Source organism: Haloferax mucosum ATCC BAA-1512 (assembly GCF_000337815.1).
Classification (GTDB): Archaea; Halobacteriota; Halobacteria; order Halobacteriales; family Haloferacaceae; genus Haloferax; species Haloferax mucosum.
The window spans coordinates 617,306-728,990 of record NZ_AOLN01000018.1; the positions used below are offsets into that span (position 1 = coordinate 617,306).

At 63.1% G+C, this 111,685-nt stretch carries 120 protein-coding genes and 2 tRNA genes (2 of these 122 cut by a window edge); 61 read left to right on the top strand and 61 right to left on the bottom strand.

Features of this window, described 5'->3' with window-relative positions:
• Positions 1-301, bottom strand: partial view of a DUF7139 domain-containing protein gene (locus C440_RS15790; protein ID WP_008321656.1) — the start only. Its footprint begins 692 nt before the window's first position; only the first 301 of its 993 coding nucleotides appear in the window; the start codon lies at positions 299-301; its stop codon lies off the left edge, out of view.
• A gap of 144 nt (positions 302-445) precedes the next feature.
• Between C440_RS15790 and C440_RS15795 the strand changes: the two genes are divergently transcribed.
• From C440_RS15795 to C440_RS15810, 4 genes are read left to right on the top strand one after another with little or no spacing between them, the layout of a single operon-like run.
• Entirely contained in the window at positions 446-727 is a 282-nt protein-coding gene (locus C440_RS15795) for a DUF5789 family protein (RefSeq protein ID WP_008321657.1), read from the top strand.
• Positions 728-729: 2 nt separating this feature from the next.
• A complete protein-coding gene (locus C440_RS15800; protein WP_008321658.1) occupies positions 730-1,401 on the top strand; it encodes a CPBP family glutamic-type intramembrane protease in 672 nt (223 codons plus the stop codon).
• On the top strand, positions 1,398-1,997 hold the full coding sequence (locus tag C440_RS15805) for a GrpB family protein (RefSeq protein WP_008321659.1): 600 nt from the start codon (positions 1,398-1,400) through the stop codon (positions 1,995-1,997). Before C440_RS15800 ends, C440_RS15805 begins: the two co-directional genes overlap by 4 nt.
• Positions 1,998-2,047: 50 nt before the next feature.
• Positions 2,048-2,503: a DUF302 domain-containing protein gene (locus tag C440_RS15810; RefSeq protein ID WP_008321660.1), complete on the top strand. Its 456-nt coding sequence runs from the start codon at positions 2,048-2,050 to the stop codon at positions 2,501-2,503.
• A 5-nt stretch (positions 2,504-2,508) separates the two neighbouring features.
• On the opposite strand, the gene C440_RS17875 is transcribed toward C440_RS15810, so the two are convergent.
• From C440_RS17875 to C440_RS15820, 3 genes are all read right to left on the bottom strand, one after another.
• Positions 2,509-2,682, bottom strand: coding sequence for a hypothetical protein (locus C440_RS17875; RefSeq protein ID WP_008321661.1), 174 nt, complete (start codon positions 2,680-2,682; stop codon positions 2,509-2,511).
• Positions 2,683-2,719: 37 nt separating this feature from the next.
• The gene (nreA, locus tag C440_RS15815; RefSeq protein ID WP_008321662.1) at positions 2,720-3,982 is read right to left on the bottom strand and encodes a DNA repair protein NreA; all 1,263 of its coding nucleotides are present in this window, start codon (positions 3,980-3,982) and stop codon (positions 2,720-2,722) included.
• 201 nt (positions 3,983-4,183) lie between these two features.
• Entirely contained in the window at positions 4,184-5,164 is a 981-nt protein-coding gene (locus C440_RS15820; protein WP_008321663.1) for a transcription initiation factor IIB, read from the bottom strand.
• A 121-nt stretch (positions 5,165-5,285) separates the two neighbouring features.
• Here C440_RS15820 and rnhA point away from each other — a divergent pair, with 121 nt between their 5' ends.
• Together rnhA and C440_RS15830 are read left to right on the top strand one after the other, a co-directional pair.
• Positions 5,286-5,879, top strand: a complete 594-nt coding sequence (gene rnhA / locus C440_RS15825; RefSeq protein WP_008321664.1) for a ribonuclease HI — start codon at positions 5,286-5,288, stop codon at positions 5,877-5,879.
• Entirely contained in the window at positions 5,872-6,432 is a 561-nt protein-coding gene (locus C440_RS15830) for a DUF7108 family protein (protein WP_008321665.1), read from the top strand. Before rnhA ends, C440_RS15830 begins: the two co-directional genes overlap by 8 nt.
• 36 nt (positions 6,433-6,468) lie before the next feature.
• Here the strand turns inward: C440_RS15830 and C440_RS15835 are convergent, their stop codons facing one another.
• Complete coding sequence (locus tag C440_RS15835; RefSeq protein ID WP_008321666.1) at positions 6,469-6,828, bottom strand: PadR family transcriptional regulator; 360 nt, start codon at positions 6,826-6,828, stop codon at positions 6,469-6,471.
• A gap of 334 nt (positions 6,829-7,162) precedes the next feature.
• Between C440_RS15835 and C440_RS15840 the strand changes: the two genes are divergently transcribed.
• The 5 genes from C440_RS15840 (at position 7,163) to C440_RS15855 (ending at position 11,133) form a co-directional block, all read left to right on the top strand.
• Positions 7,163-7,696 (top strand): inorganic diphosphatase, encoded by a 534-nt coding sequence (locus tag C440_RS15840; RefSeq protein ID WP_008321667.1) that lies wholly within the window; start codon positions 7,163-7,165, stop codon positions 7,694-7,696.
• Positions 7,697-8,283: 587 nt separating this feature from the next.
• Positions 8,284-8,427, top strand: coding sequence for a hypothetical protein (locus C440_RS17570; RefSeq protein WP_161605934.1), 144 nt, complete (start codon positions 8,284-8,286; stop codon positions 8,425-8,427).
• A gap of 39 nt (positions 8,428-8,466) precedes the next feature.
• Positions 8,467-9,390: a rhomboid family intramembrane serine protease gene (locus C440_RS15845; RefSeq protein ID WP_008321669.1), complete on the top strand. Its 924-nt coding sequence runs from the start codon at positions 8,467-8,469 to the stop codon at positions 9,388-9,390.
• Position 9,391: 1 nt separating this feature from the next.
• Positions 9,392-10,189, top strand: coding sequence for an endonuclease V (locus C440_RS15850; RefSeq protein WP_008321670.1), 798 nt, complete (start codon positions 9,392-9,394; stop codon positions 10,187-10,189).
• Between the two features lie 98 nt (positions 10,190-10,287).
• Positions 10,288-11,133: an SDR family oxidoreductase gene (locus C440_RS15855; RefSeq protein WP_008321671.1), complete on the top strand. Its 846-nt coding sequence runs from the start codon at positions 10,288-10,290 to the stop codon at positions 11,131-11,133.
• Positions 11,134-11,160: 27 nt separating this feature from the next.
• On the opposite strand, the gene C440_RS15860 is transcribed toward C440_RS15855, so the two are convergent.
• Positions 11,161-12,372, bottom strand: a complete 1,212-nt coding sequence (locus C440_RS15860; protein ID WP_008321672.1) for an ArsA family ATPase — start codon at positions 12,370-12,372, stop codon at positions 11,161-11,163.
• A gap of 147 nt (positions 12,373-12,519) precedes the next feature.
• Here C440_RS15860 and C440_RS15865 point away from each other — a divergent pair, with 147 nt between their 5' ends.
• Positions 12,520-13,047, top strand: coding sequence for a CinA family protein (locus C440_RS15865; RefSeq protein WP_008321673.1), 528 nt, complete (start codon positions 12,520-12,522; stop codon positions 13,045-13,047).
• A gap of 99 nt (positions 13,048-13,146) precedes the next feature.
• Positions 13,147-13,671: a metal-dependent hydrolase gene (locus tag C440_RS15870; protein WP_008321674.1), complete on the top strand. Its 525-nt coding sequence runs from the start codon at positions 13,147-13,149 to the stop codon at positions 13,669-13,671.
• Positions 13,672-13,804: 133 nt separating this feature from the next.
• On the opposite strand, the gene C440_RS15875 is transcribed toward C440_RS15870, so the two are convergent.
• Entirely contained in the window at positions 13,805-14,539 is a 735-nt protein-coding gene (locus C440_RS15875) for a PHP-associated domain-containing protein (protein ID WP_008321675.1), read from the bottom strand.
• A gap of 128 nt (positions 14,540-14,667) precedes the next feature.
• Here C440_RS15875 and C440_RS15880 point away from each other — a divergent pair, with 128 nt between their 5' ends.
• Complete coding sequence (locus tag C440_RS15880; RefSeq protein ID WP_049915920.1) at positions 14,668-14,970, top strand: DUF7565 family protein; 303 nt, start codon at positions 14,668-14,670, stop codon at positions 14,968-14,970.
• A gap of 222 nt (positions 14,971-15,192) precedes the next feature.
• Here the strand turns inward: C440_RS15880 and C440_RS15885 are convergent, their stop codons facing one another.
• The 6 genes from C440_RS15885 to C440_RS15910 all read right to left on the bottom strand — a co-directional run bounded on the left by C440_RS15885 (position 15,193) and on the right by C440_RS15910 (position 21,101).
• Complete coding sequence (locus C440_RS15885) at positions 15,193-15,645, bottom strand: transcription elongation factor Spt5 (protein WP_008321677.1); 453 nt, start codon at positions 15,643-15,645, stop codon at positions 15,193-15,195.
• A gap of 1 nt (position 15,646) precedes the next feature.
• Positions 15,647-15,820 (bottom strand): protein translocase SEC61 complex subunit gamma, encoded by a 174-nt coding sequence (locus C440_RS15890; protein WP_008321678.1) that lies wholly within the window; start codon positions 15,818-15,820, stop codon positions 15,647-15,649.
• 155 nt (positions 15,821-15,975) lie between these two features.
• Positions 15,976-17,109, bottom strand: coding sequence for a cell division protein FtsZ (gene ftsZ / locus C440_RS15895; RefSeq protein WP_008321679.1), 1,134 nt, complete (start codon positions 17,107-17,109; stop codon positions 15,976-15,978).
• A gap of 149 nt (positions 17,110-17,258) precedes the next feature.
• Positions 17,259-18,578 (bottom strand): D-aminoacyl-tRNA deacylase, encoded by a 1,320-nt coding sequence (locus C440_RS15900; RefSeq protein ID WP_008321680.1) that lies wholly within the window; start codon positions 18,576-18,578, stop codon positions 17,259-17,261.
• Positions 18,579-18,665: 87 nt separating this feature from the next.
• Positions 18,666-20,021 carry a sodium:calcium antiporter gene (locus tag C440_RS15905; protein ID WP_049915921.1) on the bottom strand — a complete coding sequence of 452 codons (1,356 nt, stop codon included), beginning with the start codon at positions 20,019-20,021 and terminating at the stop codon, positions 18,666-18,668.
• A 108-nt stretch (positions 20,022-20,129) separates the two neighbouring features.
• Positions 20,130-21,101, bottom strand: coding sequence for a calcium/sodium antiporter (locus C440_RS15910; RefSeq protein WP_008321682.1), 972 nt, complete (start codon positions 21,099-21,101; stop codon positions 20,130-20,132).
• A 147-nt stretch (positions 21,102-21,248) separates the two neighbouring features.
• On the opposite strand from C440_RS15910, the gene C440_RS15915 reads away from it, so the two are divergent.
• The 5 genes from C440_RS15915 (at position 21,249) to C440_RS15935 (ending at position 26,252) form a co-directional block, all read left to right on the top strand.
• Positions 21,249-22,058, top strand: a complete 810-nt coding sequence (locus C440_RS15915) for a shikimate dehydrogenase (protein WP_008321683.1) — start codon at positions 21,249-21,251, stop codon at positions 22,056-22,058.
• Positions 22,059-22,102: 44 nt separating this feature from the next.
• Positions 22,103-22,882 carry a helix-hairpin-helix domain-containing protein gene (locus C440_RS15920; protein WP_008321684.1) on the top strand — a complete coding sequence of 260 codons (780 nt, stop codon included), beginning with the start codon at positions 22,103-22,105 and terminating at the stop codon, positions 22,880-22,882.
• Positions 22,883-23,053: 171 nt separating this feature from the next.
• The gene (pabB, locus tag C440_RS15925; protein ID WP_008321685.1) at positions 23,054-24,604 is read left to right on the top strand and encodes an aminodeoxychorismate synthase, component I; all 1,551 of its coding nucleotides are present in this window, start codon (positions 23,054-23,056) and stop codon (positions 24,602-24,604) included.
• On the top strand, positions 24,601-25,308 hold the full coding sequence (locus C440_RS15930; protein ID WP_008321686.1) for an anthranilate synthase component II: 708 nt from the start codon (positions 24,601-24,603) through the stop codon (positions 25,306-25,308). Before pabB ends, C440_RS15930 begins: the two co-directional genes overlap by 4 nt.
• 2 nt (positions 25,309-25,310) lie before the next feature.
• Positions 25,311-26,252 carry an aminotransferase class IV gene (locus tag C440_RS15935; RefSeq protein WP_008321687.1) on the top strand — a complete coding sequence of 314 codons (942 nt, stop codon included), beginning with the start codon at positions 25,311-25,313 and terminating at the stop codon, positions 26,250-26,252.
• Between the two features lie 15 nt (positions 26,253-26,267).
• Here the strand turns inward: C440_RS15935 and C440_RS15940 are convergent, their stop codons facing one another.
• The 4 genes from C440_RS15940 to C440_RS15955 all read right to left on the bottom strand — a co-directional run bounded on the left by C440_RS15940 (position 26,268) and on the right by C440_RS15955 (position 28,346).
• Positions 26,268-26,690, bottom strand: a complete 423-nt coding sequence (locus tag C440_RS15940; protein ID WP_008321688.1) for a Rieske (2Fe-2S) protein — start codon at positions 26,688-26,690, stop codon at positions 26,268-26,270.
• A 275-nt stretch (positions 26,691-26,965) separates the two neighbouring features.
• A tRNA-Met gene (locus C440_RS15945) sits at positions 26,966-27,040 on the bottom strand.
• Between the two features lie 60 nt (positions 27,041-27,100).
• On the bottom strand, positions 27,101-27,568 hold the full coding sequence (locus tag C440_RS15950) for a GtrA family protein (RefSeq protein WP_008321689.1): 468 nt from the start codon (positions 27,566-27,568) through the stop codon (positions 27,101-27,103).
• Positions 27,561-28,346, bottom strand: coding sequence for a glycosyltransferase (locus C440_RS15955; RefSeq protein ID WP_049915922.1), 786 nt, complete (start codon positions 28,344-28,346; stop codon positions 27,561-27,563). Before C440_RS15955 ends, C440_RS15950 begins: the two co-directional genes overlap by 8 nt.
• A gap of 96 nt (positions 28,347-28,442) precedes the next feature.
• On the opposite strand from C440_RS15955, the gene C440_RS15960 reads away from it, so the two are divergent.
• On the top strand, positions 28,443-30,818 hold the full coding sequence (locus C440_RS15960) for a DUF2298 domain-containing protein (RefSeq protein ID WP_008321691.1): 2,376 nt from the start codon (positions 28,443-28,445) through the stop codon (positions 30,816-30,818).
• Here the strand turns inward: C440_RS15960 and C440_RS15965 are convergent.
• Positions 30,815-31,078, bottom strand: coding sequence for an HAH_0734 family protein (locus C440_RS15965; RefSeq protein ID WP_008321692.1), 264 nt, complete (start codon positions 31,076-31,078; stop codon positions 30,815-30,817). The genes C440_RS15960 and C440_RS15965 overlap by 4 nt on opposite strands.
• Before the next feature lie 198 nt (positions 31,079-31,276).
• Between C440_RS15965 and C440_RS15970 the strand changes: the two genes are divergently transcribed.
• The 5 genes from C440_RS15970 (at position 31,277) to C440_RS15990 (ending at position 33,592) form a co-directional block, all read left to right on the top strand.
• Positions 31,277-31,558 carry a 50S ribosomal protein L44e gene (locus tag C440_RS15970; protein ID WP_004044234.1) on the top strand — a complete coding sequence of 94 codons (282 nt, stop codon included), beginning with the start codon at positions 31,277-31,279 and terminating at the stop codon, positions 31,556-31,558.
• Between the two features lie 3 nt (positions 31,559-31,561).
• Positions 31,562-31,756: a 30S ribosomal protein S27e gene (locus C440_RS15975; protein ID WP_004044235.1), complete on the top strand. Its 195-nt coding sequence runs from the start codon at positions 31,562-31,564 to the stop codon at positions 31,754-31,756.
• Positions 31,757-31,774: 18 nt separating this feature from the next.
• Positions 31,775-32,575: a translation initiation factor IF-2 subunit alpha gene (locus C440_RS15980; RefSeq protein WP_008321693.1), complete on the top strand. Its 801-nt coding sequence runs from the start codon at positions 31,775-31,777 to the stop codon at positions 32,573-32,575.
• Between the two features lie 4 nt (positions 32,576-32,579).
• Complete coding sequence (locus C440_RS15985) at positions 32,580-32,765, top strand: RNA-protein complex protein Nop10 (protein WP_008321694.1); 186 nt, start codon at positions 32,580-32,582, stop codon at positions 32,763-32,765.
• 62 nt (positions 32,766-32,827) lie between these two features.
• Positions 32,828-33,592, top strand: coding sequence for a proteasome assembly chaperone family protein (locus C440_RS15990; protein ID WP_008321695.1), 765 nt, complete (start codon positions 32,828-32,830; stop codon positions 33,590-33,592).
• A 26-nt stretch (positions 33,593-33,618) separates the two neighbouring features.
• Here the strand turns inward: C440_RS15990 and C440_RS15995 are convergent, their stop codons facing one another.
• On the bottom strand, positions 33,619-34,518 hold the full coding sequence (locus C440_RS15995; RefSeq protein ID WP_008321696.1) for a PhzF family phenazine biosynthesis protein: 900 nt from the start codon (positions 34,516-34,518) through the stop codon (positions 33,619-33,621).
• A 103-nt stretch (positions 34,519-34,621) separates the two neighbouring features.
• The gene (locus C440_RS17880) at positions 34,622-34,792 is read right to left on the bottom strand and encodes a DUF7563 family protein (protein WP_008321697.1); all 171 of its coding nucleotides are present in this window, start codon (positions 34,790-34,792) and stop codon (positions 34,622-34,624) included.
• Between the two features lie 210 nt (positions 34,793-35,002).
• Between C440_RS17880 and C440_RS16000 the strand changes: the two genes are divergently transcribed.
• The 3 genes from C440_RS16000 (at position 35,003) to mtnP (ending at position 37,714) form a co-directional block, all read left to right on the top strand.
• Positions 35,003-35,716: a phosphoribosyltransferase gene (locus C440_RS16000; RefSeq protein WP_008321699.1), complete on the top strand. Its 714-nt coding sequence runs from the start codon at positions 35,003-35,005 to the stop codon at positions 35,714-35,716.
• A 104-nt stretch (positions 35,717-35,820) separates the two neighbouring features.
• Positions 35,821-36,795, top strand: coding sequence for an AEC family transporter (locus C440_RS16005; protein ID WP_008321700.1), 975 nt, complete (start codon positions 35,821-35,823; stop codon positions 36,793-36,795).
• Positions 36,796-36,853: 58 nt separating this feature from the next.
• Entirely contained in the window at positions 36,854-37,714 is an 861-nt protein-coding gene (gene mtnP / locus C440_RS16010; protein ID WP_008321701.1) for an S-methyl-5'-thioadenosine phosphorylase, read from the top strand.
• Between the two features lie 12 nt (positions 37,715-37,726).
• Here mtnP and C440_RS16015 read toward each other — a convergent pair whose 3' ends face one another.
• The 4 genes from C440_RS16015 to C440_RS16030 form a co-directional block, all read right to left on the bottom strand.
• Positions 37,727-38,176 carry a hypothetical protein gene (locus tag C440_RS16015; RefSeq protein ID WP_008321702.1) on the bottom strand — a complete coding sequence of 150 codons (450 nt, stop codon included), beginning with the start codon at positions 38,174-38,176 and terminating at the stop codon, positions 37,727-37,729.
• 32 nt (positions 38,177-38,208) lie between these two features.
• Positions 38,209-39,279, bottom strand: a complete 1,071-nt coding sequence (locus C440_RS16020) for a segregation and condensation protein A (protein ID WP_008321703.1) — start codon at positions 39,277-39,279, stop codon at positions 38,209-38,211.
• Positions 39,272-42,982, bottom strand: coding sequence for a chromosome segregation protein SMC (gene smc, locus C440_RS16025; RefSeq protein WP_008321705.1), 3,711 nt, complete (start codon positions 42,980-42,982; stop codon positions 39,272-39,274). The genes C440_RS16020 and smc overlap by 8 nt, the downstream gene beginning before the upstream one ends.
• Before the next feature lie 84 nt (positions 42,983-43,066).
• On the bottom strand, positions 43,067-43,375 hold the full coding sequence (locus C440_RS16030; RefSeq protein WP_193788411.1) for a DUF7518 family protein: 309 nt from the start codon (positions 43,373-43,375) through the stop codon (positions 43,067-43,069).
• 297 nt (positions 43,376-43,672) lie between these two features.
• On the opposite strand from C440_RS16030, the gene gatB reads away from it, so the two are divergent.
• Entirely contained in the window at positions 43,673-45,163 is a 1,491-nt protein-coding gene (gene gatB, locus C440_RS16035) for an Asp-tRNA(Asn)/Glu-tRNA(Gln) amidotransferase subunit GatB (protein ID WP_008321707.1), read from the top strand.
• Between the two features lie 121 nt (positions 45,164-45,284).
• Here gatB and C440_RS16040 read toward each other — a convergent pair whose 3' ends face one another.
• Together C440_RS16040 and C440_RS16045 are read right to left on the bottom strand one after the other, a co-directional pair.
• On the bottom strand, positions 45,285-45,977 hold the full coding sequence (locus tag C440_RS16040) for a hypothetical protein (protein ID WP_008321708.1): 693 nt from the start codon (positions 45,975-45,977) through the stop codon (positions 45,285-45,287).
• 46 nt (positions 45,978-46,023) lie between these two features.
• Positions 46,024-47,451, bottom strand: coding sequence for an MATE family efflux transporter (locus tag C440_RS16045; RefSeq protein ID WP_338035389.1), 1,428 nt, complete (start codon positions 47,449-47,451; stop codon positions 46,024-46,026).
• Positions 47,452-47,672: 221 nt separating this feature from the next.
• Here C440_RS16045 and C440_RS16050 point away from each other — a divergent pair, with 221 nt between their 5' ends.
• Positions 47,673-50,195 carry a DNA topoisomerase I gene (locus C440_RS16050; protein WP_008321710.1) on the top strand — a complete coding sequence of 841 codons (2,523 nt, stop codon included), beginning with the start codon at positions 47,673-47,675 and terminating at the stop codon, positions 50,193-50,195.
• Here the strand turns inward: C440_RS16050 and C440_RS16055 are convergent.
• Positions 50,192-51,196, bottom strand: a complete 1,005-nt coding sequence (locus C440_RS16055) for a restriction endonuclease (protein WP_008321711.1) — start codon at positions 51,194-51,196, stop codon at positions 50,192-50,194. The genes C440_RS16050 and C440_RS16055 overlap by 4 nt on opposite strands.
• Before the next feature lie 102 nt (positions 51,197-51,298).
• Between C440_RS16055 and C440_RS16060 the strand changes: the two genes are divergently transcribed.
• The gene (locus C440_RS16060; protein WP_008321712.1) at positions 51,299-52,024 is read left to right on the top strand and encodes a phosphoglycerol geranylgeranyltransferase; all 726 of its coding nucleotides are present in this window, start codon (positions 51,299-51,301) and stop codon (positions 52,022-52,024) included.
• 33 nt (positions 52,025-52,057) lie between these two features.
• Here C440_RS16060 and C440_RS16065 read toward each other — a convergent pair whose 3' ends face one another.
• Positions 52,058-52,789, bottom strand: coding sequence for a DUF4013 domain-containing protein (locus C440_RS16065; protein ID WP_008321713.1), 732 nt, complete (start codon positions 52,787-52,789; stop codon positions 52,058-52,060).
• A 123-nt stretch (positions 52,790-52,912) separates the two neighbouring features.
• On the opposite strand from C440_RS16065, the gene aspS reads away from it, so the two are divergent.
• From aspS to C440_RS16085, 4 genes are all read left to right on the top strand, one after another.
• Positions 52,913-54,217, top strand: a complete 1,305-nt coding sequence (gene aspS / locus C440_RS16070) for an aspartate--tRNA(Asn) ligase (RefSeq protein WP_008321715.1) — start codon at positions 52,913-52,915, stop codon at positions 54,215-54,217.
• Between the two features lie 208 nt (positions 54,218-54,425).
• A complete protein-coding gene (locus C440_RS16075; RefSeq protein ID WP_008321716.1) occupies positions 54,426-54,851 on the top strand; it encodes an SHOCT domain-containing protein in 426 nt (141 codons plus the stop codon).
• 78 nt (positions 54,852-54,929) lie between these two features.
• Positions 54,930-55,763, top strand: a complete 834-nt coding sequence (locus tag C440_RS16080; RefSeq protein ID WP_008321717.1) for a pantoate kinase — start codon at positions 54,930-54,932, stop codon at positions 55,761-55,763.
• 66 nt (positions 55,764-55,829) lie between these two features.
• Positions 55,830-56,576, top strand: coding sequence for a 4-phosphopantoate--beta-alanine ligase (locus tag C440_RS16085; RefSeq protein WP_008321718.1), 747 nt, complete (start codon positions 55,830-55,832; stop codon positions 56,574-56,576).
• Between the two features lie 18 nt (positions 56,577-56,594).
• Here C440_RS16085 and C440_RS16090 read toward each other — a convergent pair whose 3' ends face one another.
• Both C440_RS16090 and C440_RS16095 read right to left on the bottom strand, forming a co-directional pair.
• Positions 56,595-57,668, bottom strand: a complete 1,074-nt coding sequence (locus tag C440_RS16090; protein ID WP_008321719.1) for a molybdopterin-dependent oxidoreductase — start codon at positions 57,666-57,668, stop codon at positions 56,595-56,597.
• Between the two features lie 173 nt (positions 57,669-57,841).
• Positions 57,842-58,822 carry a glutathione S-transferase family protein gene (locus C440_RS16095; protein ID WP_008321720.1) on the bottom strand — a complete coding sequence of 327 codons (981 nt, stop codon included), beginning with the start codon at positions 58,820-58,822 and terminating at the stop codon, positions 57,842-57,844.
• 164 nt (positions 58,823-58,986) lie between these two features.
• Between C440_RS16095 and C440_RS16100 the strand changes: the two genes are divergently transcribed.
• A complete protein-coding gene (locus tag C440_RS16100; protein WP_008321721.1) occupies positions 58,987-59,910 on the top strand; it encodes a sulfide-dependent adenosine diphosphate thiazole synthase in 924 nt (307 codons plus the stop codon).
• A 112-nt stretch (positions 59,911-60,022) separates the two neighbouring features.
• Here the strand turns inward: C440_RS16100 and C440_RS16105 are convergent, their stop codons facing one another.
• From C440_RS16105 to C440_RS16120, 4 genes are all read right to left on the bottom strand, one after another.
• On the bottom strand, positions 60,023-60,781 hold the full coding sequence (locus C440_RS16105) for a class I SAM-dependent methyltransferase (protein ID WP_008321722.1): 759 nt from the start codon (positions 60,779-60,781) through the stop codon (positions 60,023-60,025).
• Between the two features lie 3 nt (positions 60,782-60,784).
• Complete coding sequence (locus C440_RS16110) at positions 60,785-61,684, bottom strand: thiamine-phosphate synthase family protein (RefSeq protein ID WP_008321723.1); 900 nt, start codon at positions 61,682-61,684, stop codon at positions 60,785-60,787.
• Entirely contained in the window at positions 61,681-62,268 is a 588-nt protein-coding gene (dcd, locus tag C440_RS16115) for a dCTP deaminase (RefSeq protein WP_008321724.1), read from the bottom strand. Before dcd ends, C440_RS16110 begins: the two co-directional genes overlap by 4 nt.
• Positions 62,269-62,382: 114 nt before the next feature.
• Positions 62,383-63,120: a YIP1 family protein gene (locus C440_RS16120; protein ID WP_008321725.1), complete on the bottom strand. Its 738-nt coding sequence runs from the start codon at positions 63,118-63,120 to the stop codon at positions 62,383-62,385.
• A 142-nt stretch (positions 63,121-63,262) separates the two neighbouring features.
• On the opposite strand from C440_RS16120, the gene pth2 reads away from it, so the two are divergent.
• Together pth2 and truD are read left to right on the top strand one after the other, a co-directional pair.
• A complete protein-coding gene (gene pth2, locus C440_RS16125; RefSeq protein WP_008321726.1) occupies positions 63,263-63,601 on the top strand; it encodes a peptidyl-tRNA hydrolase Pth2 in 339 nt (112 codons plus the stop codon).
• Entirely contained in the window at positions 63,601-64,971 is a 1,371-nt protein-coding gene (truD, locus tag C440_RS16130; RefSeq protein WP_008321727.1) for a tRNA pseudouridine(13) synthase TruD, read from the top strand. The genes pth2 and truD overlap by 1 nt, the downstream gene beginning before the upstream one ends.
• A gap of 11 nt (positions 64,972-64,982) precedes the next feature.
• Here truD and C440_RS16135 read toward each other — a convergent pair whose 3' ends face one another.
• Entirely contained in the window at positions 64,983-65,810 is an 828-nt protein-coding gene (locus C440_RS16135; protein WP_008321728.1) for a hypothetical protein, read from the bottom strand.
• Positions 65,811-65,943: 133 nt separating this feature from the next.
• On the opposite strand from C440_RS16135, the gene C440_RS16140 reads away from it, so the two are divergent.
• Positions 65,944-66,669: a DUF2103 domain-containing protein gene (locus C440_RS16140; RefSeq protein ID WP_008321729.1), complete on the top strand. Its 726-nt coding sequence runs from the start codon at positions 65,944-65,946 to the stop codon at positions 66,667-66,669.
• Positions 66,670-66,857: 188 nt separating this feature from the next.
• Here C440_RS16140 and C440_RS16145 read toward each other — a convergent pair whose 3' ends face one another.
• On the bottom strand, positions 66,858-67,868 hold the full coding sequence (locus tag C440_RS16145; RefSeq protein WP_008321730.1) for an NAD-dependent epimerase/dehydratase family protein: 1,011 nt from the start codon (positions 67,866-67,868) through the stop codon (positions 66,858-66,860).
• A 102-nt stretch (positions 67,869-67,970) separates the two neighbouring features.
• On the opposite strand from C440_RS16145, the gene C440_RS16150 reads away from it, so the two are divergent.
• The 6 genes from C440_RS16150 to C440_RS17885 all read left to right on the top strand — a co-directional run bounded on the left by C440_RS16150 (position 67,971) and on the right by C440_RS17885 (position 69,821).
• Positions 67,971-68,237, top strand: coding sequence for an eL43 family ribosomal protein (locus tag C440_RS16150; protein ID WP_008321731.1), 267 nt, complete (start codon positions 67,971-67,973; stop codon positions 68,235-68,237).
• A gap of 33 nt (positions 68,238-68,270) precedes the next feature.
• Complete coding sequence (locus C440_RS16155; protein WP_004044283.1) at positions 68,271-68,405, top strand: DNA-directed RNA polymerase subunit P; 135 nt, start codon at positions 68,271-68,273, stop codon at positions 68,403-68,405.
• Between the two features lies 1 nt (position 68,406).
• Complete coding sequence (locus C440_RS16160; RefSeq protein ID WP_008321732.1) at positions 68,407-68,676, top strand: KEOPS complex subunit Pcc1; 270 nt, start codon at positions 68,407-68,409, stop codon at positions 68,674-68,676.
• A gap of 100 nt (positions 68,677-68,776) precedes the next feature.
• Positions 68,777-69,154 (top strand): prefoldin subunit beta, encoded by a 378-nt coding sequence (locus tag C440_RS16165; protein ID WP_008321733.1) that lies wholly within the window; start codon positions 68,777-68,779, stop codon positions 69,152-69,154.
• Complete coding sequence (locus C440_RS16170; RefSeq protein WP_008321734.1) at positions 69,155-69,409, top strand: DUF3194 domain-containing protein; 255 nt, start codon at positions 69,155-69,157, stop codon at positions 69,407-69,409.
• A gap of 202 nt (positions 69,410-69,611) precedes the next feature.
• Complete coding sequence (locus C440_RS17885) at positions 69,612-69,821, top strand: HVO_0649 family zinc finger protein (RefSeq protein ID WP_152417886.1); 210 nt, start codon at positions 69,612-69,614, stop codon at positions 69,819-69,821.
• 115 nt (positions 69,822-69,936) lie between these two features.
• On the opposite strand, the gene C440_RS16175 is transcribed toward C440_RS17885, so the two are convergent.
• The 3 genes from C440_RS16175 to C440_RS16185 all read right to left on the bottom strand — a co-directional run bounded on the left by C440_RS16175 (position 69,937) and on the right by C440_RS16185 (position 73,134).
• Positions 69,937-71,850, bottom strand: coding sequence for a DUF2070 family protein (locus tag C440_RS16175; protein ID WP_008321736.1), 1,914 nt, complete (start codon positions 71,848-71,850; stop codon positions 69,937-69,939).
• Positions 71,851-71,967: 117 nt separating this feature from the next.
• Positions 71,968-72,519 carry a GMP synthase subunit A gene (locus C440_RS16180; RefSeq protein WP_008321737.1) on the bottom strand — a complete coding sequence of 184 codons (552 nt, stop codon included), beginning with the start codon at positions 72,517-72,519 and terminating at the stop codon, positions 71,968-71,970.
• 90 nt (positions 72,520-72,609) lie between these two features.
• Positions 72,610-73,134 carry a DUF7097 family protein gene (locus C440_RS16185; RefSeq protein ID WP_008321738.1) on the bottom strand — a complete coding sequence of 175 codons (525 nt, stop codon included), beginning with the start codon at positions 73,132-73,134 and terminating at the stop codon, positions 72,610-72,612.
• 86 nt (positions 73,135-73,220) lie between these two features.
• On the opposite strand from C440_RS16185, the gene C440_RS16190 reads away from it, so the two are divergent.
• Together C440_RS16190 and C440_RS16195 are read left to right on the top strand one after the other, a co-directional pair.
• Positions 73,221-73,568: a DUF192 domain-containing protein gene (locus C440_RS16190; protein ID WP_008321739.1), complete on the top strand. Its 348-nt coding sequence runs from the start codon at positions 73,221-73,223 to the stop codon at positions 73,566-73,568.
• Positions 73,569-73,760: 192 nt separating this feature from the next.
• Positions 73,761-75,299: a (R)-citramalate synthase gene (locus C440_RS16195; protein ID WP_049915968.1), complete on the top strand. Its 1,539-nt coding sequence runs from the start codon at positions 73,761-73,763 to the stop codon at positions 75,297-75,299.
• Between the two features lie 18 nt (positions 75,300-75,317).
• On the opposite strand, the gene C440_RS16200 is transcribed toward C440_RS16195, so the two are convergent.
• The 3 genes from C440_RS16200 to C440_RS16205 form a co-directional block, all read right to left on the bottom strand.
• Entirely contained in the window at positions 75,318-75,497 is a 180-nt protein-coding gene (locus tag C440_RS16200) for a hypothetical protein (protein WP_008321741.1), read from the bottom strand.
• A 129-nt stretch (positions 75,498-75,626) separates the two neighbouring features.
• Positions 75,627-75,788 carry a hypothetical protein gene (locus C440_RS17575; RefSeq protein WP_008321743.1) on the bottom strand — a complete coding sequence of 54 codons (162 nt, stop codon included), beginning with the start codon at positions 75,786-75,788 and terminating at the stop codon, positions 75,627-75,629.
• A 153-nt stretch (positions 75,789-75,941) separates the two neighbouring features.
• Positions 75,942-76,026, bottom strand: a tRNA-Ser gene (locus C440_RS16205).
• 141 nt (positions 76,027-76,167) lie between these two features.
• On the opposite strand from C440_RS16205, the gene C440_RS16210 reads away from it, so the two are divergent.
• Positions 76,168-77,118 carry an AAA family ATPase gene (locus tag C440_RS16210; RefSeq protein ID WP_008321744.1) on the top strand — a complete coding sequence of 317 codons (951 nt, stop codon included), beginning with the start codon at positions 76,168-76,170 and terminating at the stop codon, positions 77,116-77,118.
• Between the two features lie 87 nt (positions 77,119-77,205).
• On the opposite strand, the gene C440_RS16215 is transcribed toward C440_RS16210, so the two are convergent.
• From C440_RS16215 to C440_RS16230, 4 genes are read right to left on the bottom strand one after another with little or no spacing between them, the layout of a single operon-like run.
• Positions 77,206-77,712: a DUF7519 family protein gene (locus tag C440_RS16215; RefSeq protein WP_049915925.1), complete on the bottom strand. Its 507-nt coding sequence runs from the start codon at positions 77,710-77,712 to the stop codon at positions 77,206-77,208.
• Positions 77,700-78,968 (bottom strand): DUF58 domain-containing protein, encoded by a 1,269-nt coding sequence (locus tag C440_RS16220; RefSeq protein ID WP_008321748.1) that lies wholly within the window; start codon positions 78,966-78,968, stop codon positions 77,700-77,702. Before C440_RS16220 ends, C440_RS16215 begins: the two co-directional genes overlap by 13 nt.
• Positions 78,965-79,663: a DUF7269 family protein gene (locus C440_RS16225; protein WP_008321749.1), complete on the bottom strand. Its 699-nt coding sequence runs from the start codon at positions 79,661-79,663 to the stop codon at positions 78,965-78,967. Before C440_RS16225 ends, C440_RS16220 begins: the two co-directional genes overlap by 4 nt.
• Positions 79,660-80,658: a DUF4129 domain-containing protein gene (locus tag C440_RS16230; protein ID WP_008321750.1), complete on the bottom strand. Its 999-nt coding sequence runs from the start codon at positions 80,656-80,658 to the stop codon at positions 79,660-79,662. Before C440_RS16230 ends, C440_RS16225 begins: the two co-directional genes overlap by 4 nt.
• Positions 80,659-81,430: 772 nt before the next feature.
• Here C440_RS16230 and C440_RS16235 point away from each other — a divergent pair.
• The gene (locus tag C440_RS16235) at positions 81,431-82,657 is read left to right on the top strand and encodes an orc1/cdc6 family replication initiation protein (protein ID WP_008321752.1); all 1,227 of its coding nucleotides are present in this window, start codon (positions 81,431-81,433) and stop codon (positions 82,655-82,657) included.
• 105 nt (positions 82,658-82,762) lie between these two features.
• Here C440_RS16235 and C440_RS16240 read toward each other — a convergent pair whose 3' ends face one another.
• The 6 genes from C440_RS16240 to C440_RS16265 all read right to left on the bottom strand — a co-directional run bounded on the left by C440_RS16240 (position 82,763) and on the right by C440_RS16265 (position 90,442).
• Positions 82,763-83,365 carry a class I SAM-dependent methyltransferase gene (locus C440_RS16240; RefSeq protein ID WP_008321753.1) on the bottom strand — a complete coding sequence of 201 codons (603 nt, stop codon included), beginning with the start codon at positions 83,363-83,365 and terminating at the stop codon, positions 82,763-82,765.
• A gap of 105 nt (positions 83,366-83,470) precedes the next feature.
• Entirely contained in the window at positions 83,471-83,881 is a 411-nt protein-coding gene (locus C440_RS16245) for a DUF7268 family protein (protein WP_008321755.1), read from the bottom strand.
• Positions 83,882-83,919: 38 nt separating this feature from the next.
• Entirely contained in the window at positions 83,920-84,855 is a 936-nt protein-coding gene (locus C440_RS16250; protein ID WP_008321756.1) for an ABC transporter permease, read from the bottom strand.
• The gene (locus tag C440_RS16255; protein ID WP_008321757.1) at positions 84,852-85,871 is read right to left on the bottom strand and encodes an ABC transporter permease; all 1,020 of its coding nucleotides are present in this window, start codon (positions 85,869-85,871) and stop codon (positions 84,852-84,854) included. Before C440_RS16255 ends, C440_RS16250 begins: the two co-directional genes overlap by 4 nt.
• Positions 85,872-85,893: 22 nt before the next feature.
• The gene (locus C440_RS16260) at positions 85,894-87,612 is read right to left on the bottom strand and encodes an ABC transporter substrate-binding protein (RefSeq protein ID WP_008321758.1); all 1,719 of its coding nucleotides are present in this window, start codon (positions 87,610-87,612) and stop codon (positions 85,894-85,896) included.
• Positions 87,613-87,739: 127 nt separating this feature from the next.
• Positions 87,740-90,442 carry a dipeptide ABC transporter ATP-binding protein gene (locus tag C440_RS16265; protein ID WP_008321759.1) on the bottom strand — a complete coding sequence of 901 codons (2,703 nt, stop codon included), beginning with the start codon at positions 90,440-90,442 and terminating at the stop codon, positions 87,740-87,742.
• Positions 90,443-90,628: 186 nt separating this feature from the next.
• On the opposite strand from C440_RS16265, the gene C440_RS16270 reads away from it, so the two are divergent.
• Positions 90,629-91,123 (top strand): DUF7529 family protein, encoded by a 495-nt coding sequence (locus C440_RS16270; protein ID WP_008321760.1) that lies wholly within the window; start codon positions 90,629-90,631, stop codon positions 91,121-91,123.
• An 82-nt stretch (positions 91,124-91,205) separates the two neighbouring features.
• On the opposite strand, the gene C440_RS16275 is transcribed toward C440_RS16270, so the two are convergent.
• Complete coding sequence (locus tag C440_RS16275; protein WP_008321761.1) at positions 91,206-91,757, bottom strand: zinc ribbon domain-containing protein; 552 nt, start codon at positions 91,755-91,757, stop codon at positions 91,206-91,208.
• 423 nt (positions 91,758-92,180) lie between these two features.
• On the opposite strand from C440_RS16275, the gene C440_RS16280 reads away from it, so the two are divergent.
• The 9 genes from C440_RS16280 to C440_RS16320 all read left to right on the top strand — a co-directional run bounded on the left by C440_RS16280 (position 92,181) and on the right by C440_RS16320 (position 102,289).
• A complete protein-coding gene (locus C440_RS16280) occupies positions 92,181-93,032 on the top strand; it encodes a UbiA family prenyltransferase (RefSeq protein WP_008321762.1) in 852 nt (283 codons plus the stop codon).
• A gap of 72 nt (positions 93,033-93,104) precedes the next feature.
• Positions 93,105-94,850: a histidine kinase N-terminal 7TM domain-containing protein gene (locus C440_RS16285; protein WP_008321763.1), complete on the top strand. Its 1,746-nt coding sequence runs from the start codon at positions 93,105-93,107 to the stop codon at positions 94,848-94,850.
• Between the two features lie 250 nt (positions 94,851-95,100).
• Entirely contained in the window at positions 95,101-97,455 is a 2,355-nt protein-coding gene (locus C440_RS16290) for a type II/IV secretion system ATPase subunit (protein WP_049915926.1), read from the top strand.
• Positions 97,452-99,371, top strand: a complete 1,920-nt coding sequence (locus tag C440_RS16295; protein ID WP_008321765.1) for a type II secretion system F family protein — start codon at positions 97,452-97,454, stop codon at positions 99,369-99,371. Before C440_RS16290 ends, C440_RS16295 begins: the two co-directional genes overlap by 4 nt.
• Positions 99,368-100,114 (top strand): DUF7289 family protein, encoded by a 747-nt coding sequence (locus tag C440_RS16300; RefSeq protein ID WP_008321766.1) that lies wholly within the window; start codon positions 99,368-99,370, stop codon positions 100,112-100,114. The genes C440_RS16295 and C440_RS16300 overlap by 4 nt, the downstream gene beginning before the upstream one ends.
• On the top strand, positions 100,107-100,655 hold the full coding sequence (locus C440_RS16305) for a DUF7266 family protein (protein WP_008321767.1): 549 nt from the start codon (positions 100,107-100,109) through the stop codon (positions 100,653-100,655). Before C440_RS16300 ends, C440_RS16305 begins: the two co-directional genes overlap by 8 nt.
• Positions 100,652-101,332 carry a DUF7263 family protein gene (locus tag C440_RS16310; protein ID WP_008321768.1) on the top strand — a complete coding sequence of 227 codons (681 nt, stop codon included), beginning with the start codon at positions 100,652-100,654 and terminating at the stop codon, positions 101,330-101,332. Before C440_RS16305 ends, C440_RS16310 begins: the two co-directional genes overlap by 4 nt.
• Positions 101,325-101,759: a DUF7262 family protein gene (locus C440_RS16315; protein WP_008321769.1), complete on the top strand. Its 435-nt coding sequence runs from the start codon at positions 101,325-101,327 to the stop codon at positions 101,757-101,759. Before C440_RS16310 ends, C440_RS16315 begins: the two co-directional genes overlap by 8 nt.
• Positions 101,756-102,289, top strand: a complete 534-nt coding sequence (locus C440_RS16320) for a DUF7261 family protein (RefSeq protein WP_008321770.1) — start codon at positions 101,756-101,758, stop codon at positions 102,287-102,289. The genes C440_RS16315 and C440_RS16320 overlap by 4 nt, the downstream gene beginning before the upstream one ends.
• A gap of 112 nt (positions 102,290-102,401) precedes the next feature.
• Here C440_RS16320 and C440_RS16325 read toward each other — a convergent pair whose 3' ends face one another.
• On the bottom strand, positions 102,402-103,160 hold the full coding sequence (locus tag C440_RS16325) for a DUF3592 domain-containing protein (protein ID WP_008321771.1): 759 nt from the start codon (positions 103,158-103,160) through the stop codon (positions 102,402-102,404).
• 592 nt (positions 103,161-103,752) lie between these two features.
• Here C440_RS16325 and C440_RS16330 point away from each other — a divergent pair.
• The gene (locus C440_RS16330) at positions 103,753-104,238 is read left to right on the top strand and encodes a hypothetical protein (RefSeq protein WP_241432048.1); all 486 of its coding nucleotides are present in this window, start codon (positions 103,753-103,755) and stop codon (positions 104,236-104,238) included.
• A 128-nt stretch (positions 104,239-104,366) separates the two neighbouring features.
• The gene (locus C440_RS16335; protein WP_008321774.1) at positions 104,367-104,813 is read left to right on the top strand and encodes an ester cyclase; all 447 of its coding nucleotides are present in this window, start codon (positions 104,367-104,369) and stop codon (positions 104,811-104,813) included.
• Between the two features lie 37 nt (positions 104,814-104,850).
• On the opposite strand, the gene C440_RS16340 is transcribed toward C440_RS16335, so the two are convergent.
• The 7 genes from C440_RS16340 to C440_RS16370 all read right to left on the bottom strand — a co-directional run.
• A complete protein-coding gene (locus tag C440_RS16340) occupies positions 104,851-106,536 on the bottom strand; it encodes a histidine kinase N-terminal 7TM domain-containing protein (RefSeq protein ID WP_049915930.1) in 1,686 nt (561 codons plus the stop codon).
• Between the two features lie 81 nt (positions 106,537-106,617).
• Positions 106,618-107,550, bottom strand: coding sequence for a UbiA family prenyltransferase (locus C440_RS16345; protein ID WP_008321776.1), 933 nt, complete (start codon positions 107,548-107,550; stop codon positions 106,618-106,620).
• A gap of 565 nt (positions 107,551-108,115) precedes the next feature.
• Complete coding sequence (locus C440_RS16350) at positions 108,116-108,835, bottom strand: hypothetical protein (protein WP_008321777.1); 720 nt, start codon at positions 108,833-108,835, stop codon at positions 108,116-108,118.
• A 24-nt stretch (positions 108,836-108,859) separates the two neighbouring features.
• Positions 108,860-109,435 (bottom strand): hypothetical protein, encoded by a 576-nt coding sequence (locus C440_RS16355; protein ID WP_008321778.1) that lies wholly within the window; start codon positions 109,433-109,435, stop codon positions 108,860-108,862.
• On the bottom strand, positions 109,432-110,205 hold the full coding sequence (locus C440_RS16360; protein WP_008321779.1) for a nucleotide-binding protein: 774 nt from the start codon (positions 110,203-110,205) through the stop codon (positions 109,432-109,434). Before C440_RS16360 ends, C440_RS16355 begins: the two co-directional genes overlap by 4 nt.
• 61 nt (positions 110,206-110,266) lie before the next feature.
• Positions 110,267-111,280, bottom strand: a complete 1,014-nt coding sequence (locus tag C440_RS16365; protein WP_008321780.1) for a pyridoxal phosphate-dependent aminotransferase — start codon at positions 111,278-111,280, stop codon at positions 110,267-110,269.
• A 99-nt stretch (positions 111,281-111,379) separates the two neighbouring features.
• A protein-coding gene (locus tag C440_RS16370; protein ID WP_008321781.1) for an adenosylcobinamide amidohydrolase crosses the window boundary here: on the bottom strand, positions 111,380-111,685 show its final stretch. It continues 429 nt past the right edge of the window; the window shows 306 of its 735 coding nt (coding positions 430-735); its start codon lies off the right edge, out of view; the stop codon is at positions 111,380-111,382.

The window sequence follows — 111,685 nt, forward strand, 5'->3', positions numbered from 1 at the left end:
CGACACCGAACATGGCGATACTCGCGCCGATAACTGCGGCGGCGCGGGTTCGGGCACTCACCGGGAGTACCGCTAGCACGCCGAGGAAGATGACGGGAACACCGATACCTCCGAGGATGCCCCCGAGTTCGCGCGCTTCGCCGAGCGACGCTCCGCCCGACGTGTACACATCGGTCGTCACGACCGCGATGCCCGCGACGACGAGCAACACACCGGAGAGAAACGCCCCGAAGCCCAGGGACAGCCGTCGGAGACTCGGCCCACCGCGGCCACCGTGGTACGCCTCCGAAAGACTGGTCATAAACCGTCATACGAAAGCGGCCCCTAAAACGATGCGTCAGACGTTTGTCTGCTCTTCGACACGTCATTGGCTCTCGATAGTGGGTTCCAATCGGGCGATGTGAATCTCGAAGGGATTATCATCCGCGGTGGCTAACGCTCGGTCATGGCTGACGAGGAAGCAGACGAGGCACCCGCCGTCGAACTCGGAGAGGGTGCGTCCGTCGAAGGTGCCCCTCTCGCGCGCGTCGCCTCTCGACTGACGTGGCCCCAAGAGAAGAGTCGTATCCTACAGAAAGAAGGTGACGCGGTCATCCGGACTCCGGACGGCCCGCAGACGCTCGAAGACATCCTCGCCGACGCGGACGAGACGTATTTCGAGACGCGACAGACGTTTGTTGACGACGTGTACGACATCGTCGGTCGCGCCCCGGTCGCAACCGAATAACGGTGCTTCGTCGCCGGCTCGCCCGACTCCCGTGGCTCTACCGCGCGCTCCTCGTCGGAGGTCTCGCCGGTGCCGCGTGGAGTCTCTGGACTCTTCCTGCCGGCGATCTCACGTACCGCGCGGTCCACGACGCCCTGCTGTTTATCCTCGTTCCCGGAGCACTGGCGGTCGCCCACGGCCGCAACCTCGGATGGAGAGTCAACCGTCGCGTCCTCCGAAACACCGCGCTTCTCGCGCTGTTCGTCCTCCCGTTCTACCTCGTCGGGTCGAGTCTCCCGACGATTCGAGCCTACTACCCGATGTGGCACACCTCAACCGCGCTCGCAGATTTCGTGCCGCACGCGGCTCAGCAACTCCTCGTCGTCGTCGCCGCCGAAACGTACTACCGCGGGTTGCTCTGTGTCGGCGTCCGCGAAATTGGCCGGAAAAGCGCCCTTATCAGCCCGATTCTCTACGCGTTCCACCACGTCGGAAAGCCGCCGATAGAGTTGCTCCTGTCGGCTCCGACGGACGTGCTCTTCGGGCTCGTAGACTACGAGAGCGATTCGATTCTCCCCTCTATCGTCGCCCACGGCGGCGGGCTCATCCTACTGGACTGGCTCGTTCTCCATCCGCCGTTGTTACCCCCCGACCGGGTCGCGGCGGCGCTCCAGTGGCTCCCGATTCCGCTATGAGTGACGGCGAGTCGTATCCGTCGCTCGGTCTCGCCCGCGGCACCGTCGAACTCGTCGCTCACGACCCGAGCTGGCGCGAGGCGTACGAGCGCGAGGTCGAGCGCCTGCGGCCGCGACTCTGTGCCGCCGCCGAGAACGGTGGTGACGCCGACAGCGGTGACGGCATTCGATTCGAACACGTCGGGAGCACCGCGGTTCCGGGGCTGGCCGCGAAACCCATCGTCGACCTGCTCGTCCTCGTCTCCAGCCTCGACGACGCCGAGGGCGTCGCGCGGGCGCTCGAAGCCGCGGGCTACGAGGAGCGTCCCGACGGCGACGTGCCCGACCGACGGTTTTTCGTCCACGGCCCGCCCGAGCGGCGGACGCACTATCTCTCCGTGACCGAAGTCGGGAGCGACTGCCACCGCGAGCAGGTCGCTTTCCGCGACGCGCTCCGGGCGGACGACGACCTCGCGGCCGAGTACGAGCGACACAAACGCAGGCTCGCCGAGGCGCACCCGGACAAGCGGGGTCGATACACGAACGCGAAGGCGTCGTTCGTCGAATCCGTGCTCGACGACGCCGCGTCGTCGGAAGACGACGACCCGCTCGTGTAGGTCAAGCACACTACCATAGCTTTTCCCGACCGGGGACCGAAGGGTCCGCTATGGCACTTCCAATCGACCCTAGCACCATCAAACCCGAAGCCATCGGTGAGGAACGCGTCGTTCTCGACATGGACCACGAGACCGCAATCGAGCACGTCCGCGAAGCCTTCACTGACGCCGGGTTCGGTGTCGCAACTGAATTTTCGCCCTCCGAGATGCTCAACGAGAAAGTCGATGCCGACCGCGACCCCTACTACGTGCTCGGCGCGTGCAACCCGACGATGGCGAACCGCGCCCTCGATGCGACCGACAAGAAGATTGGCGGTCTCTTCCCGTGTAACGTGGTTATCTGGGAGGAAGAACCGGGGAAACAGGTCGTCTATCACCTGAGTATCATGCGCGTCGCCCGGCTCATCGGCATCGCGCCCGACGACGACGAGATGGCGGCGATCATCGCCGATACGGGCGAACTCGTCGATGAGGCGCTCGCCAACCTCGACGCAATCGAGGCGTAACCACCCTACACCGAGTCGAGTTCTTCCAGCGCGTCGGCGATTCGGTTGATATCGCCGCGAATCTTGTACAGGAGATAGATAGCAACGAGCGCCGCGACGACCGGAAGGAGACCGAGGACACCGTAGATAAGAAAGATGATAAGCAGCTCTGGGCCGCCGGGTACCTGTAGTGGAATCATAGATTAAGCAGGCGTCTCAGCCGTCAAAAAGATTGGTTCACGAGAAGTCGAAGATGTTCGCCTGCAACCCGGCGGCCATCGTCGATTTTCGCCGGAGGTCGCCGAGCGAGATGGGGAGGTAGTCGGCCACGTCGCGGACGGCGTCACCGAACGTTTCGGCGGTCGCTTTCTCGCCTTCGAACGCGTGGCGGACCGCCTCTCTGACCTGCCAGACACCGACCGGTCCCCAGTAGTCGTCCGAGACGTGCCGCAAGACGAGCACTTTCGCCTGTCGGCCGCGGTCGTTGAGGTGTTCGAGAGCGCCGAGCCGCGAAGCGTGGTACGCGCCGGCAGTCTCGTTGACGTATCCGCTTCTGCCGTCGTAGCCCTCGCGGTCGGCCGCGAGATACATCCCGGCTTCGGGGTCGGGGTTCCAGACGCTTCCGGGAGCCTTCATCTCGACTAGTTCGAACTCCCAGCGACCCGGTGCGAGAATCACCCAAAAGGCGTTTCCGAGGAACTCGTTGCGATAGATTTCGACGCCATCGACGGACTCGGCGTGGCGAACCTGTCCTCGGAGATACTGTCCGAGGGTGTCGTCAACGGCGGTAATAGACCACCGCGTCGGAACGAGACGGCGTTGTTCTGTCTGTCCGAGCGCGCCCGCAGAGAGAATCGTGTTGATGTCGTACACGTCGAAGCCACGGCGATAGAGGTACGTCATCGCACCCTGTGCGTTCCAGTCGTCGTCTTCGAGCGTCTTTTTCACCAACTTCGGGACGTGTGGGTTCTCCGCGAGGTCGGCAGAGCGGGCGCGGGCACGGGGACCGACCGGCGTCGCCACGTCCGCGGCGCTGGCATCGAAGTCGAGGTCTGGCGTGTCGTCGAGACCGATTTCGACCGTTACGGGGCGGTCGGCGATGGCGACCTCGCGTTGCGTCCCCAGAAACCCGTCCCACGAGTCAGCGACGTTCGTCACTTTCGTCCCCTGATTCGAGTTCAGAAGGGAGGTGCGCCGCTGGAACACGTCGTTGATGCTCACGCCTTCGTCGTACCACGCGGCGCTCGTCTCGAATGCCGCGGCGTCGTCGTCGTGGCCGACGGGAGAGAGGATGCCCGTCGAGACGCGCGGATAGTTCGAGCGCCCGACGAAAATCGACGGTGAGACGCCGCCGTAGAGGGAGTCGCCCTGCACCGTCTCCTCGAAGCGGTCCTGAAACGTTTCGAGGTGGTCGAGGATGCCGTAGGACTTCTCCTCGGCGAGACGCCGGCGCTCGGCGCGGTCGTCTCGCTCGATGTCCATGTACTCGTCGAGCCGCATTACCGAACGGTGGGGCGGCCGCGGGTATGAACCTTCGGCGATACAGTCGGGACGCTCGGAAGCGACGGCGCACAAAAGTCATCTCGGACGACTGGTCGCGGCCGAGCGCGTGCTGGCTACGAACCGGTCGGCCGTCACGCGAAACGAGTCGTACCGGGTCTCAGATGGTGGATGGGTGCGGTGTCCGCGTTCGGGGACACCTCAGGTGTGAATGCCCATCGCTTCGATCTGTTCTTGGTAGCGGTTCCGGATGGTGACCTCGGTGACCTGCGCGACGTCCGCGACTTCGCGCTGAGTCTTTTTTTCGTTGCAGAGAAGCGAGGCCGCGTAGATTGCGGCGGCGGCGAACCCGGTCGGAGACTTCCCGGAGAGAAGTCCCTGTTCGGCCGTCGTCTCGATAATCTCGTTCGCTTTCGACTGGACCTCCTTCGAGAGGTCGAGTTCGGACGAAAATCGCGGGACGTACTTCTTCGGGTCGACCGGCCGCATCTCCAACCCAAGCTCCTGTGAGATGTAGCGGTACGTTCGTCCGATCTCCTTTCGTTCGACACGCGATACCTCAGAGATCTCTTCGAGCGAGCGCGGAATCCCCTCTTTTCGACAGGCGGCGTAGAGCGCCGATGTGGCGACGCCCTCGATAGACCGCCCGCGAATCAGGTCTTCGTTGAGGGCGCGTCGGTAGATGACGGATGCGACCTCGCGTACCGACCGCGGTACGCCGAGTGCGGACGCCATCCGGTCGATTTCACTGAGTGCGAACTGGAGGTTTCGCTCGCCCGCGTCTTTCGTTCGAATTCGTTCCTGCCACTTTCGAAGCCGGTGCATCTGCGACCGCTTTTTCGACGAGATGGACCGACCGTAGGCGTCTTTGTCCTTCCAGTCGATGGTCGTCGTTAGCCCCTTGTCGTGCATCGTCTGCGTGGTCGGCGCACCCACGCGAGACTTCGACTGGCGTTCGGAGTGGTTGAACGCGCGCCACTCCGGTCCGGGGTCGATACGTTCTTCTTCGATGATAATACCGGTCTCCTCGTGAATCAACTCGCCGTCGGCAGTTCTGACAACTTCCTCCGGGTCGAGGTTGTCGAGATCCACCTCGTCTTCCGATTTCTCGTCGTCTTGCGACTCGTCTCCCCATCGAGTCCGGTCGTTCTCACGCTCCCGCTGGCGGGTAGGCCGTTTCATCGCATTTATATATTGTCTATTTCCACACACTTGAAACTTTTCTCGGGGGTTCGTGAGTTGTTCATCTTCCGAAAGGACGGCGAACGGAGCGCCTATACCGAATCCACAGTGAGGTGATAGTATGCCGACCGTCGAGTGCGACCCAGACGAAGCGCGACGACGACTCGAAGAGGCGGGCATCGCGGTATCGCCCGGCAACACAGAACACGAGCGCTGGCGCGCGGAGCGAGACGACGCGAGCGCAGTCGCCTACGATGGAAAAGTCGTCGTGCAGGGGTCGAGACCGACCGACCTGCTTGCCGTGCTCCAACCCAAAGGCGGGCGCGCACACGTGTACTTCGACGGTGCAAGCCGTGGGAACCCCGGTCCGGCGGCGATTGGGTGGGCTATCGTGACGAACAACGGAATCGTCGCCGAAGGGTCGAAACGAATCGGGGAGACGACGAACAACCGTGCCGAGTACGAAGCCCTGATAGCGGCGCTCTCGGCGGCCGCAGAGTACGGATACGACGAGGTTGACGTTCGCGGTGATTCGCAACTCATCGTCAAGCAGGTCCGCGGCGAGTGGAAGACAAACGACCCCGGACTGCGGGAACGCCGCGTCAAAGCGCGCGAACTCCTCGACAGGTTCGACCGCTGGTCGCTGGAACACGTCCCACGAGAGATAAACGACCGCGCGGACACCTTAGCTAACGAGGCTCTCGACGATGCCTGAGTCAGAACTCCCTGAAGACGTGTGCGAGGAAGCGACGCGGTTGACCCGCCTCGCGCGCGATGCGGTAGACCCCGACGAGCGCGAGACGTACCGGTCGGCCCGCGACGACCTCGTCGGCGAGTACGACTTCGTCGCGCGCGTCCGCGACGAAGACGCCGTACTCGTGTTGCACCCCGCAGAGTGGGTCGATGCCGACGGAACCGTCACGCCGGCGGAGATCGATAATATCGACAGAGGTGTCGAACAGCCACTGTCGGGGACCGGAGAGGAACACGAGTGGGACGCAGTCGAAGAACACAACGCACGCCTCGTTGCGGTCGTCGCCGAAGAACACGGCGCGGACCACGCCGCGAACGCGCGTTCGTTCGCCGATTTCCTCGGGAATCACTACGTGCGCCGTATCGAGACGGCTGGCGCTCCCGAAGTGCGTGAGTTCGTCGAAGAATATTATCCACGCAATGCGTGGCCGACCGCCGAACAGCGGTCGATACTTTCGGAATCGCTCACGTTGCTCTTCGACGCCGCAGACGCCGAAGTGCCCGAATACAACTGAACGAATTCCGCGGTTCGTGCGGATTCTATCGCGCGATTACAGCTTTGCGTCGATGAGGTCCGAAACCATCTCGGCGCGCTCGTCGTCGGTGACGAACTTCGAGAGCATCCAGTCGAAGCGGTCGAGGACGGCTTCGAGACCGGTCTCGGTCAGTTCGTACTGGTTCGTCCGCTTGTCGAGTTCGCTCTTTTCGACGAGGTCCATCTCGACGAGGTCGTCGAGGTTGGGGTACAGACGCCCGTGGTTGACTTCGGTGTCGTAGTACTCTTCGAGGTGGCGTTTGATAGCCAGACCGTACATCGGTTCTTCTGCCAGGATGACTAGGATATTCTGCTGGAACGCGGTGAGGTCCCGAGTCGCACCGGATTCACTGCCAATTGTTTGTGCCTCTGACATACATGTGGAAATGTCATCCGTCTATTTAAACTTTGTCAACTTCCAGTCTGTTTGGCGCATTCTGACGTGGATTTGAGTCCCGAAATCAAGCTCTGAGCCGATAAGTAAGCCGAATAGCAAGTGGTATTACTAAGTGATGTATACCTGCAAATTCGGTCTCGTCCACCACGAGCATACTCGGAGAACACCACGGGCATATTTGGGTATTTGTTAGAGAACCTCCAAAGAATACCTCCAATCACGGAGGGGTTCCGTAGGTCGGTTGGTGGGATACTACCGTCACTCAGAGAGCAATGCCGAAAGGACTTTTGCCTGCATCGAGGATGGGTTCGGTATGGCGAATCTCTGGGAAGATATGGAGACCGGTCCCGACGCACCGGACGAAATCTACGCAGTTGTCGAGTGCCTCAAAGGCGAGCGCAACAAGTACGAGTACGACAAGGACATCCCCGGCGTCGTGCTCGACCGCGTGCTTCACTCCAACGTCCACTACCCGTCCGACTACGGGTTCATGCCGCGGACGTACTACGACGACGAAGACCCCTTCGACGTGCTCGTCCTCGTCGAAGACCAGACGTTCCCCGGTTGCGTCATCGAAGCCCGCCCCGTCGCCCTCATGAAGATGGACGACGACGGCGAGCAGGACGACAAGGTCATCGCCGTCCCCACCGAGGACCCGCGTTACGACCACATCGAGGACCTCGAAGACATCCCACAGCAGAGGCTCGACGAGATTGACGAGTTCTTCTCGACGTACAAGAATCTCGAAGCGGGCAAGGAAGTCGAGACCCTCGGCTGGGAGGACAAGCAGGCCGCGAAGGACGCCATCGAACACGCGATGGACCTCTACGAAGAGTACTTCGCGTAAGCGACACTCACGACACTTCTTTGCGACGTGGTCGAACACCGCGGAGCGGCGGCACTCGAAGACAGCGCTCGGTCGTAGAATCAAAAAATCGGTCCGCGCTCGTTCGTTTGTCCACTGCTCGACATCTACCGCAGTTTCACCACTGCCGTTCACTGCCCCTCGTCCACCTACACCTCACCATCGACTCTTCGTCTACCCACCGTCATCCGCCCGTCAAAGGCGAATCGCAAGACAGAGACCAACTGGATACACACTGGTTATCCTCACCGTATCATCCGATGAATTATGCGCATGGGTAATTATTAGTCAGTCTGTGGGCTACGTAGAGTTGAGTATGGCAGCCAAGCAACCCCGCCTCGGGATACAACACCCGACCGTCGTTCCGACGAACTTCACGCCCGCCGAGAACGCGGACGCAGACGCCGACGAAGAGCGCGTCAAAGACGCGTAACGAGGATTTTATCGCACGCACACCGAGCAACAGCGGCCGCGCCGTCCAGAGGAAAGCGGTTAGAGGACAGTTGGTAGGCGGACGTTTTCAGACGACGGTGTCAGAGAATACGTTCCAAACCGAGCGCGTAGACCGCATGCAACGACAGCGTGAGGGTGTTCCCCGCAGTAACGGCTGTTTCACGGGATTTGTCGAGGATTCGACTCGCGTAGCGTCTCGGCGGAGCGCACTCGGCTACGGGTTGGCATCGACCGAAGGTGTGTACACGTCGCGCTCGTGAGGGAACCCCTTTTTATCTCGCCGCCGTAAGGCGTTGGTAATGGCTATCTGCGACGTGTGCGGTAAAGACGAGAGTCTGCCGTACCGATGTTCGCGGTGCGGCGGGACGTTCTGTTCTGAGCACCGTCTCCCGGAGAACCACAACTGTTCCGGACTAGCAGACTGGGACGACCCAGTCGGGGTCTTTTCGAGTGACTTCGACGACTCCGTAACGACAGAACGCACAAGCGGTGGTGGCATCCTCGACTCTGTCGTGGGAACCGGTGGACTCCTCGGCTACTTCCGCGGGAACATGGCATACCTGTTCTTGGGACTGATGTGGCTCACGTTCGCGCTGGAGTGGGCAGTCATCCTCGGCACGAGAGCCGGAATACTCCCCCGAGGAACGTTCGGGATGCTGTTCACGCTGAGTTCGTCGAATCCGCTCTTCGTCTGGACGTGGGTCACGTCAGTGTTCTCACACGACCCAGGGTTTTTCTTCCACATCGTGGGGAACAGTATCGTCCTATACTTCTTCGGTCCCCCCGTCGAACGCTACATCGGGTCGCGGAATTTCGCCGCTCTGTTCGTCGTCTCCGGGGTGCTCGCGGGGCTGTCACACATCGGGAGCGCTCTCATCCTGTCGCCAGGGAGCCTCACAGCGGTGCTCGGTGCGTCCGGTGCCGTCTTCGCCATTCTCGGCGTTCTCACGGTTCTCAATCCCAGCCTTCGAATCTATCTATACTTCGTGATTCCAATCCCACTGTGGCTGTTTACCTTCGGCTTCGCGGCCCTCTCGCTCGTGTTCTTCCTCTCGCCCGACTCCGCCGCGTCGGTCGGACAGGGGAACGTCGCCCACTTCGCGCACCTCGTCGGTCTCGTCATCGGTCTCCTGTACGGCCAGCGAGTGAAGGGGAAACGGAGCGTTCCCAATCAGATGTCGTTCGGCGGCCGTCGCGGCGGTCCCGGTCGCGGGCGATTCTGAGATGCGACAGGTCAATCCCGAGTTCGCTCCGCGCGCCGGTCTCTCACGCGCGGAGATGGAGTCGCTCCAGCGCCGCGTCGCCGAGCGCGCCGTCTTCGAAGACGACCTCGGATTCGACCCGGCGAGCGTGTCCCTCGGCACTCCCAAAAACGCGACGCTCTCGGGAGGGACCGACGTTCCTCTCGTCGCCGGTATCGACCAGTCGTTTCTCGACGACCGCGCGCTGAGCGCCGTCGTCGTCCTCCGCGGCGACGAAGTGGTCGAGCGCGTTCACGCCGTCACGGAACTCGACTTGCCGTACATCCCCGGATTGCTCTCGTTCCGCGAGGGCGGTCCCATCCTCGACGCGCTGGCCAAGCTCGAACACGACCCTGACCTCCTCGTCTTCGACGGGTCGGGCCGCATCCACTTCCGACAGGCGGGCCTTGCCACGCATCTCGGTGTCATCTGCGACGTGCCGAGCATCGGCGTCGCCAAGTCGTTGCTCTGTGGCACCCCCGACGAAGCTGTCGATGGCAGACCGGAAGGGTGGCACACGCCGATTCGAGCCGACGGAGACGTCGATTCTGTCGGTGGGCACTCCGCGACCGCCGAGACGACACTCGGCTACGCCTTCCAGTCGCGGCAGTACGACTCGCGGCCAATCGTGAACCCACTGTACGTCAGCCCCGGCCACCGCGTCGCGGCCGAAACCGCGGTGCATCTCGTGTCGAACCTCTCGGGTGGGTACAAACTCCCTGAGCCGACGCGGCTTGCCGACGCCTACGCGGACGAGGCGAAAGCTCAGTACGAAGACTGAGCCACTGCACCGCCAGTAGACCCGCGTTCTGCGCTGTTCGACATTCCTTTTCGTGGCGAACCGCGTACACTTAACAGCGCGGGGACCGACCTACCGACGTGCATCAAAAGACGGTCCTCATCACCGGTTGCTCCTCGGGTGTCGGGCGCGCCACGGCGCTCGATTTCCTCGACGAGGAGTGGGAGGTCTACGCCACCGCCCGCAACCCGGCAGACATCGAGACGCTGGGCGAGCGCGGCGCGAACATTGCGACGCTCGACGTGACCGACCACGGGGACGTAACACGCGTCGTTGACCGCATCATCGACGAGGAAGGCCGCATCGACTGTCTCGTCAACAACGCCGGATACGGGCAGTTCGGTCCCATCGAAGACGTGCCGACCGAGATGGTTCACGACCAGTTCGACGTGAACGTCTACGGGCCGCACCGACTCACGCGCGCCGTGTTGCCCCACATGCGCTCGCAGGGCGACGGCACCATCGTCAACGTCTCCAGCGTCGCCGGCCGCATCTCGTTCCCCGGCGGCGGCGTCTACTCGGGGTCGAAATTCGCGCTCGAAGCGATGACTGACGCGCTCCGCGCTGAGGTCGAAGCATACGACATCGACGCCGTTCTCGTCGAACCCGGCCCGGTCGAGACGAAGTTCAACCAACGCGTCGAAGCGGAAGTAAACGGTAACGGCGAGGACAAAGACGGTATCGAACGCTCCGGTGCGTACGAAGCCGTCTACAAACTGTTCGAAGACTCACAGGCGCTCGGCGGTGGCGGTCCCGGTGCGATTCCGCCAGAGCGAGTCGCAGAAGACATCCTCAACGCCGCGAGTTCGACCAAGCCGAAACCGCGCTACCAACCTGGAACCGTCGCCCGCGTCGGAGTTCTCGGGCGATTCATCCCCGATTCGTGGCGCGACGCGCTCTTTGGGTTCGCACGAAAACTCCCGTAGCAGAGCCGAATTGTATCGACAGTGTCGCTATCGAAGACAGGTAGCGACGACTCGCAACGCGTCTTCTCCCTGCACTTGGTCGGCAAGAAGCGGCACGCGTTTCACGTCGCGGCCGCGGAAGAGGTTCGTCGCGGAACGAAGTGCATCCTGTTGGACCTGCCAGCGACGCTGACAGAAGCCACAGTTGTCGAGGTCGGGCGATTCGATCCACTTCGAGTCCACGTCGGCGACGTCATCGACGGACTCCATGACACGGTTGACGACGAGTGTCTGAACCGGAATGCCGAACTCGTCGAGGCGGGAGACGAGCCGCTTGGATTCGACGACGCTCATCTCTTCGGGAATCATGACGACGCGGAAGTCGGTTCGGGTCGGGTCCCGAAGGACCGCGCGGAGTCGCTCGATGCGTTCTCTGAGGTCGTCGAGGTCGGCCATTCCGGCCTGCGGTTCGTCGGGGCCGCCGCCGAACATCCCCTTGATGTTGTCCATCATCCCGGAGAAGCGCTCGCGCATGCGGGCGATGCGACCGAGCATGGAGTCCATCAGTTCGGGGAGTTCGAGCAGGCGGAGCGTGTGGCCGGTCGGCGCGGTGTCAACGACGACGCGGTCGAATCGCGGGTCGTCGAGATATTCGAGGAGCTGTTGCATCGCCGCGGCCTCGTCCGCACCCGGCATCGGACCACCCATCCCCATCGGACCGTCACCGCCGAGTAGGTCTTCGAACCCGCCCATCGCGTCACCCATACCGCCGAACGGGGCGTTCGAGTCGTCGCCAGCGAACGGGTTGTCGTCGTACGCGTCCGCGTCGGCACCCATCTCGTCTCCTTGCGGGCCGTCAGCACCCGCGAACGGTCCTTCCATCACGGCGTCGGGGTCGATTTCGGCCGCGTAGAGCGGCACGTCCTCCCGGATGCGCGTCGGCTTGTCGGGGACGGGGACGCCGAGCGTGTCCGAAAGCGAGTGTGCGGGGTCGGTCGAGACGACGAGCGTCGATGTGCCGTCGGCCGCGCTGGCGAGCGCCGTCGCGGCCGCCATCGTCGTCTTGCCGACACCGCCTTTGCCGCCGTAGAGAACGTACTCGGGCGCGTCGATACCCTCGGGGAGGTCGGCGCTGTCAGTCGTCGTCACCTCCTTTCGGTCGGTGACTTCCACCTCGATTTCCGCCGGGCCGCTGTCGTCGGTGCCAGCGTCATCTCCGTCGTCGGTCGGGCGGTCTGTTGGCTCGACGTCGATATCCATGTCGAACCCGTGACGGCGTGGCTTTGTGTACTTCTCGGTCTCGGAACCGGTGCAGTGTGACCCGCCGTCGTCTCGAAAAGCCAGTCGCCACCGAGAGATGCGACTGCCGCCGGTCGGTTTTTGTTTCGTCCGGCCGTGAGCGGACCTATGCGCGAGTTCGCATCAGACCCGCCCGAAGAAGTCCGCGTCGGCGACGCGCTCCGCGATGCGGGACACACCGTCGCCGCCGCCGAGTCCTGTACGGGCGGCCTCATCGGGTCGCTTCTCACCGACGTCCCGGGGTCGAGCGACTACTTCGACCGCTCGCTCGTCACCTATTCGTACGACGCCAAGCGGCACGAACTGGCCGTCTCACGCGAGGTGCTGGACGACCACGGGGCCGTCTCGGAACCCGTCGCCCACGAGATGGCCGCTGGGGTCCGCGACGTCGCCGATGCGACGTGGGGTATCGCAACGACCGGCATCGCCGGGCCGGACGGCGGCCTGCCCGGAAAGCCAGTCGGAACCGTCTTTGTCGGCGTGGCGTTCGCCGCACCGTGGGGGTCTGGCGACTCGTACACCCACGTCGAACGGTTCGAGTACGACGGCTCTCGGACGCAGGTGAAAGAACAAATCGCGCGGGGGGCGCTCACCCTCCTCGCCGACGAAATCGAGGCAGTCGACGATAGCGAGTGATGGGCTTTCCCCTTGTCTCGTTGACAAAACGAACCGGGACCGGCGCTGTCGGCCGGTTCCGTGGGAAAGCTTTGTATCCCGGCGGTCCAGTCTGAGCGCATGAACAAAAAGGGACACGTGCTCAACGCCGTCTTGCTGGCGCTCGGGCTCGGCGTCATTTTCACCGTGGACCCGCGGACGTTCGAACCGACCGTTGACTCGGTACTCCACCTTGCCCAGAAAATCGGGCAGTTGTCGATTCCGGTCGTCCTCGGCGCGCTCTTTCCCGACGTGGACACCGCCTTCGGCAAGCATCGCAAGACCCTCCACAATCTGCCGGTGTTGGTCGTCTTCCTCCTCTTTCCGGTGTTCTTCGAGAACCTCTACTTCGTCTGGATCGGCGTTGCCACGCACTACGTCCTCGACATGGTCGGGTCGAAACGCGGCATCGCGCTTTTCTATCCCCTGTCGTCGCAGGAGTACGACCTGCCGACCGGCGTCGCAACGAGTTCGAAACACGCCGACGTGGTGACGGTCGTCATCACGACCGCGGAACTCGCCGTCCTCGCTGGTGTCCACTACTACCTCTTCTCGCTCGACGTGTCGATGGCTGATGCCGCGGCGTCGATTGGGTCGATGATCTGAAAGCGAGGACCGACTCGAAGCGAACAGGACAGCCTCGGAACGAAGAGAAGAACGGTAGAACGCGTCGAGTGGGACAGGACAGGACAGGACAGGACAGGACAGGACGAAGCTAGATGGGATGAGGATAACCGAGTTAGTAAACGCTCACGTCGTCGAACCGGCCGTCGTAGGCGATGTGTCTCGGGTGTGTCGGTTCCATACCCGAGAGGAGAAGGCGGTCGATTTTTCCCCACGAGTTTTCGTAGCCGAGGTGGGCGAACTCGACAGCGCCGCGGAGCGTGTGTGACAGGCCGGAGCGACGGACGACGCGTCGGTCCGCTCGCTCGCGGAGCGCCGTAACGAGGGCCGCTTCGGAGTCGATGTCGCGGTCGAACTCGGTCCACGCCTCGCCGATACTGCCGCGGAGATGGGCGTAGGACGACCCGAATCCGGGCAGGGCCATCTCGCGGGCGATTTCGCGGCCGCGTCGGTTGTGACAGGAGAAGGCTTTGGCGTTGTACGTCTCGATGCCGTGAATGCGCTCGCGGTGGCCGGCAATGTCGTCGGCGGACAGGCTCACCGTCAGCAGTTCGGGATGGGGCACGACCGTCGCCGCCGCCTGTCTGTCGAACTCGTCGAGCGCGCCGTCGAGAGAGATGAAATCCGGAACAGGGTCCGAAAGCCCGATTGCGAGGAGGTGTTTGCGGTTGTGCCAAGAGCCAGTGAACACCTCGCGCGCGGGCACGACGAGGAGTTCGTCGTCCGAAAAGCGCTCTGCGCGAGCGCGGATGTCGGGGAGGCGGACGAAGTGGGGGGCGTAGACGAGTACGTCGATTCCGCGGGATTTCGCACGCGAGACGACCTGCTCGTCGAGAATCTTCACGTGCATATCAACCCGTGTCGTCGTACTCCCGCTCACAAAGGCACGTCAGATTAGCCGACAGTTAGGGATTGCTATTTCTTCAACGCCGGACCGTCGAAGAAACGGTTTTGTCAGTCACGTCCGTCGGGTCGAACATGTCCCGGTGGAAGTGCGGAATCGAGGGGTGTGACGCTCGGTTCGAGAATGTCGAAAATGCGATTATTCACCAGACGACGGAACACGAGCGACACGAGTGTAAGGTGTGCGGGACAATCGTCCCAGAAGGCTACTTTGCGATTCGGCACGCCTTCGACGAGCACACCCGCGCGGAGTTCGTCCGCGCGTACGACGCCGACTCCTCGGCGGTCCGCATACGAGAAGATATCAAACAGGCAATCGAAGACGTTGCCGACCTGAATCGAGTCGTCAAGACACTCCGCGACGAGGGCGCATTGTAACGGACGAAACAGTCACGCGAGGTCCGTACTCGTCCGAAGAAGACCGTGTGTTGGTGGGGCCGCCTCGTCAGCCGGTTAACCCCGGCGGTGTTGCAGTGAATTGTTCCGAACGGGGGTCCGCGGCGTTTTGAGAATCGAGTTACATCGCTTACGAGCCGACAGTATCACTGTACGGGCCGGCAAAGAGAGAAAAAACCTCGCGTGTGGTGCGGGTGCGGACGCTTACCGCTCTTCGGAATCAAGGACGCGAATCTGGTCGCCGCGGACGGTGACCGGAATCGGGACCGTCGCCTCGTAGAGTTCGACCGTGACCTGGTCTTTCGTCTCGTCGATGCGCTGGACGCGCGCCTTCTCGCCTTTGAACGGTCCGGCGATGAGTTCGACGATGTCTCCCTCGGCGATGCCTTCGACGTCCGGCGTCGGCGAGAGGAAGTGTTCGACTTCGGCCATGCTGGAGGTGCCGACCATGCCGCCGCTCTCGACGAGACCGCGTGCGTGCGGAATCTCTTCGAGGACGCGAGAGACGATGCCGTCGTCGGAGGCTTCGACCATCACGTAACTCGTGAGCGAGTCGGGCGCTAAGACGGCGTGGATTTCGGAGAAATCCTTCGACGCAATCATGTCTGCAACCGTTCGCTCTTGGCGAGCGGTGGTCTTTACGGCGAAGATGGGCATCTCAGACGCCCCCAGGGAGGAAGCTCATGACCGCGAAGATGGTGAAGCCGAGCAACCCAACGAGGAAGATACCCGCACCGGCAATCTTGGAGATCTGAGAGAACTCCTGCCAGGATGGCGTGCTTGCGAGTTTCAGCACGCGAACGTAGCTGTTCAGGTCGTACTTGACGTCCATGTTAGTGGGGCGTAGGGTATCGGGCTTTTTCTATCTATTGATGCAGTCGCCCGTTCGTGCGCCTCGGCACGAGAGCGACGTTTCTGTCTACTCAGTCGTGAGTGCTAAAAAGTCGTCGCGGGGACCGCGGCGGCGGCACCTCGCAGTGAGGGCGACTACTCGACGTAGTCGATGTCTTCGAGACGGCCCTGTGCCTGCGATTGGACCTCACCGTTGCGGCCGTAGATTTGGGGCGATTCGACGCCCGTGACGACGATCATCGTCCGCATCATGCCTTCGAGTTCGTCGTCAACGGAGGTCCCCCAGATGATGCGCGCGTCGGGGTCGATGCGGTCGTAAATCTCCTCGACGACACCTTCTGCCTCTTCGATGCTCATGTCGGACCCACCCGTGACGTTGACGAGCGCGGAGTTCGCACCGGAGATGTCTACGTCGAGAAGCGGCGAGCGGAGTGCGGACTTGACGGACTCTTGGGCCTTGGACTCGGAGTCGGATTCGCCGAGACCGATCATGGCGACGCCACCACGTTCCATGACGGTCTTCACGTCGGCGAAGTCGAGGTTGACGAGGCCGGGTTTGGTGATGAGTTCGGTGATACCCTTGACAGAGCGCATCAGCACTTCGTCGGAGACCTTGAACGCCTGTCGGACCGGAAGCTTGCCGACGGCGTCGAGCAGGCGGTCGTTCGGGACGACGATGACGGTGTCAGAAACGTCGCGGAGGCGTTCGAGACCGGCTTCGGCGTTCGTTCGGCGAACTTCGCCTTCGGCCGTAAACGGCGTCGTGACGATAGCGATTGTGAGCGCGCCGGATTCGCGTGCCGCCTTTGCGACGACGGGGGCGGACCCGGTGCCGGTGCCACCGCCGAGTCCGGCCGTGACGAACACCATGTCGGAGCCTTCGATAGCGTCGTAAATCTCCTCTTGAGATTCGAGTGCGGCCTCCTCGCCGACCTGTGGGAGCGACCCCGCGCCGCGGCCCTGGGTCTTCTGTTCGCCCATGAGAATCTTCGTGTCGGCACCGATTTCCACGAGGTGCTGAACGTCAGTGTTGGCGGCGACCAGCTTGGCACCCTTGATGCCTTCGTCGTGCATTCGGTTGACGGTGTTACCACCAGCACCGCCACAGCCGACCACCGTAATGTTGGTCTGAAGGTCTTTGAGAACCGCTTGTAGTTCGTCGTCAGTCATCGTCCCGGACCGGTTGATGTTGGTCGGGCCGCCGACTTCAGCCGCCCCATCCCCCATGTCCTCGGCCTCATCGATTGCGTCGTCGACGATAGAGTCCATATTTGTGAAGACGGTTTACGGAGGATGACTAATTATCTTTCCCCCTTACGTCAGACGTCTGTCCGACGAGGCCCCAAATTCGTGCATATTACTCCCACACTATTGGCACCACAGTGACGAATCTACGACCAATCGTCGTCGGTTCCCGCTCAGAGAGCAAACTGGACGACCCGCTCTTTCGACACGTCCGCCGGTTCGATAGTCTCGCCTTCGACTTCGACCGCCTGTCCCGACGAGAGTTTGCCGAACGCCGGCCCTTCCGGGACGCCGAGTTCGCGCGCAACCGCCGGGTCGAACGCGCGCATCGTCGCCGTGACGTGGTCGTTCTCGCGGACGACCGAGTCGTATTTTCGGCCAAGAATCTCGCAGAGTCGCGCGACGAGTTCGTCGTAGCCGTCGCCGGAGACGGCCGCGCGCCCGAGCGCTCGGGTCCCGCCTTCGGTCGTGTGGAAGGCCACGGTCGTCTCGGTGACGGCATCGAGCGAGGCGTCGAGGTCGATGCCTTGGGCCTCGGAGAGGAGACCGTCCGGCAGGGAGACGACCTCGTACTCGTCGGCGCCGATGTGCGCGCCGAACCGAAGTCCGTCCTCGACGGCCGTGATGTCGGCTTCGAGGTCGGTGATACGGGCGAGCGGGACGCCGTCGGTTTCTCTGACCCACGTCTCGGAGACGACGCGGAAGCCTTCAGCTTCGAGGACAGCCGCGAGGTCGTCTCGGTCGCCGTCCACCAGTGCGAAGTCGGCCGCCGAAGCGTCGAACGCGCGGCGGAGCACGTCGCGGTTCTCCGCGGGCGACCCCATCGCCTTGAGTTGCCAGTCGGCCGCGATGTGGCCAATACACCAGTCTGTCTCGCGCAGGACGCGCTCGAATCGCGGGGCGTAGTGGCCGCCACCGAAGCCGACGAGTTGGCGGTCTGCGTCGGGTTCGACGCCTTCGATGTCGAGCACCGCGGCCGCGACAGCGCGCGCGCCGTCGGGGTCGTCCCACTCCGCTTCGTCGCTTCCGAGTTCGACGAACATCGAGGGGACTGTCGGCTCTGTCGGACCGTGGTGGGTCGCTTCGATGCCGACCTCGTAGCCGTCGGGCGCGTGCTCGGAGAGTGCATCGAGGACGACGCGCTGGGCGTTCGGGCACGCGCGGGCGAAGTGTCCCGGTTCGCCGCCGTAGTCGGCCGAGCCGAAGTTGCCGGTGAAGTGCGCGGTCAAGAGCGGTCCCGTCTCGCCCGCGTGCCGCGAGACGACTGCGAGCAGGTCGATATCGTCGCCGAAGGCTTCGGCGGGGTCGTCGAGGTAGATGTGCAGGTCGTCGAACTCGCGGAGTTCGAAGCCGTCGCGGCGGTAGACGGTGCCGCCACCGTCAGCGTCCGGGCGGCTATCGTCCGTCTGTTCGTCCCAATCGGCGAGAGAACGCAGGTGCTCGCCGATGTGAACCGATGCGCTGTCGGCGCGGCTGACGACGATTCCAATCACGATTCGTGGGTGGTCGAAGGCGGCGAAAAGAGCGTCGGAACCGGCGAGAGAACGAACGTCTTCCCGGAGCGACCCGCTCTCAGTTGTTCAGTCTTCGGGTGCAATCGTCGTCTCGCCGGTGCTGTAGTCGCCCCGAAGCCGACGAACCGAGAGTCTCGCCACGGCCACGGCGTCGCGCCGCCGCGAGACGAAAAGAACCGTCCCGAGGACGAGGTAGACGACCGAAAAGCCGATAAGCGACGTTGCGCCGTCGAACGTGATAGCGACCTCGGAGAGCGGAACCTGAATCGTGAACACCGTTCCCGTGACGGAGTAGACGAACTGTGCGAAAAACAGACCGAGAAGCGCGAGCGCCTCGCGGATGCTGATGGAGAACGTGATGAGGATGGCGATTGCGAAGTAGCTCTGTGCCGCCGTCAACCAGAGTTCGCCCGACTGGTGAGCGTCGAGCGGAAGCGGACCGTAGTACCCAAGCGAGAGACTGTACACGAGGACGAGCGTCCCGATGAGGAGCGTCCACTGGTTGAGTTTCGAGGAGATGAGCGCGTTGAATCCGGCGGTCGAACGCGCCTTGTTGACGAGATAGGCGACGACGATGAGTTCGGGGCTCTCGCTCGCCAGCGGTGCGACCCACTGAATCATCAAGAACGACGGGATACCGACCGACGTACCGAGGTCTTCGAGTCCGTGTGCGAAGGGTTCGACGGCGACGAGAATCACGACCCCGGAGAAGACGAACAGCGTGAGCGTCGTCGCAATGCGCTTGGGCCGCGGATACGACTGGAGATAGGCCGGGACGCCGATCTGCTCTTCGTGTTCGTGGGGTGCGTTCAGTGCCGCGAGGATGTAGACGACGTAGAGACCGACGAGAACGAACATGTCGAACGCGCCGATACCCGCGCCGAGCGGGACGAAGAAGGCGAACAACGTCGCGGCGAAGAGAAACAGGATTTCGGTCGAGATACCGCGGTCGAGACGAACGACATCGGCGAGGAATCCGTCTCGGCGTTCGACCGCCCCGTCGCCGGTCTTGCGCGCTCGAACGACCGTGAACAGGGCGATTGCCGACCAGCCGATACCGATGAGGATGCGGTTCGCGCCGGTCATGTTGGCGACGGCGAGACTCGCCGCTTCCATCGATTCGGGAGAACCGGGGTTGATGCCTGCTTCCCACGCGTACAACGCGTCCACGGCGTATTCGGGGGCCACAGCGAGCACCGCGAGGACGGCGAGTGCGAACGCCCGAGGCACGTCGGCTTCGGCCGTCTCGGCACCCCACGCGAGGAGGAACGAGGCACCCAGGATGGCGATACCGCTCAGTGCAACCGTGACGCCGGTTTGGAGACCCACACCGAAGACCGTGCGGAGACCGAGCCACGGAACCGTGAGCAGTGCCGCCCCGAAGACCGCGACCAGCGGGTGACTCAATCGTCGTCGTACCATCGTACATACAAGACCGCGGGCGAAGCCGGTAGCTTTTGTGTTTCAATCGTGCGCCGCGTCACGAAGAAATGCGGCTGTTCGCTACGCACCAAAAGGGATGGCGCGCGACTACGGGAGAATGAGCCAGAAGAACACGAGGTAACCGCTGACGAGGATGGCGCCGTCGATTCTGGAGACGTCGTAATTTCGGAGCATCAGTGCGATGACGCCGAAGGTGAACACGAGGAGTGCGGGGAAATCGAGCGCGATGGTGCTCGCGGGAACGTTCACCGGGACCATGATGGCGAGAATGCCGAGGACCGCGACGATGTTGTAGATGTTCGAGCCGACGACGTTGCCGATGCTGAACTCCGACTCGCCGCGGACCGCGCTGATGACGGACGCCGCGAGTTCGGGAAGCGACGTACCGAACGCGAGGACGGTCAGGCCGATGAACCGCGGGCCGAACCCGAAGGATTCGAGGAGTCCGCTTCCGCCCTGAATGAGCCAGTTCGAGCCGATAAACAAAAGCAGGAGACCGGCACCGAGGTAGAGCACGTCTTTCAACTGTGCCGAGACTTCATCCTCGTCTTCGATGTCGATTTCGTCGGTTCCGATCGCGTCGGCTTTGGTCGAACGCGCGCGGTAGAGCAAAAAGCCGGTGAACGCCGCGAGGATGAGAAGCAAGATTCCGCCGTCAACTGCGCTCAAGTCTCCGTCCATTCCGAGCGCGACGAGCACAACCGCCGCGGTAATCATGAATGGAACGTGGCGACGAAGGGTGGACACCGACACTGACATCGGTTGGATGAGTGCGGAGACGCCCAAGACGAGACCGATGTTGGCGATGTTCGAACCGATAATCGCACCGAGTCCGAGGTCGGCGGAGTAGCCGAGACCGCTCAGTACGGCGACGAACAGTTCGGGGGTCGTGGTCGCAAACGCGACGATAGTTACACCGACGATAGCCGCACGGAGACCGAGACCGATAGCGAGTCGGGAAGCACCCTCGACGAGCGCCTCTGCGCCGAGGTAAAGTGCAACGATACCAACCACCAAGAGGGCGGTATCGAAGGAAATCAGGGTTGCGAGAGCCGACATACGCGGGAGTAGTCCAACGGCGCACCAAAAACGCGCCGGTCCGCCGATAGAATGTCACAAATTGCCATGGGAACTCGCCCGCGGAACATCGCGGCGGAAACCGACACAGGCGGGCGAATTATATCGTCGGCGGGAAACCACCAGACCATGCAAGTCTACGGTCTCGTCGGGAACCCCGTCGGTCACTCGTTGTCGCCGCCGATGCACGAGGCGGCCTACGAGCACGTTGGACTCGACGCCCGATACGTCTCCTTCGAGCCGGAGCCGTCGGCTCTCGCGGCCGCACTCGACGGTGCGGACGCCCTCGGTATTTCGGGACTGAACGTGACGATACCGTTCAAACAAGACGTACTCGACCTCGTTGACTCCGACCCGCTCGCCACCCGAATCGGCGCCGTCAACACCATCGATTTCGGATGCGACGAGCCAACAGGCCACAACACAGACGCGGCGGGCGTGACGCGAGCCTTCGAGCGCCACGACGTCGCACTCGACGGCGCAACCGCCGTCGTCGTCGGTGCTGGTGGGGCGGGCCGCGCCGTCGCGTTCGCCCTCGCCGACGCCGGGGCATCGGTCCATATCGCCAACAGAACCGCCGAAACGGCCGTCGAACTGGCCGACGCAGTTCCCGGAGCGACGGCCGGTGGACTGGACACGCTCGACCGCATTCGAGACGCGACGGTACTCGTCAATGCGACGAGCGTCGGGATGGAATCGCCGGACGAATCGCCCGTCCCGGCCGCGCATCTCCACAGCGACCTCGCCGTTCTCGATGCGGTGTACACCCCGCTCGAAACGCGACTCCTCCGAGACGCCGCCGACGCGGGCGCAGTGACTATCGATGGAGCGTGGATGCTTCTCTTGCAGGGCGTCGAAGCTTTTGAACTGTGGACCGGACTCGACGCGCCCGTGGAGAAGATGAACACCGCTCTCCGGACGCGGCTTGAGAGGCATTGAGGCCGCTGGTTTTTAAATAACCGAATCACATAGGAGAAAACAACATGGGCTTGTTTGACACTCTTTCGTCGTTCCTGAAATCGCTCTTTGGTGGCGGGTCGTCGTCCGCCGAGTCGGCAGAACGTGACGACTCAGCGACCGTTACGGTCGAACGTGACACCCGAACCGAGCGCGAAGAACCGGACGTCGAGACCGAATCGGCTGTCAAGGAACCAGTCGAAGAGACCGACGAAGCGGCCGAAGAATCTGCTGAGGAAGCGACCGAAGAATCTGCTGACGACGCTGGGTCCGAACCTGAACCTGAACCTGAACCCGAGTCTGCCGCCGAAGCCATCGAGGAAGCCGAACCAGAAGCAGAGTCAGCAGTAGTCGAAGAGCCTGAAGAGGACGACGGCGAAGGTGCTGAATCCGGCGTTGTCGAAGAGGCAGAAGAACCCGAAGACGACGAAGAGAGCGAGGAGTCCGAAGGGAAAGGAGAATCCGAAGAAGACGAGGAGAACGAACCAGAACCCGAGTCCGACGTGGAAGCTCCTGAAGTCGATGCTGACACCGCCGATGAAAGTGACGAGAGCGACACCGACGAGGACGAGAGCGAAACTGGCGACACTGCCGGCGAAAGCGATGAAACCGACGAAACCGACGCGGAATCGCCCACGGTAGACACGATTCGCGGTATCGGTCCCGCGTACGCAGACCGGCTCTCCGACATCGGCATCGAGACCGTTTCCGACCTCGTTTCGTCCGACGCCGAGCACGTTGGCGACGCAATCGACGTGTCACCCAAGCGCGTCCAGCGCTGGATTGACCGCGCCGCCGACGAATAACGATACTCGACGGCACCCCGCCGCGTTTCGGTCGGTATCTCTCTGCGCTCATCCCTTTCGTTTTCGACGGCGTTACGCGGATATCTCAGTGTTTCCGGCGCGTCCAGCGGTGACGACACACGTGAGACACGTCACGAAACCGTTTACCCGACGCACCGACTGGTGCGAGTAATGACCGCACCGACCGTCGTCACCGACCGCGACGACTTTCGCGCGACCGCCGAGGACGCACCCGACGGCGCGCGCGTTCCCGTCGAAGTCCGGGTCGTCGTTTCCGACCCCTTCGACGCCTATCGGCGCACGCGGCAGACTTCCGGCGGCTTCTTCTACGAGACGACCGGTGGCCAACCCGGCTGGGGGGCGTTCGGCGTCGCGCCCGACGAACGCCTCACAGTCGGCGAGTCGGCCGTCAGCACGACTGCTTCGGGGCCGACGCTCGCCGCGCTCGAAGGACTCGTGGATTCACAGACGCTCGCCCGCGGTAACTGCGACGTGCCGTATCCCTGCGGCCTGTTCGGCTGGCTCTCGTACGACGTTGCCCGCGAACTCGAATCGCTCCCCGAACACACGACCGACGATAGGGGTCTTCCGCATCTTCAACTCGGCCTGTACGACCTCGTGGCTTCGTGGGAAGAACCGCGAACCGCCGACGAGACGACACTGCGAATCACCTGCTGTCCAGTTGTCGATGACGGGAGCGACATCGACGCCGTCTACGACGCGGCGCGCGAGCGGGCGGCCGCACTCGCCGTCGAAGCGCTCGAAGGCGAACCCGAACCGGTCGAAGCGCCCGTCGAGTCCGACGAAGCGCAGTTCGAAAGCGCCTGCGGCCGAGCGAACTTCGCAGAGCGCGTCCGGGCGGCGAAGCAGTACATCCGCGACGGCGACACGTTTCAGGCGAACCTCTCGCAGCGACTCGTCGCACCCGCCGCAGTCCACCCGGTCGATGCCTACGCCGCGCTTCGGCAGGTCAACCCCGCGCCCTACTCCGGCCTGCTCGAACTCCCCGGCGTGGACCTCGTGAGCGCGAGCCCCGAACTCCTTCTCCGTGTCGAGGGCGACCGCCTCGTCACCGAACCCATCGCCGGGACGCGACCCCGTGGCGAGACAGCCGAGGTGGACGACGCGCTCGAAGCGGACCTGACGACCGACGAAAAAGAGCGGGCCGAACACGCGATGCTCGTCGACCTCGAACGAAACGACCTCGGGAAGGTCTCCGAGTACGGGTCGGTCGAAGTGACCGAGTACCGCCGCGTTGACCGCTACTCCGAAGTGATGCACCTCGTGTCGCTGGTCGAAGGGATGCGACGCGAGGGGACCACGCTCGCCGACGCCATCGCGGCGGTCTTCCCCGGTGGCACCATCACCGGCGCGCCGAAACCACGGACGATGGAAATTATCGACGAACTCGAAGCGACCCGGCGCGGTCCCTACACCGGGAGCATGTTCGCCATCGGGTTCGACGACAAAGCGGTGCTGAACATCATCATCCGGACGTTGGTCCGCTTCCGAGACGAGTACCACCTTCGGGTCGGCGCGGGTATCGTCCACGACTCCGACCCCGAACGTGAGTACGACGAGACGCTGGCGAAAGCCCGCGCGCTCGTCACGGCACTCGACGAGGCGCTCGGCGAACGTGCGAAGATGACCGTCGATGCGGCCGACACCACACACCCACAGACGGGGTCGAACACCGATTCGACTGCGGGGACCGAGCGATGACTCGCATCCTCGTGGTCGATAATTACGACTCGTTCGCCTACAACCTCGTGCAGTACGTCGGCGAGTTCGCCGACGAGGTCGTCGTCCACCGCAACGACGAAATTTCGACGGACGACATCCGCGACATCAACCCGGACGGTATCGTCGTCTCGCCCGGCCCGGGAACGCCTGCTGACGCCGGTGTCTCGGTGTCAGTCTTCCGCGACCTCGCTTATCCAACGCTCGGCGTCTGTCTCGGCCACCAATCGCTGTGCGCCGCGCTCGGGTCGCCCGTCGGCCACGCCCCCGAAGTCGTCCACGGAAAGCCGTCGGTGGTCGAACACGACGGGAAGGGCGTCTTCGCCGGGCTCCACGACCGAATCGAGGTCGGGCGCTACCACTCGCTCGCGGTCGAACGCGACGATATCCCGGACGCGCTGGTCGTGACTGCGACCACGGTTTCTGAGATGGCAAACGAGGGTGCCGACAAAGACGCCGACGAAGACGCGGCCAGTGTCGGCGGCACCGACACAGATGACACGACCGACGACGCCACGGACACAGACGACGCATCGGTCGTCATGGGCGTTCGCCACCGCGAGAAACCCCATATCGGCGTCCAGTTCCATCCCGAAAGCATCCTCACCGCATCGGGGAAAGACATCGTTCGAAATTTCGTCTCCCTCGCCGCGGGCGAATCACCAGCGATGGAGGCGCGGGACTGACGATGCGCGGACAACCGAGCGACGACGGTTCAACTTCTCGTTCAGATTCGGGTTCGAACGGTGACGATTCGGCACGTGTCTACCACGTCGATGGCGACCTCGTGCCCGCCGACGAGGCGTCGATTCCGGTCACTGACCGCGGGTTTCTCTACGGCGACGCCGCGTTCGAGACGCTTCGCGCCTACGGCGGCGACGTGTTCCACTGGGACGCTCACGCCGACAGACTCGCCGAGACGTGCGACATCCTCGGGATGGACCACGGACTCTCTGACGACGACCTCGTCGGGCGAATCGACGAGACGCTGGCCGCGAACGACTTCGTGGACGCCTACGTCCGACTCTCCATCACGCGTGGGAGCCAACCCGGCCGTCTGACCCCGGCCGCGGACGTGTCTCCGCGTGTCGTCGTCATCGTCGAACCGCTTCCGAGAGGCGGCCGTGGGTCAGTCTCTGTTTGGGACGGCCCCGCGGCGGTACAGACGGTGAAAACGCGCCGTATCTCCGACCGGGCGATTCCGGCGCGGGCGAAGACGCACAACTACCTCAACGGCATCCTCGCGCGAACCGAACTCCGCGTCACCGGCGCGGACGAGGCGCTCATGCTCGATTCAGACGGCTACGTCACGGAAGGCGCGACGAGCAACCTCTTTTTCGTCGATGATGACGCGCTCTGTACCCCGAGTCTCGACGGGCCGGTGCTGCCCGGCATCACCCGCCGGGTCGTCCTCGACCTCGCGCAAAACGAAGGGATTCCGATTCGAGAGCGGCGATACACGCCTGACGACGTGCGCGACGCCAACGAAGCGTTCCTCACGAATTCGACGTGGGAACTCCGCCCGGTCGAGACGGTCGATGGCATCGCCATCGGCGACGGACCGGTCACAAAACTGCTCGCGCGACTCTACGACGACTACGTGGAGCGACGGCACTACGGCGAGCACTGACCGCTCGACGGGTGCTCAGAACTCGACGTTCGACCGCGACGTTCGGTCCGCGGGGTCGGTCTCGATTGCGCCGGTGCCGACGAACGAGAAGTCGTCGTCCGAGAGGAAGACGTGGTCGCCGTCGATAGTGAGTTCGAGGTCGTCGAGAACCGCACCCTCGCAGGGACCGTAGTTGCAGTAGCCCGTGTCGGCCTCGAAGTACGCGCCGTGGTTCTGACAGATGACCTCGCCGTTTCGCATCGGCGCACCCGACCCTTTGTCGAGTTTGATGTGCGTCAGGTGCATGCAGTAGTTCAACCACGCTTGAATGCCGTCGTCGGTGCGGACGAGAATCGCCTCGCGTTCGTCTTCGTCCTCGTCGGTCTCGCTGACGCGGAATAAGAAGGTCGTGTCGTCGGGGACGTCGCCGACCGAACAGATGCGTTCGAGGTCGCTCATTGCTCTCTCGTTACCGTGGGACGGAAAATTAGCTTCGAAAGCGAAGCGTGGCGACCGACGATTGCAAGCACCCGGCGAGACGCGACGAGTTAACTCGTCAGAAAACGCCGAAGAAAACCGCTCAGAGTGTCGCTTTCGGGGGTCGCGGAAGCAGATGACAGATTCGAACGTCGGTCGCTGGTGCTCGCTAGTTCAGTGTGACTGAGCTATGATGCCGACCTCGTGAGGTACACCGGAACAAGCCCGGTTCTCAGCAGTTGAGGTCAGCAAAATCATAGCGGGAGGTAGATTTGAACTACCGATCTCCGGGTTATGAGCCCGGCGGAATCTCCTGGCTATCCCATCCCGCTGAATCAACAAATGTGCCTGCTACTGTTAAGACTTCTGTTTCGGGAGCCGTGTGTCAATTTTCACCGTGAGTCACGCTGACTCGAACGGCCCGCGATTCGCCACGTGAACAGGCTCTCTGCGACGTAGTTCAGGAGCATCGACGCGACGATAGCGATGGGCAGGGGAATCAGTTTCCAGAGGTCGATACCGGCGACCGGAATCACCAACTGAACCTCGCCGAGCGCGCGGACGACGAGCACTTGCACCGCGAGACCGCCGCTTCTGACGAGATTCGATTTGACGAAGCGGCGTCCCTTCGCCAGAAGGTGGTCTGCGCCCGCCCCCGCGAAGGTCCACCGGTCGTTGATGAGAAACATCACGACGATGGCGAGTTCCGCACCGGCGAGTTTCGAAATCTCACCGGCGACACCGAAAAAGACGATGAGAAGGCTACTCAGCGACAGGTCGAACACCGCTCCGACCGCGCCGACGGACGCGAACTTCCCGAATCGCGTACCTGATGCGAGCGCGGAGAGTCGGTCAGTCATCCGTGACCTCCACCGAAAACTGTTCGACGAGCGCCCGTTCGTCGTTTCGAGCGTCGATGAGTTCGTGAAGGCGGTCCTCCCGAATCGTCCGGGCGCGGTGGCGAGACCGGAGCAGTCCGCGAGCCATCTTGAGTGTCGTATCGACCGGCGAAACCGTCGAATTCGGTTGGTCTTCCCAAACGACCGGCACTTCGGCGACGCGGTGACCGAACGCACCCGAGACGGCGACGAGTTCGATGTCCCACGCGAACCCGGGTTCGTAGAGGTGCGTTCGAACGTCGGCCCACGCGTCGGCGGTCATGGCTTTCGCGCCGCACTGGTAGTCGTAGAGGGGAACGTCGGTGAGGTGGCGGGCCAACCACGCAAAGCCGTCGCCGAGGTAGCGTCTGGCAATCGTCTGATGTGAGGCGACGGTGGCGTCGGGATGGCGGCGCGAGCCAACCGCGAGGTCGGCACCGTCCCGAACGGCGTCGATGACGTTCGCAATCGACGTGGCTGGCGTACTGCCGTCGGCGTCCGCGAACGCGACGATATCGGTGTCGAGCGCTTCGAACCCCGCGGTAATGGCGGCACCTTTGCCGCGGCGCGAATCGACCGGGTGTACCTCGGCGATGGCGGGGAGGGAATCGAGGGCGTCGAGTATTCCTGTCCGCGGAGCGTCGAGTTCGACCCGGACGACGGCGGGATCGAGTTCCGCGACGAGCGCGTGAACGTAGGGAACCAAACGGTCGGGGTCAGGCCGGTAAGCAGGCACCACCACCCCGACAGACTGCGACATGCACGACCATTCATCCAACGAGGTAAAAAGCAAACCGCTCTCGTGCGCACCCGCCATCACAAAACGTATTGCATCCGCCGCGCCTTCAACTGACAGATGGAGTACGCCCTCGTGGTCCGTTGGTTGGTGGTGTTTGCGGCCCTCTGGGCGGTCGGGGTTCCGCTCTCGGCTCGCCTGTTTCGCCGTCTCCCCGGTCGCGGTTCCGGATTCGCCCTCCCCGTATCGCTCGTCGTCTTGACGCTCCCTGTCTACTACGTCGGCCATATCTCGTTCGGTCCCCCCGCGCTCGCGGTCGGCGTCGGCACTCTTCTGTTACTCTCGGCGCTGGCTGGTCTCGACGTGGCGGCGCTCCGCCGCGGCGAGATACGACTCGCCGCCGACCTCGACATCGACAGGCGAGCAATCGCCGAAGCGGGGGCCGTGTTCGTGTTCGCCTTCCTGTTTGCCGTTGCGCTCCGCGCGCTCGACCCATCGGTCTACGCCAGCGGCGGCGAGAAGTTCCTCGATTTCGGGCTCCTCCAATCGCTCTCCCGCGCGTCGGTGTTGCCGCCAGAAGACATGTGGTTTGCCGGCGAACCGGTCCGGTACTACTACGGCGGTCACCTCGTGTCGATACTCCTCGCGTGGCTCACCGGTACGGAACCGGAGTTCGCGTACAACCTCGCGCTCGCCGGATTCTTCGGCTTCCTCGTCACCGCGGCGTTCGAACTCGGCCGTAGCCTGTCGATAGTTTCGGGGGCGAACAGTCGTCTCGGCGGTCTCCTCGCGGCGTTTTTCGTCGGCTTCGCAAGCAACCTCGTCACGGCGGGGCGACTCGCGTTGCTCGCACTGCCCGAGGGGATACAGCGCCCGGTCGCACAGGCAATCGCCGAGCGCTCTCGCTACAGCGTCTCACAGGTTCTCGCCACCGTCTCGGAGTTCTCCTACTGGGACGCGAGTCGCGTCATCCCCGGAACGATAAACGAGTTCCCGCTGTTTTCGTGGCTCAACGGCGACCTGCACGCGCACATGATGGGAACGCCGTTTTTACTCCTCGCCGCCGGGCTGGCGTTCGCGTACTTCCGGACGCCTGAGGAGGCAGTCAGCGAGCGTCGGGGTCTCGTCGGCGTCACGGCCCTCGTCGGCGCGCTCCAGGTCGTCGTCGATACGTGGAGTTTCCCGTCGGTGTTCGGCGTCCTCTTTCTTGGTCTCGTCTTTGCGCCCGCGCGCCCGTCAACCATATTTATCAGCCGTGACCGACTGGACCGCTTCGTCGGCGACGACCCAGTCGCAGGCGAAACGGCTCGCGTCCTCGGAACCACTCTCGCGGTCGGTCTCGCCGGGGGTGTCGCCGTCGCCCTCGCAAGCCCGTTCCTGCTCGGAAGCGTTACTGGCGGCGGAAGTACCAGAACAATCGAGATTCTGGCACCCGAAAATCGCAGTGGCTTCGGAGCGCTCCTACTCGTCCACGGCGCGTTCATCGGGGCGTTCGCACTTCACTACGCAGGACAACTGCGCTCGGGACAGGGGTCTGCTCACGGTCTCGACGGACGACAGACGCTCGGGCTTCTCGGCGGTCTCGCGGTGTTGTCGGTCGTCGCCGCAGTCCACTCGTTCGCCGCGCTCGTGCTCGTCGTTCCGTTCGTGGCCGTCGGGTGGATTCTACTCAGGTCTACCGACGACCCGCGGTTCGAGACGGTTCTCGTCGTCGCGGGGGCGGGTCTCGTGACACTCGTCGAACTCGTCTTCGTGAACGAACAGGCCGGTCCCGGTCGGATGAACACGGTGTTCAAGACGTACATGCAGGTGTGGGTGCTCTGGGGAAGCGCCGCGGGAGCCGTCCTTGCGAGCGTCGTCCGCGACGCCGCGACGACCGGCGACGTGTCGCTACCGAAAGTCGGGTTCAGTGTCCGCGCCGGCGCGGTCCGGGTCGTCGGTGTCGCAGTCGTCGTCTTGCTCGTCGCGTCCACGTCGGCCTACGCCGGCCTCGCCGTCTCGGAACACACAAACACCCCGCGACAGGAGACGACGCTCGATGCGACGGCGTTCGCGGAGTGGTGGCATCCGAACGAGTCAACGGCGATTACGTGGCTCGACCGGAACGTCGAAGGAACCCCGACGATGCTCTCGGCACCGGGAACGACGTGGTCGGAAACAGTAGCCGACAAGCGAAACGGGGTCATGTATAGCTGGCGCGGGAACCCCGAATCGAGTCTCACCGGCGTCCCGACCGTCGCCGGCTGGGCGCACGAAGTCGGCTACCGCGGTCCCGAAGCGTACTACGACCGCGTGCGCGACGTGGACGCGATGTACGTCGGGAACGAATCGACGCGAATGGAACTCATCGACGAGTACGACGTGGCGTACGTCTGGGTCGGGCCGGGCGAGCGCGCCCGCTACGGAGACATCGAAACGGACGTCCCGTGGCTGACGCCCGTCCACCGGTCAGGGTCGGTCGTGGTCTACGAAGTAGAAGAAGCGATGCTTCGTTAGGCTACTGCGCCGCTCTCCCGAATGACCTCGATGGCTTCGGCATCGACGCCCTCGGTTTCGAGCCAGTGCGGGACGAATTCTCGCTTTTCGAACGCCTCGCGCTCGTCTTCGCTGCCGACGGTACACCACATCTGGACGCGGTCCGGGCCGTGCCAGTCGCCCTGCCGGTCGATGGAGAAGCAGATGTACTCCTCGCCGTCGTACTCGATGACGGCGTCGCGCCGAATACCGGGGTCGCCGTGGATGATGAGCTTCTTCATGTGCCGGGATTGGCACAGTCACCGCTTAATCGCTTCGGCTTCGGCCGTACGGGAACGGCACAAAAAAGCGTGCGCCGCGAGTCTCGTCAGCTGGCCACACGTGACACGGAGAGTGCGGTGAATAGCCGATGCACGCGCCGCGTCGAACCAAACGGGTTTTAACGGGCCCCACCAAAACCCACCACAAGGTCGATATCTATGCAGATGCCACGCCGTTTCAACACGTATTGCCCGAACTGCAAGGGTCACCACGAGCACGAAGTGGAGAAGGTCCGGACGGGACGCCCGACCGGTATGAAGTGGAACGCCCGTCAAACGCGACGCGGCAAGGCCACCATCGGTAACGCCGGTAAGTTCTCCAAGGTGCCCGGTGGCGACAAGCCCACGAAAAAGACGCACCTGAAGTACATCTGCTCGGACTGTGGCAAGGCCCACATGCGTGAGGGCTGGCGCGCAGGTCGCCTGGAGTTCCAGGAGTAAATCATGGCAGGAAACTTCTACAAGGTCGCGTGTAGCGACTGCGAGAACGAACAGGTCGTCTTCGGAAAAGCATCCTCGGTCGTCAACTGCGCCGTCTGCGGGACGACCCTCGCCACGCCGACCGGCGGCAACGCCGAATTCCACGGCGAGGTCGTCGAGACGGTCGAGCGTCGTGACAGCGACGAGCTTGAGGCGTAACTGTACGGAGGACCTCGTATGAAGTACAGCGGATGGCCTGACCCCGGCGAACTCGTCGTCGGGAAGGTAGACGATATCACGGACTTCGGCGTCTTCGTTGACCTCGAAGAGTACGAAGACAAGCGCGGGCTTTGCCACATCAGCGAGGTCGCAAGCGGATGGATCAAGAACGTCCGCGACCACGTCCGCGAAGGACAGACGGTCGTCGCTAAGGTGCTCGAAGTCAACGAGAGTTCACAGCAGATAGATCTCTCGATCAAGGACGTCAACGAGCACCAACGCAAAGAGAAGATTCAGGAGTGGAAAAACGAGCAGAAGGCCGATAAGTGGATGGCGCTCGCGTTCGGCGAGGACATCGCCGACGAAGCGTACGGTGCCATCGCAAACGCCCTGCTCGCCGAGTTCGAGTCGCTTTACGACGGCTTCGAACAGGCCGCGATTCACGGAACCGAGGCGCTCGAAGGCGTCGAACTCGACGACGAGGAAATCGAAGCCATCGTCGATACCGCACGGCAGAACGTGTCGGTCCCCTTCGTCAACGTCACCGGCTACGTTGACCTCCGTTCGCCCGCTGGCGACGGTGTTGACGACGTGAAAGAGGCGCTGAAGGCCGCTGAAGGCGACGGCGAAGTCGCCGACGAAATCGAGCTTTCTGTCACCTACGTCGGTGCGCCCGAGTACCGCATCAAGGTGAAAGCGCCCGACTACAAGACCGCCGAGACGGAACTCGAAACGAGCGTCGCTCGTGCCCGAGAGGTCATCGAAGCGGCCGGCGGAACCGCGGAGTACCACCGCGAGCGAAGCGGCGACGACGAGTAACAACATGAAATCGCATATCCGGGTGTGCAGTGTGTGGCGCGACCGCCACGACCGCCCGGTGTATTCGCTTTCTGATTCCTGTCCGGAGTGCGGCGCACCGACCGAAAACAGCGCGCCCGCACCGTTCAATCCGGACGACCCCTACGGCGAGTATCGCCGAGCACGCAAACGCCGGGTCGCAGACGAGTAGCCGACGGCCAGTCCGGTTCGGCTACCGACGCTCTCTTAACCAGTGCGGCCGGCACTACGTGCATGGACGACATCGAAATCGAGACTGTCGAAGAGGTCTCCCTCTCTGACCCCGTGTTCATCGAGGGACTGCCGGGCGTCGGCAACGTCGGTAAACTCGCCGTCGAACACCTCCTCGAAGAGTTCGAAGAATCGACGCTGGTTCGGCGCATCTACGCCGACGTGTTCCCGCCGCAGGTGAGTATCGACGACGGCGTCACCGAGTTGACTCACGCCGCGGTCTATGCCGTCGAAACGCCCGGAGAGGGACCGGACCTGCTGTTGCTCACCGGCGACCACCAGGCACAGTCTAACGAGGGACACTACCACCTCACGGACGCCTTCCTCGACGTCGCCGAATCGTTCGATGTCGAACAGGTGTTCGCACTCGGCGGCGTCCCAACGGGCGAACTCGTCGACGAACCGTCGGTACTCGGCGCAGTCGCAAACGCGTCGCAACGCGACGAACTCGAAGACGCGGGCGTCGAATTCCGCGAGGGTGAACCGGCGGGCGGCATCGTTGGTGTCTCCGGTCTCCTGCTCGGTCTCGGCGGTCGCCGCGGTTTGGACGCGACGTGCCTGATGGGCGAGACGAGCGGCTATCTCGTTGACCCACAGAGTGCACAGGTCGTCATCGAAGTCCTACAGGACCGTCTCGATTTCAGCGTGGGCTTCGAGAGCCTCGAAGAGCGCGCAGAGGAGATGAAGGAAGTCGCCGCGAAGATTCAAGAGATGCAACAGCAACAACAGGGCATCGCCAGCGACGACGACCTGCGGTATATCGGGTAACTCGCTTTTCCGTCGGGGCCTGCGCGTCAGGCTTCGATGATGTCGTCGTCTGCGAACTCCGGAACGATGAGTTCACCGTCGAGCGACTGCACCGCCCGCCCGCCGACGCGGATATCCGTGCCGACCGTGACGCGGACCACACTCGGGCGGTCAACGAAGTGCCCCTGCTCGAATCTGAGTTCGTCGGGGACCGAATCGAATGCGCCGACTTGCCGGAGATACGCCCCGCAAGCACCGCTCGCGGTTCCCGTCGCGGGGTCTTCGGGGATGCCGACACCCGGCGCGAAACAGCGGGCGTGAAGCGTCGAGTCGCCGTCGATAGCGTCGAAACTGAAGGCGTAGATGCCCGCGGCGTCGTGTTCGGCGGCGAGGTCGCAAAGCGCGCCGTGGTCGGGCGCGGCCGACGAGAGGTGTTCGAGAAAGTTGACGGGCACCATGAGAAACGGCAGTCCGGTGGAGGCGAGGGCGACCGGGAGGTCCGCGCCGACGTCGCGGAGGGCGGCGTCGTCGATACCGAGTGCCGACGCGAACCGGCCGTAATCGACGTCGAGACGTTCGACGGTGGGCGCGTCTTGGGTCATCCACACTTCGCCGAGGTCATCGACTTCGATGTCGAGCGTGCCGACGTTCGTTTCGAGCGAGTGGGTTCCAGGTTCGATGGCGCGTTCGGCGGCGAGGTGGGCGTACGCGGCAATCGTCGCGTGCCCACAGAGGTCGATTTCCTGTGTCGGCGTGAAGTATCGGATTCGGCGGTCAGCGACGGACGACGAGAGGATAAATGCCGTCTCGCTCGCGCCGAGTTCGGCCGCGATGGCGCGCATCTGGTCCGCGTCGAGTCCGTCAGCGTCGGGGACGACACCGGCCGCGTTCCCGGACAACGGTTCTGTCGTGAAAGCATCGACGAGGAGGGCGCGTCGGCTATCCATGGGAGTGCGCACTGCACGGCGATGTATCAAACCCGCGGGTCGGCAGGCGAAAGCGAAGTAAGAAGTCGGTGATTCCGATGGTAGTTTTTCGGCGGCAGGCCGCTCACGCGCGGGTCCACCTGACGCGGCCGGACGGTTCGCCCGCACCGTCGCCTTGCATCACCTCGCGCATGTTCATACAGGCTGGACAACCGACGACTTCGTCCATCTCGTTGCCGAAGACGCGCACGAAGTCGCGGGACACGAACTCACCACAGTTACCACACGTGTGCATGTTTGGTCACCTACGAACGTGCATACTCGTTCTCCCGATATAACTATGAGCAATGTTAACATAGGTTATGAAACTCCTGAATCCCGAATAGAGGCGGTTAATTGGCTCCTAACGACGATTTTAGCGTTCTAAGCACCGTCTAGACCCGCGAGGCGAGTCGTACAGATTAAAGGGCATCAGGCGCGGCAGTACGGACGGTGAACGGAAGTTATGGGCGACCTCCCCGACGAATTTAAGTGTACCATCACGAACTGGGAGTACATCTACGGGCTTTGTCGTGACGTCTCCGACGACGTCAAACAGTCCGAATTCGAACCCGACGTTATCGTCGCGCTGGCGCGCGGCGGTTGGTTCGCAGGGCGTTGTATCTGCGATTTCCTCGGGTTAGACGACTTGACGAGCCTGAAAATGGAACACTACGTCGGTACGGCCCAGAAATCGAACGAACCCGAAGTCCGCTACCCGATGCCGGAGGGGAGCGTCGAAGGCAAAGACGTGCTCATCATCGACGACATCGCCGACACCGGCGGGTCGATCAAACGCGCACACGAGTACGTGACCGACCGCAACGCGGGCGAAGTCCGCACGGCGACTCTGCAACTCCTCCAGACGAGCGAGTTCGAACCCGACTACGTCGGCGAGCGCCTCGAAGCGTGGGCGTGGGTCGTCTACCCGTGGAACTTCATCGAGGACATGATAGACCTTACCTCGGGGGTGATGGCGAAAGCCGGCGACGACACCTTCGAATTGGAGGACATCCGCCACTATCTCGCCGAGTTCCACGACGTAGACCGCATCGAGATGGAGATCGCCCAACCCGACCGCATGCCGGAAGTGATGGCGGAGATGGAACGACGTGACTACGTCGAATCTACCGGTGACGGCGCGTGGCGACTCCTCGAAAACGACGGCGTCGGAGCCTGACAGGCGCACACGACCCACGCAACTCGACCTTTTCCGGCCGCCAACCCGACGAGTGAGACGCCGGAAGCGAAACGTTAGTCAGCGTGACAGCCGTGGCCTCGCCCATGTCGCTTCTTTCGATTTTCGTCACGGCGCTGTTGCCTATCCTCGCCATCGGCGCAGTGGGGTTTCTCTTGGGCCGCGTCCGCGACGTTGACCCCGGTCCGCTCAACACCGTGACGGTGTACGTCCTCGCACCGGCGCTGGTCTTCTACAGCCTTGCAACGACCGAACTCGCCGGAGCGACGCTTGCGACTCTCACAGCCGGGGTGACCGTCTACCACGTCGTGATGATACTCGTCGCCGCGGGTATCGCCCGCCTCGTCGGCATCCCCGAACCGCTTTTGGGCGCACTCGTTCTCGTCGCCGCCTTTCCCAACTCGGGAAACTACGGCGTTCCCGTGAGTTCCTTCGCGTTCGGTGCGACCGGGCGTTCGACCGCCGTCGTCTACCTCGCGGTGCAGGGCGTGCTCATCTACACGCTCGGCGTCTACATCGCCGGGGCCGGGTCGTCGTCAGACTCGGCCGACGCGTCTCCCGGCTGGCGCGTCGGCGTGAGACGAGTCCTCCGAATCCCGCTCATCTACGCCGTCGTCGCCGCGCTCGTCGTCCGCTGGCTCGGTCTCGTGCCGCCGACCGACCTCGCCGCGATGCAGACGCTCAAACTCGTCGGCGACTCCTCAATTCCGATGATGCTTCTCATTCTCGGCATTCAACTCGCCGGTGCCGACCTCGGGACGACGCTCCCCGAGGTCGGTCTCGTCGCGGGGCTGAAGATGGTCGTCGCGCCCGCCGTCGCGGTCGGCATCGCACTCGTCGCCGGATTCGGCGACCTCACCGTCGCGCGGACCTTCGTTCTCGAATCCGCCATGCCCGCCGCGGTCACCCCGCTCATCCTCGTCGCCGAGTTCGGTGATGCCGGCGACGCCACCGTCTCGGTCGCCGAATTCGTCTCCGCGGCCGTCTTTGCGACGACGCTTCTCAGTATCCCCGTTCTCTCGGTGCTTATCTTCCTCCTCGACGGCGGATTCCCCGTCTAATTGCGGCGACGACACGCCGATTCGCCACGACTTTGTGCGCACCCACCGACTGTCAGGTATGAAAATCGGATTCATCGGTGGCAGTGGTATCTACGAGGCGCTTCCCCTCGAAAACACCCGTGAAGAACCCGTCGAGACGCCGTTCGGCGAACCTTCGACGACGCCTATCGTCGGCGAGTTCGGCGACACCGGCCGCGAAGTCGTTTTCCTGCCGCGTCACGGACCGGACCACCAGCACTCGCCGACGACGCTTCCGTACCGTGCGAACATCTTCGCACTGAAGAAACTCGGCGTCACTCACATTCTCGCCAGCAACGCCGTCGGGAGTCTCAAAGAGGACCTCCCGCCGCAGACGCTCGTCGTCCCCGACCAGATTTACGACCGCACGAAACACCGGCCTCTCACGTTCTTCAACGAGGGCATCGTCGTCCACCAGCCGTTCGCCAACCCGTACGACGAGGAACTCGTCTCTATTCTCGCCGAAGCGGCCGCGGAAGCGACCGACGCGAAGGTCCAAGAAGGCGGCACCTACGTCTGCATCGAAGGCCCCTCGTACTCCACGAAAGCCGAAAGCGAACACTACCGCGCGCAGGGCTGGGACATCGTCGGCATGACCACCATTCCGGAAGCAAAACTTGCCCGTGAGGCCGAAATCGCCTACGCGACCATCACCGGCGTCACCGACTACGACGTGTGGAAAGAAGACAGCGAAGTCACCCTCGACGAAGTACTGAAGAACGCCGCCGCCAACGAAGACGCCATCAAGGAGACCGTCGAGGCGGCGATTCGGAAGATTCCTGACGGCCACGAAACCGGTAGCCACTCCGCACTCGAAGGGACCATCAACACGCCCGACGAGGCAATCCCCGAAGCGACGAAAGAAACGCTCGCGCCGCTTATCGACCGGTACGTCGAGTAAGCAGAGAGACGCTCAGCGGTTCAGTTCCTCGCGTTCGGTCGCGTCAGAAGCACTTCGCGCGGCGCTGTCGGTCGGCGAGAATTCGACTGCGAAACACCGCTCACAGTACTCGTTTTTCCCGTGTTCCGTCGTCGTCAGCGGAACCGCCGCCGCGACGAGTTGCGTGCTGAACTCCCGAACGACGCCGCGGGCGTCGGCGTCACCACAGACGGTGCAGTTGCGGACTGACTTCGGCGTCGTAACCACGTCTCGGACGCGACCCCTCGTCGTCGGACTGTACGAGACGTAGCCAGGGAAGTAGCAGTGTAGCCAGAAGATAGGAAAGAAAAACACGACTCCTAACTCGGGAAGTGAAGGAACGAGAATAACCGCGGTGAGGAATGCGAATAGCGTCGAGGTAAGAAGCGAGACGGCGACAGTCAGGCGACGAAGCGTACTGGAGAGCAGGGTCGGTCGGGACACACCGGAAAGTGGCGAGTGTCTGAAATAAATGCTTAGTCGTCCGCGACGGCGTCGGCTTCGAGTTCGGGGTCGTCTTCAGCCTCGCTCGATGCAGGTGCCACGTCCTCGTCGTCCTCACCCAACGACTCCGTATCGGACGATGCGTCGAACGCCTCGGGGTTCCGAATCCAGAGGTCACCAAACAGTTCGTCCTGTTTGAGGTAGACGTTGCTCCGGTGTGCGAGGAACAACAGCGCGAGATACGTCGTCATCACAGTGTCTGCAACGTCCCGAATCTCGGCGAAGAGCACCTCGTCACGGCCCTTCTCGTACTGCGTCGAGAGGACGTCGCGGACGGTGTCAACGACAGACTCGATATCTTCGTTGTGGGCGGTCCCGGTGACGTCGTCTTCGGTCGGTTCGCCCGCCCCGCGCATCTCGCCGGGCGTGTGGTAGTCAAGCGTCTGCGTCCCGCGTGAAAACCCGCGGGGCGACTCGGAGGTGTCGTACTCGCGGCGGCGTTTCCACCACGACCCGCGTTCCGCTTCGCGGAGTTCGCGGACGAGTTCGTCCAGCGTCTCCGGCGACCCGCGGGCGTGTTTGCGTTCGAGACGGCGGTCCATCTCGTCTTCGAGCGCGTCAATGGGGTCGAATCCGGGCGGGCCACCATCGTCGCCGGGATGGCCGTCGGCGGCGCTATCTTGGAGGGCGAGTTCCCACGGTTCGAGTTCTTCTTCGTCGGGTTCGTCGGGTGCGAGGAGTTCGTCGGATTTCATCCGCAGGAGAACGCTCGCGTAGAAGAGCGCGCGACCCGTGGTCCGGAGGTCCATCGCATCGAGACGCGCTAAGAAGGCGTCGGTCACGTCAACGATGTCGATATCCCACGGGTCGATTGTCCCCTCTTTGGCGAGTTGCACGAGGAGTTCGACAGGTTCGACTTCGTCTTCGTCCGATTCTGAGACGTCTTCCGGCAACACGTCGTCCATCGCGTCCTCTCCGGTCGCCTCGGATTCGGTATCCGTGTCGCGGCCGGCGGCATCGGCGAAGGCCAAGCCGTCAGCGGCGGCCGATTCGTCCGCACCGCGGTCACGCGTGAGGTTCAGTTCGGGGATATCGTCAGTCATTCGTCGGGACCTCCGCTTCGACCTCGACGCCGGTGTCGTCGTGTTCGTCACCACCGTCGTTGTGTCCGTCGCTACCGTCGTCGCTGTCGCCGCCGGTTCCATCGTCACCGTCGGTCCTGTCGGCGGTATCGTCACCGGCGCCGTCGCCGCCGAACTGGATGCCGGTGACGGCGCTGACGTTGTCACCCTGCATCGTCACGCCGATGGCGCGCTCGGCGCGTTCGAGGAGCGCAGAGCGGTGGGAGACGACGACGAACTGGGCGTCTCCGGCGAGGTCATCGACCATCTGTCCGACGCGCTCGGCGTTGGCGGCGTCGAGGAACGCGTCAACTTCGTCCAGCGCGTAGAACGGCGCGGGGTTGTGACGCTGAATGGCGAAGATGAACGCGAGCGCCGTCAGTGACTTCTCGCCGCCGGACATCGCGTCGAGGCGCTGAATCGGCTTGTCGCCCGGTTGGGCTTTCATCGTCAAGCCCTCCTCGAAGGGGTCGTCTGGGTTTTCGAGGTGCAGGTGGCCCGTCCCGTTCGACAGACGCTCGAAGATATCGGTGAAGTTCTCGGCGATGGCGTCGAACGACTCCATGAACGTCGCTTTCTTCTGTGATTCGTACTGGTCGATGCGCTCGGCGATGGCGTCGCGCTCTTCGACCAACACGTCGCGTCGTTCTTGGAGGTCATCGAGGTCGGCTTTCACGTCGTCGTACTCGTCGATTGCGAGCATGTTGACCGGTTCGAGCGCTTCCATCTCCTCGGTGAGCCGTTCGATTTCGGACTCGACGGTGCTGTGGTCCGGAATCTCGTCTGGGTCGTAGTCGCCGACCTGTGCTTCGAGTTCGTCGATTTCCCATTCGAGGCGCTCTGCGGCAGACCGCATGCTTTCGAGTTTGGACTCGACCGCGTTCACCCGGTCTTTCTTCTCGTCGCGGGCACTGCGCGCTTCGCGGAGGTCGTCCTGAAGTTCGCGGCGGTCTTCTTTGAGGTCAACCAGTTCGTCTTCGAGTTCCGCGACCGCCTCGCGCTTCGCTTCGAGGTCTGCCTCGCGGGATTCGATGTTGGATTCGGCCTCGGCGATTGTCTCGCTTGCCTCTGCCTTGCGGTTCTGTGCGCTTTCGACCGTCTCGTGGAGGTCGTCAACCGCATCCTCGGCGTACTGCTTTTCGAGTTGAATCTCGTTGAGGCGGCCGTCGAGCGTGGACATCCGGTCTTCGAGGTCGTCGATGTTCGCGCGAATCTCGTCGGTTTGGGCGGTGAGTTCCGGAATCTCCGAGTCGGCGAGTTCGGTTTCGATGTCCTCGATATCGGCTTCGACGGCGGCGATTTCGTCGTCGTACGCGGCGATTTCGTCGTCGAGGTCGGACATCTCCTCGTCAACCGACTTGCGCTCGGATTCGAGTTCGTCCAGTCTGTCGTTCAAGCGGTCGATTTCGGCTTCCGCGTCGTCGATATCCGCCTGCGCGTCTTCGACTTCGCGCTCGATGGTTCGGACGCGGTCGGCGGCGTCGGAGGCCCGACCGCGGGCGTCGTCGAGGTCGTCGTCGATAGCTCGAATCTCGCTGTTGAGCGAGCGGCGGCGGTCTTCGAGCGTCGTGATTTCTTTGGCGATGCGTTCGAGTTTGCCCTCGCCGGACTTCGAAAAAGAGTACCGAGAACTACCGCCGGACCCGCCGGTCATCGCGCCGGAGCGCTCGACTAAGTCGCCGTCGAGGGTGACCATGCGGTAGTCGCCCATCAGGTCGCGGGCGGTCTCCATGTCCTCGACGACGAGCGTCGAACCGAGGACGTACGAAAAGATGGATTCGTACTGGCTGTCGTACTCGACGAGGTTGCGCGCGAAGTCAACGACGCCCGGGTGGGTCGGCTTGTGCGGAAGCCCGCGGTTGTCCATCTTCGTGATGGGGAGGAAGGTCGCGCGACCCGCGTTCCGAGACTTCAGGTGGTTAATACAGGACGAACCGACGCCGTCGTCGTCCACGACGACGTTTGCGAGACGGCCACCAGCGGCCGTCTCACAGGCTTTGGCGTACTCGCCATCGACCGAGCCGAGTTGTCCGACGGCACCATGAACGCCGGAGAGACCGGCGTTGAGGATGGTCGTGACCGCTCGTGGCCACGAGTTGTCGCCGTCTTTTCCGGCCCGCGCTTCGAGGCGCGCGTACTCGGATTGCTTGGTCTGGAGTTCGTCCGTGACCTCGGAGAGTTCGTCGTTCAACTCGGCCTTTTCGGCCTGCAAGTCCTCGATGATGCCGTCTATCTTCGCCTTGTTCTTTTCGGCGGTGTCGAGTTCGCTGTGCAGGTCCGAAAGGGTCGCTTTCAGTTCCGGGATGCGCTCGTGGGTGCGGTCGATTTCGTCTTGCGTCTCGGAAATCTCGTTCGACCGGCGACGAGCATCGTCGAGGAGGCGGTCTTTGGCGCGCTGGCGGTCGTTCTTCTCGTCTTTGAATTCGTCGAGCGCCTCCTTTTTCTCCGCGAGTTCGGACTTCAGTTCGTCGAACTCGGTGTCAACGGAGTCGATTTCCGCCTGTACCTCGGAGAGTTCGACCCGCTTCGACTGGATGTCGCTTTTGACCGACGCCTTCTCGACTTTAACCTCGCGGATATCGGCTTCGAGGTCGTCGATTTTCTCCTGTTTCCGGTCGATATCGACGAAGGCGGTCCGGCGTTCGGCCTCGGCGTCGTCGCGTTTCTCCTCGGCCGCCTCGATGGTGTTTTCAAGGCGTGCGATGTCGCCTTTTATCTCCTCCATCTCGGATTTGATGCGGAGTTGCTCGTCTTCGCCCTTCCGCTCGATTTCGTGGGTGAGGTCTTCGAGGTCTTCTTCCAGACGGGTGACCTTGCCCTGTCGTTCGTCGAGTTCGGCTTGGAGGGCTTCGAGGTCTGATGCGGTCGATTCGATGCGCGATTCGGTGCGGTCGAGGTCGTCGCGTTTGTCTTCGAGTTCGGCCGCCTTCAAGTAGCCCTCGTACTCTTCTTTCTCGTCGCGGAGTCCCTTGTATTCGAGTGCGGTCTCTCGCTCGTCGGCGAGTTGGTCGAGACGCGTCTCTTTTTCTTCGATGCGGAGGTCCGCTTCGTCAACGCGTTCTTCGACCGCTTCGAGTTCTTCGAAGGCGGCGTCTTTCTTCTCGTCGAACTCGGCGACGCCCGCGATTTCGTCGATGATGCCCCGGCGCTGATAGGGCGTCATGTTGATGATTTCGGTCACGTCGCCCTGCATGACGACGTTGTAGCCCTCGGGCGTGATACCCGCTTGCGCGAGGAGGTCTTGGATGTCCGAGAGGTTTACCGACCGCTCGTTGAGATAGTAATACGAGTAGTAGTTGTCTGGCGTCTCCTTGACGCGGCGTTTGATGGTGATTTCGTCCACGTCGCCGACGTTGTCGGTGCCGGCGGCATTGACGACCTGTGACCGGTCGAGCGTGCCCGCCGAGTTGTCGAGAACGACCGTGACACTCGCTTCTTTGGGTTGTGTCGGCGCGTCGCCGTCGCTTCCGTCGGCGTGGCCGGGATTATAGATGAGGTCCGTCAGTTTCTCGGCGCGAATCCCGCGGGTACGGGCCAAACCGAGCGCGAAGAGAACGCCGTCGATAATGTTCGATTTTCCTGAACCGTTCGGGCCGGTAACGACCGTGAAATCCTCGTAGAACGGGATGCGAGTCGGCCGCCCGAAGCTCTTGAAACCGTCAAGAACGAGCTCTTTGATGTGCATGGGTTGGTGTTCACGCGGGCGACGCCCGCAAAGAGAGCGCGCCGCATGGACACGGGACGCGCTCGCGGTTGACGGCGCGTCCGATTACGCGACGATGATGTCGTCGTCGGGGGAGTCGCCGCCGTCTTCGTCAGTCTCCTTGGACTCGTCCGTTTTAATCTCATCGTCGTCGGCCTGTGCGACAGGCTCGGCTTCGACGGTCTCTTCGGCTTCCTCTTCTTCCGGCTCCCAGTCGCCGCGACGACGTGGAGCACGAGACGGCACCTCGACGTTGTTTTCGTCTTCGAGCTGTCGCAGTCGTTCTTTAGTCTCGACGAGTTCCTCGGTGAGTCCGTTCACCGCGGCCTGCAGTTCCGCAACCTTCGATTCGAGTTCCTCCACCCGATTACTCATGGGTAAGATAGCGCCGCGCGTGAGACATAAATGTGCGTCAGACAATCACCGAGAATGTGATACGTGCGCGAACGCGTCTCCGTGGTTTCTGTATCGGACGCTATCGTTCGCATCACGCATGGACGTATCGGCCGTTACCGACCGCACTTCACACGCTACGGACGTATTTGTCGCCGCTTTGAACCACGGCGGTGTCCGACCGTGAACGGAACTGAGACGGCGGAAGTTGACGCCGATAGCCCCGCCGCTCGCAACTGTCCCGTTAGTCTTTAGCCCACCGCCGTCGAAGCGCGGCCAATGACTGCGCAAGCGCTCGAACAGCGCGAACTCTCGGTCGTCATCGGGTTGGAGGTCCACGTCCAACTCGAAACGGCCACGAAGATTTTCTGCGGCTGTTCGACCGAGCCCGCCGAGGACGAAGCGCCGAACACCCGCGTCTGCCCGGTCTGCCTCGGGCTTCCCGGTGCGCTTCCGGTACTCAACGAAGCGGCCGTCGAATCCGCCGTCAAAATCGGCAAGGCGCTGAACGCCGATATTGCCGAGGACACCCGGTTCCACCGGAAGAACTACTACTACCCCGACCTCCCGAAGAACTTCCAGATCACTCAGTACGACGCGCCAATCTGCGCCGACGGGACGCTGGAAGTCGCCGTCGAAGGAACCCGCCGCGACATCGGCGTCACACGCGCGCACCTCGAAGAGGACCCCGGAAGCCTCCAACACAAAGGCGGCAGTATCGACACCGCGGACTACACGCTCGTCAACTACAACCGCGCCGGCACGCCGCTCGTCGAAATCGTCACCGAACCGGACTTCCGCAGTCCGCAGGAGACGCGCGCGTTCCTCGCCAAACTCGAAGAGGTGCTCGAATACCTCGGCGTCTTCGATGCGACCCGCGACGGGTCGCTCCGCATCGACGCCAACATCTCGCTCGTCCCCGCCGACGAGGTTGACGACGACGGCACGATTTCGGATGAGGCGCTCGAAGCGGCGAACCGCACGGAAGTCAAGAACATCTCCAGCCACAAGGGCGCAGAGAAGGCGCTGGCCTACGAGGTCACCCGCCAGAAGAACGCTATCAAACGCGGCCGCGCTGTCGAACAGGAGACCCGCCACTGGGACGAATCCCGCGGCATCACCGTCTCGATGCGCTCGAAGGAAGAAGAAAAGGACTACCGCTACTTCCAGGAGGCCGACCTCCCACCGCTCCAAGTCGCTCACTGGAAAGAGGAGATTCCGATTCCGGAACTCCCCGACGCGCGCCGCGAGCGCTTCCAGACCGAGTACGGCATCGACGAGGAATCCGCCTCGAAGCTCACTTCGACCAAGGAAGTCGCCGACTTCTTCGAAGACGTTGCGGCCGAGTTCGACGCCGACCTCGCCGCGACGTGGGTCGCCGACAACTTGCTGGGCGAACTCAACTACCGCGACATGCGTATCACCGACGTGTCGGACCGACTCGACGAGTTCACGCGTCTTATCGAACTCGTCGATACCGACGAGGTGACGACGAAGAACGCCGAGGAAATCGTCCTCCGCGAGATGCTCGACGAGGAGAAAGACCCGGACACCATCGTCGAAGAAGAAGGACTCGGCAAGGCCGACGACGACGAAATCGGCGGCTTCGTCACCGAAGCCATCGAAGAGAATCCAGACGCGGTCTCCGACTACCACGACGGCGAAGGCGGCGCGTTGAACTTCCTCGTCGGCCAAGTCATGCAGAAGTCCAAAGGAAGCGCCGACCCCGGCACCGTCAACCAGTTGCTCCGCGAACAACTCGACGAATAACGGCGCTCGGCACCGCGCAAGACCGAATTCGTGCTCGGTCACGGGTTGGTGACAGAACCCACGAACTCACGCTATCGCGTCTCGCTGTTTCGACCGCATCCCGGGAGACGGCGCACGAAAATCACTCATTGTCAGCGTCGCGGCCGAACAGTATCGCCGACCCGAGGACGACCGCGACCCATGTCAGAAACGACTCAGCGGCCGGATTCGACGGGAGTGGTTGCCGGGAGCCAGATTGGTACACGACGTAATACTCGCCGTCGAGTTCGAACACGGGGACGCCATCTCGTTCCGACCAGAGTTCAGTTTTCGAGTGGGCAGACCCGGTCTGAATCGCCGTGAGAACGGTCGGATACCGTTCGGCGGGACGGGAGACGTCGTCCAGCGCCGTCGCCGCGGACACCCGCTCAGTCGAGAGGACGTACTTGCCTGCGTCCCACGTCGAGTTGTACGCGTACACGACACCGTCGTAAGAGAGGTACGGCGCTCTGCTTACGAGGTATCCCGTGCTAGAACTTGTCACTGTTGGGTGGTCAATGGTAATAGTTCCGTCAAGCGTCGCCGCTTCGAGCGTGCAATGTCGTGACGGGCGCACCGTGTATAAGCACGCAAACCCAGAGAGACCGCCACGACTCGACAGCGCGTTTCGGTCATCCCTGTCGGGGACCACGAGGCGATTGTCTTCGCTCGTGAGTTCGCCCGCCTCGTAGGTGTACCGCGGGGTGGTGAGACCGAGAAACGGTCCCCAAAGCGGGGTGAAAATCAACAGCACCGCGAGGACCAGACGGAGTCGGTTGGTAGAGAGCAGTCGCATACGCGACCATGATAGCGAGGTCTGAAATCTATTTTGTCTGTCAGCTTTAGTCGTCGCCGGCGGACGCGGTCGGGGCGCGGTCCAACACGCCTTCGCGCCACGTGCCGGCCCGGAACCACGCGATAGCGACGACGAACGACGCGATTGCGCCGAAGACGTAGGCCCACCAAAGCCCTTCGACACCCAAGTCGAACCCGGAGACGGGACCGATTCCGGGGACCGAAACCGTCCACGCGAAGGCGAGCGCAAGCGCGACGGGCACGCGGAAAATCCACCGCGAGAGGAACGACAGGGCCATCGCCGCTTTCGTGATTCCAGCGCCGCGGAACGCGCCTTGAATGACCATCACGCCGCCGAAGAACGCCCACGACGGAGCGACCATCCGAAGGAAGGTGACGCCCTCGTCTACGACCGCCTCCTCGCCGATGAACAGCCGCATCGCCTCGCCGGGAAACGCCATCACGAGTCCGCCGGCGGCGAAGAGAATCCCCATCGTCGCTATCATCGCCGTCCACGTGACCGATGCCGCCCGGTCAGGCGTTCGCGCGCCGAGGTTCTGCCCGACGCCGGTTGCCGTAGCTTGTCCGACGGCCCCGGAGACGGTCCACGAGACGGACATCAACCGAACACCGATACCGTAGGCCGCGGTCGCAATCGGGCCGAAACGGGCGACGAATCCGGCCATCACGACCGCGGAGAAGCTCCGTGCCCACCCGTCGAGTGTGGCCGGGTAGCCGATATCGACGAGTTTCTTGAGGCGTACGGGGTCGGGCCGGAGGTCGGCGAGGTGGAGTTTGATCCCCCAGTCGCCGCGGAGGAGGATGTAGACACCAGCAACGGTTGCGAACAGACGCGCGATGAGCGTCGCTATCGCCGCACCGCGCGTTCCCATCCCGGGGACGGGACCCCAACCAAGGATGAAAACCGGGTCGAGAACGACGTTGAGACCCGCAGAGGCGACCATGAGCCACATGGCTGTCTTGGTGTCGCCCGCGCCCTGCAACGCGGCGCGAAAGGCAAAAAAGAGGAACGTCAACGGGAGCGAGAGGAAGACGACCTCGATGTAGGCGAGCGCCTTGGTGAAGACGGCACCCTGCGCACCGATGAGTTCCAAAAGCGGGTATCTGAACGCGAAGCCGACGACCGCGAGGACGGCCGAAACGGCCAGCGTGAGGAGAATCGTCTGGCCGACGACGTGGTCTGCTTGTCGCTTTTCGCCAGCGCCGATGTGCTGTGAGACGAGCGCAATCGTCGAGGCGGTGATACCCATCGCGGTCGAGACGAACATCCAACTCGTCGGAAACATGAGCGAGACGGCGGCGACGGCGTCGGCACCGACACGCCCGACCCAAAACACGTCCGCGAGGTTGTAGAGCGTCTGCAGGAGGTTTCCCGCGACGAGTGGCCACGAGAGGGCAAACAGTTTGGGGGCAATCGCCCCTTCCGTCATGTCGATTCGTGATTCACCCGACACGTTTTGTGGTTCGGCGCACGGCTGTTAGCACTTCTGGTGTGGTGATGTTTTGACCGTCTTTCCCAGGGGACTTTTGATGATGATGCCGTCTTTCCCAGGGGACAACACCTTCGCGCGCGACGCGTCCACACCCGTACACTCGTATCCGCGCGCGTTAGGCCTTCTACACTAAGAATCCGGGCACGAAAGGTTTAGGACAAATCCCGTCATATCGCCGCTCAATGAGCCGCGGCCCGGAACTCATCATCACAGAGAAGGACAACGCCGCGAGGCGCATCGCCGACATCTTGAGCGGCGAGACCGCCACCGCAGAGCGGATGAACGGCGTCAACGTCTACAAGTGGGGCGGAAAGCGCTGTATCGGCCTGTCGGGGCACGTCGTCGGCGTGGATTTCCCGCCGGAGTACAACGACTGGCGCGACGTCGAACCAGTCGAACTCATCAGTGCGCCCGTCGAGAAACACCCCACACAGGAGAATATCGTCGCCGCGCTCCGGCGACTCGCCCGCAAGGCCGGAAACGTCACTATCGCCACAGACTACGACCGTGAGGGCGAACTCATCGGCAAGGAGGCCTACGAACTCGTCCGCGACGTGAACGAGGACGTTCCCGTAGACCGCGTTCGGTTCTCGTCGATTACGAACCGCGAGGTGACAGAGGCGTTCGAGAATCCGGACGACCTCGATTTCGACCTCGCCGCCGCCGGCGAAGCGCGACAGATTATCGACCTCGTCTGGGGGGCCGCGCTCACGCGCTTCCTCTCGCTTTCAGCCCGGCAACTCGGCAACGACTTCATCTCGGTCGGTCGCGTGCAGGGACCCACCCTGAAACTCATCGTTGACCGCGAGCGCGAAATCGAAGCGTTCGACCCCGAGGACTACTGGGAACTGTTCTCTAAACTCACGAAGGACGCAGACGGGGCCGCCGAATCCTTCGAAGCCCAGTATTTCTACCTCGACGATGACGGCACCGAAGCCGAGCGTATTTGGGACGAAGAAGCCGCCGAATCCGCCTACGAGACGGTTCTCGACGTCGAGACTGCGGAAGTCACTGCGGTCAAGCGCCGCACTCGAACGGACAAGCCGCCCGCGCCGTTCAACACTACACAGTTCATCCGCGCCGCCGGCTCTATCGGCTACTCCGCACAGCGAGCGATGAGCATCGCCGAGGACCTCTACACCGCCGGCTACATCACCTACCCGCGGACCGACAACACGGTCTATCCCGACGACCTCGACCCGCGCGAACTCCTCGGCGCGTTCGAAGGTGACCGCCGGTTCAAAGACGACGCGAAGTCGCTCCTCGAACAGGAGGAAATCGAACCGACCGAGGGCGATAACGAGACGACCGACCACCCGCCGATTCACCCGACCGGCGAACTTCCATCCGCGTCCGACCTCTCCGAAGACGAGTGGGACGTGTACGAACTCGTCGTCCGCCGGTTCTTCGCTACCGTCGCCGAGAACGCGGTCTGGGAGCACCTCCGCGTCGTCGCCGAAGCCGCTGGACTCTCACTCAAGGCCAATGGCAAGCGACTTCTCGAGCCGGGTTACCACGAGGTCTACCCCTACTTCAACTCCACTGAGTCGTTCGTCCCCGACGTGGAGGAAGGCGAATCGCTCGTCCTCTCCGACACCCACCTCGACGCGAAGCAGACGCAACCACCGCGACGCTACGGTCAGTCGCGGCTCATCGAGACGATGGAACAGATGGGTATCGGGACGAAAGCGACCCGCCACGACGTGATTCAAAAGCTCTACGACCGCGGCTACATCGAGAGCGACCCGCCGCGTCCGACCCGCCTCGCGCGGGCCGTCGTGGAGGCCTCTGAGGACTTCGCAAAGCTCATCGTCAGTGAGGAGATGACCTCGCAACTCGAATCCGACATGCTGGCTATCGCCCGCGGTGAGGCCACGTTGGAGAACGTGACCGAGGAGTCCAAAGCGATGCTCGAAGACGTGTTCGAGGGTCTCATGGAATCCCGCGAGGAACTCGGCACGCAACTACAGGACTCGCTCAAGGCCGACAAGACCGTTGGGACCTGTCCCGACTGTGGCGGCGACCTCGTCGTCCGCAAGAGCCGACGCGGTTCGTACTTCATCGGCTGTGACTCCTACCCCGACTGTACGCACACGCTCCCGCTTCCCTCGACCGGCAAGCCGCTCATCATGGAGGACGCCTGTGAGGAACACGATCTCCACCACATCAAGATGCTTGCCGGGCGCAAGACGTTCGTCCACGGCTGTCCGCTCTGTAAGGCCGAGGAAGCCGACGAAGAAGACGACCTGATTATCGGGTCGTGTCCCGAGTGCGGAGAGGAAGCAGGCGGGGAGTTGGCTATCAAACGCCTCCGCTCTGGCTCCCGACTCGTCGGCTGTACCCGCTATCCCGACTGCGACTACTCGCTTCCGCTTCCGCGACGTGGCGACATCGAAGTCACAGACGGGTCCTGCGACGAACACGACCTACCAGAACTGCGGATTACGTACGACGGCGACCGCGAACCGTGGGACCTCGGCTGTCCCATCTGCAACTACCGCGAGTACCAGGCCCAACAGAACGGAGCGGGCGACTCGGAGTTAGAGAGCATCAAGGGTATCGGGGCGAAGACCGCCGAGAAACTGAAAGAAGCCGGTATCGAGGACGTGAAGACGCTGAAGGCGTCCGAGCCGGACGACATCGCCGACAGAGTTGAGGGCGTCGGTGCGGAGACGGTTCGGAAGTGGCAGACTGCGGCGGACTAATTTTCGGACCAAACATAGCATTTCTCTCGCCCGCTCTCTACGGAAACAGCCGGTAATCGAGCGAGCCAGACGCCGACTGAACTTCCCCTGCGTTTCGCGCTACTTTGCGACAACTGTGATTCGGACGCGATACGTTCGATTAGCTTGCTGTGCGAAAATGAGCCATCCTCCGAGAGTGTACGCCTGAGTCGGTCGATTATCTCCGTCTCCCGGATACCGTCAACGAGGAGCTTGTCTGCTTTCTCGTCGCGTCCCACATTGCGATATGCCACGTATCGGGCACCAGTTCGAGTGAGTGACCATCGACGTTGCTTGTGTGGTTCGTCATCGGGCCACTCTTGATGAACGAAGTCGAGAATCCAGCCAGCAATCGCATACAAATCTGCATGACGCCGAGACACGCCCGTCTGAGAGGCGATATCGTCTTTCGTCCCTCGACTGTCGCCGATGGCCGAAAGCACGGTATCGAGCGTTTCGAACGAGTTCGCAAGCGGGATTCGCTTAGAGGGAATCGGACCCACTTCGTCAGACTCCCCAAACAGGTTCCAGAATCGCTCGTCTGGCACGAACTGTTCAGTGTCTCGACGGACACCAACCTGAAGGTCAACCATCGATTCGAACAGTGTCGAGCCATCCACCAGATGGATTCCGGCACGCTCTGCACTTTCGATGGCAGGGGTGGTGTACGAACTCGACGTGATGACCGTCCCAGTGTCACAACCAGTGTCAGCTAACGCGCCCTGAAATCGCTGAATGGAGGGCGAACCAACCGAGTTTGCCGGAGAATATTGTTTCACTTGGACGCCTAACGAAACATCCAAAAGCGAATTTCGGACGTGGCCGTCTATGTCGATCCCGCCGTCTTGGCGGAACGCTGTCACCGAGAATCGTGCAGGTGGAAGTGACTCTGTGAGCACCGATTCACAGAGTAACTCGAAGTCTTCGGCGGCGAGTTCCCTCGATTGTGTTTCGACGTACTCAGTCGCGGCGACAGCATCCATCGTCCGACAAATTTGGTGACAGCCGATGTAAAATTCACCACAATCGGTAGTCACCCAGTGCATCCGCACGCTTTTTAGGCCCCCTCAAGCATAGACCGACCAATGAGCTATCCGTGGGAAGACTGGGACCATATCACCAAAATCGACCCCGACAAAGACCTCGTCGACGGCGAAACGTTCGAAGACGTCTGCGAGACCGGCACCGACGCGCTCGAAATCGGCGGCACGCTCGACATCACCGAAGAGAAGATGGAACGCGTCGTCGAAGCCACGGCGAAGTACGACGTGCCAATCTATCAGGAACCGTCAAATCCAGCGGTCGTCATCGACGACGACGCGCTCGACGGTTACCTCATCCCGACCGTGTTCAACTCCAGTGACTCCTTTTGGATTACCGGCGCGCACAAAGAGTGGGTTCGAATCGAAGACGGACTCGACTGGGACCGAACCCACACCGAGGCGTACATCGTCCTCAACCCCGATTCCTCCGTCGCCGAGTACACCGAGGCGGACACCGACCAATCGGCCGATGACGTGGCATCGTTCGCCCGCGTCGCCGAGAAGATGTTCGGCCAAGATATCGTCTACATCGAGTACTCCGGCACCTACGGCGACCCCGAGAAAGTCTGTGCGGCCCACGACGCGCTGGACGACGCAACGCTGTTCTACGGCGGTGGCATCCATGACTACGAATCGGCCCACGAGATGGGCACGTGCGCCGACGTCGTCGTCGTCGGAGACCTCCTCCACGACAAGGGTGTCGATGCCGTCCGCGAGACGGTCGAAGGTGCAAAAGACGCTTCGGCGGAGCGCATCGACGCACAGTAACTCGGTAACAGTCGAGGCGGTCTCTCTTCCTGATTACACCGGGTCTGTGGTGTCCGTTTTTGTGCTCGTACCCGAACACGCATCACCTGCTGGAGTCGCTGGTGCGCCCCGGCCGAGGAGCGTCGCCGACGCAACGAGCACCAGAAACGAAACCGTACCGGCGAGAATGACACCGCCGAGCGGGAACGCCCCGAAAAGAAGCACGGCAATCCGTCCGGCGAATCCCACGAGGGCGACAGCAGAGACGACGGGAACGAACGAAACGTCGAACGCGAGGTCGCGGAACACGGGGGTTGCGGCGAGAAGCGACCGTTCACGAGCGATAGCAACCGTCGCGGCCGCCGAAAGATAGGTGCCGACGAGGGCAACAACGGCGGCGACGACCAATCCGACGACATCGAGCACCGAGAAATCGAAGTACCGGAGCGCACGCGGGGTTGAGAGTGCGAGCGCCGTCAACGACAGGCGTGACGAGTTGAAAACGACAGCGAGGATACCGACCGCCGGAAGTTGGAGCGTGACGAGAGCGACCGACAGGCGAACACCTTCGGCGACGATGCCGGGGAAGTCGTCGAACGACGGGAGCGCGGTCGCGCGCCGGTCGCCGCCGCGAACGAGTCTGACGACGTAGCCGACGAGCAAAACACCTGCCAGCGGCGTGGCGAACGAGGCGAGTGTCACGAGCAGTCCAACGACGAAGGTGTCGAAGGACGTATCTTCTGCAAGTGGGAGTGTGAAGGCGGATTCGAAGTCTGAAGCGTCCATGTTCGAGACGAGATGGGCGCGTATTGGTTCATAAACCTCCGCCGGAGAAGAGTGTCGTGATACCATATGACTTGCAGGAGCGAAACGGCCGTGTTTAAGACGCACGGTCGGGAACCACGTCGTATGCGAAACCGAACGTACACGGCCGACGCCGAGCCTGGTGACACCGTCACCGTCGCCGGCTGGGTTCACGAAGTTCGTGACCTCGGCGGCATCGCGTTCCTGATCCTCCGGGATACGACCGGCAAGATTCAGGTCAAATTCGAGAAGGACGAGATGGACGACGACCTCGTCGAGACGGGACTGGGTGTCCACCGCGAGAGCGTCATCAGCGTCACCGGCGACGTCGCAGAGGAGCCGCGCGCGCCGACGGGCGTCGAAATCACGCCCGAGAGCCTCGACGTCATCGCCGAGGCCGAGGCACAACTTCCGCTCGACCCCTCAGGCAAGGTCGATGCCGAGCTTTCGACGCGCCTCGACAACCGGACGCTCGACCTCCGGAAAGACGAAGTAAAGGCCATCTTCGAGATTCGCGCCGAAGTCCAGCGCGCCGTCCGTGATGAATTCCGCACCCTCCGCGCGACCGAGATCAACACGCCGAAAATCGTCGCCACGGGTACCGAAGGCGGCACCGAACTCTTCCCCATCACCTACTTCGGGCAGGAAGCGTTCATGAACCAGTCGCCACAGCTGTTCAAACAGCTGATGGTCGGCTCCGGACTCGAACGCGTCTTCGAAGTCGGTCCGATCTTCCGCGCCGAAGAGCACAACACGCCGCGCCACCTCAACGAAGCGACTTCCATCGACTTCGAATCCGCTTTCATCGACCACACCGAGGCGATGGACGTCTGTGAGGCCGTCGTCAAGGCCGCCTACGAGGCAGTCGAAGAGAACTGTCAGGACGAACTCGAAGCGCTCGGTCTCGCCGAGGAGTTCGAAGCGCCGTCCGGCGAGTTCCCGCGTCTCACCTACGAGGAAGCCATCCAGCGCATCAACGCGACGGGCGAACTCGACGAGCAACTCGTCTGGGGCGACGACCTTCCGACCGAAGGCGAGAAGGCGCTCGGCGATGACGTCGGCGAACACTACTTCATCACCGACTGGCCCAGCGAAATCAAGCCGTTCTATATCAAGGACCACGACGACGACGAGACGCTTTCGACTGGCTTCGACATGATGCACCCGAACATGGAACTGGTCTCGGGTGGCCAGCGTGAACACCGCTTCGAGCACCTCGTCGCCGGATTCGAACAGCAGGGTCTCGACCCCGACGCGTTCGAATACTACACGAAGATGTTCAAGTACGGCATGCCCCCGCACGCAGGATTCGGTCTCGGCGGCGAGCGTCTCATCATGACGATGCTCGGGCTTGGGAACATCCGAGAAGCTGTGCTGTTCCCGCGAGACAGACAACGCCTGAGTCCTTAGACGAAGGCGTTTCTGGGAGGGGGAACAGCGAGCAACGCGACGCGTTGTGAGTGAGTTCCCGTGAGACAGACAACGCCTGAGTCCCTAGACGAGGGGACATCGTCGACCCGCACAAAAGACACTCAATCGATATTTTTTGCGAAACAATCGTAACCGCTCCGTCGAGTGGACACACTATGGACGAAAGTCGCCACCGGGAGAGAGAAAGATGAACCCCAAAGCGTTCACCGACAGCGAAGACAACGGCGATTCACCACTCCAAGAGTTGGCCGCCGGAGTTATCATCACTCTTACATTTCTCGTCGGATTCGGCCTGTTCGCACTTGGTTATTCGTGGGGCTGGGTGGCGTTCGTGGTCGGCTTTGCGGGAGTCCTCCCCGCCGCGATAGCGCTCGTAAAGCTCTACGAATCTCGCCGCGACGACGACGCAGACGCCTCGAAGCCCGAGACCGAAGACGCACTGGAGGCGCTTCGCCGACGCTACGCGACGGGAGAACTAACCGAGGCTGAGTTCGAGCGAAAGGTCGAGCGACTGTTGGAGACAGAGACCGTCGCCGACGCCAGAAAGCAGGTGGCCGACCGAACGCGAACGACGGATACGGAAAAAGAAAGCGTCGAATTTGAACGCAAGTGAACTGAAAAGGCGGGAACGAAGGAACGCGAGCGCGACGAAACGCAACATCGTTAACCGACCCGCGTCGTAGGAAAACCGATGAGCGACGACGCGACGGCTTTCGTCCCCGGCCACATCACGGGCTTTTTCAGCGCCCACCCCGACGACGACCCGGCGGTCGCGGGGTCGCGCGGTGCGGGGCTAACGCTCTCTCACGGCGTCACCGTAACCGTCAAACCGGCACCAGAACCCGCGACGTTCCTCGACGACGAACCGGTCGAGATGCCGCCGGTCGCGGACGTGCTTCAGACGCTCGGCGTGAGCGCCACGGTCCGCGCCGAAAGCGAACTGCCGCTCGGTGCTGGGTTCGGCGTCTCCGGCGCGATGGCGCTCGGGACGGCGCTCGCGGCGAACGCCGTCTTCGACTGCGGCCGGTCCGAAAACGAACTCGTCACGGTTGCCCACGAAGCAGAGGTCCGCGCGGGAACCGGTCTCGGCGACGTGGTCGCACAGGCACGCGGCGGACTACCAATCCGCGTCGAACCCGGCGCGCCGAACCACGGCCGGATGGACGGCATATCGGCTCGTCCGCGAGTCGAATACGTCGCGTTCGGCGGTCTTTCGACTGCCGAAATCCTCTCCGGAGATACGACAGCACTCACCGACGCCGGAGAGTCGGCCCTCGAAGCACTCCGCGCCAGACCCACACTCGACCGGTTCCTCGCCGAATCGAGACGGTTCGCCCGCGATGCCGACCTCCTCACCGACCGCGTCGCGGCCGCAATCGAAGACGTGCGAGAGACCGGCGGCGACGGATCGATGGCGATGCTCGGCGAGACGGTGTTCGCCGTCGGAACCGGACTTTCGGACGCCGGGTACGACGCCGAGAGCTGTCGCGTCCACGCCGCCGGAGCGACGCTTCGAGACGACTAATTCTCACGGGAGTTTCGCGTCGGCGATGAGAAAACGTGTTAGTTCAGCGGTGACGAAACCACAGGCATGAGCGACATCGAGATTCCCGAGAGCCACCCGCGATACGAGTCGCTTCTCACCAGACACCGCATCGAGGTGGGTGTCGAGAAGGGTATCACGAGCAGGCAGGGACTCATCGCACAGGGTCGCGGCGAGGCGTTCGATTACCTCCTCGGCGAACAGACGATTCCGAGCGCGGACGAGGCGGCGCGGGCCGCGGCGGCGCATCTCCTGCTGGCCGACCACCCGGTCGTCTCCGTCAACGGAAACGTCGCGGCGCTCTGCCCCGAGGAAATCGTCGAACTCGCTGAGGCGACCGACGCCGACATCGAGGTGAACCTGTTCAATCGTACCGACGAGCGCATGCAGACCATCGTAGACCACCTGCGCGAACACGGAGCCGACGAAGTGAAGGGTCTCACTGCCGACGGGCGAATCCCGGGAATCGACCACGAACGCGCCAAAGTCGATGCCGACGGTATCGGGAGTGCGGATGTCGTCGTCGTCCCCCTCGAAGACGGCGACCGCGCGGCGGCGCTCGGCGAGATGGAGAAGATCGAAATCGTCGTGGACCTCAACCCGATGTCGCGCTCTGCACGGGTCGCTACCGTTCCAATCGTGGACAACATCGTCCGTGCGGTGCCGAACGTGACGGGCCACGCCCGAGACCTGCAGGGTGCCGCGCGCGACGAACTCGAAACAATCGTCGCCGACTTCGACGCCGACGAGGCGCTCGAAGCGGCCGAGCGGGCGATTCGGACTGGCGGCGAGTGAGCGTCGCGCAACGCGAACTCACGTGAACCCACTCACCAGCACCGCCAACCACTGCGCGGGGTCGCGTCGCCGACGAACGTCGATTGCATCGATCCACTTGACCCACTGGAATCCGCGTCGGTTCGGAGCGACGAGTCGAAGCGGTGCGCCGTGGCCGTGCGAAAGCGGTTCGTCGCCGACGCGGGTTGCGAGAAGCATCTCGCGCGCTTCCTCGATTGGGAACGACCACCGATAGCCCGTGACCGACCGGACCGTGACCCACCGCGCTGACGAGTGAACATCGGCGTTCGAAAGCACGTCGCCGAGTCTGACGCCGGTCCAATTCTGTACTGTGTACCACCCGCTCGTGCAGTCGAGGAGGACCGACTGGGTTTCGTCGGGGCCGAAGTCCGCGCGGCGGAGCGTGAGCGGGTGTGCGACCAGCCCGTCCACCGAAAGCGACCACGCGTCGGGGTCGATTGGGTCGGGGTCGTCGGCGACCCAACTCGTGACCGGAAACGACGCGTTGCCGTCCCCCGACGGAACCGGCCGCGAGCCGGTGAAGCGGCGTGTCATGCCGTGAATCGCACCGACTGTTTCGGTGGCGCGGTAGGTGACCGCGCCGAAGACGAGTATCGCGCCGAACTGGAGGGCGCGGCGACGGCCCTCGAAATCGACCCGGCGAGGCGTGTGAAAGCGCGAGCGGAGGTGAACGAGGAGAATCGGGAGGACGAGCAGGCCGAAGCCGATGTGAACGTTGAGAAGCGTCCAAAAGCCGAGTCCGACCTCGACGCCGAGCACCCACGCGATTCCGGTTCCAAGCGCCGCGAGCGCGACGACAGCGAGGAGAATCGAGACAGCGGTGTGGCGGTCCCGGAGCCGAGAGTCGAGCACACGGCGGCGGACGCGGTACAGTTTGAAGCCGACGAGAACGACGAGCGAGAGTCCGGCGACGCCGTGAGTGACGAACAAGAGTCCGTTCGCTGGATGGCCTGCACCGAGGCTCAAGACGCCGGAAAGCGCCTCGAACAAGACGAGTACGAGAATCGACCAGTCAACCGCCCGCGGCGGGGGTTCGACTCGTCGGAGTGTTCGAGCGATACGACCAGCCATGCGAATTAATAGCGTGGCGAGCGGGAAGAACTCGTCGCGGGTCGCCGACGGGTCGAAGAAAGTGAGTCGAAGACCGACAAAGGGCGGTGGAGTACGACGAAGGGCGGTGGAGTACGACGAAAGACGGTGAGGGATGTGAAGGGCGCGACGGCAAATTGCGGCGAACAGTCGCTTCAGTCGTCCGTCGAGAGCGCCGGTGGAAGGTCGGCCGGGAGGCGGTCTCTATCGTGCGGCGCGGTGAAATCGAGGTCCGGGCCGACACCGTAGATGCGCTTCGGGTTGATATCGCCGTGGCTGACGAAGTAGTGGCGGACGATGTGGTCCATGTTGACCGTCTGTTCGACGCCCGGTAGCTGGTAGAGTTCCTTCGTGTAGTTCCAGAGGTTGTCGTACTCGTGGATGGCCTTCTTGTTGCACTTGAAGTGCGTGTGGTAGACGTGGTCGAAGCGAATCAGTGTCACGAACATCGCGATGTCGGCTTCGGTGAGCACGTCGCCCGCGAGGAACCGCTGGTCTTCGAGGACCGACTCCCAGTGGTCGAGCGCGTCGAACAGTTCGGTGACGGCATTCTCGTAGGCGTCCTGTGTCGTTGCGAATCCGGCGCGGTAGACGCCGTTGTTGATTGGCTCGTAAATCTCGTCGATGAGCCGTTCGACGTCCGCTTCGTACCCCTCGGGGACGAGGTCGACGTCGTTCTCGGCGAGCGGGTCGAACGCCTCGTCGAGCATGCGCATAATCTCACGCGATTCGTTGTTGACGATGGTCTCGCGTTCTTTGTCCCACAGAACTGGGACCGTAACGCGGCCGGTGAACTCGTCGTCAGTACGGAGGTAGATGTCGCGCAGGAACTCCTCGCCGTACAGTGGGTCCGGCAGGCTGTCGGAGAACTCCCAGCCGTCGTCGATGCGGACCGGTTCGACGAGCGAGAGCGAAACCGCGTCTTCGAGTCCCTTCAGCGCGCGCGTCATCGCAGTCCGGTGTGCCCACGGACAGGCGCGACAGATGTACAGGTGGTATCGCCCGGTCTCGACGGGGAACCGTTCGTCCTCGCCGACCCAGTTGCGGAACGTCGTCGTCTGGCGCTCGAACTCGCCGCCTTCGTTGTTGGCGACGAACTTGTCGGTTCGCCACTCGCCTTCGTAGAGCATGTTCATGCTACCACGACCTGAGGTGCTGACATCGACTGCTGGTTAGGGCGAGAGCAACAAAAGTTGGGAGGCGACACGGATGTAACCACACACAACGGATTTTGTCGCCACTATAGCGTCAGAAGTCGAGCACCAGTAGCTTTTACTACCTAGTGATATCACCAAGTAGTATGTCGTTCGACGGATTCACCGACGCGACAGAAGCACAGGTCACGCGCGCAATCTCCGACTCGTGGATGGAGGAGTTCCGCGAGCGGACGGACACAGACGTCATCATCGTCGGCGGCGGTCCATCCGGTCTCGTCGCGGCGAAGGAACTCGCCGAACGCGGCGTGGATGTAACCATCGTCGAGAAGAACAACTACCTCGGCGGCGGCTTTTGGCTCGGCGGCTTCCTAATGAACAAAATCACCGTCCGCGGCCCGGCCAACGAAGTCCTCGACGAACTCGACGTGCCGTACGAAGAAAGCGACGAAGCCGACGGACTCTACGTCGCCGACGGCCCGCACGCCTGTTCCGCGCTCATCAAGGCCGCCTGTGACGCCGGTGCTGAAATCCAGAACATGACGGAGTTCACCGACGTCGTCCTCCGCGAAGACGACCGCGTCGGCGGCATCGTCATGAACTGGACGCCGGTTCACGCCCTCCCGCGCGAACTCACCTGTGTCGACCCGATTGCCGTCGAATCCGACCTCGTACTCGACGCGACGGGGCACGACGCCGTCGTCCTCTCGAAGCTCTCCGAGCGCGGCGTCCTCGACGTGAGCGGTATCGAACACGCGAAGACGCACAACACGGGGATGGACAAGACGAGCGACGGCGAATACGGCGCACCTGGCCACGACTCGCCCGGCCACGACTCGATGTGGGTCTCCGAGAGCGAAGACAACATCGTCGAGCAGACGGGCGTCGTCCACCCCGGCGTCGTCGCCTCCGGTATGGCCGTCGCCACCGCACACCACCTCCCGCGCATGGGGCCGACCTTCGGTGCCATGCTCCTGTCCGGCAAGCAGGCGGCGCAGTCCTGTCTCGACGAACTCGGCCGCGACGCGTCCGAAGTGACTATCAGCGGTCCCGCGGCCGCAGACGACTGAGCAGGTGCATGCCCCGGACCTGTCTCCCGCCGGGGCACCCCGACAGGCCCAACTGGTCCGTAGTTACAGCGGAGACGATGAGCACTTTTTCTTAATCCAAATCGGCGGAAAACTACTGTTCGACGACGCCCGCTCTGACGCGTGCGAACCCGAGAACATGGGTCGCTCGATGGGTCACGCGACACCACGATTCCAGCGCTCGGTGAGCCGAAACGAGTCGCTCGTCGAGCACCGCTGTCGGTGACTCGCGCATCGTCCGCGTGCCGGGCGGTGCAGTAACGCGGACGAGCGCCCGAAACACTGGATTGAGCGTTCGCCACGTCGAGTCTGTCGTCTCCGCGAGGTCAACGAGACAGAGTCGGCCGCCCGGTCCGACGAGGTCGGCCCACAACGAAACCACGGCGGCAGGGTCGTCGAACATCCCGGAGACGAAGGTAGCGAGAACGGCGTCCGGGGCGTGTTTCTGAATCGGGGGCCGGGTCGCGTCGGCGCGAGCGAGGGTGACGTTCGAGTAGTCGCGGACGCGCTCGCGGGCAACATCGAGCACGCCGAGTGAGAAATCGACGCCGACGACGGTGCCCTCGTTGCCGACTCGCTCTGCAAGGTACGGGAGGTTCGCACCCGTTCCACAGCCCATCTCGACGACGGTGTCGCCGGGTTCGAGCCTGAGGGCGTCCGCGGCCTCGGATCTGACGAGTCCGACGCTCGGCGCTCGAAGAGCAATGGTGTCGTAGAGACGCGCCCAACGCGTGTAGAAGGATTGTGAGATAGTTGCCGGAGACGGTGACTGGGCCTGAGACTGCGGTTGGGGCTGGGACTGCTGACGGCGAAGTTTGGACACCCACTGTTCGACCGACGAGGGAACTGCCATCGGTTAGAGCAGGACGCGAACCACGTCGGCGACAGTCGGCGCATCGGGACCGAGGATGTACGTGATGGGTTCGATACCGTAGCCGCCGCTTTGGTAGACGACGAACGTCTCGGGAAGGTCGCGGCCGTCGAGGGTGTCCCGAACCGGGTCGGTCGGCGCGTCGGGGTCGAACTCGATGCACTCGTAGCCCTCGGCTTCGAGGTCGTCGATGACGCCCGCGTCGTAGACGATATTGAGTGCGGCGTTCACGTCGGCACCGGCGGCGCGCGCGGAGAGTAGAACGCCCGCGACGTGCTCGCTGACGCCGAATTCGGGTTCGCCGGGGACGGTCGCTTGTCCCTTCACGTCGAAGATACGACCGGGAATCGCGGCGATGTCGTCGATGCTGTCGGCGTCGGGGAGCGACTCGACGAGATTCGACCCGACGTTGGGGATGAGACCCGCGAACCCGGACGTGTTCGTCAACATCCGAAGGCCGCGACGAATCGAAGAGCGAACCTGCTCGATGGTTCGCAGACGGCTGTCGGAGTCGTGGATACTGCGGAAGCCGTCGTAAGACGCCAACTCCGGCATCTGTTCTTCGTGAAGGTCGGACAGGAGGTCACCCTCTTCGAGTTGGCGGATGAGGACTTCGGTCTCGACGAGTGCCTGTACGGGCGTCATATCGCCCGTCGAAAGCCCGTCTCCGATGCGGGAGACAAGGTCGACGACGCGGGCATCGGTGGCGATGCGCTCGTTTGTACTCACCTCGCCGTGGGCGTACTTCGAGACGGCACTCTGGCTGATTCCGAGCGCCTCGGCGACCTCTGACTGGGTGAATCCGCGGTCGCGGAGGTCTTCTGCGAGGAGCGCGCGAAACGTTGGGAGGAACGCATCGACGACGATTTCCTCGATGAACTTCATTCGTCGTCACCGAACTCCGGGTCCGAGCCGATTCGAGAGGCCTGCGGACCGCTCTGGCCTTGATATTTCGACCCGCGGTCAGCACCGTAGGGGCGCGCCGCCGGCGACTTCATCTCAGTGAACACGAGTTGCGAGATGCGCATGCCGGGCGTGAGCGCGACGGGTGCAGAGCCGAGATTCGAGAGTTCGAGCGTAATCTGGCCCTCGTATCCGGGGTCTACGATACCGGCCGTGGCGTGGATGACGACCGCGAGTCGGCCGAGCGACGAGCGACCTTCGACGGTCGCAAGCAGGTCCGGGGGAATCTCGACGCGCTCTTTGGTCGTTCCAAGCACGAAGTCGCCCGGGTGGAGGATGAAGTCGTCACCCTCGGCGACGTGGGTCTCGCGGACGTACTCGCTTACTTCGTGTTCGCGGTTCGGGTGGATACAAGAGATGTTCGTGCGCTGGAACTCCAGAAACTCCGTGCCCAATCGGAGGTCAACGCTCGCGGGTTGGACCTGCATGTCGATGTCGTCAATTGGGTCCACTACGAGGTCGCCCTCTTTGAGACGAGAGAGGATATCGGCGTCCGAGAGTATCATGTCCCAACAGAGCGCGACCGGGAAGGTAAATCCATATCTTCTCGGGCGACGGACGCAGGCGTCTACTGAGAGTTCCAGACTCTTTGCTGACAGCTTCGAGAGACCGACCCGCGACTACAAGATAGGTTCGAAGAACAGGCCGGCGAGCGCCAATCCGACTGTTGCCACGGCCGCGGAGCTGACATCAACGTCGTGAGCGCGGGCGAGTCCGTATGTACGGATGTACGTCCCCCACGCGATGGCGACGAACACGGCGACGGCAGCGACGGGACTGACCCCCGAGATGACCCCCAGTATCGCGTCGCGCGCTCCGGCGGGGCTGTCGGGCAACGAGAGCTGACTGAGTTGGTAACTCATGAGCGCGACGACCACGAGAAGACGGAACAACTTCGATACCATTCCCCACCCGGCGACGACGAGCGTGTCGGTAAACCGCCCTTCACCGCCGACCACCAAGCCGCCGAGGTAGAGAAAGAACCCCTCGAATAGCCACACGAGCGGGGCACCGATGAGCACCGACGGAATCAACCACGACACTTCTTGCCATACCATGTCACCGAGGCGTTTATCCACTGTCTCGCTGACGGCCGCGTCACAACCCGGTGGCGCGTCAATGTCGTCGAACGCGCCGCCAGGTTCGTACTGCTCGCACATGTGCTCGGGGTGGTGTTCAGGGTTATCGACCGAGACCTGCTGGTCGAGTTGTTGCGTGAAAGTCCAGAGCAAGCCGCCGACACCGGCAGTCGTGACGACCGTGACGAGCGCGACGACGACGACCGCGCGACCGAAACTGAGCGACTTCGATTCGAAGTATTCGCGTGGCTTGAGGAGGGGCGTTCGGGGACCAGACATCAGCCGAATTACACGGACGTGTCAAACAAATATTTCGGTGCAGGAATAATTAGCAGGGCACTGTCGGCTGTCGAACCGGCAGTCGAGACAGCCGACGCCGACGATGGGAGGACATTTACCGCGTCGGCGGGGAGTAGGCGGCATGAAACAGGCCATCGTCGCACGCGCCGACATCGGCATGGGGCAAGGGAAACTGGCCGCGCAGGTCGCCCACGCCTCGCTTTCGGCCTACGAGGACACCGACACGCAGACGCGAAAGCGCTGGAAGGGCGAGGGACAAAAGAAAGTCGTCCTCAAGGCCAACGGCGAATCGACGCTGTTCGAACTCGCCGAAAAGGCCGACCGCGCCGGGCTTCCGAACGCCATCATCCGCGACGCGGGACACACCCAACTCGACCCCGGGACGGTGACGGCGCTCGCCGTCGGTCCCGCCGAAGACGACCTCGTTGACCGCGTGACCGGCGACCTCTCACTGTACTGATGCGCGAATCACACTCGCTCGAACGCGCCGTCGGCATCCACCACTACGTCAGCGACGCCGACGGTATCGGCGGTGTCCTCCGAGTCGAACCGGAGGATTTCCGCGTCCGAGAAGTCGAACTCGATTCGCTGAACATCCGTCCGCCGGACGCCCCGACCGGTGACTTTCCGAACCTCGTCCTCCGCGTCACGCTCCGCGGGTGGGACACTAACGATTTCGCCGGTCGCCTCTCGGACGACCTCGGCGTGAGCAGAGAACGCGTCTCGTGGGCCGGCACCAAGGACAAACACGCCGTGACGACGCAGTTGTTCACGGTCCACGGCGGCGACGCCGACGACGTGCCCGAGATTCCGAACGCCGACATCGAAGTCGTCGGCCGACTCGGCCGAACGCTCGACTTCGGTGACCTCGCGGGCAACGGCTTCCGTATCCGCGTCCGCGACCCGGACCAGCCCGAAGCCGTCGCCGAAATCACTGACTCGCTCCGCGAGTTCGGCGGCCGTGAGGACATCGTCGGCGTCCCCAACTTCTTCGGCCATCAGCGGTTCGGGAGTATCCGTCCCATCACGCACAAAGTCGGGCTTCACGTCGTCCGCGGCGAGTGGCGCGAGGCGGTCCTCGCGTACTGCGGCGGTCCGACCGAAGACGAACCCGAAGCGACCCAAGTGGGCCGCGCTGTCGTAGACGAAGAAGCCGAGTCCGCCGACCCCGACTGGCACCGCGCGCTCGACCGAATCCCGGGCTATCTCGGCTACGAACGCGGGATGCTCCACCGTCTCGCCGAAGACGGCTCGGAGACCGACGACGACTGGCGCAACGCGCTCGAATCCGTCCCGTCGAACCTCCAGCGACTCTTCGTCAACGCGGCGCAGTCCTACGCGTTCAACAAAATGCTCTCCGAGCGTCTCGACCGCGACCTGCCGTTCGACGAACCCGTCGAAGGCGACGTGGTCTGTTTCGCCGACCGCGACGCGCCGGACGGACTCGAACTCCCCGACGTGAGCCGACTCCAGACCGCGACGGGCCAGCGAGTCGATGTGATGGCTCGCCACATCGAGCGCGGCCGCGCGTTCGTCACCGCACCGCTCGTCGGGACCGAGACGGAACTCGCAGGTGGAGAGCAAGGAGACATCGAACGGGCGGTGCTCGACGAGTTGAACCTCGAACCCGGCGACTTCGACCTGCCCGGAAACTTCCGTTCGACGGGAACCAGACGCGCGATTCTCGTCAGAACCGACCTCGAAATCGACGGACGCGACGAGACCGAGACGGCCGACGAGAGCATCGCGTTCGATTTCGCGCTTCCGCACGGGTCGTACGCAACGGCCGTGATGCGGGAGTATCTGAAAGCCGGCCCGCTCGACCTCTAAGTCGGCCGCGTTTATTCGTCCGCGTTCGCCCCGGATTTGACTCCGTGTTCCGCTTTCGTCTCCATCTGGCGTCGCAACTCGCTCGTCCGAGTGGTGGCGTAGCCGATGGCGGCGAACGGAAGCGAAAGGAGCGCCGCGACCGCGGCAAAGCCGACCGCGAGCGCGACGGTCCCGGGTTCGAATGCCGCCGCTTCCGCGGCCGGCGGGAAGTACGACCACGCAGGGACCGCGAACGCGACCGTCGAAACCGCCGCCCCGAGTCGTAACCGACCGAGAGCGCTCGCCACGCCGAGCGCGTAGCCAACCGCGAGCGGGAGCGCCAGCGTCGCGGTACGGGCGACCGTCGCCCCGGCGAAGAGATACGCGACGCCAGCACCGAGCGCGATAGGTGCCATCGCGTACAGCGACCCGGTGACGACGCCGTCGGTCTCCGAGCGTCCGGCGAAGACGGCCCCGGCGGCGGCGAGAAAGAACACGCCGGTTCCGGCGACGACGACCGGCCTGTCGCGGGCGAAAACCACGACGAGCGGGATGCCCGCGGAGGCGACGAGGGCGAAGGCGAGTTCGGCCGTCGTTCGGGTGTCCGTGGGGTCGCGGTGGACGAAAAACGCCCGGAAACTACCAGCGGCGAGCCACGCGAACACGGCGAAAAGCGCCGTCGAAATCGGAGCCGACCGACGAAGGTACGACGCGATTGCCAACCCCGTGTCGAGAGCCGACTGCAACAACTGGTTCGCAAGCCGAATCGTCGTCTCGGGGGCGAGCGCGAGTGCAACTAAGCCGACGAGACCCGCGAGCGCGAGCGGGGAGAGAGATGCGAGAAGTGCGCGACGACGCATATACGCTGGTCTCTCGGACACGGGAACCAATAGTTTTCGCCGCGGTTGGTGTGCGCGACCGCCGACAGAGAAAACAGCGGCCCGGAATCGATGCATAAACGACCTTTTGTACGCGCACACCCGACACGTCGGTATGCACTGTGGGCGGTGTGGCAATCCGTTAGAGAAACCCGGAGACTACTGTCTCACCTGCAACACCGCCAACTGCGACGCCGTCGTCGCCGTCTTCGACACCGACCGCGCGACCCTGACGTTTCTCGACGAGGACGACGTCGTCGGCGAGACGACGGTCACGACGATACCCGAGTCCGACGGCGAGACGAAAGTCGTCCAACTTCGGAACTTCGCCGGACTCGTCGCCGACGAGATTCGCCGGAAGCGCCCCGAAACCGTCTACGCCGCCGGCGAGCGCGCTCCGCTCCGAGAGACGCGCGCGCAACTGCACTACGAATTTTACCGGGTCTCGGACGACGCGCCGGTACAGAGCGTTCTCGACAGCCGCGGCGAGCGAGCGCTCGAAGTCGTCGATATTCCGCCCGCAGAGAAGCTCGGTGGGAGCCACACGACACTCATCGGTCGGCGAGCGGGTCGCCGCGCAATCGGCGTCGTCGCCGGGCACCCACACGTCAAGAAGGTCATTCCCGGTCCCATCGACGCCGGCGGGAAGGGGTCCAGAACGGGTCTCCGCGCGAAAGTGACCCGCGCCGACGACAACGGCAACGTCAGACTCCTGCTCCGCGACGGGTCGAGCGTCCAAGAAAATCGCATCGTTACGACGGCGATGAACCGCGAGACAGGCGAGCGCGTCCGCGACGACCTGAACGAAGCGCTCCGCGAAGAAGAACTCCAAGACGAATAGCGTCAGCGCCGGGAGACGGGAGAGCCGAACACTGGTGGTCCCGAGTAGAAAGTCGAGCATCGGGAGTCTGGAGTAGAGAGTCGAACGCCGAGAGCCGACTGCTCAGCGAGTGACCGGAAAAACGCGTGACCCGAGGGGAACGGAAAAACAGCTGATTCCAGTAGGTATAGTGGGCAGTCAGGCCGTGGTTACGCCGACTCGCCCGCCTCCGACGGAGTCGTCTCGATGTGGACCGGTTCCGTCTCCGGTTCGCCCCGTGCTTGCTGGTCACGGTACCACGCGACGGTTTCGGCGATTGCGTCCTCCAGCGGCGTCGGTTCGACCGCATCGCCGAAGGTGTCACGGAACTTCGTGTCGAGGACGACGTAGGGTTCTTCGAAGGCGTATCGCATCTCCGCGAGTTCGCCGAGCGGCGAGCTAACGAGGGCACCGAGCGTCAACAGCCAGTCGGAGACGGCGACGATGTGCGGGAAGCCGGGGTCCGTGTCCGCGGCGTCGTAGACGAGTTCGACGAACCGGCGCGTCGAGACCGTTTCCGGGTTCGGAACGTGCCACGCCTCGCCCAATGCCTCGTCGCGCTCGCCGAGGAAGACGAGCGCCCGCGCGAAGTCGGGAACGTAGGTGTAGGTGTGGGCGAGTTGCGGGTCGCCGAAGACCGTCGCGCGCCGCCCCGCGACGGCGGCCCCAAAGACCTGCTCGCCGACGACTGAGTCGCGGACACGCGGGCCGAAGAAGTCGCTCGCGCGGCCGATAGTCGCCTCGATTCGGCCCGCTTCGTGGGCGTCGAAAACGAGGTTCGCGCAGTCGGCTCTGGTCTGTCCTTTCGGTCCGGTCGCCAGATACGGCAGGTCTTCCGTGAGACGGGTCTCGGCGGGACCGTACATGTAGAGGTTGTCGGCGACGACGAGGCGCGCGTCGGCGGCTTCGACACCGGCGATGACGCCGTGAATCAGGTCCGGGAACTCCTCGACCCACTGCTCGTAGGACGGTTGCGAGCACTGATAGACGACGTCGGCGCCCGCGAACGCATCGACTGCGTCGTCGGGGTAGACGACATCCGCGTGTCGGTGTTCGACTCCGTCGGGGAGGTCGGGAGTCGAGTCGCGCGTCACGACGACACTGTCGGCTCCGCGCGCCTGAAGTACGTCCACGACCGCGAGTCCGACGGGACCTGCACCGACGACGACGTGTTGTGTCATAATCCCACATACGAGATGAGATACCAAAGGCGTGCCGCGGGGAGCCACGGTCCGAGACGACTCGCAGGCTTTATCCATGCCGACGAGGTAGTTCGCGGTACTATGGCCGAAAAGAAGGCTCGATCCGTCGGAAGTGCCGGGCGCTTCGGCGCACGGTACGGCCGCGTCGCTCGCCGCCGCGTCAAGGAAATCGAAGCTGAAATGCGCAACGCGAAGGTTGACGGCGACAACGTCACCCGCGTCGAAACCGGAATCTGGAAGAACGAAGAGACCGGCGAAATCTTCACCGGAGGGACCTACCGTCCCCAGACCCCGGCCGGAAAGCAGGTCCGCCGTTCTATCCGCGCCGCGCTCACCAGCGAAGAATAATCTCAAAGTACTCTCGATTCCTCACATCTCACAATGAGCTACAAGTGTTCCCGGTGCAAGCGCGACGTCGAACTGGACGAGTTCGGTGGCGTTCGTTGCCCGTACTGTGGGCACCGCGTCCTGCTGAAGGAGCGGTCCCCCAACGTGAAAGAAGTCGCCGTCGAGTAGCGTGCGCCCAGCGCACAGCGCTTCTCTCGAATTCGACTACCCCGACGAGCGGCGCGCACGCACCGTCGAGCGAAGCGTCGCCGTCGAAGTCGGAGAAATTGACGACGCCCGTTCAGGGGCGCGCGTCCGCCGGGAGGGTCGAACCGTCGTCGTGACGGTCGAAGCCGGCGACCTCGTCGCTCTCCGCGCGGGGGTCAACTCGTGGATTCGGCTGGTCGAAACCGCCGAAACGGTCGCCGCCGCAAGCGACACCCGTTCACAGTCGGCATAACTCGCACGTGCCGGTTGGGTGTCGAAGGTCGAAGCTCGACGACCCGATTCCGCGTGGGAGACCGCGGGTGTTTTAGGGCCGGCGTCCCGTCGGTTCGGGTATGCAGGGAAGTCTGCCGCCAGAAGCGCAGGAGAAGCTCGAAGAACTGCAGAACCTTCAGGAGACCGCACAGAACGTCTCCGAACAGAAGCAGTCCTCTGAGTCGGCACTCAACGAAGCAAAGACGGCGCTCGAAACGCTTGAAGACATCGACGCCGAGTCGAAGATGTACCGCGAAGTCGGCGAACTCCTCGTCGAAACCGACTACGAGTCCGCTCAGGAAGACCTCGAAGAGAAGGTCGAGAGCCTCGAAGTCCGCGTCGAACAGCTGACCAAACAGGAGACGCGCGTCCAAGAGAAGTTCGAGGGTCTGCAGGAAGAACTCCAGCAGATGCTTCAGGGCGGCGGTGCCGGTCCGATGGGCCCCGGCGGCGCATAAATGCCACAGCCGACGGACGAAGAAGTGGTCCAAGCCGCCGCAGAGGCGGCTGAGGGCCTCATCTTCGCCCGCTTCAAGCAGTCTCGCGTCACAGACTTCGACGTCACCGTGACGTTCGAAGACGGCGTCCTCGACGTTGACGTGTATATCAACGCTCCCGACGATGCCGAAGACGCCGACGCGGTCGCCGAGGAGGCGGCTAAGACGGCACAGGAGGCCGTGGACGAACTGTTCGCGGCCGCCGACGAAGAGTAACAAGGGACTCTCGCGGGAACCCCCCGCACTCGTTTCTACGCCGGTGAGCGATTGCGTTTCGGCGCTGCCAGTCCGGGCCGGACACGGCGCAGACCGTCAGTGCTCGTATTCACTTCGTCCTCACACTCGGATTCGTGCCTGACGACCCCGTAAGGGGGTACTGCCCGGTACAACTATACACTACTATGGTCTATGGTGACGCATGTCAATACGAAGAACGCCGAGAGGAACGACCGCATTGGACCGACTGCGAGAACGATACAGCGACGCCGACCACACGTGTTCGGAGTGCGGTTTCGTCGATACCGACAGCGGTTGGTCGGCGAAGACGACCGGGTCGAGCGTGCTCTACAGACACGTCTGTCCGAGTTGCGGTGCCATCGAAACGCGGACGCTCTCGCTGAAGTCATGAGACGCCACGTTCCGAGCGGCCGATTCTACGTTCGGTTCGAGCGGTCCGGGCGGTGAGTGGTAGTACGTTCGCACGCGAGCCATCCTGCGTCGAATCTCGAAAGCGCTCGTGACGCTTACGTGAGGAAGAACACGAGTAGACTGACGGCCATCGATGCCAGCAGGACGGCGAGCGCGAGCGCGCCGCCCATCGAGACGACGACGTTCGCGTGACTGGCGAGGGTTTCGGTCCGGTCGTTGCCGAAGATGGTCACTTCGGCGCGCTCTGTCGCCATTCCCGCGCGGACGGGTTCGCTGTCTTCGAACGCCTCGGTGGCGAGTCGCTCGATTGTTTCGACGAGTTCGTCCTGGTCGATAGCCGCGCCGACCTGATTTTCGGCCTCGACGGTGTTGACGATGTGCGTGTCCGTCGTCATCACCTCAGCGATGTCTGCCATCGCGTCCGGGCCAGTGGTTATCGTCTCGACGATTCGGTCGCGGAGTCCCGGTTCCATGTTGTTGCCGTCGATAAGGACGTAGGCGGTCGTCTGGTCGTTTACGCGCATCAAGGCCACGCGAATCCCGAGCGGGCCGATTCCCTCGCGGGGCGTCCAGTCGGTTTCGTCCGCGGCAACGCCGAGAAAGAGCGTTCCCTGCGGGAGGGTGACGAGTTTTTCGCCTGCGAGACCCGCGGCGGAAATCATGTCGAACGACCGCTTACTTCCGGGCGTGACGTGGCCGAGGTCCGGACCCTGTAGGCCGTTGTTACAGTTGTGTGCGTCCACGAGGAGGACGTTTCGGAGCCCCGCCGTGCGGGCCTCAGCGGACGCGGAGAGACCGACCGCGTACTCCACGTCGTCTGCGAACTGCGGTGCGTACGTCGAGATGAGAACCGCGTCGTCGCCGAAGCGCTGACCGAGCATCTTCACGTCGCCGGATTCGACGCGGATGCTCTCTGTCACGTCGGACCCGTACTCGATTTTGTCGTAGGCGCTGTCGGCGGCGTCGAGCACGACATCAACTTCGCGTTCGGTGACGAGGTTGAAGTCGTGACCGGCGGTCGCGTGCGGCGGAAACGCCAGTCCCTCGGCGCGTCGGGCCATTCGCTCGGGGAAGTTGCCGCCGCCGATTTCGCCCATCGGACCGGGGTGAATCATCGGCAGGACGAATCTAGCCTTTTCGCTCCCGTCATCGCGCTGGAACGAGAGCACGGTGATGGGGACGATCGCTTCCTGTCCGAGTTGCTCGAAGAAGTCTTCTAACTCTCTTGTCCCCTCGGCGATGTGGCCGATGAACCCGCGGATGAAGTCGAGAATCGACACGCCGAGACTCCGTCGCCACGGGCGGTCAACGACGCGAAGGAAGGCGTAGACGCCGACCGCGTAGATGATACAGGTAATCGCAAGCAGTTGGAAGTGGCTGAGAGCGATTGCCGACAGTTCGGGCGGCGCTCTGCCCGAGCGAGCGAGATACGGCATCAGGTAGGCCTCCGTGATGGGACCGCCGACCTTGATGAACTGAAGCGTCCCGCTGTAGATGAAAAGCAGGGCCGCGGCCGTGACCGTCTGGATGCTCGCCGGGACCGACGCGATGAGAAGCGACGAGCGCGAGACGGCCATGACGATGAGCAGACGGAACGCGAACACCGACGCGAGGGCGACGACGAACGCGTCGAAGACGAACGTCTGTCCGAGACCAGTCGCATACGAGATAATCGCCGCCAGCGTGACGATGGCCACGATCATGATTTCGCCCGCCAGCGCGAGAAGCGACGAGCGGTTACGCGTCAGTTTTCCGCCGACGAGGCGGTCAACGCCGGTAGTTCCGAAGGCCGCGACGACCGTCGGAATACCGATAAAGAAGATGCCTTCCCAAGCGTCCCGACCGAAGAAGAAAAGCCCCCGCCACGACCCGGCGAAGTCGCCCGAGTCGAACGCCGCGATGCCAGCCATCGCGGCGACGAGCAAGGCGAACCCGAGACTCGTGTACCAGTTGGGTGCGCGGAAAATGAACCGCGACAACCCAGCAAGGTCGCTCTGCGTGGAGGTCATTTTCCGAACAGACAAAACGGAGGCCGGTAAATGTCTCGGCTTGTTTCGCAGAGACGACGATGAAGAATGAGAAGAATCGAGAGGTACAGGCGCTAATACGGTCAAAAAGCCACAGTTCTACTGTTCGCAGACCGCGATGAAGTTCTCGAAGACTTCCTCGCCCTCGTCGGTGTGGGCGACTTCGGGGTGCCACTGGACGCCGTAGAGGTTGCGGTCGGCGTCGCTCATGGCCTCGATGGTACAGACATCGCTCGTTGCGGTGTGCGTGAAGCCATCGGGAACTTCTTTGACCTCGTCGGCGTGACTGGCCCAAACGCGCGTTTCGGGCGCGAGCGAGCCAACGAGTGGGTCGTCTCCGTCGAGAATATCGACATCGACGTCGGCGTAGCCACCGTAGTCACCGGAGCCGACGCGACCACCGAGTTCTTCGGCGAGAATCTGCATGCCGAGACAGATGCCGAGAACGGGAACGTCGAGGTCGAGGTAGTCGGCGCTCCGGCCGATACGGTCCATGTCGGGACCGCCGGAGAGGACGATTCCGTCCGCGTCGATGGCTTCGGGGTCCGTGTCGTTGTCGATGAGTTCGGTATCGACGCCGAGGTCACGGAGTGCGCGTCGTTCGAGGTGGGTGAACTGCCCTTGGTTGTCGATGACGACGATGCGGGTCATGTGCCGGATTGGACTAGCGTGCCTAAAAGTGAATCGAAGAGTGGCCGATATACGCGTATCCGTGCATCGAAGTGGCACATTCGTCAATCGTTAGGTGTCGTCAACGCGGTCCCGTGCCGACCGGAATCCCAACTCTGCTTGCTCTTTCGTCCGCCGTCCTTCACGCGCCGCGATAGCCTCCGGGTCGGGCGCGGCGTCGTCGTCGATGCGGGCGAACGATTTGTGGACTTTCGTGTGACACCAGCGACACAGCGCGACCGTGATTTCGTGTGAGGGGTCGGTCCCGTCGCGGGTGCCGTAAGAGAGGTGATGTTCTTCGAGAAGCGGGCGAGCCGTCGAATCGTGGGCCATGCGGACCTCTTCGAGTCCACACCGAGTGCACTCGCGGCCGCTCGTCGTCGCGGCGTAGTGCGGGCAGTCGCGGAATGCACAGCCGTCGGCGGCGGCGACGCAGTCGTAGTCCTCGCGCGCTCGTTCGCGGGCGAACGCCGGGTCGCGGTCGGCGTACTCGCGGGCGAGACGACAGTGCCCGTCGCTCGTGAGGTGGTCACAGCGGCCCGCGTGGTCGTAGGGGTCGTCAACGCCCACGGGTGTTCCTGTCGGCGTCCGCTCCATGCGGCGGATTCGGGATGGCGACGGCCTAAACCTTGCTCTCGCGCCCCGGCGGTGGTTTCATCACGCCCCCAATCGAAACCGGGTGCGTGAGACTCGTACACCGACAGAACGGAGACCAGTCCACGCTCGCGTCGAACGTCGAGACGGCCGACTCGTTTCTCTCGCAGGCGCGCGGGCTGATGTTCAGAACCTCCGTTCCGGACGACTACGCGCTCGTCTTCCAGTTCGGCGATGCGGACCGCCATAGTCTCCACATGGTGTTCGTCCCGTTCGACATCGACGCGCTCTGGCTCGTCGGCGACGAAGTAACGAAGAAAAAACGACTGTCCGCGTGGACCGGTATCGGCTTCGGCATGGCCGATACGATTATCGAACTCCCCGCCGGCGCGGCCGACGATGTAGAGCCGGGCGACCTCGTCGAACTCGCCGAGTGACCCCTCGAAACGGTGATTCAACCCCGATTGGACACCAATTTCTGTCGGAACCCTCTCGTTTATACATTCATCGACAGATGTGTTCAATTACAATGTCGGAGCCTACCACACCGGCGGAGGATAGAGTAAGTCGTCACAAGACGGCTGGCTGTGAAATTCGACGGTTCTAGCCACTATCAAGACGGTTCTTCCCTGACTGACCGATTCGGGGCGACGCCCGAGAAACGCACTTCTGATTCAGTACAGCTGTTAGATACGACGCTTCGTGACGGCGAGCAAGCACCCGGCGTTTCGTTGTCACCCGACGAGAAAGCGGACATCGCGCGGGCACTCGACCGCGCCCGCGTCGATTACATCGAGGCGGGAAGTGCCTGCACCGGTCCCGGCGAGCGCGAGACGATACAGCGCGTTACCGCGCTCGACCTCGATGCGACGGTGACGAGTTTCGCCCGCGGCGTCCAAGGCGACATCGACCTCGCGCTCGACTGCGACGTAGACGGCGTGACGCTCGTCGTGCCGTCGAGCGACCGCCACGTCGAGTCGAAGGTCGGGACGACCCGCGACGGCGTTCTACAGACGACAGACGAACTCGTCGCGTACGCCAAAGACCACGGTCTCTGGGTCGAAGTTATCGGCGAAGACGGCTCTCGCGCGCCGGCCGAGTTCCTCGAAGCGCTCGCACGAACCAGCCACGACGCCGGCGCGGACCGGTTCTGTTTCGCCGATACCGTCGGCCACACTAGCCCAGAACACACCTACGACGTCGTCTCTCGACTCGCGGCCCTCGGGCCGACATCGACCCACACCCACGACGACCTCGGTCTCGCCATGGCGAACGTCCACGCCAGTCTGACGGCGGGCGCGGACCTCGTTCACACCACAGTCAACGGTATCGGCGAACGCGCCGGCAACGTCGCGCTCGAAGAGGTCGCTATCGCGCTGGCCCACTGCTACGACGCGGAGACGGTGAAACTCGACGAACTCTACGCGCTGGCACAGAAAGTCGCCCACGCGACGGGCGTCGCGCTCCCGCCGAACAAGGCGGTCGTCGGCGAGAACGCCTTTACCCACGAAAGCGGCATCCACACCGACGGCACACTCAAAGACGAGTCGATGTACGAACCCTACCCGCCGGCGACCGTCGGCCGCGAGCGACGACTGGTTCTCGGCAAACACGCCGGGCGTGCCGGTGTCAAAGCCGCGCTCGACGAACACGGCGTCGATGCGACCGACGAGGAAGTCGCCGCCGTCGTCGAACGAGTCAAAGAACTCGGCGACCGCGGGAAACGCGTCACCGACGCCGACCTGCTCGCGTTCGCCGAGGACGTTCAGGGCTACGAACGCAACCGACAGGTCGAACTGCTCGACCTCACAGCCGCCTCCGGTGGCGGCACCCCGACCGCGAGCGTCCGCCTCCGCGTCGATGGAGACGAACGAGTCGCCTCTGGGACCGGGTCCGGCCCGGTTGACGCCGCGGTGAAAGCAGTTCGGTCGGCGCTCGGACCGGACGCCGACGCGCAACTGGACGAGTACCACGTCGATGCCATCACCGGCGGGACCGACGCGGTCGTCACCGTCGAGGTGACCATGTCGCACGGCGACCGAAGCGTCTCGGTCGCCTCCTCGCACGCAGACATTACCCGCGCGAGCGTGCAGGCGATGGTCGATGCGCTCGACCGACTGCTCGCACCGAGTCGTGCCGCCGCCGAACCAGCGCCTGCCGGCGACTGACCGTTTTTTCGACGCGCCTCAGCGCGTCTCTTTGGCGACGAGGTACGTCCAGCCACCCCGGCGTTCGAAGCCGATAGCGGCGTCGCCGAGTTGGGTCTCCGCGTAGTCGGCGACCCGACCGGTTCGAACTGTCGTGACGTCGATTCGTCTCGTTCCGCCTCGTTCGTCCGTTTTCGCATCCGCCGCGTTCGCACTCATACCAGTTATAATGGCGGACGGGGATATGTATCGAATCCTAGGAGAGTGAAAGTGAAAATCGCCAGACGAAGGCGCGTTAGTGACAATCGCCGTCTAGAATCTGAGTGCTCACGCTCCCCGCACCGCGGCTCAAAGAGAAGACGATGGAATGAACACGTGAACGATGCCGCCGCCGAACAGGAGCGCGAGGACGAGACCGACCAGGCCCCCGATTTGGTATCCTTCGATGGCGAACAGTACCATAATCAGAAGGGTGAGACCATCGAGTCGTTGCTGAAGTTCGTCTTCCATGGTGACTGCTATAGATAGTAGATTGACAAAGTTTCGGGAGACAGACGTCTCTCGGTCCTAGATGTGAATCCAGAACGTCGCACCGACGACCACACCGTCGCACCCGACAGACGGGACGAGACGCGCCGCTCGAAACGTTGTGTCCGCGAGAAGCGCCGAGGGTGAGATTTGAACTCACGTGTCCGAATGGACAGTAGATTTCGAATCTACCGCCTTGGCCGGGCTAGGCTACCTCGGCTTCCATCACCTTCTCTCTCGCGGATAGTTTAATCCGTTTCGATTTCCGAGGACCGCGACGGAGGGTCGCACGGTCGAATCCGAGACCAAATCGACAGACTCCGACCAATGAGAATAAGTCGCACGCAGACGGCAACGGGGTATGGACATCGACACGGCGAACGAGACCTGCACGCAGGTTCTCGACGCTATCTCGGAAGCCGTCATCGCCGACCGATCCTTCCTCGAAACCGTCCTCACGGGCGTCCTTGCTCGCGGCCACGTCCTCCTCGAAGACGTTCCCGGAACCGGAAAGACGCTCACCGCGCGGAGCGTCGCCACCGCGCTCGGACTGTCGTTTTCCCGCGTGCAGTTCACGCCGGACCTCCTGCCGACCGACGTGACGGGGACGAATATCTACGACGAGCGCGACCGAACCTTCGAATTCTCGCCCGGTCCCATCTTCGCTAACGTCGTCCTCGCCGACGAAATCAACCGCGCGCCGCCGAAGACGCAGGCGGCGCTCTTGGAGGCGATGGAAGAAGGGCAAGTGACCGTCGATGGCGAGACGCACCAACTGCCGACGCCGTTTTTCGTCATTGCCACGCAGAACCCGGTCGAACAGGAAGGGACGTTCACACTCCCCGAAGCGCAGGTTGACCGCTTCGTCGTCAAATCCGCCATCGGCTACCCCGACGTTGACGGCGAAGTCGAACTCCTGCGGCGACGTGCCGGCCGAACCGAACAGAGTCCGAGCGTCGAGCGCGTCCTCGACCGCGATTCGGTGGTTGCGATTCGTCGCGCGCCGGAATCGGTCCGCGTCGAAGACGACCTGCTTCGATACATGGCCGACCTCGCACGCGAGACGCGAACCGACCGCCGGGTCCGAATCGGCGTCTCACCGCGCGGGACACAGCGCCTCTTCGAGGCGACCCGCGCCCGCGCCGTTCTCGAAGGCCGCGAATTCGTCACGCCGGACGACATAAAACGCGTCGCGCAATCGGTGCTCGCACACAGGCTCGTTCTCACTCCCGACGCACGCGTCGAAGACGTACAGAAATCGGACGTCGTCGCCGACGTACTCGGCAGGGTCGCAGTGCCGACATTAGAGTAACAGCGTGAGACGGTAGTAGCGCAAAGCGCGACCGCGGTCCCGGCGGCCGACCGAAAACAGCGAAACCCGTGCAAACCGTGCGCCGCGTTATCGCCGCACCCCCGACACGAGCGCCACCGCCCCGAGCACCAACAACACGACGGCGGCGATTGGTTGGCCGCCGGAGGCGACGGCGGCGATTCCGTAGACGACGCCCGCGCCGACCGTGAGCACGACCAGCGTCGTCGCCGCGTGAACGACTTCGAGACGCGTCGTGTCCGCCTCTCGACCGAGATGGTCGCCGACAGACAGGGCATTTTCGCCGAGGTCCCACGCGAGAATCGACGCGATGGCCGCGAGCAAGAGCGATTCCGGTCCGGGGCCGCTCACGCCGCCAATGGCGAGTGAGAGGAAAAACAGGCCGCCGGCCGCGTCGAGCACCCGTCGAGACCCGCGAACGAGTCCGGCGGCGAGAACGACCGTGGCGACGAGCGCGCCCGCCGCGGCCATCTCAGCCGCGAAGGCGAGCGAGAGTGTTGCGAACCCGGCCGCCGAAAGCGACATCGCGGTGCCGGTTCGGGTCGGGCGGCGAGTAATCTCGTTCATCGCATCCACCCCGACTCAGCCCGCGAGAGCGCGACTGCGAACGGTTCGTCCCCCCAATCGACAACACGAAGCCCGCTTCGACGCAACTCGCGCAATCGCAACTCACGTTCCAGTCGCGCGAGACGCGACCCGGCAGTTCGGGTCGTCGTCGGGTCCGGTGAGACGATGGTCACAGCGTGGTCGTACGCCTCCAGTCGGCGCGCCACTGAAACGGCGTAATCGTCCGCGAGCGGCGTACAGAAGATGACCTGGGCATCGCTCGACAGCCGGCGTCGAAGTCGCCGCATGGCGACAGACGGGAAAAACGCCTTCTCCGGTGGCGTCGGCGCGAACGCGGGGTGCGTTGCAAAGAGTCGCCGGGCGCGAGCGCGGTGGGCCGAGCCTGACGAGGGCGCGAGCCAACACTCCTCCGGGCCGAACGCCGCGACACCGACGCTATCGCCGCTGTCGAGAAGCGCGGGAACGGCGATGCTCGCGGCATCGACACATCGTTCGACCGCCGTCTCGTCGTCGGCGTCGGGCGCGACGTGTGCTTCGGTTCGGGTGTCAACAACGAGGACGACGGACGCGGCGCGTTCTTCCCGGAACTGGACCGTTGCGAGCGTCCCCGTTCGCGCGCGCCGGTTCCAGTCGATGCGGCGTATCGGGTCGCCGTGGCGGTACTCGCGGATAGACGCGAATTCGAGTCCGGACCCCGGAACGTTCGTCTCGACGCGCCCGGCGTATTTCGAGGTGAGTCCACGAAGCGGGAGGTCCGCCGTCGCGGCCAACTCGGGTTCACATCGCATGGTCGTCTCGGTGTGTTCCATCTCACGACACTCGACTGCCCCACTGGGGTCGCGGACGATGATAGTCGTCTCGTCCCACGTGTGCTCGCCGCGGATGGCCGTCACAGTGTACGTCACGGTCGCCGTCGCGCCGGGGCGAAGCGCCGTGCCGAGGCGTGCGGGACCATCAGAGACGGCGAGTCCCGGCGGCACGCAGTCGATGATGCGGAGGTCGAAGAGCGTCCGCGACCCGTCGTTGGTGACGCGGAGCGTGACTTCGATGTCGTCGTCCGGCGCGGGCGTCGAATCGGAGAGCGTCCGCGCCACGTCGAGCGACACCTCCGGGACCGCGGCGATACGGACGTATCCGAGGAGGACGACGCCGAGCCCGGCGAGCAAGAACAGACTCGGTTCGCGGGTGAAGACGCCCGCCGCGGCGGCGATGAGAACGAGTCCCTCGATGCCAACCCAGCGTTGAGTGTCGAATCGGCGGGTCACTGCGGGTCACCGCCTGTGTCGCCCACCGCGCCGGGTGTGGATTCGACGCCATCAGTCGTGGATTCGACGCCATCAATCGTAGAACTGACAGCGTTAGTCGTGGGTTCGACGCCGTCAGTCGTAGAACCGGAAGTACCATTCCCGGCCTGCTCGCGGCCGATATTCGCAATGGCGGCGACGGTGCGGTCAACGCGCTCGACTAACATCGATTGGCCCGACAGGAGCAGTCGCAGTCGACGGCGAAGCGGCATCGAAACGTCCGCGCCGAGGAATCGCGCCGCGACCACGTCGTCGGTCCACGCGCCCGAATCGAGGAGTGCTTCGGCCTCTTCTGGGGTTCGGCCATCGTGGAGGACGAGCGCTTGTCGAGCGCGCGATTCGAGGCGGTCAACGACGCGGGTGCGAGCGGCCCACCGCTTTCGGCGCGTCATGGCCGCCAGAATTTCGTCATCGAACTCGGTACCGGGGACCGGAACCGAGACGCGGACCTCCGGGTCGTCCGTGAGGGTCGTCTTGTACGGCGTGTCACGCCTGCGCTGAACGTACCGAAGCCCTTGAAGCGCCGCGAGCGCGGCCACGAGACCGAGAAACAGGTCGGTTAGTTCGAGACCGAACGAGAGACCCGCGATGATTCCGAGTCCCGCAATCGTGGCGAGCACGCCGACGAGAAGCGCGAGTGTTCGGGGTTTCGTCATCGGTTCTCACCACCGTCGTCTCCGGAATACGGACCGCGCTCGGAGTCGGGCGATTCCGACTCGGCGTAGGTCGATTCGATGTTTCTGAGCGCTGTCACCGCGTGTCGCTCGCGCGCTTCGGTCGCTTCGAAGCCGCCGTAACGAACCGCTTCGAAGAGCGTCGTCAGAGCGGTTACGTCGTCGCGGGCCATCCCGGAATCGACCGCCGCTTCGGCGAACTCGGCCGGTGTTGCGGACTTTCGATTCGGAACGTCGAGTAGTGCCGTCATCTCACCCCACGCTCGAAAGACCTCGTTTTCGACGTCGGTTCCGCCGGCTTCGATTCGCTCGGCGGCGGCCCCGGCGGCCCGACCGACCGCGGCGATGTCCGGGTCGGATTCGACAGCCGCCGGTTCGGTATCATCGTCTTCGGGCGAATCACCGGTCCCGGTAACGAGCATAACGAGCGCGGCCACGAGTGCGACTCCGAGCAGGAGGCCGAACACCAACGTCGGCGGCGAAACCGACTGTACGGCGCCGCCACCACCGAGTTGGCCGCCACCGCCTGACGGAAGAAACGAGACGTTCCTCGCGGAACCCGAGACGCGAGAGCCGAACGACAGGTCGGCACGACACGCCGTAAGGAGACCCAAAAGGAGAATGACGGGCGGTCCGAGTGCTAAAAAGACGGCGACCGGTGGGAGTAACGAACCGGATTCACGATACGCGTATCCGGCGAGGAGGAAGAAGATGGCGGCAAGAAGGCCGAGAATCCACGGTGAGAGTAGCCACGGGAAACACGGAGCCGGGATATCGAACTCGCCGGACGAACCCGACGACGGTTGGAACCCGGTCGATTCAGACTCGCCAGCCACGCTTCCCCCCGAACTACCGGAGCCGAAGCCGGCGGGACCGCCGTCCGAGACGACGGTCGAATCGATTGTCGCCGCGACAACGGAGAGCGCGACAACCGCGAGGAGAGCGAGTGCGAGGGTACGGAAAGCGGAACGATCCACGACAGTGGGTAACAGTATCCGAGGTAAAGGCATTTCGAGGGACGACGCGGAGACAGAGCGTGACAAAACGAGAGAGACTCGGAATAATCTAGCCAGTGACAGACCCACGACGAGACGGTTCGACCCTCTCTCAACAGACCACTATTACAAGTGAATGAGCGTCGGAAGCTGAGACGGAGATAGCGGGTTTCAACACCCACACACCACGATTGCAAGTGAATGATCGCTGAGAGAGATCGGGGTCGTATACACACAGACACCACTCTTGCATGTGAAACGTCGTGAGCGTGTGAGGGGTGTTGGTTCCAAGAGAGCATGGATACAAGTGAACGCAGTGACACCGTCGGCGACCACCACCCACCACAGTTGCAGGTGAATTAGTCGAATTAGAGCCTATTACCTGCGAATTGGGGACATTAGAATCACGTGCGACAACGGTCCACCCACCGAAAAATGTCAACGCTTTAGTTGAATTTGAGGACTGTAGTTCTTCTAGAGAGTCTCGCGTATCCTCGTTCACTTGTATCAGTGGTGTGTGTCTGTTAAAACGTGTTCACAATAACCGTGATTGCTATACATGAACAGTCATGAATTCGGAACACACGTCATACTATACCATATATCACACACCGAGCTAACCCACTCAATGACACAGTTTGCCGTACTAAACCACACCACACAATCCGTGGGCACGACACCGGACCGCCACATTCACATGAATCAGATGAAATCGGGGTTTTAAATAAGGGGACGCTACAACGGACCGACGCTAATGCGCCGGTTCGAGCGAAAACAAAACGTCTTCACCAACAAGGACGCCCTCGGGGAGTCCTACAAGCCCGAGCGCATCGAAGAGCGCGACGACGAGATTTCGGAGTACATGGACGCACTCCAACCGGTCGTCGATGGGTGGGAACCGAACAACGTCTTCCTATATGGCAACACCGGCGTCGGAAAAACCGCAGTCACCGAGTTCTTACTGGAGATGCTCCTCGAAGACGTCTCACAGTACGACGACGTGGACTTGAGCGTCATCTCCATCAACTGCAAGACGCTCAACTCCTCGTACCAAGTCGCGGTCGAACTCGTCAACGAACTCCGACCACCGGGCGCGGAAATCAGTTCGACCGGGTACCCCCAGCAGACGGTCTTCAAGAAGCTCTTTCAGGAGTTAGACGACGTCGGCGGGACCATCCTCATCGTCCTCGACGAAGTGGACTCTATCGGCGACCGCGACGAACTCCTCTACGAACTCCCGCGGGCGCGCTCGAACGGCAAACTCGAACACGCTAAAGTCGGTCTCATCGGCATCTCGAACGACTTCAAGTTCCACGACCAACTCGACCCGCGCGTACAGGACACGCTTTGCGAGCGCGAACTCCACTTTCCGCCGTATCAGGCTCCGGAACTTCAGAACATCCTCGAATCGCGCGCCGAAGTCGCTATCGCGGCCGACGCCTGCGAGGAGGGCGTCCTCAACCTCTGTGCCGCACTCGCCGCCCGAGACAGCGGGAGTGCACGGCAGGCGCTCGATCTCCTCCGACTGGCCGGTGAACACGCAGAGAACAAAGAGGACGAGCGAATCACGCTCGACCACGTGGATATCGCGCGCCAAAAACTCGAACAAGAGCGCGTCGTCGAGGGCATGCGCGAACTCACCGAAAACGGTCATTTCGCGCTTCTCGCCGTCGTCTCGAAGGCCGCCCACGACGAGACACCGTGTCGGATGCGCGACCTGTATCAGGAGTATCTTCGACTGTGTAACTCCGCCGGCATCGACCCGCTGGCACAGCGGTCGGTCCACAACCACCTCTCCGACCTTCGGATGCTCGGTATCCTCTCAGCCGAAGAGAACAGAACTGGTTCGCGGGGGAACTACTACAGTTACGCCCTCGACGTTCCCTTTTCGAGCGCGATGGAAGCGCTCTCCGACGTCCTCTCGCTCGATTCCGTTCTCGACGAAATTCGCAAGACCGCAAAGCAAGCAGAGGCAGTCTAGCAGACCAGAGCGCCGCCGTTGGGTTTCCGTTCCTGTTCTCGCCTCGTTTCCGTTCCCGTTGTCGCCTTGTTTCCGTTCTCAGGATTCAGGTCTCAGCCTCATTTTTCAGGTCTCGCCGAGCCACGCGAACACGAACTCGCTACTCGACCCGAGCGGGTCGTCCGCAACCGTCGTCTCCACCCGAGTGAAGCCCGCCTCACGGAGTTGCGTCAGCGTCTCTTCGCGTCCCGGCGCGGAAAAGAACATCTCGCCGCCCATCCAACCGCGCCGAACCGTCTGAAACCGGCCGCTCGGGAGCGTCATCAGCAGACCGCCGCCGGGTTTCAACACCCGAGCGAACTCGCGGTAGACTGCCGGATGCGACTCCCGGGGCACGTGAAACACCGCGTGATACGCAGTGATGCCGTCAACTGAACCGTCACGAACTGGAATGTGGAGCATGTCGGCTAACACGAGTCGTGCGGTCGGGACCGTCGTCCGCGCCAGTTCGAGACCGCGGCGAGAGAAGTCGAGACCGACGCTCTCGTCGGGGAGATTCGCCAGCGTTCGCGCGCCGTCGCCGCACCCCACGTCGAGCACGACCGGGTTCTCGGGGAGGTCGGCGACGAATTCGGCGACCAGTTCGGCGTCGGACCCCGACGGGTCGCGGTTGCGAGCGTACGCCTCGGAAACGTCGTTCCACGCTCGCCGAACCTCGTTTCTGTCCATACCCTCACCTACGAACGCTGATGAGATAACAGTCCGCAAGAGACAAGCGTGGCCTGAAGCGAAACGCGCCGGGTGAGGGAGAGAGCGAGAGCGAAGACGCGTCTCTCAGGCGAGCGACCCGACGAACGTTCCGAAGCCCATCGTTCCGAGCATCACGCCGAGTCCGAACCCGAGGATGCGAACCATCGCGCGGCGCGCGTCGGGTTCTGTCCACCCGGTCCCCGTGTCGAGGTGGTTCTGCATCGACTCGATACCACGGCCGAGAGCGACTGCCCCGGACCACCCGAGGAGACCGAACCCGAACACGAGCGAACCGAGCGCGAACACCGTATCGACGCTCGCGGCGTACGCGCCAGCGAGGCTGGTTCCGGCCAGCGCGACCGTCGCAACGAGAACGCCGACGAGGACGGCAGAGCCGACGATTCGAAGACGGACGGTCGCCTGCACGGCGAGCGGCGGGCTATCGTCGCTCAGTGGCGGCTTGTCATCGGCCGAGTGTTTCGGTGTGCCTGTCATAGTGTCGATAATATAGAACGAAGCGGTGGTTCGACGCGTTAATCGACCGCTTCGCGCATCCGTGGGTCGAGTGCGTCGCGCATCCCGTCACCGAGTAGATTGAACCCGAGCACGGTGAGTGCGAGGAAGAGTCCGGGGAAGAACGACCACCACCAGATACCCGTGAGGAGTCCCTGGCTCACGCCGTTCGAGAGCATGAGTCCCCACGATGGCGTCCCAGCCTCGGCACCGAATCCGAGGAACGAAAGGGCGGCGAGGTCGATGATGGCGAGACCGAAGTTGAGCGTACTCTGCACCGTAATCGGTGCGAGACAGTTCGGCAGGACGTGCCGAACCAGCACTCTCGGGTCGGCCGCGCCGAGGGCGACAGTCGCGTCGATGTACTCGTTTTCGAGCACGGTGAGTGCGGCACCGCGGACGACGCGGGCGAACCGCGGCGTGTAGACCAAGGTCAACGCGGCGACCGCCCGCCAGAGTCCGAGTTCGTCGGGGAAGATTGCGACGAGCGCCAGCGCCAAGAGTAGCGACGGGAACGCGAGCAACACGTCCATCGTTCGCATGATGACGTTATCAGTCACGTCGCCGTAGTACGCGGCGATGATGCCGAGACCGACGCCGAGCGCGGTCGATGCGGCGACCGTGACGGTCCCGAAGAGCATCGCGTACCACGCGCCGTAGGCGACCCGCGGAAGGAGGCTTCGTGCCTGTCCATCAGTCCCGAAGAGGTACTCCACACTCGGTGCGGCGCGGTTCGGATTCGTTCCTAGTTGCGACTGGCTGATGACTTCGAGGTCGATGAACAGTCGCGCGTAAATGGCGATGACCACCATCGCAACGATGATGGCGATACCGGCCAGCGCGAGGCGGTTCGACAGCAGTCGAGAGACGAACGGCGAGGCTCTAAAGCGGTCGATGAGTCCGCGCTCGCCCATCTCGGCTGGCGTTTCGGTCGTCGTTTTGGTTTCCGTGCTCATTGTTCGATCCGCGGGTCGAGGATGGAGTAGGTGATGTCAACGCCGAGGTTGACCAGCGTGAACAGGAACGCGAAGGTGAGGACCGTCCCTTGGACGATGGGGTAGTCACCGACCTTGATGGCCTCAACCAGGAGCGTTCCGATGCCGCCGATGGCGAACACCGTCTCCGTCAGCACTGCACCGCCGAGCAGGCCACCGAACTGGATGCCGATGACCGTGATGACGGGAATCATCGCGTTGCGGAAGCCGTGTTTCAGGACCGTAATCTTCGACCCTTGGCCCTTCGCGCGAGCAGTCCGCATGTAGTCTTGCCGAATGACCTCCAGCATCGACGACCGCATCATCCGCGAGATGAGCGCCATCGAGTAGACACCGATGACCGACGCCGGGAGAATCATGTGCCGGACGGCGGAGACGAACATGTCCAACTCGCCGGCGATGAGCGTGTCGATGGTGACGAGACCCGTCACTCGAATCGCCTCTACGTTGTAGAGGACCGAGATGCGGCCACTCGTCGGGAGGAGACCGAGCACCTGCGCGAAGAGCAAGATGAGAAGCGGACCGCTCCAGAAGATCGGCACGCTGATACCGGCCAGCGCGCCGATGCGGGTCAGGTGGTCCGTGATGCTGTCCTGCTTGACGGCGCTCAGGATGCCCAGTGGGATACCCAGCGAGATGCCGATAAGCTGGCCGTAGAGAGCCAGTTCGAGCGTGACGGGAAGTTTGTTCGCCAGCACCTCACGGACCGTCGTGTTGCGCTGGATGATGAACGACTCGCCGAACTGGAACTGTGCGGCATCGGCCAAGAACCGACCGTACTGCACCCAAATCGGGTCGTTCAGTCCGAGGCTCTCTTCGACCTGCCGAACGAACTCCTCGCTCGCGCGCTCGCCCGCGATGGTGAGAGCCGGGTCGCCCGGCGACAGATGCAGGATGGAGAAGACGAGCGATGCCACTCCGACCAGCACGGGGACGAGCAACAGCAGCCGCTTGAGTACGAATCGTGTCGAAATCATGAATCGAAAAGCGGTTAGTCCCTTAGTTCAGGCTAACCAGGTTGAGGTACGGGCCACTGATGGCCGCAATCTGGAACCCGCTGACACGATTTGAAACACCACGGAGTTCGTCCGCGTAGTCGAGGTAGACCCATGGCGCTTCGTCGTGTGCAATCTGGTTCGCCTCGTTGTACAGCGACTCGCGCTCTGCTTCGTCGTAGGCGCTCTGTCCCTGCTCGACGAGGTCCATGTACTCGCTGTTGGCCCACCCGGAGCGGTTGCTGGTGTTGTAGCCTTCGGCGTCGAAGCTCACCCAGTCTTGGCCGTCGGTGAGTTCGCCTTCTTCCACCTGCGGGTGAAGAAGCACGTACATGAAGTTGTCCGGGTCGGCGTTGTCGGTGTACCAACCGAGGAAACAGGCGTCGTGACGTCCCTGCGCGGTGTATTCGAGGAACGGACCGAACGACTGCTGGTTGATTTCGACCTCGATGCCGATGTCGCCGAGGTTAGACCGGACGGTCTCTGCGGTCTGAATCGGCGACGGGTTGTACCCACGGGGGTTCTGGAACGTCGCCAGTTCGAACGAGAAGCCGTCGCCGTAGCCGGCCTCTTCGAGGAGGCGCTGTGCCTCGTCGGGGTCGTACGGGTACGGGTCGAGGTCGTCGTTGTGGCCGAGGACGTTCGGCGGGAGCGGTTGACTCGCCTGCGTCGCAAAGCCGGAGTAAATCTCGTTGACGATTGCTTCGGTGTTGATGGCGTGACTGATCGCCTGACGGACGCGGCGGTCGCGGAACTCCTCCACGCTCGCCATGTTGAACGCCATGTAGCCGATGTTGATACCCTCGGTGCGGACGAGTTCCGCGTTGCTCGCGTTTTCGACCTGCACGGACGACTGCGCGCCGAGTCCGTCGGTGATGTCGAGTTCGCCGGACGCGAGTGACTGCGCACGCGTGGAGTTCTGACCGATAGTGACGAAGACGACTTCGTCCACGTTGGGACCGTCGCCCCAGTAGTCCGAGTTCGCTTCGAGACGGATGAGTTCGTTCGCGTCGTCGAGGTTGCTCAGTTGGAACGGGCCGGTGCCGACCGGGTTCGAACTGAGTTCCGTCCCGTACTCTTCGATTGCGGCCTGCGAGTGAACCGCGGCCGCGAACATCGCCAGATTGCGCAGGAACGGCGCGTACGTCTGCGTCAGTTCGATCGTCATCGAGTAGTCGCCATCGACCTGAATCTCGTCGATCCACGACCCGAGCGTGAACGGACCGTACGCGGAGACGTAGTCGTCGCCAGCGTAGTTCTCGTAGTCGCTATCGACGAAGCGGCGGTACGTCGCAACGAAGTCCTGTGCGGTGAACTCCTCGCCGTTGTGGAACATCACGCCCTCGCGGAGCGTGATGGAGGCTGTGGTCCCTTCGAGCGTGTACTCCGTGGCGAGTCCCTGCGTCAGCGTGGACTTGCCCGGCTCGAAGTTGATGAGCGTGTCGTACAACTGCTCTGTGACCTTTGCGACTTCCCCGCTCGTGCTGTTTTGGAAGTCGAGCGTCGGCGAGTGACTCCCGCGACCGTATCGCAGGACAGATGGCGAGTCACCGTTTCCACCGGAGTCATCCTCGGTCGTGGTCTCCCCACCGTCAGTGGTCTCTTCGGTCGTGGTTTCGTCGCCGTTACCACCGGTGCAACCCGCGAGGGCCGCGGTTGCCGTAGCCGTCCCCGCGGCGCTCAGGAAGCGACGCCGAGATAGTGAATTGCCATCCTGTGACATACCAGTATCTATCAATGCCACCCTATAAAAATAACGAAGCGCACGAACCACCGATTGAAAGACGACGCCCGGCCTCTCCGGCAAGAATACGGTTAAAACGAAATCGACTCACTCGACAGCGAGTGAGTTATTCATCGAGGAGGTGACAGGCGGCGGGATGCTCGTCCGTTCCGAGTTCGGGTGCGTCGCGCTCGCACACGCTCTCGAATCGCTCCCGAAGTATCGCCGCGGCGTCGTCCCAGTCGCCGTCAACGACGCGTTCGAGCGCGCGGTCGATGACGTCGGTCAGGTCGGCCGAAAGCGAGTGCGACAGATGCGACTCGCGGAGTTCCACGACGACCGCGTTTCGGTCGGCGGTTCCGCCGTCCGCGCTCACCGCGGCTTCTTCGCGTTGCGATTCGCTTAGCGCGCCCTCACGCGCCGTTTCGACGTCCAGTGATTCGCGTTCGACGCGCTGGCGCAGGTCCATCACTTCGCGGTAGGCTTCCTGTTCGATGTCGAGGTCTTCCGGAGGAATGACCTGCGGACACCGCGTCCGGAAGTGACACCCGGAAGGCGGGTTGATGGGACTCGGTACGTCGCCTTCGAGGATGATGCGGTCGTCCGTATCGGCGGCCGGGTCGGGTTCCGGAATCGCAGACAGGAGCGCTCGCGTGTAGGGGTGTCTCGGGTCCTCGAACAACTCGGCGGTCTCCGCGACCTCGACGATTTCGCCGAGGTACATCACGGCCACGCGGTCCGAGATGTGGCGGACCACGGAGAGGTCGTGTGCGATAAAGAGGTACGTCAGGCCGAAGCGCTCCTGGAGGTCTTCGAGGAGGTTGAGAATCTGCGCTTGCACGCTCACGTCGAGCGCCGAGACGGGTTCGTCAGCGACGATGAAGTCGGGGTCCACGGCGAGCGCGCGAGCGATACCGACGCGCTGGCGCTGGCCGCCCGAGAGTTCGTGGGGGTAGCGGTCGTACTGACCGACTTCGAGACCGACGGCGTCGAGCAGTTGGTGGACGCGGCGGCGACGACGCTCGCGGGTCGAATCGCCGGGCGACACCGTCACATCGACCATCGTGATCGAGTCGCCGTCGCGTTCAACCTCGACGTCGGTCCGGAGGCGTTCTTCGACGGAGACACTGACCTCGCCGTCGGCGACGGCGACCGAGACGTGGGCCGTGGCGACACCGTTCGACGAGGGGACGATGGCGTCGATTTCGTCGCTCGCAAAGACCGTCACGCGGTCGGGCGAGATGCCGGACACGTCGGCGACGACCTCGCCGCGAACGTCGGGGTCAGACACCGGCAGGTCGTGTACGTCGAGGGGTTCTCGGATGGTCTGCCCGACGGTCATCCGCGGGTCGAGCGACGACAGCGGGTCTTGGAAGATCATCTGCATGTCGCGGCGCATCCCGCGGAGGTCGCCGCTGTCGAGTCCCGAAAGGTCGGTTCCCGAGAAGACGACACGTCCGCCCGTCGGTGGCGTCAAGTGCAACAGACTCCGTCCGGCGGTTGACTTTCCACACCCCGATTCGCCGACGAGACCGAGCGTTTCGCCCTCGTAGACGGTGAAATCGATACCGTCTACCGCTTTCACGCTCCGGTCGTCGGCCCCGAGGAACTTGTCGAGGATGCCATCGGCCTGTTGGTAGTACTTCTGTAACCCATCGACTTCGAGAAGTGGGGTGTCGGACGGTTTCGTCTGCGACCCTGCCCCGATTTCGTCGTCGCCGCCATACTCGTTAGTGTCGAAGTCGTCGAGGACGCATTTTGAGCGGTGTTCGACCGCCTCGCCGCCGTGTTGCTTGTACGGGATTTCGCCCGCTGTACACTCCGGCTTGGCCCACGGGCACCGCGGCGCGAAGTGGCATCCTTCGGGCATGTCGATGAGGTCGGGGACGTTCCCCTCGATTGGTGTCAGGCGCTCTTTTTCCTCGCTCGGAAGCGATTCGAGGAGGGTGTACGTGTACGGGTGCGACGGGTTGTGGAATATCTCTTCGACCGGTCCTTCCTCGACGATTTCGCCAGCGTACATGACCGCGACCCGGTCGCACGTCTCGGCGACGACGCCGAGGTCGTGGGTAATCATGAGCACCGACATCCCGAGGTCTTCCTGTAGGTCGTCGATGAGGTCGAGAATCTGCGCCTGAATCGTCACGTCGAGGGCGGTCGTCGGTTCGTCGGCGACGAGCAATCGAGGCTGACACGCGAGCGCGATGGCGATGAGGACGCGCTGGCGCATCCCACCGGAGAACTCGTGCGGGTACTCGTCAACGCGGGCACCCGGCTCTGGGATGCCGACGGATTCGAGCACGTCGATAGTCCGTTCGACGATTTCGTCGTCGATGTCGCGGCTGAGTTTGGGCAGGAGTTCGCGGACCGCGTTGAACCACGAGTCCTTCCGACGGCCGCCGTACTGGTGGAGACGAAGACTCTCTGCGACTTGCTCGCCGACCGTCAACGAGGGGTTCAAGGAGGTCATCGGGTCCTGGAAGATCATCCCGATTTCGCTTCCGCGAACGGACCGAAGCGCCTCCTCGGGAGCGTCCACGAGGTCGATGACGTTGCCGTCAACGAACGCGGGGTCGTTGTACTCTTCGCGGAACTCCGCTGCGAGGCGTTGACTCTCCAGTTCGACGGACCCCGAGACGATTTCGCCCGGGTCGTCGATAAGCCCCATCGTCGAGAGGGCGGTCACACTCTTTCCCGACCCTGACTCGCCGACCAGACCTACGGTCTCACCTTCGGCGACCGTCAGGTCGAATCCGTCAACCGCTTTGACGCGACCACGGTCGGTCGAAAACTGTGTTCGAAGGTTCGAAAGAGAGAGCAAGTCATTCATTGAATGAGAATGACCTGCATGGCATGATATACCTTTTCAATTTTTGCCAGACGATGCGATACGAACCAAGCGGCTCGTCTACGGACTCACGCGGTCGAATTCGGTCAAAACCGGTCCCGTCGTCGGGCCGTCGCTCGCTCGCAGGAGAAGCCAAGGTTTAGGTATCGCTCCCCGACACCATGTCGCATGGAAAAACATCCGCTCTCGGACGAGTCGAACACGTGGGAGACGGTGGTCGAAGAGTGCGAGGCGCTCGCTGACGACTATCGAGAGCAAGGCTGGCACGTCGTCGTCGCCCTCCCGGGCGATGTCGTGCCCGTTCCCGGAACGGGCGACAGCGCCGTCGAACACGTCGGTCTCGACATCGTCGTCGGCGACGACGTGTACGGCGACGTCGAAGCGGCCGTCGAGGGAGCGACGTTCGACGAGTACGAGGCGTTCCGCGCGGTCACGAACGGTCTCGTCTACCTCGCGCTCGTCGTTCGCGCGACGGACGACGAGGTTGCGGTCTGTCTGCCGCTGTACTACCGTCTCGCCGAATCGGACCGGATGTTCTCGATGCTCAACAACGGCGAAACCATGCGAACGAAAGTCCACCCGCTCGACCCCGACAAGGGCGTCGAATTCGTCCACGAGGACCCTGAGCCACTGCTCCCGCCGGACTGGGACGCAGACCTCTAAGGCCGTCTTCGAGCCGTTCTGTTAGGAATTCGCGGTGCGTTTGTCACGACGACCAGCGAGCGGTAAGTCACCACTTCGGTGCTTACTGTTCGTCGTCTGCGGTGGCGTCGGTGTCGTCTTCATTCGACACGGTGTCGGCCTCGTCGGAGGCAACGCCGTCTTCACTCGACTCGATATCGTCTGCATCTGATTCGAGGTCGCCGTCGTCCGACTCGGTCTCGTGTTCGGTCACTTCGCGCTGTAACTCCGTTGCCCGTAGTTCCGCCCGCGTGTACGCGTCGTAAATCGCGTAAATCCACACCGCGGGGGCAAGGACAAGCCCGACGGCTATGACGACCGAAAACGACGCGACGACCATCGCCACCGCAAAGACGAGTCCGCGTCCGAGCTCGCGGTTGTATAGCTGACCCATCCCGGGGAAAATTGCCGAGAGAAGCGCCGCGACGAACGGATTTCCACCTTCGAGCAAGTCGTCTGCGGCGGCGTCGAGAGACGTCGTGGGCGGGTTGCGCTGGCGAACTCCGCACTGCGGGCAAATCTCCGCTCGTTCGTCGATGACGGCACCGCAGTCACGACAGAACACCTCGTTCGGGCCACGCTCCTGTGAAGGCTGTTCGTCAGCGGGCGTTGACATACACGGTCTCGGTTCGTGTGCCCCCTAAATGTGTCCCAATCGCACCGTACATTCCTCACTGGCGAGTGGCCGATACACCGAGTCCCCTCAAGTCTCACTGAGTCTCACCGACGCGTCACCGTCACGTGTAGTATATCATTAACAAAGACTGTCCGTGCTGGTTTGCTCTTGCTAACGCCGACCAATAGGAACTCGACCATCCTCGTCGGTTCTCGACACGCTCGGCCTGTGTACCCGCAAAAAATCCCAGTGTAACCGAGCTGATTTTGCAGTCAATAACGGCAGACTGCGTCCGAACGGGCAATACGTCTTCGTGCTAACGCGCCAGTTATATCGTTCTCAATGACACTTCATAACTAATTCTCAGCGGAATCGATTACGTATGCAATGCGAATTATCCCCCCACGGCTATACGCCGCAGTAGTGCACAGCTCCGTATTCCTCGGAATCGCAACCATCGGCGAGATTTACGTCGCCTCGTCGCTCGCGGGCATCGGACCGAATGCGGCCCTCGTCGTCGGATTTCTCATCACCGTCGGCATCTACAACTTCGATAAGCTCGCGGACCTCGACGCCGACGAGACGAACTACGCCGGCCGGACCGCCTTCATCGCGGCGCACCCCAAGGTGTACACCGCTCTCTCCGCGCTCGCCATCGTCGGCGCGCTCGGCGTCGCAATCTACCGCGGCGGTCTCTACGGACTCGGGTTGACGCTCTTTCCCGGCGTCGTCGCCGTCTTCTACAGTTTACCACTCCTGCCGATTCCGTCGGCCGACCGACTCAAAGACATCTTCCTCGTCAACACGGCCACCGTCGCGCTCGCGTGGGCGGTTCTCGTCGCTTTCGTTCCGCTTGCGGTCGCGGCTACCGAACCACGCTATATCGCCGGGGCGACCGTCGCGGCGGGGTGGTTCTTCCTCCGCTCTGCGATTTCGGTCGAAGTCCACAACGTCAGGGACGTCGCGGGCGACAAGGAAAACGGAGTCGCAACCCTGCCGACGGTCGTCGGCGTTCGGCGAACCCAGTTGCTACTGTACGCCATGGAACTGCTCTCACTCGGCCTTCTCGCCGGAAGTGCGTGGCTCGGGTACGTTCCGCGCTGGGCCCCGATTGCGCTCCTGCCTGCTATCGGGTACTCGGCGTGGATTACCTACGCGCTCACGAACACGGACCGGTCCGTGGAGCGACTCTGCACGCTCAGAGACGGTGAAGGCGTGTTGATGTTCCTCGGCGTCGTCGCCGCGGTCCACGGCGCGTCGCTTGTTCCTGTATAACTACGTACATACCCTTTTGTCGCTCGGAGAGAAAGTAAGTGTAGTGAGAACGAACGCCGGGGGTGCGGTACCGTGAACGCGGCCTTCATTGCGCACCCCACCTCTGTGGTCGCCGTCGTCGTCGGCCTGCTATTTATTTCGGGACTCGTCAGCGTCGGCGTCACGGTATACACGTGGCAGGTTCGGCGGAAGCCGGGCGCGCTTGGCCTCAGCGTCCTCGCCGCCGCGAGCGGACTCTGGTCTACCGGCTACTTAGTCGAACTCGTCGTCTCCAACATCGAAGCCAAGCTCCTCATCGCAAACTTACAATGGATCGGCGTCCTCGCGGCACCGATTGCGTGGTTCGTCTTCGCGTTTTCCTACACCGGCCGCGACCGGTACACGACGCCGATACCACTGGTTGTGATCTCCTTTTTGCCGATGCTCGCGCTCGTCGCGGTCTGGACGAGTCCGGCGCACTCGCTCATGTGGTCGGCAGTCGAAGCCGAGCCTCTCGTGGGCGGCGTTATCACCGTCTTGCAATACGATTGGGGACCGCTCTACTGGGTGGTTCTCGGCTACAGCTACTTGCTGTGGGTTGCTGGAACGATTGTCCTGTTTCAGACGGCGTTCGACATGCCGGAGGTCTACCGACTTCAGGCGATGACGCTCATTCTCGGGACGTTGCTACCGGTTCTCGGGAACGTCATCAAGACCCTGCTTGAACTGTATGGAACTGCGGTGGACCTCACGCCGACCGCGTTCGCATTCGCGGGGCTTGCGTACGCCATCGCAATCAACCGGTACGACCTCCTCGATGCACGACCGGTTCCGCGGGGGGTTGCCTGTGAACGCGTGTTCGAGTCCATGGTCGATGCGGTCGTCGTGACGGACACGAAGTGGCGCGTCATCGCGATGAACGAGTCTGCGGTCACAATTCTCGGCCACTCGGCCGACGAACTCAAGGGCAAACCCGTCTCGAACGTTATTTCCGGCATCACACCCGGCGAGCCAATCGGTGACCAAGTCACCATCAGGCTCGGCGACGGCCAACGAGATTTCGAACTTCGAACCAGTGAGTTCACCGACCACCACGGTCGCGCCATCGGCAACGCGCACGTCTTCCGCGACGTGACCGACCGGCGGTTGAACCTCCAGCAACTCGAAGTGATGAATCGCGTCCTCCGACACAACCTCCGAACCGAGGCGAACCTCCTCGAAGGCTACGCCAGTCTCGTCGTAGAGGATATCGACAGCGGCGCACTCGACTCCGCGCGAACGCACGCAGAAACCGTTCGGAACCACGCGACGACCCTCGTAAACATCAGCAAGAAAGCCCGAAAACTCGGTGCCACACGGAGAGACGACGACACCGGCGACGTACAGTTGCTTCCGGCGGCCGTCCAGATACGGGCCGCCGCCGATACCGTCCGAGCCGACTTCCCCGAGTCGAACGTCCGACTGTCGTCGCTCCCCGACGGCGACGCGCTCTGTGCGCCGATACTCGAACCGGTCGTCGCCGAACTCCTCGAAAACGGCGTCGAGCATAACGACGCGACCACGCCAGTCGTGACCGTGACGGCGACCGTCGATGGCGATGAACTGGTGATTCGAATCGAAGACGAGGGACCGGGTATCAGCGTGAGCGAACTCGCCGCCATCGAGGCCCACGGCGAAACGCCGCTCAGACACGGGAGCGGTCTCGGTCTCTGGCTGGTAAAATGGGGTGTTGACCAACTCAGCGGTACCGTCGATTTCAACCGGCGGACGCCGACGGGTTCGAAAGTCGTGCTCCGAATCCCGGTGTCGAGCGAGAAATCCGAGGTGACGTTGGGTTGACTCCGGGGGGTTCGAGCAGACACGACGGCGGTGTGTCTGGAATCAGATGTCGGCGAACGTCCATTTAATTATCATCTCTGATATCTGTAGTAGTGTTTCGTATTGATAGTTATCTCTGTGCTCGGCCGGGAGTCGCTCATAGAACGCGGTAGACGGCTACAAAACAGCCATTTCGAGCAGTTTGGTTCTCACTCGCGTACTCGATTCGCTCGGTCAAATCTTAAATACTGAACTCGGACAACTCCGGTGTATGCCTACCCAAGGCGATAATCGGTCGGAGCAACCCACTCCGACCCTCGAATTCGGTGCCTCCTCGACACCCAACGAGGACGGCAACGTTCCAGCACCGGTCCCACCGGACGACCCGGCCGCGTGGTACGCGCCGACTGTCCGGTCGCAGTACGAAGTCGAACCGGACACCGTCGTCACCATCAGCGACGCCGACCACGGATTCGACTACGACGTTCGAGAGCCGATTCTCGGCACGCGCGAATCCGACGCGTTGGAGACCGTCCGCGACCATTTCTCGACTGTTACCCGGCGACGACCGCTCACGCGTGAAGGGGCGGCCGCCCGCGCTGACTCCGGTCTCTCACCGAAGTATCGGCGCATCTTCGACAGACTGCTCGACCTCACGCCGCCCGCCCGCAGGCGCGTCGAACATCACGCGCTCGCCGAACTCCGGCTCCTCGGATCGGTCACGCCGCTCGCCCTCGACGACCGAATCGAGGTCGTAGACGCGGGTCGCGGCGACGGCTCTGAGTGTCTTGTCGTCCACACCGAAGATTTCGCACCGGCGACGACGGCGTTCGACTCCGACGTCGCGTTCGCCGACCGCATCGCCGCCAAGCGCGTGAGACACTACACTGTTCCGTTCGCGGGCTACGACGTGGACGTGGTCGTCTACCGAGACAGACTGCTCGGCGACGACCGGTTTGCGACCAAATACGCGGTCCTCGAACCCGACCTCGTGCCGGGTGACACGGAACTCATCGAAGAGTGCAAAGAGCGCATCTGGGAAGCGAACGTTGCCGACGTGGTCTCCGACCGAATCGGATTCGTCCGCGACAGGGCGCGCGAGTTCCTCTCGCGGCGACTGACCGCACGGAACACGAGAGCGTGGGTCGATGCCACGAAGTTCCGCGTTCGCTCGGCGCTTTCGGAGTACGGACTTGCGTTACCACCGGTTGACCGTCGGTTCGCCGAGGACCGCCTCGACGACCTCGTCTACTACGTTCTCCGCGACTACGTGGGCGAGGGAATCCTGACGGTTCCCATCCGCGACCCGCACCTCGAAGACATCGAGGCGAACCGCGTCGGCGAGCGCGTGAAGGTCATCCCGCGAGCGGGCATCACCGGACGCGGCGGACTCCGCGTCCCGACGAATCTCGTCTTCGAAGACGAGACGGAGTTCACGAACGTCGTGACCCAACTCGCGGCCGCCGACGGCGTGGAGTTGAACGCGTCGAACCCGAGTGCGAAGGTGAACCTCCGACCCGGGACGGTCGCTGGCGACGCCGAGACGAGCAAGACCGACGAGACGATTCGCTGTGCCGTGGCGCTCCCCGTCATCTCCGAAGGCGGCCCACACGTCTCGATTCGCAAACAGTCCGGCGACGTCCTCACGCCCATCGACCTCGTCGAAAGCGGGTCGCTTTCGACCGAACTTGTGACGTTGCTGTGGCTCTGTTACGAACACCATCGCGTCGTGTTGTTCTCGGGTGCGACGGGTGTCGGGAAGACGACCTTGATGAACGCCCACATGCCGTTTATCCCCTACGACCACCGACCGATTAGCATCGACGAGGGGTCGCGGGAGGTCCACCTGCCGCACGAGACGGGCGTCTCGCTGACGACGCGTGACCACGAATCCGAGTTCAAGCGCGTCTCGATGGCCGACCTCATGACCGAGGCCAATTACCTCAACCCCGACGTCGAGGTCATTGCCGAAATCAACACGCCGGAATCGTTCGCCACGTTCGCGGAGACGCTGAACACCGGCCACGGTGTCATCGGCACCACCCACGCCGCCGACATCGAGACGCTCGTCAACCGCGTCATCGAACAGGGCTTGCCGCCGTACCTGCTCCGCGAACTCGACCTCGTCGTGTTTCCGCACAAGGTCGATGGTGAGCGCTACGTCGCCGAAGTCGTCGAACTCGTCCCGGAATCCGAGTACGACGAGACGTGGGGTCGCCGCGGCGTCATCGAGAAAAACGGTCGGACCCTCCACTGGAACACGATTGCTCGCCGGACGCCGGACGGGTCGTTCGACCTCTCGTACGAACATCCGCAGTTGGGCGACGACCACCGCCGCGTCGGCGTCAGACTGTTCCACCGCATCGCCGAGGCTACGGACAGAGACGTGGAGACGGTCGAACGCGAGTTCCACCGCAAACACCGCTACGTCGAGTATCTCGCCCGCGAGCAGGTGACAGACGTGAACGAGCTGTTCGGCTTCCTCTCGGACCTTCGAACTGACGAAGCCGCGACCGTCGAGCGCGTCCGCCGCCGGATGGCAGAACGCGCCGACGACGAGACCGAAAGCGCTGACGACGAAACCGGAAGCGATGACCGCGCCACCGCGGAGGACCGAGAGCCGTGACCGAACTCGACACCGCACGCGACGACCGAGGTGTCGGACGAGTGCGGTCGCTTTCGGTTCTCGACAGGGCGCTCTACGCGCTCTTCGCCAGACACGTCGATGCCGCCCGTCACGACCGCGACAGACGGCGTTACCGCGGGACCGACATGCGAATCAGCTTCGACCTCTACCTCGCGCGAGCCTACGGACTCGCGTGGGCGAGCGGACTGTTCGCCGCGCTCCCGACAGCTCTCGTCGTGTTCGCGGTTCCCGACGGGACCGTCGATGCCGTCCTCGACGTGCTCCGAGCGGCGATTCCGCTCTTCGAACACGTCCCGATTCCGGTCCTTCCGCGATTCCCGATTGCGGCGGCGTTCGCGCTCGGAGCGGCCGTGGTCACTCGGCGCGTCGTCCTCGCAGTCACCGGGCGCTACCTCGGATGGCGGGCGACCGCCCGGCGGGAGAACATCGAACGGACGCTTCCCGGAGCGGTTCGGTATCTGCACGTCCTCTCGTCCGGGAGCGACGGGCCGCGCGAGATGCTCCGTCGCGTCGCCGAGACGGACGCCTACGGCGAGACGGCCACCGCCTTTCGCGGCGTTCTCAACACGGCGTCGCTGACCGGGAACGTAAACGAAGGACTCCGACGTGTCGCCCGCGACACGCCTTCTGAGGGCATGCTTTCGCCGTTCCTGTTGAAGTTCCGCGAACACGCTGGGCAGGGCGACGACGCCCTCAGAAACTACCTCCGAATGGAGAGCCGAATGCTCGGTCACAGACAGGACCGCGCCCGCGAGCGCGCAGAAGGGTTCCTCGAACTCCTCGCGGAGTTGTTCATCGTGCTCCTCGTGTTGCCGTCGCTCCTCGTCATCGTCCTCACGGTGATGAGCGTCATCGCGCCCGGTCTCTCCGCACCTGTCGCCACGCCGCTCGGACAGACAACCACGCGAGGCATCGTCGTCTACGCGAGTGCCGCGTTCATCGTCGGCGTCGGTCTCGGGGCGAGCCTGCTCATTTCCGGTCTCCGCCCGCCGGACCAATCCGTCGAATACGACAGGCCGCCGCGGGCGTTCGACACGCTCACCACGACGCTGACGAATCCGGCCAGCGCCGGGGTCGTCTTCGTGACTCCGGCACTGTTCGTCGCTGGACTGGCCACGCTCGTCGGTGCCGATGCGGTCGGTATCTCGCTCGCCGGCTACGTCGCTTACGCGGCCCCGGTCGGTCTCGTCGGCATCCGCCGCGCCCGTATCGACGACGCGAAAGACCGCGAACTGAAAGACTTCGTCCACGCCGTCTCGGGGCACGTCAGCCTCGGACGGCCCTTCGCCGAGGCGGTCGAAAACGTCGGTCAGGACGTTGACCTCGGCCCGCTCGATGGCGACGTGGCCGACCTCGCGCTCAATCTCCGATTTACCGCACCGAGTTCCGGGACCGACGTGAACCTCCGAACTGCCGCGCTCGAACGATTCGTCGAGCGCGTCGGGACGCCGATGGCCGAACAGACGATTGGACTCGTCGTCGGCGCGCTCGACGGGGGGAGCGACACGGGTACTGTCTTCGACACGCTCCAGACCGAAATCGGCCGCCTCTACCACGAAAAGCGCGCGCTCCGGTCTGGATTGCTCGTCTACGTCGCCGTCGGCTGGACGACTGCGCTGTTGGTCATCGGTATCACCGTCGCCGTCAACGTCCACGTCTTCGACGGCTTCGCGCAACTCTCGTCGCTTTCGACCGGCGGCGAGTTCGCCATCAACGCGGGGGCGGTTGACCTCGAACGCGACCGCTACCGAATGTACGTCGTCACGCAGGCGACGATGCTCGCATCCGGGTGGTTCGCCGGGACGGCGAGTCGCGGTCGCTACGAGGCGTTTCTCCACTCGGCCGCCCTCGTCGTCGCGTGCTATCTCGTCTACGCGGGGGTCGGTCTGATATGAGACGCCCCACCGCCGCTTCGAACGCCGCGGACCGAACCCGCGCCCAGTCGAACATCGTCGGCGTCGCGCTCCTCCTCGGCATCGGTGTCGTCGCAATCGGTCTCTTGACCGCGAGTGTCGGCACCCTCGTCGATGCGCAGGTTGCGACTGCCGACGCCGACGCCGCCGTCGAAGGACTCACCGAACTCCGAGACGGCGTCTTCGCCGGTTCAAACGAGACCTACTCGCTTCGTGTGACCGACGGCGACCTCTCACGAGTGGACCGGACCGTGCGAGTCATCTCGGATGCCGGCGTCAACAGAACCTTCGGCGCGGATGGCTACGTGGCCGACCTCGGCGGTCAGAGAGTTGCGTTCGTCGGCGGGGCTGTGGTTCGTGGACAGGGCGAAAGCGCCACTCTCGCCACGCCCGTCCCGCTATCACTCGCCGGTGACGTGGCGTTTCTCACGCTGCCGACGGTGACGGCGGATTCGGCCGATGGTGTCGGTCTCGGAACCGGTGCGGCGCTTCGCACGCGAACCAACAGAAGCGTTCTCGACCTCCCGTCCGACGGCTACACCGTCGCCATCGAAACGGAGACGCCAGGCGCGTGGGAACGCGCGTTCGAACGCCGCGGATTCGACCCCTCGCGTGTCGATTACGACGGCGACGATGTCGAGAGCGTCGCCGTCGCGGTTCCCGGCGGGGACCAGACACTCACGCTGGCTCGGTACAACGTGACGGTGGTGGTCGCCGGTGGCTGACCAGTCACACCGCCGCTGTCGGTTGCAGGACACGAACCGCCCGTTCCGCGCGTCCCAGCGCGCTCTCGTTCCGGTCGTCGGCAAGACGCTCGAAGCCGCCGTCGTCGTGTTATTCATCAGTCTCCTGACGACCGTCCTCTTCGGGGGTGTCGTCCCCGACCACCGCGACGCCGTCGGCCACGAACTCGCCGATAGGACGCTTTCGACTGCGGTCGAGGGCGTCGAAACGACCGCAACCGTGCCCGACGCGGCAGTTCGCGGGACTCGCCGAGCGGCCGTCGATCTGCCGCGCTCGATTCACGGGAGCGCCTACCGTATCGATTACGTGCCGAACGCCACGCTCGCAACCGACCCGAACGTGACCGCGCCGGCACTCGTCCTCGACCACCCGACCGACGCGTTCGACCGCACGCTACCGGTGACGCTCCCCGCGTCGGTGAACGTCACCGGCACGTGGGACAGCGGCACCGACTGCGTCGCCCGCGTCGTCGTCGGCGGCGACGAGACGACGCTCGAACTCTCGAACGGGAGACGACAGTGACCGCGACGAACCGCGCGCAGACGTCGCTGGCCGGGCTTGCAGTGGCGCTCGTTCTCGTGACGGCCGTCACCGCCGGGAGCATCGTCGTCGCCGACCGGGCGCTCGCGGATGCGACGAGCGACACACTCGAACAGCACCGCGCCGAACGCGCGGCAGACACGCTCGTCACCGATTCACCACTCACGACCACGAGCGGTCGTCTCACCCGGTCGCTCGTCAACCAGACGAACGCGTCCGAGTTGGCGACGGCCGTGCCCGCACTTCGGAACGCCGACTTTCGTGTCCGCGTTGACGGCGAGACCATTGCCGTTCGCGGCGACCCGCAAGCCGGGACGACCGTCTCCCGCGGCGCGGTCGCTACCGACACGCGCACGGTCAGCGAGACGATCGACCTCAACGACAGCGACGCGATGAGCCTCGACGGCCGAACGAACCAGATTCGGTTCGACGTTGACCCCGACCCGGACACGACCGTCAGAACGGTTCGAGTCGGCGAGAGAGTCGTGTTGCACCGCCCGACCGGAATCGAAGGCACGCACACGGTGAACGTCACCGACTACGCCGACCCGGTGATTCGCGTCGAGCGAGTCGGCCCCGCGCCGACGGGAAGCATCACCGCCTCTGCCACCGCATTCGAGACGACGGCAGTCCGAATCGAGGTGACAGTCGATGCGTGACCGTCTCCAATTCGACCCGTCGACCGGCACCCGCGGGCAACTCTCGTTGACAGTCGTCGAAGCGGCGGTGGCGACGCTGTTTATCCTCGCCGTCGCGGCGAGTTTCTCGCTGATGCCGACCGCGCCCGACCGAGCCGACGAAGCCCTCGACCAACAGGCCGCAGACGCCGCGGTGCTCGTCGCTGATGTGCCCGCCGACGGACCGGGGTCGCTTCTCGGTGCGGCCTGCACGTCCCCGGGTGACTTCGACGCCCGCGCGGCACGCTTACACCGGATTGCAACGTCCGGGGTCCCCGACAGCGCGTTCGTCGTTCTCCGGACCGGCGTCGGGACCGTCGGAACGCCGCCGCCGGAGACGGCACGCGTCGGGTCTGCGTCGGCTGTGGCACCGGACTGTACCGCGACACTGGAGGTGTGGTACCCGTGAGCCGACGTTTCTGTGGTCGGCACGACGAGACGACCGTCGAGCGCGGACAACTCGTTCTCGTCTCCGGCGCACTCGTCGTAGTCGCGTTGTTCGCACTCGTGCTCGTACAGGCGCAACTCGGCTACGCCGTCGCGGACGCGGACCCGGTCGTTGCCGATGTCGCCGCCGCGACAGACGACGCCGTCGAAGCCGCGACCGCGGATGTCGCAGGCCGGTACAGTTGGGCCGCGCGGTCGACTGGCGTCGCGGATTTCAGGACTGAACTCGACCCGTCGCTCACGCGAATCGAACGCGCACACATCGGCTCGGGCGGCGTCGCACTCTCGACGAACGACTCCGTCGCCGCGGGCTGGGCGCTCAGAAACTGTCCCGAAAGCGCGTACCGTGATTTCGGCCAGTGCGTCGCCGACGATGGCGTCGTCGTCCAAGAACGCGCCGGCGAAACGACCATCGTCGCCGTCGCCATCGACGTTCGAATCGGAACGCCGCACTCGGAGACGGACGTGACGATTGTCGCGCAACCGGAGTGACGCGGTGGCTGTCCCTCGATAGCGGACGCCCCACGTACACCCGGTGATGCGATTGGAATCGGTATCTGAACGTTGAAAATCAGGCGAGTCAGAGACAGACCAGTAGAAGCATTCACAGCGTCTGTGGTGACTCCTTTTTCGCTCCTCGGTAATAGACCGCGAAGCAAACGAACAGTACAAACCCGGTGATTGGGGCCAATATATTCACTGGGCCGCTCACGGAACCAATATACTGGAGAATAACGACCTCACAGAGTGCAATTGCGCCGCCCCAGACGAACACGTCTGGAACCCGCGGGAGAAGCTTCCGCTCGGGCGTCGAGAATGTCAGGAAGTTGTTCGGCCCGCCCATCGACAAGACGCATAGGTGCCATAAAAAGTACAGAATGGTGCCAGACGCCAGCGAGTCCGCAACGATGAGAAGCCCGAAGATGACACACAGATAGTGTGGAATGAACGAATGTTGAGGCAGTAGAAACGATTTCTCTGGATTGCCTCGGGCATAGTATACGGTAACTGTCGAACCCTCGTGATAGGAGTTCACGAGTGCAGACGCCGCCTGTGGCCGTATTGCGTAGAACTCAGAACCAGCCGAGACGATGTTAGAGCTGTTGTACGTGACTTGACCGACTGTGTACCGATACGCTATATTTGGTGAGTCACTAGTGACATCGACAGCCCCACGGCCCACGTGAACTGTTTCTGTAAACGATGCAGTCGTCATCGTGCCGTTGGTGACCATCGAATTTTCAATCATTGCGTGTTGTGTAAAAACAAATGCGAGACCGGCAACAACGACTAAGAGACCAACGACGAGTTCTGCGTGGACTAGTGTGAGGGTTCGGTCGTTTCCGTTCGGGTTGCTATTCATACGGCATAGTGAGAAAATTTCAACACGTCTGGAGTCAGTCGGAACGTACCCATCCCTTCATTTCGCCTATTAAGAGGCAAGATAAGTATACTTTTAGCATTGAAATCAGTCTGAGTGGTCCATATATAATCCCCGTCTCCATGCAACCATCACGTCTTGTGATTCGCTGAAATGTCTCATATCCAGCTCCAACCTCGCCAGCTCGCCGTAAGGTGAACCAGGATTCACGTATCGGTCCAAACACCCGTCAGTCGAAGTCGTTGTATCATTTGTAGCGCCCGTAGCACACGTGATGTGCGGGCAGAAGAAATAATGCGTCGAGCAGGGCGACCCGTCACAATAGCACCGCCATTGACAGGAGCAACATAACATGCCTCCGGGTTGAATCGTGTGTATGTCTCTTGAGATAAACGAAGACAGACTCAGCGAGGTGCTTGCTGCGCTCCCGACCGACTACAACGGTGCTGGTCGTCACGTCACATACACTCGACAGAAGTACGAGACAATATACGGAATTCGTCCGGAGACGATTGCAGACGACCTCAACAGAGTGTTTGCAATTACTGTTCGACAGCGAGGAGGGACGATTGGAATGGAACGAGTGAGAGCCGCACAGGAAGCGTTTGATGCGGAGGCACTCCGTGCCGCGGAGAGGCACAGAGACGCGTATGAACTGCTGGTGGAGATCGACGACGTCGGCCCGAAGATTGCGAATGAATACCTCCGAAAAGTCGTTCACGCGTTCAAGTTTCGACCCTCGTGGGTACCCGACCTTTGCGTCCCGCTCGATATCCACGTGACGAAAGCGCTCGTGGACACAAAGTGTATCCACGAGAACGGTGGAAGCCGAACGGGCCGAATGACAGCGGGGAAAGTCTTCAATCGTAATCATGGAAGCACCCCGCGAGAACGAATCGCCGCCGACGATATGCAAGTGGCATTCGAGCGGGCCGCAAAAAAACAGAATGCCAACAGAATCGCGTTCGACGAACTCTGGTCTGAGAACAAGTTCTACCTCTCGATTCCAGCGTTCAGAGACGAAAGTTGCCTGTCTTCATTTCTCGGCGACGGACAGTAACACGACTCACCGCTACCGGACGCAATTGACAATTGTTAACATCCAACACAGCATATCGGTAGCTAGTACCCGTCGCCAGCGGCGGACACCGACGAGGTTGCTGGTGACGGGTACGACGAGGGGTAACGATGGCATCAGCAGGCACACCAACGCCGACACCGGAGACGAACGCACAGCTCGCGCGACGGTTCCCGGAAGAAGTAGCAACCGAAGGGAACATCGACCTCATCGACGAGATTTGTCTCGCCGATGTCGTCGATCACAGTCCGCTGGGGGAGCGGCGCGGACGCGAAGAACTCAAGCAACAACTGAGAGATATCCGAGCGTCGTTCGGTGATTTCTCAGCGACGGTGGAAGACATCGTCGCCGAAGGAGATACGGTCGCCATGCGCGTCACACTTCGTGGCATGCACGAAGGCGAATTCATGGGCATCGAACCGACCGGGAAGTCGTTCGAAGTCCCGAATATGGTCTTCACTCGCATCGAAAACGGAATGATCGCAGAGCGGTGGGTCCAACCCGACCTACTCGGGCAGTTCACCCAACTCGGCGTCGTTGACCTCCCCGAGATGTGAGTCAGCGCGACCGAGTCTTTTTCGAGAACCCGGCCACTCACTCGGCGTCGGCCACGAAAAACCGCGGTACACGAACCGTCACGACCGTTCCGCCCGAACTGCGGTCTTCGAACTCCAACTGGCCATCGGCGATATCGACGCCCCACTGGACGAGCCACAGCCCCAGTCCGCTTCCGTGTTCGAGCGGCGTCTCGTCGCCGCGTGCGAGGACCGCCCGTTCGTACTCACCGATGCCGTCGCCGTCGTCGATGACGTGGAACGCGACCGTTTCGTCGTCGGCGCGGGCTGAGACGTGGACCCACGGTTTCGGATTGGTGTTGTGCTCGACGCCGTTTTCGATGAGATTCACGAGCACGGGTTTGAGAACCGGCGAGACGGCGCTCTCGGGTGGGATATCGCCGATAGCGAGACGCGCGTTCGGGTGCATTTTGGAGACATCCGAGATGCACGTTTCGAGGAGTTCTCGCACCTGGCGGGGTTGTTTCGTTGCCCAGTTCGTATCGAACAGTTCGACAATCGTCCTGCCTTTGTCGCCGACGTCGATGATTCGTTGGGTGTGTTTCTTTATCAGCCTGCTTTCGGGCGTCTCTTCGGTATCGGCCAGCAGGTCGGCATAGCCGGCGATGAGGTTCGCTTCGGTGCGGAGATTGTGCCGGAGCACCCGGTTGAGCACTTTGAGTCGCTGTCGCTCGCGCAGAATCTCGCTGACGTCGTGAAACGAGATGACGCGACCGAGAAACCGACCGTGAACGTCGTCGATTCGGGTGACGGACACGTCGTATCGGTTCGTTCCGTTTGGCGTCTCTATTGAGAGTGGTTCGGGAGCTTCGCCGTCCATCGGGAGCATATCGTACGACGGAATCACGCTCGCCGAGGGCATTCCGAGAACCTGCGTCTGCTCGCCGCCGAGAATCGCCGCCGCCGGTTCGTTCATATCGACAATCGTATCCTGGCGGTCCACGACGACGGCCCCGTCGTGCATCTGCGTGAACACGAGTCTGCGCGCTCTGTGTGTCGGTGACGGACTCGCGCCAAAGAGTTGAAATCGCGTGACTGCGGCGAGATAAGCGACGCCGGAGATCGAAAACGCGACTGGCGTTGGGTCGAGACCGGAGGTGTCGAAGACGCCGAGGAGGTAGAACACGTTACTCGCCCACGGCGCGAGGGTTCCGAGGAGGAGTGCGACGCTCTGGCCGCGGAACGGTCGCATCTCGCTCGTCAGCAGGCCGAAAATCGGGATACTACCGAGGAGACCGAGTAGATAGGTGTAAACCGTGATGACCCAGAACCACGGGCCGACTGCTTGACCGAGACGCAAGACGCCGTTTTGGATGACCAGCCACGAATCGCGGTAGAGAAGAGTGTGATAGTCACTGGTCAGTGTCAGCCCGACTGTAATCGCGGGAATGACGACGACGACCGCGAAATAAGCGGGACGAAGATACTGGTCACGGCCGGTGTAATCGAGCGAGAACGCGAGCCACGCGACGGGGATGACGACGACGCCAATCCAAGAGATGTCTACCCAGAACACTTTCTCTGAGAGCGTCGTCGCTTGAATCTGGAACACGAGGCAGATGGACCACCAACTCTGTCCCGCGAGCATGGCGACAAGCGGGAACGACCCCGGTTCCGGTCTGGCTCGCCACGCAGTGAGGGTCGCCGCAACTCCGATAACGATTGTAGCGAGTAACACTAGGGAAAGTGGAGTGATGGGGACCATCTTGGACAGTACGACCTGCTCGAAGTATAATAAACGCCAGCAGACTCACTAAAAAGTGTAAGGGAATTATATTTTTACAGTTCAGAGTGCGGCCGGAATCAAAGCGATTGCGACGACCAGATACTCGGACTCGGCCGCGAGCGTGAGTACGTCGTCGTGCGCGGTCCGGCCGACGAGAGACGTGACACAGAGGGAGAACGCAAGTCCGACTAAGAGCGCCGCGACGAAAACCGGAGCGAGAAGCCCCTGTGCGCCGGCGACGACGACGATGAGTGCCGTCACGATGTCGATGGCGTACAAGATGCGGCGCGTTCGCGTCACGCCGAAGACGACCGGAAGCGTCTCGACACCGATGGCGCTGTCGCCTTCGGCGTCGCGGACGTTCGGTATCTCGACGTTGACGAAGATACTGAGGAAGAAGTACGCGAACACGACGATGGCGGCCGGCGTGACCGACGCACCGGCGAACGCGAGCGGCAGGGCGGTCAGCGTCACCGCCCACGCGAACGCGACGACGAGCGAGTTCACGAGTAACACGTCCTTTAGTCGCCGGAACTGCGCGGTAATCGTCGGGAGCCAGTTCGAGGCGTAGAGCACCCAGAACACGCCCGGAAGGAGCGTCAGCGCCAGCGCGTACGGACCGCCGAGCACGGCGAGCGCGACGGCGACACCGTACGATAACGAGACGGCGTGATTCAGCGCGTGTTCGTGCTGTTGGATGAACGCCGCTCGTTCGGGCGTCGTCTCTGCGTCGGTGTCGGCGTCAGCAATGCGGTCTCCGAGGTAGACTGCGAACGTCACTAATCCGACTACCACGGGTGCGAACGTCACGTCCAACGAGAGCGCTCTCGTGACGAGCAGAACCTGTACAACCGCGATGACGGCGAGGTACGCCGAACTGTATCGGAACGCGGCCACCGAATGACCGACCGATTCGACGACCCACCCCGTCAGGTTGCGTACGGCCGCTTGATTTCGTGTCCCACCCGAGACATTGTTTGGTTTGTTTGACATTTTTATCACCACGACGGATTTCTGAGCGTTTCGGTCCCACACCCGTCGCCAGTGACAAATCAGCTGTCCATACATTCAAGTATGAGGGAAAAGTCCCGATTTGTCAGAACGGATAGAACGATTGCGGAGCGTCCCATTCGTGCGTCGAATCTGGCGAGTAGGCGACAAATGCGTCCAAGATTGCATCGCCCGCGAGCACACAGTTCGTTCGTCGAGGCAGTACTGTCGGGATTGTGATTGGGTCGTTCGGGACGCGGTTGGCTGTTCGAGACATCGAAGCGAATGTGCGACTCACTGAACCCGAGTAGCTCCGCTCGACGGACGTTCGAAGTTCCGTGAGAAGGGAGAGTGTAGGCGGCCGGGCACCCGCCTGCACTCCACGGACACTGGGGAAAACTCCCCTGTATACGCAACCCAAGTGCAGGTATGTACCTGCAGTATCCGCGTTTATCCCCTACCGTTAAAACATTTTTCAATTGTCATATGTCACGTTGGAGCGCACGGCACGGCAAAGAGTGTGGCGTGGACGAACGGAACGTCAGGTCGGAGACGGCGTTGTGGACACTCAGGCGAGCGCGCGTCGCTCGCGTTCGAGGATTCGAGCCCAGAGGTCGAACAGCGTACTGTCGAGGTCGTACACGTCTGCGATTCGGCGGACCCACTCGTCGTCGGAAAACAAGAGGCGTTGGAAGGTTCGAACGTCCTCGTCGAGGTCGTCCCGTCGGCCGGTGTAGTACGCGACCGTCTGCTCGCGGGTTCGTTCGACGAGCAGTGGCGGGACGAAGATTCCCGACTCGCGGGCGACGTAGGTGAACCATTCGAGGTGGAGCACGGCGTCAGCGAGGACGAACTTGTCGGCGAAGCTATCGACGTACGCGGTCGCGGGTCTGCCATCGACGTACACGTCTTCGGGGCGGGAAAATCGCGGTGCGGAGAGATGCGGGAGGTCGGCCGCGTACCGCTTTGCGACTCGCTTGAGTTGGAAGTCCGCGTACGCACACGGCGCGGCGAGTCCGAGTTCGTACCACAGCGGCATCCACTGACAAAACGGGTCGCAGAATACCGCATCGGCCAGTAAATCGGCGGCGACCGACCGGGCGAGGTCCGGCGGCAGGTCGGTCCGACCGGCCCGCATCGCGTCGGTCGCGCGGACGACCCGAGATTCGAAATCTCCGACGCGAAGGCCCATTCCCGCGGCGACGTCGTGGACGTACTCGGCACCGATGCGATACCAATCCGCGAAATCTGCGGGACGATGGAGTCGAAGGAGGCGCAGGACGGTCACGACCGAACTACGGGAAGAGAGTCTTTAGTGGCTGTCGGTGCGAGCCGCCGGTTCGGCGTCGCCGTCAGCCAACGCATCGTCGAGTCCCCACTCCGCGGCGCGGGCGCGTGCTTCCTCTCGTGCCTCGGAGCGAATCGCCTCGATTGCCTCTGCGTCGGCGAGAAACGCCTCGACCGAACTCTGGTCGCGTGCCTCCTCGCGGCGGGCGGCCGGTGCGGCCTCGAACGTCCGGTCCGCAAGTCGCTCGTCGCCGGCGAGGACGCGCGCGGGAGCGCCCGGCGCGACGCGAAACTCGTCTACGGCGTGGGCCTCGGCGAGGTCGTCGGCATCGACGGCGTGAATTGCGACGCGGTTCGGCCCGGTAACGGCGAATCCTTCTAAGCCGTCCCGTCCGCCGCGGTCGCGTTCCGTGTCGTACGCGAGCACTGGAATCCCGTCTTCGAACGTGACGACGCCGCGCGTGGTCTCACCGAGGAGGAGCGCGTCCTGTGGTTCGAAGACGACGTAGCCGGTCAAGCTCTCCGCGAGGACCGACCGGAGCACGTCAGCGGCGTCGTCAACGACCCGCGACCGAAGCAGTGCGCCTCGCGGGATATTCATATCCGCTCGGGGATGACAGCGCTTTTGAACCGCTCTGCGACGTCGCGTCCGTCGCCGTCGCGGACGTCCAATCGGGCGGCCGCCTCGCGGAAGGCGTCGGCCGCCGGGTCGTCGGGGGCGTGTGCCAAAAGCGGCTTGCCCTCGCGGCGGGCGGCGCGAACCGCGTCGCTTTCGGGGACCGACGCGAGCGTTTGGCCGCCGAAGTACCGACTCGCTTGGTCGGCGATGCGGTCTACGTTTTCGTCGGCGCGGACGCGATTGAACACCACGCCCGCGGTGTCGGTGCCGTAGGAGTGGGCGTACTCCTGTACCTTCAGCCCGTCAGAAAGCGAGGGGACGGTCGGCTGGAGGACGACGACGATTCGGTCGGCGAGAACGATTGGGAGGACCGCGCTTTTCGACCCGAGGGCGGCGGGAGAGTCCAAAAGAAGCACGTCGGTTCCGGTTGCGAGTTCGACGACCACGTCCCGTAGTCGTTCGGGGTCGGCCTCCTCGAACGCCGCGAGACTCGTCCCGCAGGGGACGACCGACATGCCGAAGCGGTCGTAAACCGCGTCCTCGACGGCGGCGTCTCGCTCGTCGATGAGGAGGTCGTGGAGCGTCACGTCCGCGTCGTCCAGTCCGGCGTGAAAAAGCAGGTTCGCCATCCCGGTGTCGGCGTCGATGACGGTCACGTCGTAGTCCTCGGCGAGCGCCATCCCGAGCGCGAGCGTACTCGTCGTCTTCCCCGTGCCGCCTTTTCCACTGGCGACGGCGAACGCCTCAACCATGCCCCCACGTGCCCGGTGACTTCGCATAAGTGTTCGGAACGCGTGTGAAGCCCGCCTCGTCTCAGCCGACTTCGGCGAGAACGTCGAGCAGGTCGTCGTTTTCGTGCGGACGGCGAAGGGTCATGCGAACGTGTGAGTCGAACGTCCGGTAGCACCGAGCGTCCCGAAGCGCGAAGCCGCGGCGTCGCGTCTCACGGAGCACGCTGTCAACGTCGTCCGCGCGAAAGAGGACAAACGGGCCGTCAGAAGAGTGTGTTTCGTAGCCGAGGACCTCCAGTTCGGCGGTGACTCGGGACCGCTCTCGTTCGGTTCGGTCGCGTGTCGCTTCGAGAAATTCGTCCTGTTTGAGACAGTAGGTCGCCACCTCGACCGCCGGCGACGAGAGCACCCACGTACACCGCGCGCGGGAAAGCTTGTCGTAGAGTTCGCCCGTCGCGGCCGCGAATCCGGCGCGGAGCGACGGCACCCCGAAGACGTTCGTCACCGAGCGGAGCGTGATGACGCCGTCGAGACCGGCGGTACTCGGCAGACGCGTGAATCCGAGAAACGACTCGTCTACGATGACCGGCGTGTCCGCCCACTGGCATTCGGTGAGAAACGCCCGGAGTTCGTCGGTCGGGTACGCCTCGCCAGTCGGATGACTCGGATGGCCGAGGATAACCGTCGCGTGGTCTTCGGGGTCAACAGTCCGTAAAAACTCGTCGCGTGGGGCGCGAACCTGTGTGCCACCCTGCAGTTCGATTTCGCGGCCGTATTCGCCACAGCAGGGCTCCGGCGTGGCAACGGTGTCGCCGGGCGAAACGGTCACACCGAGTGCGAGTCGAAGCGCTTCAATAGCGCCCGCCGCGGGAACAACCTCGTCGGGTTTGCAACCGACGTACTCGGCCGCGGCGACACGAAACTCCGAGTGGTCGTCCAACGAGTACCGCCGCGAGGTGGAGAGCACGGATTCGTAGACACCAGCCAGACCGGACGGATGCTCCGGGTTCGAACCGAGGCTGAAATCGACGACCGAGTGGTCTGCGGCTCCACCGCGGCTTACGGGGTCCACATCGGGTACCGAAGCCGGGTCCATGTCTACCTGCTAGATACGAACCATATTCAAAGCTTCTTCATAGTTCATTTAGATACCACCGACAGTTTATCGGTGAATACGTCCGATTCCCGTCTGTTCTCAGATTTTGCTGACGGTCGCGCTGTCGTCGGCGACGACTCCGTATGGTGCTTCAGCGACACGTTGTGGCATCGTTTCGTACTCGTACCGCGAATCGAGGCTCGCCGCTACCGCGTCGCGGACGCAGATTCGGGCCGCGTGGCCGACTGTGGTCGCACTCCCCGAGAAGGTCACCGACTCGCCATCGGGGTCGCACGCGGCGATAATCGCGTCGGAAGTCGTTCCCGGTGCACGACACCGTGAGAGCAGTGTCGCCGCCTTCGCCTCGGCCGCGACGGCGACGAGATTCGAGAGCGCCCCCGGTTC

Excerpts from the sequence above, each read along its gene's own strand:
- C440_RS15795 (WP_008321657.1), top strand. The coding sequence starts at position 446 with ATGGCTGACGAGGAAGCAGACGAGGCACCCGCCGTCGAACTCGGAGAG.
- C440_RS15805 (WP_008321659.1), top strand. The coding sequence starts at position 1,398 with ATGAGTGACGGCGAGTCGTATCCGTCGCTCGGTCTCGCCCGCGGCACC.
- C440_RS15810 (WP_008321660.1), top strand. The coding sequence starts at position 2,048 with ATGGCACTTCCAATCGACCCTAGCACCATCAAACCCGAAGCCATCGGT.
- C440_RS17875 (WP_008321661.1), bottom strand. The coding sequence starts at position 2,682 with ATGATTCCACTACAGGTACCCGGCGGCCCAGAGCTGCTTATCATCTTT.
- nreA (WP_008321662.1), bottom strand. The coding sequence starts at position 3,982 with ATGCGGCTCGACGAGTACATGGACATCGAGCGAGACGACCGCGCCGAG.
- C440_RS15820 (WP_008321663.1), bottom strand. The coding sequence starts at position 5,164 with ATGAAACGGCCTACCCGCCAGCGGGAGCGTGAGAACGACCGGACTCGA.
- rnhA (WP_008321664.1), top strand. The coding sequence starts at position 5,286 with ATGCCGACCGTCGAGTGCGACCCAGACGAAGCGCGACGACGACTCGAA.
- C440_RS15830 (WP_008321665.1), top strand. The coding sequence starts at position 5,872 with ATGCCTGAGTCAGAACTCCCTGAAGACGTGTGCGAGGAAGCGACGCGG.
- C440_RS15835 (WP_008321666.1), bottom strand. The coding sequence starts at position 6,828 with ATGTCAGAGGCACAAACAATTGGCAGTGAATCCGGTGCGACTCGGGAC.
- C440_RS15840 (WP_008321667.1), top strand. The coding sequence starts at position 7,163 with ATGGCGAATCTCTGGGAAGATATGGAGACCGGTCCCGACGCACCGGAC.
- C440_RS17570 (WP_161605934.1), top strand. The coding sequence starts at position 8,284 with ATGCAACGACAGCGTGAGGGTGTTCCCCGCAGTAACGGCTGTTTCACG.
- C440_RS15845 (WP_008321669.1), top strand. The coding sequence starts at position 8,467 with ATGGCTATCTGCGACGTGTGCGGTAAAGACGAGAGTCTGCCGTACCGA.
- C440_RS15850 (WP_008321670.1), top strand. The coding sequence starts at position 9,392 with ATGCGACAGGTCAATCCCGAGTTCGCTCCGCGCGCCGGTCTCTCACGC.
- C440_RS15860 (WP_008321672.1), bottom strand. The coding sequence starts at position 12,372 with ATGGATATCGACGTCGAGCCAACAGACCGCCCGACCGACGACGGAGAT.
- C440_RS15865 (WP_008321673.1), top strand. The coding sequence starts at position 12,520 with ATGCGCGAGTTCGCATCAGACCCGCCCGAAGAAGTCCGCGTCGGCGAC.
- C440_RS15870 (WP_008321674.1), top strand. The coding sequence starts at position 13,147 with ATGAACAAAAAGGGACACGTGCTCAACGCCGTCTTGCTGGCGCTCGGG.
- C440_RS15875 (WP_008321675.1), bottom strand. The coding sequence starts at position 14,539 with ATGCACGTGAAGATTCTCGACGAGCAGGTCGTCTCGCGTGCGAAATCC.
- C440_RS15880 (WP_049915920.1), top strand. The coding sequence starts at position 14,668 with ATGTCCCGGTGGAAGTGCGGAATCGAGGGGTGTGACGCTCGGTTCGAG.
- C440_RS15885 (WP_008321677.1), bottom strand. The coding sequence starts at position 15,645 with ATGCCCATCTTCGCCGTAAAGACCACCGCTCGCCAAGAGCGAACGGTT.
- C440_RS15890 (WP_008321678.1), bottom strand. The coding sequence starts at position 15,820 with ATGGACGTCAAGTACGACCTGAACAGCTACGTTCGCGTGCTGAAACTC.
- ftsZ (WP_008321679.1), bottom strand. The coding sequence starts at position 17,109 with ATGGACTCTATCGTCGACGACGCAATCGATGAGGCCGAGGACATGGGG.
- C440_RS15905 (WP_049915921.1), bottom strand. The coding sequence starts at position 20,021 with ATGGTACGACGACGATTGAGTCACCCGCTGGTCGCGGTCTTCGGGGCG.
- C440_RS15910 (WP_008321682.1), bottom strand. The coding sequence starts at position 21,101 with ATGTCGGCTCTCGCAACCCTGATTTCCTTCGATACCGCCCTCTTGGTG.
- C440_RS15915 (WP_008321683.1), top strand. The coding sequence starts at position 21,249 with ATGCAAGTCTACGGTCTCGTCGGGAACCCCGTCGGTCACTCGTTGTCG.
- C440_RS15920 (WP_008321684.1), top strand. The coding sequence starts at position 22,103 with ATGGGCTTGTTTGACACTCTTTCGTCGTTCCTGAAATCGCTCTTTGGT.
- pabB (WP_008321685.1), top strand. The coding sequence starts at position 23,054 with ATGACCGCACCGACCGTCGTCACCGACCGCGACGACTTTCGCGCGACC.
- C440_RS15930 (WP_008321686.1), top strand. The coding sequence starts at position 24,601 with ATGACTCGCATCCTCGTGGTCGATAATTACGACTCGTTCGCCTACAAC.
- C440_RS15935 (WP_008321687.1), top strand. The coding sequence starts at position 25,311 with ATGCGCGGACAACCGAGCGACGACGGTTCAACTTCTCGTTCAGATTCG.
- C440_RS15940 (WP_008321688.1), bottom strand. The coding sequence starts at position 26,690 with ATGAGCGACCTCGAACGCATCTGTTCGGTCGGCGACGTCCCCGACGAC.
- C440_RS15950 (WP_008321689.1), bottom strand. The coding sequence starts at position 27,568 with ATGACTGACCGACTCTCCGCGCTCGCATCAGGTACGCGATTCGGGAAG.
- C440_RS15955 (WP_049915922.1), bottom strand. The coding sequence starts at position 28,346 with ATGTCGCAGTCTGTCGGGGTGGTGGTGCCTGCTTACCGGCCTGACCCC.
- C440_RS15960 (WP_008321691.1), top strand. The coding sequence starts at position 28,443 with ATGGAGTACGCCCTCGTGGTCCGTTGGTTGGTGGTGTTTGCGGCCCTC.
- C440_RS15965 (WP_008321692.1), bottom strand. The coding sequence starts at position 31,078 with ATGAAGAAGCTCATCATCCACGGCGACCCCGGTATTCGGCGCGACGCC.
- C440_RS15970 (WP_004044234.1), top strand. The coding sequence starts at position 31,277 with ATGCAGATGCCACGCCGTTTCAACACGTATTGCCCGAACTGCAAGGGT.
- C440_RS15975 (WP_004044235.1), top strand. The coding sequence starts at position 31,562 with ATGGCAGGAAACTTCTACAAGGTCGCGTGTAGCGACTGCGAGAACGAA.
- C440_RS15980 (WP_008321693.1), top strand. The coding sequence starts at position 31,775 with ATGAAGTACAGCGGATGGCCTGACCCCGGCGAACTCGTCGTCGGGAAG.
- C440_RS15985 (WP_008321694.1), top strand. The coding sequence starts at position 32,580 with ATGAAATCGCATATCCGGGTGTGCAGTGTGTGGCGCGACCGCCACGAC.
- C440_RS15990 (WP_008321695.1), top strand. The coding sequence starts at position 32,828 with ATGGACGACATCGAAATCGAGACTGTCGAAGAGGTCTCCCTCTCTGAC.
- C440_RS15995 (WP_008321696.1), bottom strand. The coding sequence starts at position 34,518 with ATGGATAGCCGACGCGCCCTCCTCGTCGATGCTTTCACGACAGAACCG.
- C440_RS17880 (WP_008321697.1), bottom strand. The coding sequence starts at position 34,792 with ATGCACACGTGTGGTAACTGTGGTGAGTTCGTGTCCCGCGACTTCGTG.
- C440_RS16000 (WP_008321699.1), top strand. The coding sequence starts at position 35,003 with ATGGGCGACCTCCCCGACGAATTTAAGTGTACCATCACGAACTGGGAG.
- C440_RS16005 (WP_008321700.1), top strand. The coding sequence starts at position 35,821 with ATGTCGCTTCTTTCGATTTTCGTCACGGCGCTGTTGCCTATCCTCGCC.
- mtnP (WP_008321701.1), top strand. The coding sequence starts at position 36,854 with ATGAAAATCGGATTCATCGGTGGCAGTGGTATCTACGAGGCGCTTCCC.
- C440_RS16020 (WP_008321703.1), bottom strand. The coding sequence starts at position 39,279 with ATGACTGACGATATCCCCGAACTGAACCTCACGCGTGACCGCGGTGCG.
- smc (WP_008321705.1), bottom strand. The coding sequence starts at position 42,982 with ATGCACATCAAAGAGCTCGTTCTTGACGGTTTCAAGAGCTTCGGGCGG.
- C440_RS16030 (WP_193788411.1), bottom strand. The coding sequence starts at position 43,375 with ATGAGTAATCGGGTGGAGGAACTCGAATCGAAGGTTGCGGAACTGCAG.
- gatB (WP_008321707.1), top strand. The coding sequence starts at position 43,673 with ATGACTGCGCAAGCGCTCGAACAGCGCGAACTCTCGGTCGTCATCGGG.
- C440_RS16040 (WP_008321708.1), bottom strand. The coding sequence starts at position 45,977 with ATGCGACTGCTCTCTACCAACCGACTCCGTCTGGTCCTCGCGGTGCTG.
- C440_RS16050 (WP_008321710.1), top strand. The coding sequence starts at position 47,673 with ATGAGCCGCGGCCCGGAACTCATCATCACAGAGAAGGACAACGCCGCG.
- C440_RS16055 (WP_008321711.1), bottom strand. The coding sequence starts at position 51,196 with ATGGATGCTGTCGCCGCGACTGAGTACGTCGAAACACAATCGAGGGAA.
- C440_RS16060 (WP_008321712.1), top strand. The coding sequence starts at position 51,299 with ATGAGCTATCCGTGGGAAGACTGGGACCATATCACCAAAATCGACCCC.
- C440_RS16065 (WP_008321713.1), bottom strand. The coding sequence starts at position 52,789 with ATGGACGCTTCAGACTTCGAATCCGCCTTCACACTCCCACTTGCAGAA.
- aspS (WP_008321715.1), top strand. The coding sequence starts at position 52,913 with ATGCGAAACCGAACGTACACGGCCGACGCCGAGCCTGGTGACACCGTC.
- C440_RS16075 (WP_008321716.1), top strand. The coding sequence starts at position 54,426 with ATGAACCCCAAAGCGTTCACCGACAGCGAAGACAACGGCGATTCACCA.
- C440_RS16080 (WP_008321717.1), top strand. The coding sequence starts at position 54,930 with ATGAGCGACGACGCGACGGCTTTCGTCCCCGGCCACATCACGGGCTTT.
- C440_RS16085 (WP_008321718.1), top strand. The coding sequence starts at position 55,830 with ATGAGCGACATCGAGATTCCCGAGAGCCACCCGCGATACGAGTCGCTT.
- C440_RS16090 (WP_008321719.1), bottom strand. The coding sequence starts at position 57,668 with ATGGCTGGTCGTATCGCTCGAACACTCCGACGAGTCGAACCCCCGCCG.
- C440_RS16095 (WP_008321720.1), bottom strand. The coding sequence starts at position 58,822 with ATGAACATGCTCTACGAAGGCGAGTGGCGAACCGACAAGTTCGTCGCC.
- C440_RS16100 (WP_008321721.1), top strand. The coding sequence starts at position 58,987 with ATGTCGTTCGACGGATTCACCGACGCGACAGAAGCACAGGTCACGCGC.
- C440_RS16105 (WP_008321722.1), bottom strand. The coding sequence starts at position 60,781 with ATGGCAGTTCCCTCGTCGGTCGAACAGTGGGTGTCCAAACTTCGCCGT.
- C440_RS16110 (WP_008321723.1), bottom strand. The coding sequence starts at position 61,684 with ATGAAGTTCATCGAGGAAATCGTCGTCGATGCGTTCCTCCCAACGTTT.
- dcd (WP_008321724.1), bottom strand. The coding sequence starts at position 62,268 with ATGATACTCTCGGACGCCGATATCCTCTCTCGTCTCAAAGAGGGCGAC.
- C440_RS16120 (WP_008321725.1), bottom strand. The coding sequence starts at position 63,120 with ATGTCTGGTCCCCGAACGCCCCTCCTCAAGCCACGCGAATACTTCGAA.
- pth2 (WP_008321726.1), top strand. The coding sequence starts at position 63,263 with ATGAAACAGGCCATCGTCGCACGCGCCGACATCGGCATGGGGCAAGGG.
- truD (WP_008321727.1), top strand. The coding sequence starts at position 63,601 with ATGCGCGAATCACACTCGCTCGAACGCGCCGTCGGCATCCACCACTAC.
- C440_RS16135 (WP_008321728.1), bottom strand. The coding sequence starts at position 65,810 with ATGCGTCGTCGCGCACTTCTCGCATCTCTCTCCCCGCTCGCGCTCGCG.
- C440_RS16140 (WP_008321729.1), top strand. The coding sequence starts at position 65,944 with ATGCACTGTGGGCGGTGTGGCAATCCGTTAGAGAAACCCGGAGACTAC.
- C440_RS16145 (WP_008321730.1), bottom strand. The coding sequence starts at position 67,868 with ATGACACAACACGTCGTCGTCGGTGCAGGTCCCGTCGGACTCGCGGTC.
- C440_RS16150 (WP_008321731.1), top strand. The coding sequence starts at position 67,971 with ATGGCCGAAAAGAAGGCTCGATCCGTCGGAAGTGCCGGGCGCTTCGGC.
- C440_RS16155 (WP_004044283.1), top strand. The coding sequence starts at position 68,271 with ATGAGCTACAAGTGTTCCCGGTGCAAGCGCGACGTCGAACTGGACGAG.
- C440_RS16165 (WP_008321733.1), top strand. The coding sequence starts at position 68,777 with ATGCAGGGAAGTCTGCCGCCAGAAGCGCAGGAGAAGCTCGAAGAACTG.
- C440_RS16170 (WP_008321734.1), top strand. The coding sequence starts at position 69,155 with ATGCCACAGCCGACGGACGAAGAAGTGGTCCAAGCCGCCGCAGAGGCG.
- C440_RS17885 (WP_152417886.1), top strand. The coding sequence starts at position 69,612 with ATGTCAATACGAAGAACGCCGAGAGGAACGACCGCATTGGACCGACTG.
- C440_RS16175 (WP_008321736.1), bottom strand. The coding sequence starts at position 71,850 with ATGACCTCCACGCAGAGCGACCTTGCTGGGTTGTCGCGGTTCATTTTC.
- C440_RS16180 (WP_008321737.1), bottom strand. The coding sequence starts at position 72,519 with ATGACCCGCATCGTCGTCATCGACAACCAAGGGCAGTTCACCCACCTC.
- C440_RS16185 (WP_008321738.1), bottom strand. The coding sequence starts at position 73,134 with ATGGAGCGGACGCCGACAGGAACACCCGTGGGCGTTGACGACCCCTAC.
- C440_RS16200 (WP_008321741.1), bottom strand. The coding sequence starts at position 75,497 with ATGAGTGCGAACGCGGCGGATGCGAAAACGGACGAACGAGGCGGAACG.
- C440_RS17575 (WP_008321743.1), bottom strand. The coding sequence starts at position 75,788 with ATGGAAGACGAACTTCAGCAACGACTCGATGGTCTCACCCTTCTGATT.
- C440_RS16210 (WP_008321744.1), top strand. The coding sequence starts at position 76,168 with ATGGACATCGACACGGCGAACGAGACCTGCACGCAGGTTCTCGACGCT.
- C440_RS16225 (WP_008321749.1), bottom strand. The coding sequence starts at position 79,663 with ATGACGAAACCCCGAACACTCGCGCTTCTCGTCGGCGTGCTCGCCACG.
- C440_RS16235 (WP_008321752.1), top strand. The coding sequence starts at position 81,431 with ATGCGCCGGTTCGAGCGAAAACAAAACGTCTTCACCAACAAGGACGCC.
- C440_RS16240 (WP_008321753.1), bottom strand. The coding sequence starts at position 83,365 with ATGGACAGAAACGAGGTTCGGCGAGCGTGGAACGACGTTTCCGAGGCG.
- C440_RS16245 (WP_008321755.1), bottom strand. The coding sequence starts at position 83,881 with ATGACAGGCACACCGAAACACTCGGCCGATGACAAGCCGCCACTGAGC.
- C440_RS16250 (WP_008321756.1), bottom strand. The coding sequence starts at position 84,855 with ATGAGCACGGAAACCAAAACGACGACCGAAACGCCAGCCGAGATGGGC.
- C440_RS16255 (WP_008321757.1), bottom strand. The coding sequence starts at position 85,871 with ATGATTTCGACACGATTCGTACTCAAGCGGCTGCTGTTGCTCGTCCCC.
- C440_RS16260 (WP_008321758.1), bottom strand. The coding sequence starts at position 87,612 with ATGTCACAGGATGGCAATTCACTATCTCGGCGTCGCTTCCTGAGCGCC.
- C440_RS16265 (WP_008321759.1), bottom strand. The coding sequence starts at position 90,442 with ATGAATGACTTGCTCTCTCTTTCGAACCTTCGAACACAGTTTTCGACC.
- C440_RS16270 (WP_008321760.1), top strand. The coding sequence starts at position 90,629 with ATGGAAAAACATCCGCTCTCGGACGAGTCGAACACGTGGGAGACGGTG.
- C440_RS16275 (WP_008321761.1), bottom strand. The coding sequence starts at position 91,757 with ATGTCAACGCCCGCTGACGAACAGCCTTCACAGGAGCGTGGCCCGAAC.
- C440_RS16290 (WP_049915926.1), top strand. The coding sequence starts at position 95,101 with ATGCCTACCCAAGGCGATAATCGGTCGGAGCAACCCACTCCGACCCTC.
- C440_RS16300 (WP_008321766.1), top strand. The coding sequence starts at position 99,368 with ATGAGACGCCCCACCGCCGCTTCGAACGCCGCGGACCGAACCCGCGCC.
- C440_RS16315 (WP_008321769.1), top strand. The coding sequence starts at position 101,325 with ATGCGTGACCGTCTCCAATTCGACCCGTCGACCGGCACCCGCGGGCAA.
- C440_RS16325 (WP_008321771.1), bottom strand. The coding sequence starts at position 103,160 with ATGAATAGCAACCCGAACGGAAACGACCGAACCCTCACACTAGTCCAC.
- C440_RS16330 (WP_241432048.1), top strand. The coding sequence starts at position 103,753 with ATGGAACGAGTGAGAGCCGCACAGGAAGCGTTTGATGCGGAGGCACTC.
- C440_RS16335 (WP_008321774.1), top strand. The coding sequence starts at position 104,367 with ATGGCATCAGCAGGCACACCAACGCCGACACCGGAGACGAACGCACAG.
- C440_RS16340 (WP_049915930.1), bottom strand. The coding sequence starts at position 106,536 with ATGGTCCCCATCACTCCACTTTCCCTAGTGTTACTCGCTACAATCGTT.
- C440_RS16345 (WP_008321776.1), bottom strand. The coding sequence starts at position 107,550 with ATGTCAAACAAACCAAACAATGTCTCGGGTGGGACACGAAATCAAGCG.
- C440_RS16355 (WP_008321778.1), bottom strand. The coding sequence starts at position 109,435 with ATGAATATCCCGCGAGGCGCACTGCTTCGGTCGCGGGTCGTTGACGAC.
- C440_RS16360 (WP_008321779.1), bottom strand. The coding sequence starts at position 110,205 with ATGGTTGAGGCGTTCGCCGTCGCCAGTGGAAAAGGCGGCACGGGGAAG.
- C440_RS16365 (WP_008321780.1), bottom strand. The coding sequence starts at position 111,280 with ATGGACCCGGCTTCGGTACCCGATGTGGACCCCGTAAGCCGCGGTGGA.